Source organism: Micromonospora sp. WMMD961 (genome assembly GCF_029626145.1).
Lineage (GTDB): Bacteria > Actinomycetota > Actinomycetes > Mycobacteriales > Micromonosporaceae > Micromonospora.
Genome location: NZ_JARUBJ010000002.1, coordinates 2,037,826 through 2,151,334 on the forward strand (window position 1 = coordinate 2,037,826; position 113,509 = coordinate 2,151,334).

103 protein-coding genes and 5 tRNA genes (2 of these 108 running past the window's edge) are annotated in these 113,509 nt (G+C 72.5%); 55 read left to right on the top strand and 53 right to left on the bottom strand.

The annotated features are described in order from the left end of the window. Window positions 1–379, bottom strand: the beginning of a protein-coding gene (locus tag O7614_RS09680) for a ribonuclease D (protein ID WP_278138126.1). The gene continues 941 nt to the left of window position 1, outside the view; only the first 379 of its 1,320 coding nucleotides appear in the window; its start codon is at window positions 377–379; the stop codon falls past the left edge of the window. 202 nt (window positions 380–581) lie between these two features. Continuing rightward, window positions 582–1,154: a DUF3000 domain-containing protein gene (locus O7614_RS09685; RefSeq protein ID WP_278138127.1), complete on the bottom strand. Its 573-nt coding sequence runs from the start codon at window positions 1,152–1,154 to the stop codon at window positions 582–584. Between the two features lie 137 nt (window positions 1,155–1,291). Between O7614_RS09685 and hemE the strand changes: the two genes are divergently transcribed. Genes hemE through hemQ form a run of 3 tightly spaced genes read left to right on the top strand, consistent with a single transcriptional unit; the run spans window position 1,292 to window position 4,553 of the window. Beyond that, complete coding sequence (gene hemE / locus O7614_RS09690; RefSeq protein WP_278138128.1) at window positions 1,292–2,389, top strand: uroporphyrinogen decarboxylase; 1,098 nt, start codon at window positions 1,292–1,294, stop codon at window positions 2,387–2,389. 5 nt (window positions 2,390–2,394) lie between these two features. Further along, complete coding sequence (gene hemG / locus O7614_RS09695) at window positions 2,395–3,855, top strand: protoporphyrinogen oxidase (RefSeq protein WP_278138129.1); 1,461 nt, start codon at window positions 2,395–2,397, stop codon at window positions 3,853–3,855. Continuing rightward, window positions 3,852–4,553, top strand: a complete 702-nt coding sequence (gene hemQ / locus O7614_RS09700; protein ID WP_278138130.1) for a hydrogen peroxide-dependent heme synthase — start codon at window positions 3,852–3,854, stop codon at window positions 4,551–4,553. The genes hemG and hemQ overlap by 4 nt, the downstream gene beginning before the upstream one ends. Window positions 4,554–4,604: 51 nt before the next feature. Here the strand turns inward: hemQ and O7614_RS09705 are convergent, their stop codons facing one another. From O7614_RS09705 to O7614_RS09720, 4 genes are all read right to left on the bottom strand, one after another. After that, window positions 4,605–5,699 (bottom strand): lytic polysaccharide monooxygenase, encoded by a 1,095-nt coding sequence (locus O7614_RS09705; RefSeq protein ID WP_278138131.1) that lies wholly within the window; start codon window positions 5,697–5,699, stop codon window positions 4,605–4,607. A 125-nt stretch (window positions 5,700–5,824) separates the two neighbouring features. Continuing rightward, window positions 5,825–6,298, bottom strand: a complete 474-nt coding sequence (locus O7614_RS09710; RefSeq protein ID WP_278138132.1) for a GNAT family N-acetyltransferase — start codon at window positions 6,296–6,298, stop codon at window positions 5,825–5,827. 60 nt (window positions 6,299–6,358) lie between these two features. Then, on the bottom strand, window positions 6,359–7,303 hold the full coding sequence (locus O7614_RS09715) for a DMT family transporter (RefSeq protein ID WP_278138133.1): 945 nt from the start codon (window positions 7,301–7,303) through the stop codon (window positions 6,359–6,361). Between the two features lie 179 nt (window positions 7,304–7,482). After that, a complete protein-coding gene (locus tag O7614_RS09720; RefSeq protein ID WP_088990838.1) occupies window positions 7,483–7,743 on the bottom strand; it encodes a Prokaryotic metallothionein in 261 nt (86 codons plus the stop codon). A 154-nt stretch (window positions 7,744–7,897) separates the two neighbouring features. On the opposite strand from O7614_RS09720, the gene O7614_RS09725 reads away from it, so the two are divergent. From O7614_RS09725 to O7614_RS09735, 3 genes are all read left to right on the top strand, one after another. After that, complete coding sequence (locus tag O7614_RS09725; RefSeq protein WP_278138134.1) at window positions 7,898–8,173, top strand: isoamylase early set domain-containing protein; 276 nt, start codon at window positions 7,898–7,900, stop codon at window positions 8,171–8,173. A gap of 109 nt (window positions 8,174–8,282) precedes the next feature. Continuing rightward, window positions 8,283–9,029, top strand: a complete 747-nt coding sequence (locus tag O7614_RS09730) for a lytic polysaccharide monooxygenase (protein ID WP_278138135.1) — start codon at window positions 8,283–8,285, stop codon at window positions 9,027–9,029. 64 nt (window positions 9,030–9,093) lie between these two features. Next, complete coding sequence (locus O7614_RS09735) at window positions 9,094–9,675, top strand: DUF305 domain-containing protein (protein WP_278138136.1); 582 nt, start codon at window positions 9,094–9,096, stop codon at window positions 9,673–9,675. 50 nt (window positions 9,676–9,725) lie between these two features. On the opposite strand, the gene msrB is transcribed toward O7614_RS09735, so the two are convergent. After that, window positions 9,726–10,130, bottom strand: coding sequence for a peptide-methionine (R)-S-oxide reductase MsrB (gene msrB, locus O7614_RS09740; protein WP_278138137.1), 405 nt, complete (start codon window positions 10,128–10,130; stop codon window positions 9,726–9,728). 47 nt (window positions 10,131–10,177) lie between these two features. Here msrB and ligD point away from each other — a divergent pair, with 47 nt between their 5' ends. Beyond that, the gene (ligD, locus tag O7614_RS09745; RefSeq protein WP_278138138.1) at window positions 10,178–11,215 is read left to right on the top strand and encodes a non-homologous end-joining DNA ligase; all 1,038 of its coding nucleotides are present in this window, start codon (window positions 10,178–10,180) and stop codon (window positions 11,213–11,215) included. 66 nt (window positions 11,216–11,281) lie between these two features. Here ligD and O7614_RS09750 read toward each other — a convergent pair whose 3' ends face one another. After that, the gene (locus tag O7614_RS09750) at window positions 11,282–11,590 is read right to left on the bottom strand and encodes a hypothetical protein (RefSeq protein ID WP_278138139.1); all 309 of its coding nucleotides are present in this window, start codon (window positions 11,588–11,590) and stop codon (window positions 11,282–11,284) included. An 88-nt stretch (window positions 11,591–11,678) separates the two neighbouring features. Here O7614_RS09750 and O7614_RS09755 point away from each other — a divergent pair, with 88 nt between their 5' ends. Both O7614_RS09755 and O7614_RS09760 read left to right on the top strand, forming a co-directional pair. Continuing rightward, window positions 11,679–11,867, top strand: a complete 189-nt coding sequence (locus tag O7614_RS09755; protein ID WP_278138140.1) for a hypothetical protein — start codon at window positions 11,679–11,681, stop codon at window positions 11,865–11,867. 257 nt (window positions 11,868–12,124) lie between these two features. Then, on the top strand, window positions 12,125–13,375 hold the full coding sequence (locus tag O7614_RS09760) for an HNH endonuclease signature motif containing protein (RefSeq protein ID WP_278138141.1): 1,251 nt from the start codon (window positions 12,125–12,127) through the stop codon (window positions 13,373–13,375). A 245-nt stretch (window positions 13,376–13,620) separates the two neighbouring features. Here O7614_RS09760 and O7614_RS09765 read toward each other — a convergent pair whose 3' ends face one another. Continuing rightward, complete coding sequence (locus O7614_RS09765; protein ID WP_278138142.1) at window positions 13,621–14,175, bottom strand: hypothetical protein; 555 nt, start codon at window positions 14,173–14,175, stop codon at window positions 13,621–13,623. 89 nt (window positions 14,176–14,264) lie between these two features. Between O7614_RS09765 and O7614_RS09770 the strand changes: the two genes are divergently transcribed. The 9 genes from O7614_RS09770 to O7614_RS09810 all read left to right on the top strand — a co-directional run bounded on the left by O7614_RS09770 (window position 14,265) and on the right by O7614_RS09810 (window position 24,169). Beyond that, the gene (locus O7614_RS09770) at window positions 14,265–14,894 is read left to right on the top strand and encodes a hypothetical protein (RefSeq protein WP_278138143.1); all 630 of its coding nucleotides are present in this window, start codon (window positions 14,265–14,267) and stop codon (window positions 14,892–14,894) included. Continuing rightward, complete coding sequence (locus O7614_RS09775) at window positions 14,891–15,535, top strand: YdeI/OmpD-associated family protein (RefSeq protein WP_278138144.1); 645 nt, start codon at window positions 14,891–14,893, stop codon at window positions 15,533–15,535. Before O7614_RS09770 ends, O7614_RS09775 begins: the two co-directional genes overlap by 4 nt. 52 nt (window positions 15,536–15,587) lie before the next feature. Then, the gene (locus O7614_RS09780) at window positions 15,588–16,046 is read left to right on the top strand and encodes a DUF2975 domain-containing protein (RefSeq protein ID WP_278138145.1); all 459 of its coding nucleotides are present in this window, start codon (window positions 15,588–15,590) and stop codon (window positions 16,044–16,046) included. Then, entirely contained in the window at window positions 16,046–16,261 is a 216-nt protein-coding gene (locus tag O7614_RS09785) for a helix-turn-helix transcriptional regulator (protein WP_278138146.1), read from the top strand. The genes O7614_RS09780 and O7614_RS09785 overlap by 1 nt, the downstream gene beginning before the upstream one ends. Further along, on the top strand, window positions 16,258–16,422 hold the full coding sequence (locus O7614_RS09790; protein WP_278138147.1) for a hypothetical protein: 165 nt from the start codon (window positions 16,258–16,260) through the stop codon (window positions 16,420–16,422). The genes O7614_RS09785 and O7614_RS09790 overlap by 4 nt, the downstream gene beginning before the upstream one ends. Before the next feature lie 125 nt (window positions 16,423–16,547). After that, window positions 16,548–19,730 carry an ABC transporter permease gene (locus O7614_RS09795; RefSeq protein WP_278138148.1) on the top strand — a complete coding sequence of 1,061 codons (3,183 nt, stop codon included), beginning with the start codon at window positions 16,548–16,550 and terminating at the stop codon, window positions 19,728–19,730. Next, complete coding sequence (locus tag O7614_RS09800) at window positions 19,727–22,435, top strand: ABC transporter permease (protein ID WP_278138149.1); 2,709 nt, start codon at window positions 19,727–19,729, stop codon at window positions 22,433–22,435. Before O7614_RS09795 ends, O7614_RS09800 begins: the two co-directional genes overlap by 4 nt. A 1-nt stretch (window position 22,436) precedes the next feature. Next, complete coding sequence (locus O7614_RS09805) at window positions 22,437–23,432, top strand: ABC transporter ATP-binding protein (RefSeq protein WP_278138150.1); 996 nt, start codon at window positions 22,437–22,439, stop codon at window positions 23,430–23,432. Window positions 23,433–23,443: 11 nt separating this feature from the next. Then, entirely contained in the window at window positions 23,444–24,169 is a 726-nt protein-coding gene (locus O7614_RS09810; protein WP_278142204.1) for an ABC transporter ATP-binding protein, read from the top strand. Between the two features lie 404 nt (window positions 24,170–24,573). Here O7614_RS09810 and O7614_RS09815 read toward each other — a convergent pair whose 3' ends face one another. The 3 genes from O7614_RS09815 to O7614_RS09825 are packed head-to-tail and all read right to left on the bottom strand — an operon-like array spanning window position 24,574 to window position 27,794. Then, window positions 24,574–25,026: a GNAT family N-acetyltransferase gene (locus tag O7614_RS09815; protein ID WP_278138151.1), complete on the bottom strand. Its 453-nt coding sequence runs from the start codon at window positions 25,024–25,026 to the stop codon at window positions 24,574–24,576. A gap of 22 nt (window positions 25,027–25,048) precedes the next feature. Next, a complete protein-coding gene (locus O7614_RS09820) occupies window positions 25,049–26,620 on the bottom strand; it encodes an alpha/beta hydrolase (RefSeq protein ID WP_278142205.1) in 1,572 nt (523 codons plus the stop codon). Window positions 26,621–26,678: 58 nt separating this feature from the next. Beyond that, window positions 26,679–27,794: an ATP-dependent DNA ligase gene (locus tag O7614_RS09825; RefSeq protein WP_278138152.1), complete on the bottom strand. Its 1,116-nt coding sequence runs from the start codon at window positions 27,792–27,794 to the stop codon at window positions 26,679–26,681. A 136-nt stretch (window positions 27,795–27,930) separates the two neighbouring features. Here O7614_RS09825 and O7614_RS09830 point away from each other — a divergent pair, with 136 nt between their 5' ends. The 3 genes from O7614_RS09830 (at window position 27,931) to O7614_RS09840 (ending at window position 29,352) form a co-directional block, all read left to right on the top strand. Beyond that, window positions 27,931–28,143 carry a hypothetical protein gene (locus tag O7614_RS09830; RefSeq protein ID WP_088946855.1) on the top strand — a complete coding sequence of 71 codons (213 nt, stop codon included), beginning with the start codon at window positions 27,931–27,933 and terminating at the stop codon, window positions 28,141–28,143. A 90-nt stretch (window positions 28,144–28,233) separates the two neighbouring features. Further along, window positions 28,234–28,656 (top strand): SRPBCC family protein, encoded by a 423-nt coding sequence (locus O7614_RS09835; RefSeq protein ID WP_278138153.1) that lies wholly within the window; start codon window positions 28,234–28,236, stop codon window positions 28,654–28,656. Window positions 28,657–28,848: 192 nt separating this feature from the next. Next, entirely contained in the window at window positions 28,849–29,352 is a 504-nt protein-coding gene (locus O7614_RS09840; protein WP_278138154.1) for a DUF1990 domain-containing protein, read from the top strand. Window positions 29,353–29,373: 21 nt separating this feature from the next. On the opposite strand, the gene O7614_RS09845 is transcribed toward O7614_RS09840, so the two are convergent. The 10 genes from O7614_RS09845 to O7614_RS09890 all read right to left on the bottom strand — a co-directional run bounded on the left by O7614_RS09845 (window position 29,374) and on the right by O7614_RS09890 (window position 41,008). Continuing rightward, entirely contained in the window at window positions 29,374–30,294 is a 921-nt protein-coding gene (locus tag O7614_RS09845) for a DNA-3-methyladenine glycosylase 2 family protein (RefSeq protein WP_278138155.1), read from the bottom strand. Between the two features lie 124 nt (window positions 30,295–30,418). Next, complete coding sequence (locus tag O7614_RS09850) at window positions 30,419–31,066, bottom strand: hypothetical protein (protein WP_278138156.1); 648 nt, start codon at window positions 31,064–31,066, stop codon at window positions 30,419–30,421. 203 nt (window positions 31,067–31,269) lie between these two features. Next, a complete protein-coding gene (locus O7614_RS09855; RefSeq protein WP_278138157.1) occupies window positions 31,270–32,046 on the bottom strand; it encodes a zf-HC2 domain-containing protein in 777 nt (258 codons plus the stop codon). Further along, a complete protein-coding gene (locus O7614_RS09860) occupies window positions 32,043–32,735 on the bottom strand; it encodes a sigma-70 family RNA polymerase sigma factor (RefSeq protein ID WP_278138158.1) in 693 nt (230 codons plus the stop codon). Before O7614_RS09860 ends, O7614_RS09855 begins: the two co-directional genes overlap by 4 nt. A 144-nt stretch (window positions 32,736–32,879) precedes the next feature. Beyond that, window positions 32,880–33,737: a fused MFS/spermidine synthase gene (locus O7614_RS09865; protein WP_278138159.1), complete on the bottom strand. Its 858-nt coding sequence runs from the start codon at window positions 33,735–33,737 to the stop codon at window positions 32,880–32,882. A 16-nt stretch (window positions 33,738–33,753) separates the two neighbouring features. After that, a complete protein-coding gene (locus O7614_RS09870; RefSeq protein WP_278142206.1) occupies window positions 33,754–34,716 on the bottom strand; it encodes a hypothetical protein in 963 nt (320 codons plus the stop codon). A gap of 2 nt (window positions 34,717–34,718) precedes the next feature. After that, entirely contained in the window at window positions 34,719–37,193 is a 2,475-nt protein-coding gene (locus tag O7614_RS09875) for an SMC family ATPase (RefSeq protein ID WP_278138160.1), read from the bottom strand. After that, a complete protein-coding gene (locus tag O7614_RS09880) occupies window positions 37,193–38,341 on the bottom strand; it encodes an exonuclease SbcCD subunit D (protein ID WP_278138161.1) in 1,149 nt (382 codons plus the stop codon). Before O7614_RS09880 ends, O7614_RS09875 begins: the two co-directional genes overlap by 1 nt. 17 nt (window positions 38,342–38,358) lie before the next feature. Beyond that, the gene (locus tag O7614_RS09885) at window positions 38,359–40,113 is read right to left on the bottom strand and encodes an ATP-binding protein (RefSeq protein ID WP_278138162.1); all 1,755 of its coding nucleotides are present in this window, start codon (window positions 40,111–40,113) and stop codon (window positions 38,359–38,361) included. Between the two features lie 148 nt (window positions 40,114–40,261). Further along, a complete protein-coding gene (locus O7614_RS09890) occupies window positions 40,262–41,008 on the bottom strand; it encodes a pyrimidine reductase family protein (RefSeq protein ID WP_278138163.1) in 747 nt (248 codons plus the stop codon). Window positions 41,009–41,158: 150 nt separating this feature from the next. Between O7614_RS09890 and O7614_RS09895 the strand changes: the two genes are divergently transcribed. The 6 genes from O7614_RS09895 to O7614_RS09920 all read left to right on the top strand — a co-directional run bounded on the left by O7614_RS09895 (window position 41,159) and on the right by O7614_RS09920 (window position 47,821). After that, window positions 41,159–41,722 (top strand): plasmid pRiA4b ORF-3 family protein, encoded by a 564-nt coding sequence (locus O7614_RS09895; RefSeq protein ID WP_278138164.1) that lies wholly within the window; start codon window positions 41,159–41,161, stop codon window positions 41,720–41,722. A 327-nt stretch (window positions 41,723–42,049) separates the two neighbouring features. Continuing rightward, entirely contained in the window at window positions 42,050–43,339 is a 1,290-nt protein-coding gene (locus tag O7614_RS09900) for an extracellular solute-binding protein (RefSeq protein ID WP_278138165.1), read from the top strand. 109 nt (window positions 43,340–43,448) lie between these two features. Beyond that, window positions 43,449–44,420, top strand: coding sequence for a sugar ABC transporter permease (locus tag O7614_RS09905; protein WP_278138166.1), 972 nt, complete (start codon window positions 43,449–43,451; stop codon window positions 44,418–44,420). A 10-nt stretch (window positions 44,421–44,430) separates the two neighbouring features. Beyond that, window positions 44,431–45,273, top strand: a complete 843-nt coding sequence (locus O7614_RS09910; protein ID WP_278138167.1) for a carbohydrate ABC transporter permease — start codon at window positions 44,431–44,433, stop codon at window positions 45,271–45,273. After that, window positions 45,270–46,691 carry a GH1 family beta-glucosidase gene (locus O7614_RS09915; RefSeq protein WP_278138168.1) on the top strand — a complete coding sequence of 474 codons (1,422 nt, stop codon included), beginning with the start codon at window positions 45,270–45,272 and terminating at the stop codon, window positions 46,689–46,691. The genes O7614_RS09910 and O7614_RS09915 overlap by 4 nt, the downstream gene beginning before the upstream one ends. Window positions 46,692–46,774: 83 nt before the next feature. After that, the gene (locus tag O7614_RS09920; RefSeq protein ID WP_278138169.1) at window positions 46,775–47,821 is read left to right on the top strand and encodes a LacI family DNA-binding transcriptional regulator; all 1,047 of its coding nucleotides are present in this window, start codon (window positions 46,775–46,777) and stop codon (window positions 47,819–47,821) included. Between the two features lie 19 nt (window positions 47,822–47,840). On the opposite strand, the gene O7614_RS09925 is transcribed toward O7614_RS09920, so the two are convergent. Both O7614_RS09925 and O7614_RS09930 read right to left on the bottom strand, forming a co-directional pair. Beyond that, window positions 47,841–49,052 (bottom strand): acyl-CoA dehydrogenase family protein, encoded by a 1,212-nt coding sequence (locus O7614_RS09925; RefSeq protein WP_278138170.1) that lies wholly within the window; start codon window positions 49,050–49,052, stop codon window positions 47,841–47,843. Next, complete coding sequence (locus tag O7614_RS09930; RefSeq protein WP_278138171.1) at window positions 49,052–50,131, bottom strand: phosphotransferase family protein; 1,080 nt, start codon at window positions 50,129–50,131, stop codon at window positions 49,052–49,054. The genes O7614_RS09925 and O7614_RS09930 overlap by 1 nt, the downstream gene beginning before the upstream one ends. 150 nt (window positions 50,132–50,281) lie before the next feature. Here O7614_RS09930 and O7614_RS09935 point away from each other — a divergent pair, with 150 nt between their 5' ends. Beyond that, window positions 50,282–50,983, top strand: a complete 702-nt coding sequence (locus O7614_RS09935) for an amino acid-binding protein (RefSeq protein ID WP_278138172.1) — start codon at window positions 50,282–50,284, stop codon at window positions 50,981–50,983. Window positions 50,984–51,072: 89 nt separating this feature from the next. Continuing rightward, window positions 51,073–52,137 (top strand): GNAT family N-acetyltransferase, encoded by a 1,065-nt coding sequence (locus O7614_RS09940; protein ID WP_278138173.1) that lies wholly within the window; start codon window positions 51,073–51,075, stop codon window positions 52,135–52,137. Window positions 52,138–52,160: 23 nt separating this feature from the next. Here O7614_RS09940 and O7614_RS09945 read toward each other — a convergent pair whose 3' ends face one another. Beyond that, window positions 52,161–53,726, bottom strand: a complete 1,566-nt coding sequence (locus tag O7614_RS09945; protein WP_278138174.1) for an aldehyde dehydrogenase family protein — start codon at window positions 53,724–53,726, stop codon at window positions 52,161–52,163. 439 nt (window positions 53,727–54,165) lie between these two features. Between O7614_RS09945 and O7614_RS09950 the strand changes: the two genes are divergently transcribed. Next, entirely contained in the window at window positions 54,166–56,991 is a 2,826-nt protein-coding gene (locus O7614_RS09950) for a glycoside hydrolase family 9 protein (RefSeq protein WP_347404396.1), read from the top strand. Window positions 56,992–57,135: 144 nt separating this feature from the next. Here O7614_RS09950 and O7614_RS09955 read toward each other — a convergent pair whose 3' ends face one another. From O7614_RS09955 to bioB, 3 genes are read right to left on the bottom strand one after another with little or no spacing between them, the layout of a single operon-like run. Next, a complete protein-coding gene (locus tag O7614_RS09955; protein ID WP_278138176.1) occupies window positions 57,136–57,642 on the bottom strand; it encodes a GNAT family protein in 507 nt (168 codons plus the stop codon). Window positions 57,643–57,647: 5 nt separating this feature from the next. Further along, window positions 57,648–57,839: a hypothetical protein gene (locus O7614_RS09960; RefSeq protein ID WP_278138177.1), complete on the bottom strand. Its 192-nt coding sequence runs from the start codon at window positions 57,837–57,839 to the stop codon at window positions 57,648–57,650. Window positions 57,840–57,844: 5 nt separating this feature from the next. Beyond that, on the bottom strand, window positions 57,845–58,840 hold the full coding sequence (gene bioB / locus O7614_RS09965) for a biotin synthase BioB (protein WP_278138178.1): 996 nt from the start codon (window positions 58,838–58,840) through the stop codon (window positions 57,845–57,847). A gap of 152 nt (window positions 58,841–58,992) precedes the next feature. On the opposite strand from bioB, the gene O7614_RS09970 reads away from it, so the two are divergent. From O7614_RS09970 to O7614_RS09985, 4 genes are read left to right on the top strand one after another with little or no spacing between them, the layout of a single operon-like run. Further along, complete coding sequence (locus tag O7614_RS09970; protein ID WP_278138179.1) at window positions 58,993–60,129, top strand: 8-amino-7-oxononanoate synthase; 1,137 nt, start codon at window positions 58,993–58,995, stop codon at window positions 60,127–60,129. Further along, window positions 60,126–60,851: a dethiobiotin synthase gene (gene bioD / locus O7614_RS09975; RefSeq protein ID WP_278138180.1), complete on the top strand. Its 726-nt coding sequence runs from the start codon at window positions 60,126–60,128 to the stop codon at window positions 60,849–60,851. The genes O7614_RS09970 and bioD overlap by 4 nt, the downstream gene beginning before the upstream one ends. A 36-nt stretch (window positions 60,852–60,887) precedes the next feature. After that, window positions 60,888–62,480: a histidine kinase gene (locus tag O7614_RS09980; protein WP_278138181.1), complete on the top strand. Its 1,593-nt coding sequence runs from the start codon at window positions 60,888–60,890 to the stop codon at window positions 62,478–62,480. Beyond that, window positions 62,480–63,157: a response regulator transcription factor gene (locus tag O7614_RS09985; RefSeq protein ID WP_278138182.1), complete on the top strand. Its 678-nt coding sequence runs from the start codon at window positions 62,480–62,482 to the stop codon at window positions 63,155–63,157. The genes O7614_RS09980 and O7614_RS09985 overlap by 1 nt, the downstream gene beginning before the upstream one ends. 35 nt (window positions 63,158–63,192) lie before the next feature. On the opposite strand, the gene O7614_RS09990 is transcribed toward O7614_RS09985, so the two are convergent. From O7614_RS09990 to O7614_RS10010, 5 genes are all read right to left on the bottom strand, one after another. Continuing rightward, the gene (locus O7614_RS09990) at window positions 63,193–63,963 is read right to left on the bottom strand and encodes an ABC transporter permease subunit (RefSeq protein WP_278138183.1); all 771 of its coding nucleotides are present in this window, start codon (window positions 63,961–63,963) and stop codon (window positions 63,193–63,195) included. Then, a complete protein-coding gene (locus tag O7614_RS09995; protein WP_278138184.1) occupies window positions 63,960–64,892 on the bottom strand; it encodes an ATP-binding cassette domain-containing protein in 933 nt (310 codons plus the stop codon). The genes O7614_RS09990 and O7614_RS09995 overlap by 4 nt, the downstream gene beginning before the upstream one ends. An 85-nt stretch (window positions 64,893–64,977) precedes the next feature. Then, window positions 64,978–65,841 (bottom strand): polysaccharide deacetylase family protein, encoded by an 864-nt coding sequence (locus O7614_RS10000; RefSeq protein ID WP_278138185.1) that lies wholly within the window; start codon window positions 65,839–65,841, stop codon window positions 64,978–64,980. 35 nt (window positions 65,842–65,876) lie between these two features. Beyond that, window positions 65,877–67,055, bottom strand: a complete 1,179-nt coding sequence (locus O7614_RS10005; protein WP_278138186.1) for a cytochrome P450 — start codon at window positions 67,053–67,055, stop codon at window positions 65,877–65,879. Window positions 67,056–67,064: 9 nt separating this feature from the next. After that, window positions 67,065–67,733: a 50S ribosomal protein L11 methyltransferase gene (locus O7614_RS10010; protein WP_278138187.1), complete on the bottom strand. Its 669-nt coding sequence runs from the start codon at window positions 67,731–67,733 to the stop codon at window positions 67,065–67,067. A 151-nt stretch (window positions 67,734–67,884) separates the two neighbouring features. Between O7614_RS10010 and O7614_RS10015 the strand changes: the two genes are divergently transcribed. Further along, window positions 67,885–68,775, top strand: a complete 891-nt coding sequence (locus O7614_RS10015) for a hypothetical protein (RefSeq protein WP_278138188.1) — start codon at window positions 67,885–67,887, stop codon at window positions 68,773–68,775. Window positions 68,776–68,820: 45 nt separating this feature from the next. Here O7614_RS10015 and O7614_RS10020 read toward each other — a convergent pair whose 3' ends face one another. After that, window positions 68,821–68,997, bottom strand: coding sequence for a hypothetical protein (locus O7614_RS10020; protein ID WP_278138189.1), 177 nt, complete (start codon window positions 68,995–68,997; stop codon window positions 68,821–68,823). Between the two features lie 635 nt (window positions 68,998–69,632). Between O7614_RS10020 and O7614_RS10025 the strand changes: the two genes are divergently transcribed. Continuing rightward, window positions 69,633–70,766 (top strand): alkane 1-monooxygenase, encoded by a 1,134-nt coding sequence (locus O7614_RS10025; RefSeq protein ID WP_278138190.1) that lies wholly within the window; start codon window positions 69,633–69,635, stop codon window positions 70,764–70,766. A 13-nt stretch (window positions 70,767–70,779) separates the two neighbouring features. Here the strand turns inward: O7614_RS10025 and O7614_RS10030 are convergent, their stop codons facing one another. Both O7614_RS10030 and O7614_RS10035 read right to left on the bottom strand, forming a co-directional pair. After that, window positions 70,780–71,361, bottom strand: coding sequence for a TIGR03086 family metal-binding protein (locus tag O7614_RS10030; RefSeq protein WP_278138191.1), 582 nt, complete (start codon window positions 71,359–71,361; stop codon window positions 70,780–70,782). Window positions 71,362–71,439: 78 nt separating this feature from the next. Continuing rightward, complete coding sequence (locus O7614_RS10035; protein ID WP_278138192.1) at window positions 71,440–72,042, bottom strand: TetR/AcrR family transcriptional regulator; 603 nt, start codon at window positions 72,040–72,042, stop codon at window positions 71,440–71,442. Between the two features lie 389 nt (window positions 72,043–72,431). Here O7614_RS10035 and O7614_RS10040 point away from each other — a divergent pair. From O7614_RS10040 to O7614_RS10050, 3 genes are all read left to right on the top strand, one after another. Further along, window positions 72,432–72,504, top strand: a tRNA-Gly gene (locus O7614_RS10040). Window positions 72,505–72,538: 34 nt separating this feature from the next. After that, window positions 72,539–72,609: transfer RNA gene (locus tag O7614_RS10045), tRNA-Cys, on the top strand. A 13-nt stretch (window positions 72,610–72,622) separates the two neighbouring features. Beyond that, window positions 72,623–72,697 (top strand) — tRNA-Val (locus O7614_RS10050). Between the two features lie 72 nt (window positions 72,698–72,769). Here the strand turns inward: O7614_RS10050 and O7614_RS10055 are convergent. Both O7614_RS10055 and O7614_RS10060 read right to left on the bottom strand, forming a co-directional pair. Beyond that, on the bottom strand, window positions 72,770–73,267 hold the full coding sequence (locus O7614_RS10055) for a winged helix-turn-helix domain-containing protein (RefSeq protein ID WP_278142207.1): 498 nt from the start codon (window positions 73,265–73,267) through the stop codon (window positions 72,770–72,772). Window positions 73,268–73,443: 176 nt separating this feature from the next. Next, window positions 73,444–74,178 carry a GNAT family N-acetyltransferase gene (locus tag O7614_RS10060; RefSeq protein WP_278138193.1) on the bottom strand — a complete coding sequence of 245 codons (735 nt, stop codon included), beginning with the start codon at window positions 74,176–74,178 and terminating at the stop codon, window positions 73,444–73,446. Window positions 74,179–74,279: 101 nt separating this feature from the next. Between O7614_RS10060 and O7614_RS10065 the strand changes: the two genes are divergently transcribed. Continuing rightward, complete coding sequence (locus tag O7614_RS10065; protein WP_278138194.1) at window positions 74,280–74,861, top strand: TetR/AcrR family transcriptional regulator; 582 nt, start codon at window positions 74,280–74,282, stop codon at window positions 74,859–74,861. Between the two features lie 120 nt (window positions 74,862–74,981). Here O7614_RS10065 and O7614_RS10070 read toward each other — a convergent pair whose 3' ends face one another. Then, window positions 74,982–75,224 carry a DUF6458 family protein gene (locus O7614_RS10070; protein WP_278138195.1) on the bottom strand — a complete coding sequence of 81 codons (243 nt, stop codon included), beginning with the start codon at window positions 75,222–75,224 and terminating at the stop codon, window positions 74,982–74,984. A gap of 149 nt (window positions 75,225–75,373) precedes the next feature. On the opposite strand from O7614_RS10070, the gene O7614_RS10075 reads away from it, so the two are divergent. The 3 genes from O7614_RS10075 (at window position 75,374) to O7614_RS10085 (ending at window position 76,797) form a co-directional block, all read left to right on the top strand. Beyond that, a tRNA-Gly gene (locus O7614_RS10075) sits at window positions 75,374–75,446 on the top strand. 48 nt (window positions 75,447–75,494) lie between these two features. Next, window positions 75,495–75,569, top strand: a tRNA-Val gene (locus tag O7614_RS10080). A gap of 334 nt (window positions 75,570–75,903) precedes the next feature. Further along, entirely contained in the window at window positions 75,904–76,797 is an 894-nt protein-coding gene (locus O7614_RS10085; RefSeq protein ID WP_278138196.1) for an NlpC/P60 family protein, read from the top strand. Here O7614_RS10085 and O7614_RS10090 read toward each other — a convergent pair. From O7614_RS10090 to O7614_RS10110, 5 genes are all read right to left on the bottom strand, one after another. Then, window positions 76,794–80,084: a BTAD domain-containing putative transcriptional regulator gene (locus O7614_RS10090; protein WP_278138197.1), complete on the bottom strand. Its 3,291-nt coding sequence runs from the start codon at window positions 80,082–80,084 to the stop codon at window positions 76,794–76,796. The genes O7614_RS10085 and O7614_RS10090 overlap by 4 nt on opposite strands. Window positions 80,085–80,214: 130 nt before the next feature. Next, entirely contained in the window at window positions 80,215–82,974 is a 2,760-nt protein-coding gene (locus O7614_RS10095; protein ID WP_278138198.1) for an FtsX-like permease family protein, read from the bottom strand. Continuing rightward, a complete protein-coding gene (locus O7614_RS10100) occupies window positions 82,971–86,135 on the bottom strand; it encodes a permease (RefSeq protein WP_278138199.1) in 3,165 nt (1,054 codons plus the stop codon). Before O7614_RS10100 ends, O7614_RS10095 begins: the two co-directional genes overlap by 4 nt. Before the next feature lie 7 nt (window positions 86,136–86,142). Then, complete coding sequence (locus O7614_RS10105) at window positions 86,143–86,865, bottom strand: ABC transporter ATP-binding protein (RefSeq protein ID WP_278138200.1); 723 nt, start codon at window positions 86,863–86,865, stop codon at window positions 86,143–86,145. After that, window positions 86,862–87,794, bottom strand: coding sequence for an ABC transporter ATP-binding protein (locus O7614_RS10110; RefSeq protein ID WP_278138201.1), 933 nt, complete (start codon window positions 87,792–87,794; stop codon window positions 86,862–86,864). The genes O7614_RS10105 and O7614_RS10110 overlap by 4 nt, the downstream gene beginning before the upstream one ends. A gap of 293 nt (window positions 87,795–88,087) precedes the next feature. Here O7614_RS10110 and O7614_RS10115 point away from each other — a divergent pair, with 293 nt between their 5' ends. Then, on the top strand, window positions 88,088–89,080 hold the full coding sequence (locus O7614_RS10115; RefSeq protein WP_278138202.1) for an NAD-dependent epimerase/dehydratase family protein: 993 nt from the start codon (window positions 88,088–88,090) through the stop codon (window positions 89,078–89,080). A 16-nt stretch (window positions 89,081–89,096) separates the two neighbouring features. On the opposite strand, the gene O7614_RS10120 is transcribed toward O7614_RS10115, so the two are convergent. After that, window positions 89,097–90,071, bottom strand: coding sequence for a nitroreductase (locus O7614_RS10120; protein ID WP_278138203.1), 975 nt, complete (start codon window positions 90,069–90,071; stop codon window positions 89,097–89,099). Window positions 90,072–90,265: 194 nt separating this feature from the next. On the opposite strand from O7614_RS10120, the gene O7614_RS10125 reads away from it, so the two are divergent. After that, on the top strand, window positions 90,266–90,904 hold the full coding sequence (locus tag O7614_RS10125; RefSeq protein WP_278138204.1) for a response regulator transcription factor: 639 nt from the start codon (window positions 90,266–90,268) through the stop codon (window positions 90,902–90,904). A 15-nt stretch (window positions 90,905–90,919) separates the two neighbouring features. On the opposite strand, the gene O7614_RS10130 is transcribed toward O7614_RS10125, so the two are convergent. Together O7614_RS10130 and O7614_RS10135 are read right to left on the bottom strand one after the other, a co-directional pair. Then, window positions 90,920–92,548: a GAF domain-containing sensor histidine kinase gene (locus tag O7614_RS10130; protein WP_278142208.1), complete on the bottom strand. Its 1,629-nt coding sequence runs from the start codon at window positions 92,546–92,548 to the stop codon at window positions 90,920–90,922. 142 nt (window positions 92,549–92,690) lie between these two features. Continuing rightward, window positions 92,691–93,701: a nitroreductase gene (locus O7614_RS10135; RefSeq protein ID WP_278138205.1), complete on the bottom strand. Its 1,011-nt coding sequence runs from the start codon at window positions 93,699–93,701 to the stop codon at window positions 92,691–92,693. Window positions 93,702–93,962: 261 nt separating this feature from the next. Between O7614_RS10135 and O7614_RS10140 the strand changes: the two genes are divergently transcribed. Further along, entirely contained in the window at window positions 93,963–96,308 is a 2,346-nt protein-coding gene (locus tag O7614_RS10140) for a heavy metal translocating P-type ATPase (RefSeq protein WP_347404343.1), read from the top strand. A gap of 29 nt (window positions 96,309–96,337) precedes the next feature. On the opposite strand, the gene O7614_RS10150 is transcribed toward O7614_RS10140, so the two are convergent. The 3 genes from O7614_RS10150 to O7614_RS10160 all read right to left on the bottom strand — a co-directional run bounded on the left by O7614_RS10150 (window position 96,338) and on the right by O7614_RS10160 (window position 100,513). Next, the gene (locus O7614_RS10150; RefSeq protein WP_278138206.1) at window positions 96,338–97,183 is read right to left on the bottom strand and encodes a universal stress protein; all 846 of its coding nucleotides are present in this window, start codon (window positions 97,181–97,183) and stop codon (window positions 96,338–96,340) included. A gap of 11 nt (window positions 97,184–97,194) precedes the next feature. After that, complete coding sequence (locus tag O7614_RS10155) at window positions 97,195–99,588, bottom strand: phosphoketolase family protein (RefSeq protein ID WP_278138207.1); 2,394 nt, start codon at window positions 99,586–99,588, stop codon at window positions 97,195–97,197. A 64-nt stretch (window positions 99,589–99,652) separates the two neighbouring features. After that, entirely contained in the window at window positions 99,653–100,513 is an 861-nt protein-coding gene (locus tag O7614_RS10160; RefSeq protein WP_278138208.1) for a universal stress protein, read from the bottom strand. Between the two features lie 153 nt (window positions 100,514–100,666). On the opposite strand from O7614_RS10160, the gene O7614_RS10165 reads away from it, so the two are divergent. From O7614_RS10165 to O7614_RS10195, 7 genes are all read left to right on the top strand, one after another. Then, window positions 100,667–100,903: an HTH domain-containing protein gene (locus O7614_RS10165; RefSeq protein ID WP_007457155.1), complete on the top strand. Its 237-nt coding sequence runs from the start codon at window positions 100,667–100,669 to the stop codon at window positions 100,901–100,903. Beyond that, a complete protein-coding gene (locus tag O7614_RS10170; RefSeq protein ID WP_278142210.1) occupies window positions 100,903–101,481 on the top strand; it encodes a Clp protease N-terminal domain-containing protein in 579 nt (192 codons plus the stop codon). Before O7614_RS10165 ends, O7614_RS10170 begins: the two co-directional genes overlap by 1 nt. A gap of 94 nt (window positions 101,482–101,575) precedes the next feature. Further along, entirely contained in the window at window positions 101,576–102,580 is a 1,005-nt protein-coding gene (locus tag O7614_RS10175) for a diacylglycerol kinase family protein (RefSeq protein WP_278138209.1), read from the top strand. Further along, window positions 102,573–103,574 carry a YihY/virulence factor BrkB family protein gene (locus tag O7614_RS10180; RefSeq protein ID WP_278138210.1) on the top strand — a complete coding sequence of 334 codons (1,002 nt, stop codon included), beginning with the start codon at window positions 102,573–102,575 and terminating at the stop codon, window positions 103,572–103,574. Before O7614_RS10175 ends, O7614_RS10180 begins: the two co-directional genes overlap by 8 nt. Window positions 103,575–103,645: 71 nt before the next feature. Next, entirely contained in the window at window positions 103,646–105,136 is a 1,491-nt protein-coding gene (locus O7614_RS10185; RefSeq protein WP_278138211.1) for a phosphatase PAP2 family protein, read from the top strand. An 8-nt stretch (window positions 105,137–105,144) separates the two neighbouring features. Next, window positions 105,145–105,945, top strand: coding sequence for an endonuclease/exonuclease/phosphatase family protein (locus O7614_RS10190; protein ID WP_278138212.1), 801 nt, complete (start codon window positions 105,145–105,147; stop codon window positions 105,943–105,945). A 24-nt stretch (window positions 105,946–105,969) separates the two neighbouring features. Beyond that, window positions 105,970–106,107 carry a hypothetical protein gene (locus tag O7614_RS10195; RefSeq protein ID WP_278138213.1) on the top strand — a complete coding sequence of 46 codons (138 nt, stop codon included), beginning with the start codon at window positions 105,970–105,972 and terminating at the stop codon, window positions 106,105–106,107. A 167-nt stretch (window positions 106,108–106,274) separates the two neighbouring features. Here the strand turns inward: O7614_RS10195 and O7614_RS10200 are convergent, their stop codons facing one another. Further along, the gene (locus tag O7614_RS10200; RefSeq protein WP_278138214.1) at window positions 106,275–107,237 is read right to left on the bottom strand and encodes a TIGR03557 family F420-dependent LLM class oxidoreductase; all 963 of its coding nucleotides are present in this window, start codon (window positions 107,235–107,237) and stop codon (window positions 106,275–106,277) included. 378 nt (window positions 107,238–107,615) lie between these two features. Between O7614_RS10200 and O7614_RS10205 the strand changes: the two genes are divergently transcribed. Together O7614_RS10205 and O7614_RS10210 are read left to right on the top strand one after the other, a co-directional pair. Continuing rightward, window positions 107,616–108,992 carry a cellulase family glycosylhydrolase gene (locus O7614_RS10205; protein ID WP_278138215.1) on the top strand — a complete coding sequence of 459 codons (1,377 nt, stop codon included), beginning with the start codon at window positions 107,616–107,618 and terminating at the stop codon, window positions 108,990–108,992. Window positions 108,993–109,409: 417 nt separating this feature from the next. Further along, the gene (locus tag O7614_RS10210) at window positions 109,410–111,218 is read left to right on the top strand and encodes an FG-GAP-like repeat-containing protein (RefSeq protein ID WP_278138216.1); all 1,809 of its coding nucleotides are present in this window, start codon (window positions 109,410–109,412) and stop codon (window positions 111,216–111,218) included. 63 nt (window positions 111,219–111,281) lie between these two features. Here O7614_RS10210 and O7614_RS10215 read toward each other — a convergent pair whose 3' ends face one another. Together O7614_RS10215 and O7614_RS10220 are read right to left on the bottom strand one after the other, a co-directional pair. Continuing rightward, on the bottom strand, window positions 111,282–111,602 hold the full coding sequence (locus O7614_RS10215) for a multidrug efflux SMR transporter (protein WP_278138217.1): 321 nt from the start codon (window positions 111,600–111,602) through the stop codon (window positions 111,282–111,284). Window positions 111,603–112,383: 781 nt separating this feature from the next. Beyond that, a protein-coding gene (locus O7614_RS10220; protein WP_278142211.1) for a sigma-70 family RNA polymerase sigma factor crosses the window boundary here: on the bottom strand, window positions 112,384–113,509 show its 3' portion. The gene runs 146 nt beyond the window's last position; the window shows 1,126 of its 1,272 coding nt (coding positions 147–1,272); its start codon lies off the right edge, out of view; its stop codon occupies window positions 112,384–112,386.

Consider the following 113,509-nt stretch of genomic DNA (forward strand, 5'->3'; position numbering starts at 1 on the left):
ACTCGGCCCCGCCGATCGCCTCGTCCAGCGTGCTGAGGTCCGGGAGCGGCAGTGGGTCGATCAGCGCCGTGCCCGCACCCGCACGGCGCAGCTGCACCAGGTACGCGCGTTGGCTGTAGCGGTAACCGGAGGCCCGTTCGGCGTCCAGGGCGACCGGGCCGGTGCCGGCCGCGAAGCGGGCCACCACCTCGGCGAGCTCGGCCGGGGCGGCCACCGGTTCGGGAGTGCCGTCACGCGGCGCGGTCAGCGGAACGGGCCCACCGTCGGCCGGGTCGGCTCCCTCGCCCACCAGCTGCGGCTGGGCCGACGGCGGGTGCTCGGGTGCGTTTCCCGGAGGGTCTTCGGTGGGCCGACGGCGCAGGGGTGGTTCGTCGGTCACCTGACAACCCTAGTGCGCGTGGTGATCCGGCGGGTGCAGCCGGTCCGGCGTGTGACGATCACGTGTCCAGAGGATGTCCGAGCGCACTCCTCCCGGCGCAGTCGATCATGGAGTTGTGGTGCCTCACAAAAGCCGCGCCGAGGAGCAACCCACCCACCACAACTCCATGATCGACCTCTCGAGGGGCGGAGGTGGGGACGGGTCAGGCCGCGCCGGCGGGGCGTCGGTCGGACAGGGCGGTCACGCCGGGTGGGGGGAGGCCGGCCGTGTCGGCGAGCAGCGTGCACCAGCCGAGCAGGTGCGCGGTGAGGTCGTCGTTTACCGGAGTCCAGGAGGCGCGGATCTCGATGTCACCGACGGTCGGTGGGCCGGCGAGGTCGCCGAACCGGGTCGACATGGTCTGCGTGACAGTCCCACCGATCGCCCGGTGGCCGGCGTCCTGGGCGTCCAACGCGTCGGTCAGCCACGTCCAGCCGACCCCGGGCAGCAGCGGGTCGGCGGCCAGGTCGACCTCCAACTCGGCGGTCACGTAGGTGACCAACCGCAGGGTGCCCTGCCACGCCTCGTGCCCGGCCGGGTCGTGCAGCAGGATCAGTCGGCCGGTCGCCACCTCGTCGCCGTCGCGCAGCACGGTCGCGGCGAGCGCGAACGCGTACGGCGCGAGTCGTTGGGGCGCCCCGACCTCCTCCAGCGTGATCTCCGGCCGGGGGGTCGCCGATCGCAGCCCGGCGACCGCGCGGGCGAACGTCTCCGGGAGCGCGATCGGGGGGGCCATGTCGGCAGCCTATGCCGCCGTCCGTCGCCCGCTTCGACGGCGCGCCGACGCTCTCGAAGGGCACCGGGCGTAAGGAACGGTGCCCTTCCTCTCACCCCCACCCTGACGGGGGTGGTGGGCGTGGCACGATTGCGGCGATGACCACGGACACCACGGGCACTGTCGCCCGAGACGGAGAATCGCGCCCCGGCGGACCGGCCGACTCGCCCTTCATCAGGGCCTGCCGACGCCGCCCCGGCCCGCACACCCCGGTCTGGTTCATGCGCCAGGCCGGCCGCTCCCTGCCGGAGTACCGGGAGATCCGGGCGACCGTGCCGATGCTGGAGTCGTGCCGCCGACCCGACCTGGTCACCGAGATCACCCTCCAGCCGGTGCGTCGACACGGCGTGGACGCGGCCATCCTGTTCAGCGACATCGTGGTGCCGGTGGCCGCGGCCGGGGTCGACCTGGACATCGTGCCCGGCACCGGCCCGGTCGTCGCCGAGCCGGTCCGCACCGCCGCCGACGTGCAGCGGATCCGCCCGATCACCCGCGACGACGTGTCGTACGTCGACGAGGCCGTCCGGCAGTTGGTGGCCGAGCTGGGCGACACCCCGCTGATCGGTTTCGCGGGCGCGCCGTTCACCCTGGCCAGCTACCTGGTCGAGGGCGGTCCGTCGCGGACCCATGCGAAGACCAAGGCCCTGATGTACGGCGACCCGGAGCTGTGGCACGCGCTCTGCGGCCGGTTGGCCGAGGTGACACTGGCCTTCCTGCGGGTGCAGATCGACGCGGGCGTGTCCGCCGTGCAGCTCTTCGACTCGTGGGCGGGCGCGCTCTCCGAGGCCGACTACCGCCGTTTCGTGCTGCCGCACTCGACCGCCGTGCTGAGCGGACTGAACGCCGCCGGGGTGCCCCGGATCCACTTCGGGGTGGGCACCGCCGAGCTGCTCGGCGCGATGGGCGAGGCCGGCGCGGACGTGGTCGGCGTCGACTGGCGTACCCCGCTGGACGTGGCCACCGGCCGCATCGGCCCGGACAAGGCGGTGCAGGGCAACCTGGACCCGACCGTGCTGCTCGCACCGTGGCCGGTGGTCGAGGCCGAGGTGCGCCGGATCCTGGAGCAGGGCAAGGCGGCCCCCGGGCATGTGTTCAACCTCGGCCACGGCGTGCTGCCGGAGACCGACCCGGAGGTGCTGACCCGGGTGGTCGCGCTGGTGCACGAGCTGTCCAGCCGCCGGGCCGACCAGGGCTGACCGGGATGCGGCAGCCCTGGCGGGTGGCGGTGGTCGGCGGCGGGATCGCCGGGCTGGCCGCCGCGGTCCGCCTGCGCGACGGCGCGCCGGCCGACACCGAGATCACGGTGTACGAGCAGTCCGGTGCGTTGGGCGGCAAGCTGCGCACCGGTGAGTTGGCCGGCCAGCCGGTGGAGTTCGGCGCCGAGTCGTTCCTGATGCGCGACCCGACCGGCGCCGAGAGCGCGGCGGTGGCCCTGATCCGCCGGCTCGGGCTGGCCGATCGGATCGTGCACCCCACCGTCGGGCAGGCCGCGCTGGTCATCGACGGAGGGCTGCGCCCCATTCCGGGCGGCACCCTGGTGGGCGTACCCGGGGATCTGGACCGGGTGACCACCGTCGCCCGCCCGCTCGCGGACGCCGACACCGACGGCGGTCGGCCGCTGGTCGAACCCGACGCGGACGTGTCGGTGGGGGCGCTGGTCCGGTCCCGCTTCGGCGACGAGGTGGTCGAGCGGCTGGTCGACCCGATGCTCGGCGGCGTGTACGCGGGCCGCGCCGACGACCTGTCCCTGGTCACCACGATGCCGGCGCTGGCCCGCGCGGCCCGGGTGGAGCACACCCTGGCCGGCGCGGTCCGGGCCGCGCAGGCCGCCGCGCCGCGTGCGCCCGGCGCCCCGGTCTTCGGCACCCTGGCCGGTGGGCTGAGCACCCTGGTCGAGGCGGCGGTGACGGCCAGCGGCGCGACGGTACGGCGGGACGCGGCCGTCCGCGAGCTGACAGCGACCGGCGCCGGTTGGCGGCTCACCGTCGGCCCGACCCGCGAGCCGGACGACGGCTCCAGGTCGGGGCGGGGAGGCAGACGCGCCGAGCTGGAGTCGTCGATTGTGGACGTGGACGCCGTGGTGTTGGCGGTGCCGGCGCGACCGGCGGCCCGGCTGCTCGCCGGCCCGGCGCCAGCGGCGGCCTCGACCGTCGGCGAGCTGGACTACGCGAGCGTCGCGCTGGTCACCATGGTGTTGCCGCAGCCGCGACTGCCCGAGCTGTCCGGCTTCCTGGTGCCGAGCACCGAGGGCCTGCTGACCAAGGCGGCCACGTTCTTCACCACCAAGTGGGGGCACCTGCGCCGACCGGACGGGTTGGCGTTGCTGCGTGCCTCGGTCGGCCGGTACGGCGAGGAGGCACACCTCCAGCGCCCGGACGCGGACCTGGCGGGCACCGTGCACCGGGAGCTGTCGGCGGTGCTCGGCACCCCGTTGCCCGCCCCGGTCGACGGGCACGTGCAGCGGTGGGGCGGGGCGCTGCCCCAGTACGCGCCGGGACACGCCGACCGGGTCGCCGCCGCGCGGGCGGCGTTGCGGGCCGCGCACCCCACAGTGGTCCTCGCGGGCGCCGGCTACGACGGCGTCGGCATCCCGGTCTGCGTCCGCTCCGGTGAGACGGCGGCCGAAGAGATCATCACAGCACTGGGAGGATCGGCGAGATGACCGAGCAGACCAACGCGGCCCGGTTGCGGGAGCTGAACGAGAGCATCCGCTACACGATGTGGTCGGTGTTCCGGGCCAGCTCGCCGCTGCCGTCGCTGCGGGACAACGTCACCGGTGAGGTCGAGTCCCTCTTCGAGGAGCTGGCCGGCAAGGACGTGGTGGTCCGGGGCGTGTACGACGTCGCCGGTCTGCGCGCCGACGCGGACGTGATGATCTGGTGGCACTCCGCTTCCAGCGACGCGTTGCAGGACGCGTACCTGCGGTTCCGCCGCACCACCCTGGGTCGGGCGATGACCCCGGTCTGGTCGCAGATGGCGCTGCACCGTCCGGCGGAGTTCAACAAGAGCCACATCCCGGCGTTCCTGGCCGGTGAGGAGGCCCGCCCGTACCTCTGCGTGTACCCGTTCGTCCGCTCGTACGAGTGGTACCTGCTGCCCGACGCCGAGCGGCGCGAGATGCTCGCCGAGCACGGGAAGATGGCCCGGGGCTACCCGGACGTACGCGCCAACACGGTGGCCTCGTTCGCGCTCGGTGACTACGAGTGGATGCTCGCCTTCGAGGCCGACGAGCTGCACCGGATCGTGGACCTGATGCGGGACCTGCGCGCGTCCGGCGCCCGCCGGCACGTCCGCGAAGAGGTCCCGTTCTACACCGGCCGCCGCCGCTCGGTAGCCGAGATCGTCAACTGCCTGGTCTGAGCCCCGCCGTCCGGCGCCGCACCCCCGCCCGGGTGCGGCGCCGGCCGGGGATCAACTGGTCGTCGTGCAGGTGACCAGCGGAACCGGGTTGCTGCCGTTCCACGAGCCGAGGAACCCGAAGGTGGTGCTCGCTCCGGCGGCAAGACTGCCGTTGTGGTTGGCGTTACGTGCGGTGACGAGTGTGCCGCTGGTGCTGACTGTGGCGTTCCAGGACGAGGTGACCTGTTGGCCGTTGCCGTAGTTCCAGCTCACCGACCAGCCCCGGGTCGGTGAACCGCCCGCGGTCACCTTCACCTCACCCTGGAAGCCGCCGGACCACTGGCCGGTGACCTGGTAGGTGGCCGTGCACGCCCCGGCCGGCGGCGTCGTCGGGGGCGGGGTGGTGGGTGGGGGAGTCGTGGGCGGTGGGGTGGTCGGCGGCGGCGTCGTCGGGGGTGGGGTGCTCGTCCCGCCGAAGTCGACGTCGCTGCACACGTAGTACGACTGGTCGAAGTGGCTGGCCTGCCAGACGGTGTAGACGATGTGCCGCCCGGTGCGACCGGGCGCGCTGACCGGGATCTGGATCGAGACGCCGCCGGTGTCCTGGTCCCACTGCGAGGCCGGCGTGTTGCCGATCTGGCCGGCCAACTCCAGGTTGCCCCAGCCGAGCGGCTGGGTCGCCGCGTCGAAGCCCTGCTTGGTCACGTACACCCGGATGTAGTCGGCGCCGTGGCTCGCCTGGTCGAAGAAGCGGAGCCGGAAGTTGTTCGACACCGGCGTGGTCTTCCAGGCGCCGACGGTGTCCAGCGCGTTGTAGCGGGGGCTCTGGGTGCGCCCGCCGCTGCACAGCTGGCCGTCGGGGACGGCGCCCTGGTGGTTGCCCCCCACACCCTCGCGGAACAGGCCGTTCCAGTTCCACATGGCGGCCGGGTCGGCCTGCCAGGCCTGCCAGCACATCGGGTCCTCGGTGGCCATCCGGGGGTTCTGGAAGTCGCCACCCCAGCGCTGCCAGCAGCTGTAGTTGCGCGAGGCCGGGTCGACGACCGAGCCGTGCGCGGAGGCGGGCTGGGCCATGATCGTGGTCAGCGCGGTGGTCAACAGAAGCGCGGCGGCCGTCGCGACGGCGAGCAGCCGGAACACGCGCGGTGATCGGATGAGAGTGGACATGGAGCCCCCGGGGGGATGAGGTCGGACGACGACACCCGGACGGACGGGAGTTGCCCACTCCCGTGCCTACTCGCTGGCTCCTGCGATGGTTCTACCCGGCACCATGCCAGCTCGATCGTCAGGCGTCAATGGTCGACGTCGTTGGCGCGGGGCCGTGCGGCACGCCGCATCGGTGTGTGCGGGATGCCGTCCTCGACGTACTCCGGGCCGCTGACCGCGTAACCGTGCCGGGTGTAGAACCCGACCAGGTGCGACTGGGCGTCCAGCACGCTGGGCCGGTTTCCCACCACCTCCAGCGCCGCGGTCATCAGCCGGCCGGCGTGCCCCGCGCCGCGCGCCTCCGGCGCCACCACCACCCGACCGATCCGTGCGGTGCCGTCGGGGTCGGCCAGGATTCGCAGGTACGCCAGCGGCGCGCCGCCGTCGGTCAGCCAGAGATGGCGGGTGCCCGGCTCGACGTCGCGACCGTCGAGTTCCGGATACGCGCAGTTCTGCTCCACCACGAACACGTCGATGCGCAGCTTGAGCAGGTCGTGGAGGGTGCGGGCGTTCAGGTCGGCGAAGGAGGCCGTCCGGAGTTCGGTGGTCTGCTGGGGCACGCACCGATGGTAGGCCGCGCGGCCGGGCGGGGTCGTGCGCGTCCCGCCCGGCCGTCGGTCTCAGGGGCTGTCGGGGCGTGCGGGGGCGAGGTACGTCGCCGCCACGGCGGTGAGCAGCAGCACACCGCCGACGACCACCGGAAGCGGCAGCGGTTCGTGCAGCAGTGCCACCGCCAGCGCCGCGGCGGTGAGCGGTTCGAGCAGGGTCAGTACGGCGGCCACGCTCCCCGGGGTGGTGCGCAGCCCGGCGTAGAACAACGCGTACGCGACAGCTGTGGTGATCACGCCGAGGTGCAGCAGCAGTGCCACGGTGTCGAGGCGTACCGGCACGCCGATCCCGGCGACCAGGGCGAACGGCGCCAGGGTGAACGCGCCGACCACTGTGGAGATGGTGGTCAGCGTCATCGGCGCGGTGCGCTGCGACACCTGCCGGCTGATCAGGGTGGTCACCGCGTACCCGAGGCCGGAGCCGGCCGCCGCGAGCAGGCCGAGCAGCGGGGCGGGTGCCGCCGCGCTGGGGTCCGCCGTGGCGGTGGTGATCAGCACGAGACCGGTGACGGCCGCGGCCAGCGTGCCGAGTCGCAGCGGGCCGGGGATCCGGCGGGCGCGTACCGACTCCCAGGCCGCCGCGAGCACCGGGGCCAGGCCCAGGCTTACCACGGTGGCCACGCTGACGCCGGCCCACGCCACGGCGGCGAAGTAGAGCGCCTGGTAGAGGCCGAGGCCGACGCCGGTGAGCAGCAGCGGTACGGGTGCCGCGCGCAGGGCGGCCAGCGTCGTGCGGAGTCGACCGGCGGTGCAGGCCAGCAGGACGAGCGCGGCGATCGCGAGGCGGTGGAAGCCGATGCTCACCGGGCTGAGCCCGGTGCTGTCGCGCAGGAGTTGCACCGCCACACCGGTGGTGCCCCACAGCACCCCGGTGACGGTGATCTGGATCAGGCCGGTGCGGGACTGCTCGACGACCGGTGCCGAGGCGACCGGGCGTGCGGTGCGGGAGATTGACACGGATGCGCTCCGAAGGGTGAGCCGTTGACGGGGACGACGTCGACGGAGCGCGTACGGCGAGATGGCCGAGCGGGTCGGTCACCCGGTCGGCGAAGGGCGCGGCGCTCCGTTCAGGAGCGCGGCGGGGGGAGGACGCACAGCAGTGGCCGCATGGCGACGACCGTACCGCAGGATCGTGGTCAGGCCGGGCGTGCGCCGACGGCGTCGCGGATCTCGGCACCGACCTCGCCCTCGACGGCACGGGCGCAGTGGCCGCAGCAGAAGAAGCGGCCGTTGACCTCGACGCCGTGCCCGACGATCTTGATTTGGCAGTGTTCGCAGATCGGTGCCATCCGGTGGATCGCGCACTCGAACGAGTCGAAGGTGTGCACGTCGCCGCTGACGGTGCGCACCTCGAACGCCATCCAGTAGTCGTTGCCGCAGACCTCGCACGTCGCCACGAGAACCTCCCATATCAGGACATGTACCCACAGGTTGCTCTCGATCCGGTGAGCTGTGCGGCGAATTGTCGATGTTCGGGCCGGTGGGCGGCGTGTCGGCCCCGGCGTGTTGTCCGTTGTGCCAGGTGAACCGCCGCGACCCCCGGAGGATCACGTGATCAAGCGCAACAAGCTGTTCGGCAACCAGACCCGGGTGACCTTCTGCCTGCCCCGGAACGTACCGCCCGGCCCGGTGAGTGTCGTCGGCTGCTTCAACGGCTGGGAGCCGGGTCGGCACGAGTTGGTGGCCCGCCGCGACGGCACCCGGACGGTGACCGTGAAGTTGCCGCCGGGGGAGTACCGGTTCCGCTACCTCGCCACCGGTGGCGTCTGGCTGGACGACGAGTCGGCCGACCAGGTCGACGATCTGGGCAGCCTGCTCCGCCTCTGAGAAGAAAACTCGTCACCATCGATGCATTTATCGATGAGAGTCTTTACTGTTAACAATGTTTAAATTACGTTGAGGGGCACCCACCGGACCCGGAGAAGGAGCTGCCCCCATGCGTCGAAGAATCACTGTCCCGCTGGTGGCGGCGGGTGCTGTCGCCGCCACCCTCACCGTCGCCGCACCCGCGCAGGCGCACGGCTACGTGTCCGCCCCGCCGAGCCGGCAGGCGCTCTGCGCGCAGGGCCGGGTGCCCGACTGCGGGCAGATCAAGTACGAGCCGCAGAGCGTCGAAGGACCCAAGGGCCTGCGCAGCTGCAACGCCGGAATCTCACAGTTCGCCGTCCTCAACGACGACAGCCGGGGCTGGCCGGCCACCTCGGTCGGCAGCTCGCTGACCTTCACCTGGGTGAACACCGCCCGGCACGCCACCGCCAACTGGGAGTACTGGATCGGCAACACCCGCGTCGGCGTGGTCAACGGCAACGGCCAGCAGCCGGGCGCCACCGTCTCGCACACCGTCAACCTCGGTGGCTTCTCCGGCCGGCAGAAGATCCTCGCGGTCTGGAACATCTCCGACACGGCGAACGCCTTCTACTCCTGCATCGACGTCCAGATCGGCGGCGGAGGCTCGAACCCGAACCCGACACCGACTCCGACTCCCACCGCCACCCCACGGCCCACCCCGACCCCCACGCCGACCACTCCGCCCGCGCAGGGCGGCACCTGGGCGGCCGGCCGGGCGTACCAGGTCGGCGACCAGGTCACCTACGGCGGGGCCACCTACCGCTGCCGGCAGGCGCACACCGCCATCCCCGGCTGGGAACCGCCGAACGTCCCGGCGCTCTGGCAACAGGTCTGACCGCGCGGGTGCGACCGTCCGGGTCGCACCCGTGTCGCCGCCCCCGCGTGAACGGAGCACCGCCATGCCCCGTACCTCTCTGGTGTCAGTGCTCGCGGCCCTGCTGCTCACCAGCGGCTGCGCCGGGTCACCCGACCCGGGCGGGCCGCAACCGGCCCCCGCGCCCCCGGCCGGGTCCACGCTCGCCGTGGGTTCGGCCTCCGTGGGTGAGCTGAGCGGCATCGACGTGGTGTTCCTCAGCACGATGGTCGGGCACAGCGAACGCACCCTGCAGATCGTGCGGTTGGCCCGGGACCGGGTGCGCGACGACGCGCTGCGTACCCTGGCCGCCGCCATCGAGGCGACCGAGGCCGACGAGCTGGCCGCGATGCGGGGCTGGTTGCCCACGACCGGGCCGGGCGCCAGCGCCGCCGCACACCATCACGAGGGGCACGGCGACGACACGGCGCTCGACCGGCTGCGGACCGCGCCGGCCCCGGACGTCGACGGGGTGCTGCGCGAGGTGCTCGCCGAGCACCAGCGGTGGGCCGCCGACCTGGCCCGGGCCCAGGTCGGCGTCGGCCGCAACGAACAGGTGCGCGACCTGGCCCGGCGGATCGAACAGTCCCGCACCGCCGAGGTCGAGCTACTCAGGGGTACGCCCTGAGTAGCTCCTCGGCCCTCTGCTCTGCTCAGCTCAGCTCAGCTCAGCTCTGCTCAGCGAGGCTCGAGGCGGACCGAGATGGAGTTGACGCAGTGCCGGGTGTCCTTCGGGGTGAACCCCTCACCGTGGAAGACGTGCCCGAGGTGACTGTCGCAGCGGGCGCACCGGATCTCCGTACGCGCCATGCCGAGGCTGCGGTCCTCGATCTCCTTGACCCGGCCCGGAATGGCGTCGTCGAAGCTCGGCCAGCCGCAGTGCGAGTCGAACTTGGTGTCGCTGGAGAACAGCTCCAGACCGCAGGCGCGACAGTGGTAGACCCCCTGGGTCTTCGTGTCCACGTACTCGCCGGTCCAGGCCCGTTCGGTGCCGTGCTCCCGCAGGACGTGGAACTCCTCCGGGGTCAGTCGGACCCGCCACTCGTCCTCGGTGCGGGGCAGCTCGTTGTCGTCAAGACTCACCCCTCAACGGTACGTCGAACGTCGGGGGCGTGGCATATGGTCGCGAGATGGCGGGCACCAAGGCGGCGGTCACCGAGGTCGAGGTGGCCGGGCGCAGCGTACGGCTGAGCAGTCCGGATCGGGTGATCTTCCCCGACCGGGGGTTCACCAAGGCGGACGTCTTCCACTACTACCTCGCGGTCGGCGACGGCATCATGCGCGCCCTGCGGGAACGGCCCACCACGCTGCAACGCTTCCCCGAGGGCGTCGGGGGCGAGGCGTTCTTCCAGAAACGGGTGCCCACCCGGGGGGTGCCGCACTGGGTCACGACGGCGGAGATCACCTTCCCGAGCGGTCGGAACGCGGCGGAGCTGTGCCCGGCCGACCTGGCGCACGTGGCCTGGGCGGCGCAGATGGGCACCATCGTCTTCCACCCCTGGCCGGTGCGCGCCGCCGACGCCGACCGACCCGACGAGCTGCGCATCGACCTCGACCCGCAGCCCGGCACCGACTTCGCCGACGCGGCACGGGCCGCCGGTCAGGTCCGCGCGCTCCTCGACGAGCTGGGCGTCGCCGGTTGGCCGAAAACCTCAGGTGGTCGGGGCGTGCACGTCTACCTGCGCATCCAGCCCCGCTGGACGTTCACCGAGGTGCGCCGGGCCACCATCGCTCTCGCCCGGGAGGTGGAACGCCGCCACCCCGACCTGGTGACCACCGCCTGGTGGAAGGAGGAGCGCGGCAGCCGGGTCTTCGTCGACTTCAACCAGATGGCCCGGGACCGGACGATCGCCTGCGCGTACTCCCTGCGGGCCAACGCGCGGGCCACCGTCTCCACCCCGGTCACCTGGGACGAGCTGCCCGACGTCGACCCGGACGACTTCGACCTGCGCAGCGTCCCGGCCCGGCTCGCCGAGCGCGGCGACCCGCACGCCGGCATCGACGACGCGCCGTGGGACATCACCCCGCTGCTCGAATGGGCCGACCGCGACGCCGCCGCCGGTCAGGGCGACCTGCCGTACCCGCCGGACCACCCCAAGATGCCCGGCGAACCCAAGCGGGTGCAGCCCAGCCGCGCCAAGCGCACCCCCGACGGTCCCAGCGCCTGACCGGCCTGGTCTCGGCCAACTCGCCTGAGGGCCGTGGCTGGGCGGCCGTGGCTGGGCGGCCTTGGCTCAGACTGATGGCTGGGCCGTCCACGCCAGGAACCTATCGAACAGCTCCCGTGGGTCGGGTGCCGGCTCGGGGTTGAGCTTGAGCAGGTCGGCCGTCGCGTCGAACAGTTGGCTGGCCATGTAGATCGACAACGCCACCCGGTCGGCCCCGTACTCGACCCGCAGCAACATCCGCGCGCACGCGCACGGCCAGGTCGCCGCGCACACCCGGCACAGCCATGAAGGCCGGCGCGGCAGGTGCTGATGCACGGGGTGCAGTCCGGTCAGGGGTTGATGGTCGCGGCTGGGGGAGGCCTTCGGCGCGGTCATGCGCCAATCGTGACGCTCGCCATTGCTAATGTCAACAGACTACGTAGTTGTCGGAGTCTGCAGACGGTGCCGCTGTCATCGTCAAGGTGTGGACCTCGTGGGCGTGTCGGAGATTCGGGAGATGCTGGGCAACGTGTCCCGGCAGCGTGCGTCCGTGATCGCCAATCAGCGGAACTTCCCCGAACCGGTTGCCGTGCTGGCCATGGGCAAGGTCTGGCGGAAGTCGGACGTCGAAGCGTGGATTCGGGAGCACCGGCCGGAGTTGGCGGGGGGCTGACGACGTCTTCCAGTAGCGGACCGCTCGCTCTCCTCGAAGTGATGGGTGGCGACTCGCTCGGAGATGACATTCTCGGCGCGTCCGGGCCCTTCACCGGGCTGCGCGTCGAGGACCTGCGCCGAGTCGTCGACGTCAACCTCGTCGGATCAGGAAGCGTCGGCCGGAGCCCACGACTGGCTGGCCGATCAGCGATTCGTGCGGCGGGTGCCGCCACGCGGCGACCGAAAGTTGTCGTACACCTGTCCTAGAATTTGTCTGTGATCGATGAGTTGGTCCGGGCGGAGAGTGCGGTCGCGAGCTGCGCCGACGCGGCTGCCTGGGCTCTCTCCGAGCACGATCTGATCGCGGCGCTCGACGCTACGCACCGGTTGCAGCAGCGGCTGGCGGCGGTGCAGTTGGCGGTCGTGCGTGAGCTGGACGGGCGGGGCGCCGCGGTCGCGCAGGGGGCGTCGTCGACGACGGTGTGGCTGCGTCATCGTCTGCGGCTCGACGTCGCCGCCGCGCGTCGGCTGGTCAGTCTCGCGGCCTCGGTCGACGTCGCTCCACCCGCGGTGCGGGAGGCGTTGGCGGGCGGGGCGGTCAGCGTGAAGCAGGCTCGCGTCATCGCCGACACGGCCGCCACAGTGTCGGCGTCGGCGGGCGTCGAGGTGGCCGACAAGGCGGTCGGTGTGCTGGTGGAGTGGGCGGCGCAGTTCGACCCCGGCCTGCTACGCCGGATGAGTGCCCGGATTCTCGACCATGTCGCTCCCGACCTCGCTGACGCCGCCGCTGCGGCGGCGCTGGCCGCCGAGGCCGCCCGGGCGACCCGCGACCGGCACGTCACCATCTCCGAACATGACGGCGGGCGGCTCCGGCTCAGCGGCATCCTCGACGCGGAGGCTGCCGCGTTGCTGCGCGCCGCCATCGACCCGCTGAGCGCACCCGTCGGCCCCGACGACAACCGCTGCGCCGGCCAACGACGTCACGACGCCCTCGCCGACGTGTGCCGACTCGCCCTGCGCACCGGTGAGCTGCCCGAGAGCGGTGGCGATCCGGCCCAGATCGTCGTCACCACCGGCTACGACGGGCTGACGCGGCAGCTCTCCGCCGGCGCGCTCGACATCGGCCTTCAGCTCGCCCCCGACGCCGTGCGCCGGCTCGCCTGCGACGCCGCCATCCTGCCCGCCGTGCTCGGCGGCGCGGGGCAGGTTCTCGACGTGGGTCGGCAACGGCGGCTCGTCACCGGTGCGCTGCGCCGGGCTCTCGTGCTGCGCGACGGCGGTTGCGCGTTCCCGGGCTGCGACCGTCCACCGCGCTGGTGCGCCGCGCACCACATCCGGCACTGGGCCGACGGCGGCACCACCAACCTCGACAACGCCGTGCTGCTCTGCAGTCATCATCACCGGCACGTCCACCAGGCCGACTGGGTCGTCCGGCTCGGCGACGACGGCCATCCGGAGTTCGTGCCGCCGGCCTGGCTCGACCCAGAGCAACTACCGCGCCGCAACCACTACCACCGACGAACGTAGGCCGACCGGCCACCGCTCCGCTCACCTGCTGTTCGGGCGGGCTGCGGCGTGACACCTGCCGTGAGCCGCAAGGCAGACCATCCACAGCAGGCCACTCGGCTTGCGCCGGGTCGTCCACGGCCGACCACCCTGCGACCTTCGCGGGTGCCGGCACGCCGGGGCGCTGTGGACGCCGGGTCGCTGTGGACGCCGGGGCGCTGTGTACAACGGGGCGCTGTGAACGCCGGGTCGCTGTGGACGCCCGGTCACTGCGTCAGCAGGCGGTAGGCGATCGCGCCCGAGAAGAGCGCGAACAGTGCGAGCGCCATCGACCAGTCGGGGAAACGGCTGCGAGTGTGCGGCGGACCGTCGGCGGTCTGCCGCTCGGCGGTGACCGTGCCGAGACGGTCGACCAGCTTTTGACCTCTCGGTCCTCGGGTGCTCAGCAGCGAGTCGGACAGAGCCCAGGCCCGGACTCGCACCCCGGAGGCCAGGGAGATGCGGACCGAGAGCAGATCGCAGTCGATCGCCGTCACGTCGCGGTAGGCGATGCGGTCGACGCTCAGTGGGTTCGCCACCTCGAAGTGGTCGCGCCGGGCGGTCAGCCGCATCCGGAAACCCATCCGGAAGCAGAGCCAGCCCAGGACCGCGAAGAAGGCCGCCGCACCGAAATCGAACGGCAGCCCGGCCAGGCTCGGCCCGGACATCTCCTTCGGCAGGGCCACCACCAGGCACAGCAGGAGTACGCGTCCGGTCCAGCGATCGGTGTTGTCGGAGAAGACCAGGTCCCTGCCTCTTCGCCCGATCGGGTCGCCGGTCATGCGCAGGTTCCTCCCGTCGCCGTTGTGGCCTCTCTGGTGCGCTCTCCCGACCAGGCCACTGTGGATCATCTCGTACTAGTCTCTGCCGCATGGCCTTGCGACCGGACGAGTTCTACGACCAGGCTCTCGCCGCCGCGGACGGCGAGCACCGGCTTCCGTTGGCGCGCATGACGGGGTGGGACATCAGCCCGTTCGATCAAGACGGACTTCGAGTGTCGCCGATGCGGCCGCCGGTGCTCCCGGAGCCGGCCCGGCACGGCGAGGACCCGTCGGACTGCGGTGCTTGCCGCGACCGGGACGAGGGGATCTGGTTCAACGAGCGCTGGCGGCTAATCCGGATCAAGGGCGTGGGCGTCCCGCTGGTGCTCATGCTGTTGCCGCGTGAGCACCACGACATGGAGGATCTGCCCGACGAACTGGCCGCCGAACTGGGGTTGTTGAGCACCAGGATCGCGCGCCACGTGCAGGCGCTGCCGCACATCTCGCGGGCCCACGTCTACCGCTTCGGGGATGGCGGCGCCCACCTGCACATCTGGTTCTTCGCCCGGCCCGAGGGGCAGGCCCAGTTGTTCGGGTCGTGGCTGGTCGTCTGGGACGACCTGCTGCCGGAGTACCCGGCGGACGTGGCCGACGCTGACGCCGACGTCGTGGCGGACGCGCTGGTCGAGTCCCACGGTGGTCACCGAGTGTCGGACCCGGGGGATAGCCTCCGGGCATGACGAGCGCCGAGCTGGCTGAGTTGGTCGTGGCGGATGCCGACGCGTTGCGCACCTGGTTGTCGGCCAACCACACGTCGTCGCCCGGGGTCTGGCTCGCCCTGACCAAGAAGGGCGGCACGGTCACGACCCTGACCTGGCAGCAGGCGGTCGACGAGGCCCTGTGCTTCGGCTGGATCGACGGGCAGGCCCGCAAACGGGACGAGGAGTCCTCGTGGATCCGGTTCACTCCGCGCCGGCCGCGTAGTGCCTGGTCGCAACGCAACGTGGCGAACGTGGCCCGGCTGGAGGAGCAGGGGCGGATGGCGCCGGCCGGGCGTGCCGTGGTGGAGGCGGCGAAGGCGGACGGTCGGTGGGCGGCGGCCTACGCCCCTCCGTCGGAGGCCGAGGTGCCGGCCGACCTCCTCGCCGCCATCGCCGCCGAGCCCGCCGCGCAGGCCATGCTCGACGTGCTCACCAAGGCCAACCGGTTCGCCCTCATCCACCGCCTCAACGCGGTGAAACGGGTGGAGACCCGCGAGCGGAAGATCGTCGAGTTCGTTGCCATGCTGGCCCGGCACGAGACGTTCTACCCGCAGAAGGCGAGACCGTTGCCGGCGGGTGAGGTCGTCGCATCCAGAAGCGGTAAGGAGCGGACCGATTGACTTTCGATAGGTAGCGAGCGAAACTCGATGCATGGTTACGGAGCATCGAGCGGTGGCCGCTCTCAGAGTCTTTCTCGTGGTGCTGTTCGGGGTCCTGGTCGTGTTCCAGACCCTCTCGCTGCCCGGTCAGTTCGCGTACATGGCCGAGCAGTCGCCGCAGGACGCTCACCTGCGTTGGCCGGCGACCGCCGTGACGGTGTTCTGGGTGTTGTGCGTCCAGGTGGTCATCGTCGCGACGTGGCAGTTGCTCAGCCTGGTCAAGAACGACCGCATCTTCACCGAGGCGTCCCTCAAGTGGGTGGACGCCATCGTCTGGGCCATCGCCGCCGCCTGGGTGGTCCTCGTCGGGGTCTTCCTGTGGGTCGGGTTCAACGCGGACGACCCGGGAGTGCCCCTCCTGCTGTTCCTCCTGACGGTGGGCGTCACCGTGCTGGGGCTGCTCATGGTGGTGATGCGTGCGCTGCTGCGGCAGGCCACCACGCTGCGCAGCGACATGGAAGCGGTGATCTGATGCCCATCGTCGTCCGCATCGACGTCGAGTTGGCCAAGCGCAAGATGAGCGTCGGCGAGTTCGCCGAGCGCGTCGGGCTCACGCCGGCCAACGTGGCGGTGCTCAAGAACGGTCGCGCCAAGGCCGTCCGTTTCAGCACCCTGGAGGCGATGTGCCGGGTGCTCGGCTGCCAGCCCGGAGACCTGCTCGAGTGGGTCGAGGAGGAGACGCCGTGAGGTACCTCCTGACCGTCGTTGCCGTTCTCGTGATGGCGCTCGGTGTCGCCGGCATCGTGCACGGGGAGGCCGACGATTCGCCGGGCCTCCAGCTTCTGGGCGTCGTACTCGTGCTCGGTGCGGTGGTGTTCGGCATCCGCAACGTTCGCGGCGGCGGCTGACCGCTCACCTTCAGGCCGGCTGAGCTGACTCCTCGTAATAACGATCATGTAACGGGCGCGAACCTTTCCCGGGGGATGGCCTGTCTTGATGGTCGTCGGCCCGCCAGGGCCAGGGGAGGCGTCGGATGAAGCTGGTGTGGAGGCGGGCCCGCGAGGCGCGAGGGTTGCTGGTTGCCGCGGTGATCGCCGCCCTCGTCGCCGTCGCGTTGGTCACCGGGCTGTCCGACTACAACCGCCGGGCGGTGGACGCCGGGCAACGAGCCCTGGTCGCCGCCTCGCCGGCGGAGGAGCGCGGACTCCTGGTCAGTGGCTCCGGTGGACGTGACGCGGCCGAGTTCGCCAGCCGGGACAAGGCGGTCCGTGCGGAGTTCGTCGACGGGCTCGCCGGTGCCCCGGTCACCGTCGCCGCCGCCCGGTACGGCACCGGCCGGGAGCTGACCGGCGACCTCGGGCAGGTTCCCCGGCCGGACGACGAGCCGGTCTTCGCGAACCTGGCCACGCTCGAGGACCTCGCCGGCCACGCGGAGTTGACCGCCGGAGCCTGGCCCCGCCCCGGCGCGAACCCCGTCGAGGTGAGCCTGCCGGAGCGGGTCGCCGGAGCGCTGGGCCTCACCGTCGGCGAACGCGTCCCGGTGCGCGACCGCGCCACCGAGCGACGCGGCGAGCTGGTGCTCGCCGGCACCTGGCGGCCACGCGACCCGACCGACGCGTACTGGCTGCTGGCCCCGGGGGTGGGAGCGGGCAGCGCCGGTTCCGCCACCTCGTACGGGCCGTTCACGCTCGACCCGGCCGACTTCGCGGCCACCTTCCCGGGCTCGGTGTCGGCGTCCTGGCTGGCCCAACCGGATCTCGGCGGCGTCGACACCGCCGACCTGCCCGCCGTGCGGAAAGCCCTCACCGAGGCGGTCTCGGCCGTGCCCGAGGCCGCTCAGCTGGGCAGCTCCGGGCAGGCGGTGACCAAGATGGAGGTGCTGCTGGACCGGATCGCCCGCGCGGACCTGGTGGGTCGTTCCTCGCTGGCCACGCCACTGTTGCTGATCCTGGTGCTCGGCGGGTACGCGCTGGTGCTGGTCGCCGCGCTCCTGCACGAGGACCGCCGGCCGCAGACCGCGCTGCTGCGTGCCCGCGGCGCCGCCCGCCGGCAGTTGGCCGGCCTGGCGGCCCGGGAGGCGACCCTGGTGGTCGCCCCGGCCGCCGTGCTCGGTCCGCTGATCGCCGGCGAGGCGCTGCGGTTCATCCGACCCGGCGGGTCGGCGTCCCTCTCCACCGCCGGTGGCAACACCACCCTGGTCTGGGCAGCGGCGGCGGCCACCGCGGCCGGCTGCCTCGTCGCCATGGTCCTCCCGACGCTGCGTGGCGCCGGCACGTACGTGGCCGACATGGCGGCCCGATCCCGGCCGAACCGGTCGGCGAGCGTCCAACGCGCCAGCGTCGACCTGGTGCTCGTGGCGCTCGCCGTGCTCGCCTGGGTGCAGCTCCGTCGGTACGCCTCGCCGCTGGCCGGCTCGGGCGGCCAGCTCGGGCTCGACCCGCTGCTGGTCGCCGCCCCGACGCTCGGCGTGCTGGCCGGTGCGGTGCTGGCGCTGCGGGTGCTCCCGCCGCTCACCCGGTTCGCGGAGCGGTTCGTCGACCGACGTCCGTGGACGGCCACCATTCTCGGCATGTGGCAGGCCGGCCGGCGTCCGCACGCCGGTCCGGTGCTGCTGCTCGCCCTGGCCGTCGGAGGCAGCACCCTGGCCTGGTCCCTGATCAGCACCGGGGAGCGGTCCCAGGTCGAGCAAGCCGGGTACACGGTCGGCGCCGACATCCGGGTCACCGAACGGGCCGGCGTCGCCCCGCCCAACCGGGCCGGTCAGCTCGCCGCGCTGCCGGGCGTGGACCGGGTGCTGCCGGCGTGGCGGGACGAGGTGCGGGTCGGACGGCAGGACCTGCCGGTGACCGTGATCGGTGTCGACCCGGCCAGTGCCCCCGGTGTCGTCCGCCTCGCCGACCGCCTCGCCGACGGGTCGGCCGCGGAGCAGTACCAGCGGATGGTCGGAGCGCGTGGAGGCACTGGGGGCGTCGAGCTACCCGAGGGCACCCGCACGATCACCGGCACCGTCCGTACGCCGGTGGGAACGCCCGACGAACCGCACCGGATCTCGGTGGCGCTGCTGGTCACCAGCGCCGAGGGTCTCGCGTTCCGGCTGCCGGCGGCGGACGCCCCGAGCGACGGGCGGGCTACCCGATTCACGGTCCAGTTGCCGGACGTGGGCGGGGCGCGACTTCGGCTGACCGGGTTCGAAGCCGACGGCGAGCATGCGGCCGGCGATTCGTACGGGCTGCGGGTGAGCGACCTGACTCTGGTCGACGCGGCCGGCAAGGCTCGCCCGGCCGAGGTCACGGGTGCGTGGGCGGCGACCTGGGCCGGCGGACCCCGGCTAGCGGTGAAGGTCACCGGCAGCGGCTTCGTCACCGATCGCCCGGTGAAACGGCAGCCCGGCTGGGAGCGCAGCGACCAGGAGGAGACCCGGTTCGTGGTGGTACCGGCCACGCAGACGACCGTCCCGGTGCTGATGACCCCCCAGGTACGCGAGGCGCTGAGCCTGCGCGTCGGCGACACCGTCGATCTCACGCTCTCCGGGGCGACGTTGCCGGTGCACCTGGTCGGTGAGCTGAGCGCCGTGCCGACCACCACTGCGGCCGGCGTGCTGCTGGACCTGCCCGCAGCGGTCGACGCGCTGATCCGTGCCGGCGGGACGCTGCGACCCGTGCCCGAGTGGTGGGTCGGCGCCGCCGACGCGACCGCTGCCGCCCAGGCAGCCGGCGAGTTGCCCGGCGTCACAGTGCTCAACCGGGAAGCGGTGTACGAGGCGGCCGCCGACGACCCGTACTGGCAGGGCTCGCGTACCGGGATGCTCGCCGCCGCGCTCGGCGCGGTGCTGCTCGCCCTCGTCGGCCTGATGGTGGACGTGTGGGCCACCGCCCGGCGGCGGCTCGGCGAGTTCGCGGTGCTGCACACCCTCGGCGCGACGCCCCGGCTGATGGCCCGGGCGCTACTGGCCGAACAGACCTTCCTCGCCGGCATCGGCGTGGGGGTCGGGCTGCTCCTCGGTGCCGCGGTCGGCGCGACCATGGCCCCACTGGTCATCCTCACCCCGGCCGCCGGCCGACCGATCCCTGCGGCGACGTTCGCGTTGCCCTGGGTCCCGATCGGTCTGACCGCGGTCGGTCTGCTGCTGGCGGCGCTCGCCTTCAGCGCGTTCATCGCCACCGGCATCCGTCAGCGGGTGGCGGCGGTGCAGCTGCGAATCGGGGGAGAACGATGAGCGTCGGCGCGGCCGTCCGGCGGGTCCGGACGTACGGGGGGCAGTTCCTGCTCCTGGCGGTGCTGACCCTGGTGGTCACGCTGCTGATCAGTGGAGTGCCCCGGCTGGTCAACCGGCTCGCCGAACAGGGCCTGCGAGCGCAACTCAACAGCGAGCCGGCCGCCCGCCGGGACCTCTCGTACACCACCGACACCAAGTCCACGACGTTCCGGAACACGGCCACGGGTGACGCGGTCGAACGGTTCGACGCGTTGGCCACCGACATGCCGCCGCAGGTGCGTTCGGCGGTGACCGAACGGTGGTACACCGTCGAGACTCCGCCGACCCGCGTGGTCGGGCCGGACCTCGCGGCCCGCAACCTGATGGTCGACCTGGGCCTGCGGGTCGTACCCGACGTGCAGAACGCGAGCACCCTCGTCGAGGGCGCGTGGCCGAGCGAGACGTATGTCCCGGATCGGCCGATCGAGGTGGCGCTCGACGTCGACGTGGCCCGCAAGCTCAACCTGCGGGCCGGCAGTCAACTACGGATCGGCAGCGCCGACGACAAGGGCCGCCTGAGCAACGTCGCCCCGCTCATGGTTTCCGGGCTGTTCCGGCCGGTCGACCGCGCCAACGGCATCTGGGACGGACTGCCCCAACTGCTGCAGATCATCGAACCGGCGGGGGACGGCCAGCCGTTCACCATCGTCGGCGTCGTCGCCCCGTCGCCGCTGAACAAGCGGGCCGTCGCCGGCTGGCCGGTCCAGTCCACCTGGCGGTACCGCCTCGACGCCGACAGCATCGACGCACACCACCTCAACGAGATGATCGATGGCCTGCAGGAACTGCAACGCCGCAAGCCGTCGAACCTCGCGCTGACGGTGGGCATCGACGTCCCGTTGCGCGCGTTCGCCGACCAGATCAACGCCGCCCGGACCCTGCTCGCGGTGATCGCGGCCGGCGTACTGGCAACGCTGGCGGGGCTCATCGTGCTCGCCGCCAGCCTCGCCACCCGACGACGCCGCTCCGAGTTCGTGCTGCTGCGCGCCCGTGGTGGAGCGGCCACCGCCGGCGCCCGGCGCAGCCTCGCCGAATCGGTGCTGGTGGTGCCCGTCGCCGCCGTGCTCGGCTGGTGGCTGGGCACCCTGTTCCCGGGGGAACCGGACCCCATTACGCCGTACGTCATCGGGGCGACCGTGCTGGTCACGCTCGCCCTGCCGCTGGCGACCCTGGCCGTACCGACCGGCGGGTCGGCCCGGCGGGACCTGATCCGGGTACGCCCGTCGGCCCGTCGGCTCACCGTCGAGGTTTCCCTGCTGCTGCTGGCCGCGCTCGCCGCGGTGCTGCTGCGCCGACGTGGCCTGACTCTCGGCGAGGTGGACCCGCTGTTGGTATCGGTGCCGGTGCTGCTCGCAATCGCTGCGGCGGTGCTCGCGCTGCGCGCGTACCCCTGGCCGTTGTTGCTGGTCAGCCGGCTTGCCGCGCGGACCAGGGGCAGCGTCGCCTTCCTCGGCACCGCGCGGGCCGGGCGCGCGGCGGTCGCTGCCCCGCTGGTCGTCGTGGTGCTGGCTATCGGGACCGCCGCGTTCTGCGCGGTCGTGGCCGCCGGAGTCGACGCGAGCCGGGACCGGGCCGCCGAGCGGATCGTGCCGGCCGACGCGGTGATCCGCGGCGAGCGCTTCGCCCCGGACACGATCGACGAGCTGGGTCGCCTGCCCGGGGTTCGGGCCGTCACCCGGGTCGTCCACCAGGAGGACGAGCGGCTGGCGTCCGACGAGGTCGGCACCGACGCGCGGCTCGCCCAGACGGACGTGCTGCTGGTCGACGGTTCGGGACTGGACACTGTGGCCCGCGAATCCCAGGTGGACCTGCCGGTGCCGGACGCGGTGCGCACGGCGCGGCCCGGCCCGGGGCCGCCGCCCGCGATCGTTTCACCGGCGGTCGCCGCCGACCTGGCCAAGGCCGGGCTGGGCGATTCCGCCTTCATCTCGGTGCAGGGCCAACGGTACGAGTTCCGGGTGGCCGGCACCGAGGACGATTTTCCGCTGGTGTCGGAGAACGCCGATCGCTTCGTGATCCTGCCCTGGCAGGCGCTCCCGGCGCGGACCACCACACCCGCGCCGTCCAGCCTGCTGATCGCCGGCGACTCGCTGGACGCGGAGGCGCTGCGCCGGGCCGGCGACCAGGGACAGGAGCGCTATCAGCGCAACGGGGCCTTCAGCGGTCGGGAACGGCTGATCGGGGTGACCGTCGACACCCGGGCGGACGTCCGTCGGAAGCTCGGTGACGGCGGCGCGAACGGGGTGCTGGCGTTCGGGTTCGTGGCCGGTGCCGTCGGCGGCAGCGTGCTCGGGCTGCTCGCCATCGCGTTCACAGTGCTCGCCGGGGCGCGCGCCCGGGGCCAGGTGCTGTCCCGGCTGCGTACCCTCGGCCTGTCCCGCCGACAGTGGCGAGGGCTGCTGCTGGTCGAGTTGACCCCGCTGGTCGCGGTGTCGGTGCTGACCGGTGCGCTGGTCGGTGCGGCGCTGCCCCTGTTGCTCAACCCGGTGCTCGGCCTGTCCGCGTTCACCAGTGGTGTGCCGGTCCAGGTGGCCTTCGAGCCCAGCCTGGTCGCCGCGGTGCTCGCGCTCGGGGCGGTCGCCCTCGGCTTCGCGGTCGCCGTCGAGGCCCTGAACAACCGCCGGTTGCGCCTCGGTGAGGTGCTTCGGCTCGGAGAGGAGAGCTGAGATGACCGCTACCGCCCAGACTCCACTGGTGCCGGACCTGGCCGCCCTGCAGCAGCGGGCCGCACAACGCGCCGCCGACCGCGCCGGCGGGCAGGACCGCCTGCGCGGGCACATCGTCTGCGACGGCCTGGTGCGCATCTTCAAGACCGAGGGCGTGGAGGTGGTCGCCCTGCAGGGGCTCGACCTGGTCATCGACCGGGGTGAGCTGGTGGCGATCGTCGGTGCGTCCGGCTCCGGCAAGTCGACCCTGCTCAACATCCTCTCCGGTCTGGACACGCCGACCGCCGGCATCGCCCGGGTGGCCGACTACGACCTGCTCTCGCTGTCCGCCAAGCGGCGGTTGAGCTACCGGCGGGAGCTGGTCGGGTTCGTCTGGCAGCAGACCGGTCGCAACCTGCTGCCGTACCTCAACGCGCGGGAGAACGTCGAACTGCCGATGGATCTGGCCGGCAAACTCGGCCGGAAGGCCCGCCGGCAACGGGCCCGGGAACTGCTCGACATGGTCGGCGTCGGCTACTGCGCCGACCGGCGGCCAGGGCAGCTCAGCGGCGGCGAACAGCAGCGGGTCGCGGTCGCGGTGGCCGTGGCCAACGACCCGGAGGTGCTCTTCGCCGACGAGCCGACCGGCGAGCTGGACGAGGCGACCGGCGCCGACGTCTTCGCGGCGCTGCGCACCATCAACGCCGAGCTGGGCGTGACCATCGTGGTCGTCACCCACGACCACGCCGTGGCCACGCAGGTCCGCCGGACCGTCGCGATCCGCGACGGCCGGACCGCCTCCGAGGTACGCCGGACCGCTCGGATCGGCGCGGACGGCAACACCGAGCTGGTCAGCGAGGAGTACGCGGTGCTGGACCGCAACGGCCGGATGCAGCTACCGGCGGCGTTCGTCGACGCGCTCTCGCTGAAGGAACGGGTCCGGCTCGACCTGGAGCCCGACCATGTGCAGGTACGGCCCGGTGACCGGGCCACGGACGAGCGGGGACCACGGGCATGAGCCGTCGGGACATGGTGGTGACCGGCGCGGCCGGTTTCGGTGGTGTGCCCACGGAGCACCCGGGTGAGGTGGTCCGGGTCAGTGGGGTGAGCCGGACGTTCGGCCGGGGCGAGCACGCCGTGCACGCGGTGCGGGATGTCTCGTTCACGGCCAACCGTGGCGAGCTGGTCGCCGTCCGGGGCCGGTCCGGGGCCGGCAAGACCACCCTGCTGAACATGGTCGGCGGGCTGGACCGACCGGACAGCGGTCAGGTGGTGGTGGCCGGGCACGACGTCACCTCGGCCGGCGAGGCGGAGCTGTTGCGGCTGCGCCGAGGCACCGTCGGGTTCGTGTTCCAGACCTTCGGGCTGGTGCCGATCCTCTCCGCCGCCGAGAACGTGGGCGTACCGCTGCGGCTGGCGCAGCTGCCGGCGGCCGAGCGGGAGGAGCGGGTCGCGGTGTTGCTGGAGCTGGTCGGCCTGGGCGGGCACGCGGCGCAACGCCCGTACGAGCTGTCCGGTGGGCAGCAGCAGCGGGTCGCGGTGGCCCGCGCGTTGGCCAACGAGCCCGACCTGCTCATCGCCGACGAGCCCACCGGCCAGCTCGACTCGGAGACCGGCCGGTCCATCATGGACCTGCTGCGCGCGGTGGTGCACGCCCGTGGCATGACGGCGTTGGTCGCCACGCACGACCCGGCCCTGATCGACCTCGCCGACCGGGTCCTTGTCCTGCGCGACGGCCGCCTGGTCGACGGCTGACCGCTCGCTGGCTTCCCTGGCTCCGCTGGTCCTCTGGTCCGCTGGTCCGCTGGCTTCGCTGGTCCGCCGGCTGCGCTGGTCCGCTGGCTCCGCTGGTCCGCTGGCTCCGCTGGTCCGCTGGCTTCGCTGGCTCCGCTGGCGGTCTGGCGGGTCGCGGTGGTCGTCCCTGCTCGCTTTCGAGCTGATGTCGTAAACGAATCACCGCATCCGATTCGTTTACGACATCAGCTCCATAGCGTCTGCGAAGCGGTGGGTGAGCTGCTCGCGCAGCGCGCCGCCCCACGGGCGAGGCGGTACGGCACACGCGGCGGCGCGGCCGGCCGATCCTCACCGGCGGCACCGGGTCAGAGGGCGTCGGGCCAGGGGGCGCCGGGTCAGAGGGCGTCGGGCCAGGGGGCGCCGGGTCAGAGGGCGAGTTTCATGCCCTCGTGGCTGGCCACGAAGCCGAGCCCCAGGTAGAAGCGGTGCGCGTCCGCACGGGTCTTGTCGGTGGTGAGCTGCACCAGGGCGCAGCCGCGCTGCCGGGCCTGGTCGATCGCCCAGGTCATCAGGTCCCGGCCCAGTCCCTGGCCGCGACGATCGGAGCGGACCCGGACCGACTCGATCAGCGACCGCTCGCTGCCGTGCCGACCTAGGCCGGGGATGTAGGTGATCTGCAGGCAGCCGACCAGTTCGCCGGCCTGCTCGGCCACGATGAGCTGGTTGCGCGGGTCCGCGTCGATGTCCGTGAACGCCCTCTCGTAGGCCTCGTCGACCTCGGTGAAGTCGCGGGCCTTGCCAAGGACGTCGTCGGCGAGCAGGGCGATGACGGAGGGCAGGTCGGCCCGGACGGCCTCCCGGTAGGTCACGTCGCTCATGCCGGTCAGCCTCGCACACCGGTCAGCGGGCCGGGCAGCGCAGCCCCTCCCGGGGGACGGTCAGGTCGAGCAGGTACGCGTCGACAGCATCGGTGATGCAGGAGGTCTGCGGGTATGCGGTGTGCCCCTCGCCCTCCCAGGTGAGCACCCGGCCGACGCCCAGCATCGACGCGAGGCGCGGGGTCTGCTCGTAGGGCGTCGCCGGGTCGCCGGTGGTGCCGACCACCACGATCGGCGGTGCGCCGTTCGCCTTCCCGGTCGGGTACGGGTCGCGCCCGCCCGGCCACTCGACGCAGCTCAGCATGCCCACCGCGAGCGCCGGCCCGAACAGCGGATATTTTCCACGCCATTCGGACTGCAACTGCCGGATCTGCGCCCGGCTCGGCTTCTCCGTCTCGTCGGCGCAGTTGATGGCCAGGTTGGCGTCGAACAGGTTCGAGTAGTGGCCGTCGTCCTCCCGGCCGGCGTACGAGTCGGCGAGCCGGAACACGTCCTTCGGGTCGCCCTCGCCCAGCCGGTCGATCGCCTGAGCCAGCTCCTGCCAACCGGACTCGGTGTAGAGCGAGGAGATGACCGCGTAGAACACCCACCCGGCGGTGGCCTCCCGGCCGTCGGCGCCGCGTACCGGAGAGACCCTTGCCTTGTCGATGGCCGAGGTCACCGCGGCGCGGGCGTCCGGCGCGATCGGGCAGCGGCCGGCGTTCGCCGCGCACCAGTTGGTGAAGTTGGTGAAGGCTCGTTCGAAACCGCGGGCCTGGCTCTCCGAGCCCTCCACCAGCCGCTGCTGGGGGTCGACCGCGCCGTCGAGCACCAGCGCCCGGACCCGCTGCGGGTAGAGCTGGGCGTACGTGGCGCCGAGCAGGGTGCCGTACGAGTAACCGAGGTAGGTGAGCTTTTCGTCGCCCACGGCGGCACGCACCGCGTCCATGTCGCGGGCGGCCTGCTCGGTGCCGTACAGCGGCAACTGGTCGCCGTACCGGTCGCCGCAGCCGCGCCCGATCCGCTGGCTCAAACCGACGAAGTCGTCGAACGCCGACTGGCTCGTCGGGTCCGGGTCGAAGCCGAAGCTGGCGTCCAGGTCTGCGTCGGAGATGCACTTGACCGGGCTGGACCGGGAAACTCCGCGCGGGTCGAAGCCGACGATGTCGAAACGTTCGGTGATCGAGGGGGGCAGCCCGCCGAACTGGGTGCCGAAGGACAGGTAGACGGCGGTGTCGACGCCGGAACCGCCCGGGCCGCCGGGGTTGACCACCAACGAGCCGACCCGGTCGCGTTGCTTCGTGGACCGGGCCCGCAGCAGGGCGATCTCGAAGGTCTGCCCGGCACCCGGCCCGGCCGTCGCCCCACCGCCGGTGCCCCAGTCGCGCGGTACCGCGATCCGGGTGCACTCGTAGCGCATGTCCGGAGCACCACGCCCGACCAGCTCCTCGGGCACCTCCGGGCAGGGCCGCCAGGTCGGTGCGCTGCCGGTCGGCGCGGCTTCGCCCTGCACCTCGGTGCGCGGCGCGAACGCCGGCAGAGTGCAGCCGGCGGTGAGCAGCGCGGCAACGACGAAGGCGGCGAGGGTGCGCCGGCCCCGGCGACTGGACGCCATCCGAGAGCGGTCGGCGGTGCGGGTCACGTGATCCTCCGAGGTCGGGTCGACGGCCAGGCTACGCCGAGCCGGTGGCGGCCCGGTCCACGGTGGCCGTCGGGTCGCCGCGCAGCACCTGGTCCACATCGAAGCGGACCGGGCGGTCGAGTTGGTCGTAGCGGCAGGATCGGGGATCACGGTCCGGGCGCCAGCGGACGAACTGGGCGGTGTGCCGGAACCGCTCGCCCTCCATCGCGTCGTAGCCCACCTCGACCACCAGCTCCGGGCGCACCGGCTCCCACTCCAGGTTCTTCGTGCCGGTCCACCGGCTCACACCACCCGGGATGCGTTGGCCGCGTTCGTGATCGCCGTGCACCCACGGGTGCTCGCCGCCGGTGTCCCGGTAGGGCGCCAACTCGTCGAGCAACTCGGCCCGGCGGGCCATGCTGAACGACGCGCTCACCCCCACGTGGTGCAGGACCCCGGCGTCGTCGTAGAGGCCGAGCAGCAGCGAGCCCACCACCGGGCCGGACTTGTGCCAGCGGAAGCCGGCCACCACGGCGTCGGCGGTGCGGGCGTGCTTGACCTTGAACATCAACCGCTTGCCCGGCTCGTACGGCAGGTCGGCCGGCTTGACGATCAACCCGTCCAGCCCGGCGCCCTCGAAGACGTCGAACCAGCGACGCGCGGTGTCCGGATCGGTGGTGACCTGGGTGACGTGCACCGGTGGGCGCACCCCGGCCAGCGCCTCGACCAACCGCTCGCGGCGGCGTGGGTAGGGCTGGTCGAGCAGGGCCTCGTCGCCGATCGCCAACAGGTCGAACGCCACGAAGTCGGCCGGAGTGGTCTCGGCCAGCATCTTGACCCGGGACGCGGCGGGGTGCACGCGCTGGGCCAGCAGCTCGAAATCCAGCCGAGGCTGGCTGCTCGGCCCGTCGCGCCGGATCACGATCAGCTCACCGTCGACCGCGCACCGCTCGGGCAGCTGCCGGCGGGCCTGCTCGACCACCTCGGGGAAGTAACGGGTCATCGACTTTCCGCCCCGGCTGGCCAGCTCGACCTCGTCGCCGTCGCGGAACACGATGCACCGGAAACCATCCCACTTGGGCTCGTAGGTCAGCCCGGGCGTGGTCGGCAGCTTGGGAACGCTCTTGGCCAGCATCGGCTCGACCGGAGGGTTGATCGGCAGGTCCACGGCGACCAGTCAATCAGACGGTACCGACAGTCGTGAGGCAGATCACCGTGGGCCGTGCGGTGGCGTGTCCGCCGCTGCACCCCCTCGTCCTGACCGACCGAATTCAATATCCGCAGGTCAGAGCTAAGTTCGCGAGGTGTCCGAGTGGGTCTGTGACTGCTGCGGGCGGTGGCGGGTGAGCGTCGAGCTGATCCGGGGCCGCTACCGCTACCGGCTGACCCGCCGTTACCCGGAGCGGTTCGGCGGCGGGCGCGACGTGCTCGGCGAGGTCGGTTCGGTGCCGGAGCTGGAGGAGCTGCTGCGTCGGCGTACCCCGTTGAGCCTGGCCGACCTGCGCGAAGCCGCCTGATTTAGCAGGTTGCGTGCGAGTGTCACGATCCGCAGGGAGTCGTCGTCTGCACCGTGGCGGTGCCGACCGGCGCCGCCGGGAGGAGACACGATGCGGTTCGAAGCGGATACCGAAATCGCCGCCGACGTCGAGCAGGTCTGGGCGGTGTTGGTCGACGTGCCGCGCTGGCCGGAGTGGACGGCCTCGGTGTCGCGGGCCGAGCGGGGGGAGCCGGGGCAGCTCGCCGTCGGCGCGACGGCCCGGTTGGCCCAGCCGAAGCTGCGGCCAGCCGTGTGGCGGGTCATCGAGCTGACCGAGGGACGGGCGTTCACCTGGGCCTCCCAGACCCCGGGGGTACGCACCCTGGGTGAGCACCGGCTGGTGCCGCTGCCCGACGGGCGCACCCGGGTCGAGTTGGCGATCGCGCAGTCCGGGCCGCTGGCCGGCGTGATCGGCTGGCTGTACGGCGACCTGCTCCGGCGCTACCCGCGTCTGGAGGCCGACGGGCTCAGGCGTCGGAGCGAGCGGGGCTGACCGCCGGCTTCTCCAGCACGGCCAGCCCGCTGCACGGTGAGGATCTCGCCGGCGTCCGCGACACCGGCCGGGACGATGCTCGCCTCGACGCTCATCGGGGCAGCACACCACGACCGCCGATGTCGTCGTCGGGAGGCCCCGCCCGCGCCGGCCGTACGCTGGCCCGTGTCCAGCCGACAACGAGGGGGAGCGGTGGCCGAGCTGACGTACCCGGAGGTGGGGCGGACCCGGCAGGGGGCGCTGCCCGGCGGCTACCACCACCTGCGCCACCGGTATCCGCTGCCGCCGGACAGTTTCGACACCGCGGCCGAGGCGGTGCTGAGCTGGCGGCTGCACCGCGCCGCCGGGGTCCGGATGCGGACCACCGCCGCACGCGCCACCGAGGGTGTGCTGGTCAGCGCTGGCCTGGGCGTCGGCCCGGCCCGCATCTGGGGGCCGTGTCAGGTGATCTGGAGCGAGGAGTCGCCCACCCGCGCGGGCTTCGGCTACGGAACCCTGACCGGGCATCCCGAGCGGGGCGAAGAGGCGTTCGCGGTCGGCCGCGAGGACGACGGCGCGGTCTGGTTCGAGGTACGCGCGTTCAGCCTCCCGGCCCGCTGGTTCACCCGTGCCGGTGGCCCGGCCGTACGGGCGGTGCAGCACACGTACGCCTGGTGGCTCGGCCGTACCCTGCGGCGACTCTGCGCGAGCCGCTGAACCCCGGCGCTCCGGCGTGGCTCAGTACCGGGCGAAGGAGCGGATCGGCGCGCGCGGGCCGTACTTCGGCGCCTGGATGCCGGCTGCCTCCAGCAGCAGACACACCCGGCCCCGGTGGCCTCGGAACGGCTCCAGCAGGGCCACCATCCGGGCGTCGTCGCCCCTCGGCTCACCGGCGAGCGCCCAGGCGACAGTGTTCGGGATGTGGTAGTCGCCGACGCTCACCGCGTCCGGGTCGCCGTACGCGATCCGGACCACCTCGGCGGCCGTCCACGGCCCGATGCCCGGGATGGCGGTCAGCCGACGGGTGGCGTCGGCCGCGTCGGCGCTGCGCTCCAACCGGTCGGCCAGCGCGGCGGCGCGCCGCAGCGTGTCGGCCCGGCGCTGCTCGACCCCGAACGGGTGGAACACCCAGTACGGGGTGGCGGCCACCGCGGTGGCCTCGGGTGGCAGGAGCAGCGGCTGCAACGGGCCGGGCGCGGGCTCCCGGAAGTGCCGGACGGTCGCCGCGTACGCCCGGTACGCCTCCTTGCCGGTGACCTTCTGCTCGAAGATCGCGCGCAGCAGCCGAGGGAAGACCTGGCCGGTCGCCGGCATTCGTAACCCCCGCTGCTCCCGGGCCAGCCGGGCGACCAGGGGATGTGCGGCGGCCAGTTCGGTGAAGCCGGTCAGGTCGTCACGCAGACCGGCGATCGCGTCGGCGCGGTCCAGGACGTGCTCGGCGCCCGGCCCGTAGCCTTCCGCGAGCAACTCGCCGCCGGCGGCCCGCAGGGCGAGGGTGGCCGGGCCGTCCGGGGTGCGGGCGGCCCACCAGAAGGTGCCGGCGGCGACCCGGGCGCACGGGTCGTACGGGCTGAACGTGAGCGCGCGGACCGAGGCTGCCAGCCGGTAGCCGACCGGAGGGCGTAACACCCTGGTCGCGGCGGGTTCGGTAGCGGTCACCCGCCCACTCTGCCACGTGCCGGACGGGACGTCGGCACCACCGGTATGCCGACGTCCCGCGTACGACCGATGGTCGGCCGCGCCCTCCCCGGCAACGACCGACCACCGTGACCTCGTGGTGGGCTCAGTACGAGTAGCCCGAACCCCCGGCGTCGCTCGCGCCGCTGTCCGACGGCGGTGCGACCGCCTTCGGCGTCGAGGTGGGCAGGCAGCTCAGGTTCTTCTTGCCGTCCGGCTGGACCACGAACCAGGTGCCACCGACAGCCTGGCCCTTCCACTGGCCGGGCTTCTTGTCGCCGATGTAGCGGTACACCGGCCAGCCGCCGATGGTGAGCTGGCGGGTGCCGTCCTGGCGGGTCACGCTGCTGACCTTGTCGTCGGAGACGCCGGTGAGCTGAGGGTTGCCGTCGGTCAACGCCGGGGGCCACACCTCGGCGCACTTGTCGACGCAGTTCGACGACGGCGGGTCGGCGGTGTCCTTGTCGAAGCGGTAGAGGATCCAGCCGTCCTCGTCGGTGACCACCTTGCCCATCCGGGCGACGCTCTTGCCGGTCAACTTCTCGGTCAGTTCGACGTTCGCGGGCGGCGCGTCGGCGGCCGGCGCCTCCGCGGATGCCGAGGCCTCCGCTACGACCGACGCGGTGGGCTCGGCCGCGGCGACGGCGACCGGCTCGACCGCGCTCGAGTTCGCGGGGTCGTAACCTGCGGGAGCGCAGGCCGTAAGTGCGACCATCGCGCTCGCGACGATGACGGACCGCTTCATCTGTGCCACGTGCCCTCCTCATTCTTGGCAGTTCACCCATAGGTACGGGGTGTGGGCTGTCAAGGTTGAAGAAGTAACAGTGGTCAATTTCACGTTCTTTGATTGAACCGAATAGAGTGGAGATCCGTACGCTCCTGCACGGATGACTTTCCCCAACGACAGATCGGCACCGGTCATTGTGATAATGACCGGTGCCGATACCGTACGCGAGCCTACATGGGCACGGTGACCAGCGGACTCGCCACGCCGTTGGCGTCGACCGACTGCACCTGGAGCTGCTTGATGTCATTCACCAGAGCAGACGTCGAAGCGCTCAACTCAAGACCCTGCGGGCGGGCACTGGTGCCGTAACCACCCTCCGGCACCGACCAGGTCGATATCACCTCGGGGTCGGCGTTCTTGCGCACCACCACCAACCGGCAGACGCGCGGGCCGGGCAACTTCCGCAGGCTGAAGTTGATCCGGGTGCCGTAGTCCCGCTTGACCAGGAACACGGTCGTCTGGACACCCGTGGTCGGGTCGATCGCGTCGACCTGGTCACCCTCCTCCTCGGTGCCACCCACACCCGGGCCACTCGGCGGAGCCGTCGGCCCACTCGTCTGCGGGTCGAGCGGAGCGTTCGACGTCGGACCGGCGACCGGAGTCGACCCGCTGTCGGTCACGCTGACGAACCCGTACCCGGTCAGACCGCCGAAGACCACCACCGCGGCGGCGGTCGCCAACATCTGCCGAAACCGGGTACGCCGACGGTCAGCCCGGACCGCGCCCAGCGTCCGGTTCAACAGAGCCGGGTCGGTAGCGGTCTGCTCCATCGCCATCATCGTCTCGCCGTCGATGTCGGAGAGCAGGCCCACCACCGGCACCATCGTCTCCAACTCGGCCGCACACGCCCAGCAGGTCGCGAGATGCTCCTCGAACCGCTCGGTATCCTGCTCGTCGAGCACACCGAGCGCGTACGCCGCGACGTCCATGTGGTCCGGCCGGCTCATTCTGTCACCCCCCGCTCCTGCAGAGCCGTGCGCAGCGCGCGCAGCGCGTAGTAGACCCTCGACTTGGCCGTGCCGAGCGGCAGCCCCAACTCCTCGGCGGCCTCCGGCACCGTCCGCCCCCGGAAGTACGTCGAGATCAGGATTTCCCGGTGCGACTGACTGAGCGTACGCAGGGCGTCCGCGACGGTCATCGTGCGCAGCACCCGGTCGGTGCTGTCCGCCTCGGCGAACGCCGTGAGATCCCGGTCGTACGTCTCCGCCGGCCGGGCCTCCTGGCTGCGGTGCTCGTCGATGGCGATCCGCCGGGCCACCGTGACGAGCCACGGTCGCAGCGAGCCCTGCCCCTGGGTGCCCAGGCGGTGCGCGTTGCGCCAGGCCCGCAGCAGCGTCTCCTGGACGATGTCCTCCGCGCGCTGCCGGTCCCCCCCGGTGAGGCGCATGACGAACATCAGCAACGGACCGGCGTGCTCGGCGTAGAGCAGCTTGATCAGTTGGTCGGAGTGGCTGGCCTCGGTCGTCGTCGCCTGATGGCGCCCGGGCGCCGGTCGCGGCGTCACCGGACCATTCTGGCGAGACGTCGCTCGCGCGTCGACCCCCCGGGCAGACGAGGTCGGCCGCGACGAGGACCGCGCCGACAACCAGTCAGCGCGTACCGCGTCGCCATGCCAGCCGGCCGCCACCGCATGCATGCAGACCTCCGGGGTTTCCGTCACCAACGTCGGCCCACGAGGCGGGCCGCCCGGTGGTACGCACCGCCGCCCCGAACGGATCAACGAACCGCGGAAAAAGTTCTGTGCCGCTGTCGGAGCGCACAGTCAGTGCGGGGTGGACGGTCAGCGGCGTACCGAGAACAGGCCCGGCGGCGGGGGATCGGAACCGGTCGCGTCGGCATCCCGGACAACCTGGGCGCCGCTGGTGAAGCGGTCCAACTCGTCGCCGGCCACCACCCGACCCGGGAACCAGTCGCCGGCAGCGCGCCGGGTCAGCTCCGGCACCGGCGGTGTGGTCCGTCCGGCGACCAGCACCAGGTTTCCGTACCGACGGCCACGCAGCACCGCCGCGTCCCCCACCAGACACGCCTGCGGCAACACCGAGCGGACCGTGGCGACCTGCCCGCGGGCGTGCCGCAGCGGCGGGCCGTCGGCCAGATTCGCCAGATACCAACCCGAGGGGCGGAGCACCCGGGCCACCTCCGCCGCGTACTCCACCGACGTGAGGTGAGCCGGGGTACGCGCACCGGCGAACACGTCGGCGACCACCACGTCGAAACTCGCGTCCCGGGTGGAGGTCAGCACGGCCCGGGCGTCCTGCACCCGGACCCGCAGCCGCGCGTCCGACGGCCACGGCAACACCCGCCGGACCAGCTCCACCAACGCACCGTCCACCTCGGACACCCGTTGGGTCGACCCGGGCCGGGTGGCGGACACGTACCGGGGCAGGGTCAGCGCCCCACCGCCCAGGTGCAGCACCCGCATCGGCTCACCGGCCGGAGCGATCAGGTCGACGGCGGCGGCCAGTCGCCGCACGTACTCGAACTCCAGATGGGTGGGATCGGTGAGGTCCACATGCGACTGTGGTGCGCCGTCCAGCAGCAGCGTCCACGAACCCGACCGGTCCGGATCCGGAACGAGTTCGGCCTGCCCGGTGTCCACCTGCTCGACCACCCGGTCAGCCGCCCGTTTGCGTCCCATCGCTACCAGTGCCCGTCTACCGCGCCGCGCGCGCCGCGGCGGTCAGCGCGCGGTGCAACAGCCGGGAGTCGCCGAGCAGGGCACGCAGCCGGCGTTCCAGACCGGCGATCGGGATCAGGTTCTGTGGCGCCCGCGGATCCTTGTACGGCGTTGAGGCGAAGCGCGGCAGGGTGACCAGCGACAGGTCGGCCAGCTCGATCGCCGCCTCGACGGGCAGGTCGGCGGAGCACTCCACCCGGACGATCCCCGCCCACGGGGCACCGATCGCCACCGGCAGCCGCAAATACCACGACCAGCCACCCCAGGCGGTGCCCAGCCGGAACACCGGTGAACGCTCACCCGACGCCAGACCGACCACCACCGCCGTCAGCCGGGCATCCAGATATTGACTGTGCTGGGTCTTGATGTAGCCCAACGTGCGCGGCAACTGCCGGCGACTGCGTAGCGGGCCGTCCACCACCAGCAGGTCACCGTCGACCCGGGCGGCGTCGGACACCGCCACCTCCAGCGCCGTCAGCGGACCCTGCACCGCGGCCGGCAGCTTTCCCAGCTCACCGGTGCCACCCACCCGGTGCACCGGATAGCGGATCGCACCCGCCACCACGTCCTGCGCCGACGGGCTCGCGGTGAACAGACCCCGACCGACCCGGGTGCCGGCCAACTGCGCCGCCCCCCGGCCCAGGTCGCACCGCACCACCCCGGCCGCGTACGAGGCGGCCAGCCCCGGAAACGAACCGCCGTCGGCCTCCGCCGTCCAGATGCTCGCGTCGATCCGGCGAACCCCGTCGACCAGCAGCACCACGTCGGGCGCGCGGACCCCCTGGCGTACCCCGATCGCCCGCCAGTCCACGGCGGGCAGCTCCACGTCCGCGTCGACCTGCGCGCTGCTCGGCGCGGCAGGCCCGGCGGCGGACGCCTCGAACGACGCCCCGTACGCCGGATCCCACGAGTCGACGAAGAACGCGGCGTCGCCCCGCACGCTCACCGGCCGGTCCGTTCGATCCGCGACGAGCGCGCATCCTTGCGCACCTCGAAGCGAACCGGAATCCGCTCGGCCAGCGCCGGCACGTGGGTGACCACGCCGACCATCCGGTCACCCCGCGCGGCCAGGTTCTCCAGGGTGGCGGCCACCGTGTCCAGGGTGGCCGCGTCGAGCGTGCCGAAGCCCTCGTCCAGGACGATCGACTCCAAGCTCGCCGCCGTTGTCGACATCCCGGCAAGCTGCTCGGAGAGCGCCAGCGCCAACGCCAACGACGCCTGGAACGTCTCACCACCGGACAGGGTGCGCACGCCCCGGCGCAACCCCGCGTCGTGGTGGTCGACGACGAGAAACTCGCCCTTGTCGTGCACCAGCTCGTACTGGCCGGAGGAGAGCTCGCGCAGGATCCCGGACGCGCCGTCGACCAGCAGGTCCAACGCCTCCGCCAGCAACCACCGCTCGAAGTTGTTGGCCCGCAGGTGGCCGGCGAGCGCCCGCGCCACCTGCGCCTCCCGCTCGTGCACGGCCCGCTGCTCGCGGAGCGTGCCGGCCTGCTCGCGGCGCTCCCGCAACCGTCGTCGGTCGGCCTCGGCCCGCTCCACCGCGACGGTCGCGGCGTGCACCGGATCGTCACCGACCGGCACGTCGACGGCCGCGAACCGGGCGGCGATGTCGCGCTGCACCGCCTCGGCCACCGCCTCCGCCTCGGTCACCGCCGACACCCGACCGGCCCGGTCGGCGCGGCGGCGGTCCGCCTCGGCCGTCGCCCACCCGGTCAGCGCAGCCCACGCGGCGGCCACGTCGTCCCGGTCGGTCGCCGGCGGGCCGAACCGGGCCAACCCGTCCCGGGAGGTGTCGAAGGCCCGCCACGCCGCCCGCAGCCGCTCCTCGGCGGCGTCCACCCCGGCTCGGGCCTGGCGCGCGGCCTCACGACCGGCCCGAACCGCGGTCGCCGCCGCCTCCAGCGCACCCCGCAACCGGGCGTGCTCGGCCAACTCCCGGCGCAACACGGCCGGCTCCGCCGCGCCGTCGAGCTGCCCGTCCAGCTCGGCCAGCCGGGCGTCCAACTGCTCCTGCCGGGCCCGCGCCTGCACCAGCAACCGCTCCAGGTCGCGCGCTGCCGCGTCCCGCTGCTGCACCGTCGTCTGCGCCGCCTTGGTCGCGGCCCGCGCCGCCTTACCCGCCGCCGTCGCGGCCGCCACCGCCGAGTCGGCCGGCACCGCCGGCACCTGCGCCACCGGCTGCTCGCAGACCGGGCAGGGCGCGCCGGCGTGTAGGTGCACCCGCAGGCTGACCGCCAGATCGGTGGCCTTCGCCTCCTCGTGCGCCCGGAAGGCCGCCTCCAGCTCGGCGTCGGCCCGCTCGGCCGCGGCGCGGGCGTCGGTCAGTGCGGCCACCGCCGTGGCGTGCTCGTCGTTCGCCGCGCCCACCGCCGCGCGGACCGTGTCCGCCTCGCCGGACAGCCGGTCCCGATCGTCGTACGCCCGCAGGAGCAGCCGCGCCGCGCTCTCGTCGCCGGTGCCGGCCAACTCGCCGCGCAGCTTCTCCTCCCGCTCCTCCGCCAACGACACAGTGGTCGCCGCCGCCTCGGCCTCCGCGCGCGCCGCGGTGACAGCCCGTGCCACCTCGGCCACCCCGCCCGGTGCGCGCACCCCGGTCAGCACCCTCAGCTCGTCGTCGAGGGCGGTCAACGCCGCCGCCGCCTCGCGCGCGGCGGCCCGAGCCGCCGTCAGCTCCGGCACCGCCGCCGTCACCGCCGCGGCCAGCTCCGCCATCCGCTCGACCCGGGCATCGGCGTCGGCCAACGCCTCGTCGTCCACGCCGGTGAGCCCGGCGAGCAGCTGGTCGACCGCGTCGAGTTTGGCGTCCGCCTGCGTGGCACGCGCCGTCGCCCGCTTCTGCACGTCCTCGTAGACGCCCAGGCCCAGCAGGTTGACCAGGATCTGCTGCCGCGTCGCCGGCTTCGCGTGCAGGAAATCGGCGAACTGCCCCTGCGGCAGCACCACACAGCTGGTGAACTGCTCGTACGGCAGCCCCACCGCGTCCAGCACCGCCTGCTCCATCTCGGCGGGGGTGCCCGCCACCACCTCGCCGAGGTCGTCCGGGCTCAACCCGGTGTCCAGTTTGGTGACGTCGAAGCCGGCCGGCATCAGCTGCAAACCGGCGTTCGCGGTCTTGACGTTGCCCCGGCCGTCCCGGCGGACCACCCGGGTCGCGACGTAACGGGCCCCACCGGACTCGAAGACCAACCGCACCCGGGCCTCGGTCGCCGACGGTGCGAGCGCGTTGGCCAACCCCCGTGCGCCACCCCAGCGAGGCACCATGCCGTAGAGGGCGAAGCAGATCGCGTCCAGCACCGTCGACTTGCCCGAACCGGTCGGGCCGATCAGAGCGAAGAAGTCGGCGTCGGTGAAGTCGACTGTGGTGTCGTCCCGGAACACCGTGAACCCGGCCATGTCCAAGCGCATCGGACGCATCAGTGCTCGACCTCCTCGAAGAGCTCGTCGAAGAGTTCTCGGACGCCCTCGTCGGCGTGGCCCCGACTGTCCAGATAGTCGGCGAACAACTCCCGGGGCGAACGCCCCGACCGTTGCGCGATGCGGGCACCGCTGCCCGGCGCGGTCAACAGCTCCGGGTCGATCCGGATCTCCAGCGCCCGCGGCAGCAACTCCTGCACCTCCTCGCGCAGGCCGGCGCGGGGTTGCTCCCGCACGAACACCCGCAGCCAGGCATCCGGGGCCTCGATCTCGGCGAGCTGGGCCAGGGTGCCCCGCACCGTGCGCAGCGCGCTCGCGGCGGTCACCGGCACCTCCCGCACCCGGGCGGCGGTGCTGGCCGTCACCTCGACGATCGTCACCGAGGGGACGTTCTCCTGTTCGCCGAAGTCGACAGCCAGCGGGCTGCCGCTGTAGCGCACCGGGCAGGGGCCGATCACCCGCTGCGCCCGATGCAGGTGGCCCAACGCCACGTAGTGCGCGGTCGCCGGGAAGACGGTGGCCGGAACGGCGTAGCCCAGCACCGTGTGCGCGTCACGTTCGCCGCCGCCGGTGGACGCGCCGGTCACCGTCAGGTGCGCGGTGACCAGGTGCACCCGGTCCGGTTCGGTGAAACCCTCGGTCAGTCGCCCCAGCACCCGGCCCAGGTGGTCGGCGTACGTCTGGTTGGTCTCCGCCGCGGTCAGCTCGTACATCTCCAGCGCGCGCACCGCGTACCGCTGGGACAGGAACGGCAACGCGGCCAGCCGCCACCGCTCGCCACCGGCGGTGATGCCGTCGATGACGTGCTCGTCCGGGTTTTCCCGCACCCCGCCGCGCAGGGTGATGCCGGCGGCCTCGGCCCACGGGCGCAGCGCGTCCAACGCGGGCCCGTTGTCGTGGTTGCCACCGATCGCCACCACGTCCGCGCCGGTGCGACGCAGCGCGGTCAACGCCCGGGTGACCAGCCGGGTCGCCTCCGAGGTCGGCGCGGCCGTGTCGTAGAGGTCACCGGCGACGATCACCAGATCCGGCTGCTCGGCGCGGGCGATGTCGATCACCCCGGCCAGCACGGCCTTGTGTTCCTCGGCCCGGGACTGCCCCTTGAGCACCTTGCCCACGTGCCAGTCGGAGGTGTGCAGGATCTTCACAGTTGCACCGGCCCTGCCTAGAACGGGATGTCGTCGTCGGTGCCGCCGCCGCCGGAGCCCACCACGGCGAACGGGTCGGCGGACTGGGTGATCGAGCGCAGCGTCTCCGATGGTGCCCGGCCCGCCTCGGAGACCCGGGTGGCCCAGGCCGGGAACGGGAACTCCAGGCAGAGCGGCACCGGGATGTCCGGCTGGTTGACGAACATGGTGCCCGGCTTGGCGAGCAACGCCCGCTGACGCTGCGCGGGCGGCAGGAAGCCGTACTCCGGGCGGGACGCCTCGGCCGGGTCGAGCCGGCCGACCACCCGGATCGCCGAGTTGGTGACGATCCGCCGTTCCACCTCGCTCGCCGTCTGCTGAGCGCCGATCAGGATCACCCCGAGCGAACGGCCCCGCTCGGCGATGTCGAGCAGCACCTCCTTGATCGGCGACGAGCCCTCCCGGGGGGCGTACTTGTTGAGCTCGTCCAGGACGACGAAGAGCAGCGGTTTCGCGGTGCCGGACTTCTCCTTGCGCTCGAACTCGCTCTTCAACGTCACACCGACCACGAACCGCTGCGCCCGGTCCGGAAGGTTGTGCAGGTCGACCACTGTGACCTGCGCGGACTCGCTGGTGTTGATCGAGTGCGGGCGGCGGGTCGCCAGGTCGCCACGGATCAGCCGGGCGAGGTCCTTCTTACTGCCGATCAGCCGCCGGGCGAACGCGTTGACGGTGCCCAGACCGACCGCGCTGCCCGCCCATTCGGAGCGGGTCTCGTCGTCGTTGAGCTGGTCGACGATGTGGTCCACCAGATCGCCGTAGGAGCCGAGCCGGACCCCGTCGATGCTCACCCCGCCGTCGGCCGGCTGGGCGTAACGGGCCAGGTGGGCGGCCACCGAGTGCACCACCATCGTGTACTGCTGGCGCTCGTCGTCGGCGTCGGCGAAGACGTACGGCAGCAGCCGGTCGGTGCAGAACTCGGCGAGCGTCCAGTAGAAACTGTCGACCCCGGTGAGCCGGCTGCTCACGTCGGGAGTGCCCGACGAGTCGCCGGGGCGCGGCGGGGCGTACACCCGCACGTCGGGGAACGCGCCGGCGCTCAGCCCCAGCTTCGCGTACGCGGCGCGGGTGGGCTCGTCCAGGCGGGTGTTGGGGTGGTCGAGGAAGAGCAGGTCCTCGCCCTTGACGTTGAAGATCAGCGCCTTGGCGTTGACCGCGTCGCCACCCAGCACCCCGGAGCGGAACACCGAGTAGAGCAGGAAGGTGGCGAAGCTGGTCTTGGTCGCCACACCGGAGATGCCCGAGATGGAGACGTGCGCGCCCCGGCTGCCGTCCAGGAAGTCGGCGTTGAGGTAGACCGGGACGCCGTCCCGGCCCATCCCCATCGGGATGCGCCGCTCCATCCGGTCGAAGTGCAGCGCGCGCGCCCGGGCGTCGCCCTCGGCCCGGTGCACCACCGCGCCCGGGGTCGGCGGAACGTACAGCTCCGGGTCGACGCGCGTGGTGGTCACCTCGGCCGCCTCCTGCACCTGCGCGGGCAGCGTGCCGTCGGCGATGGCGAACACGTCCGAGTCGAACTGGGCGCCCTCGTGCCGGGCGCGGACCTGGGTGACCACCCCGGCGATCGTGACCGGCTCCCGGTCCGGCAGCTCCCGCCGGGTGACCACCACGTCGTCGAGCTGGAGGTAGCTGCCGGGCGCCACTGCCGTCCAGAACTGCAGCGGGGTGGCGTCGGCGGTGCCCAGCACCCGCCCGACCGCCTCGCCCGGGCTGTCGAGGTCGGCGTCGGTCATCGGGCGAGGTGGGTCGGTCGGGCAGCACGGTCGGGAAGCATGCCCTGCATCCTGCCCGAGGAGTACGACAGGTCGCCACGCGACGCGGCGGACGACACGATGCTCCGTCACACCCGCGACGGTGGGTGCGCGACCGGGCGACGGCCCGTTACGGGCGGGCGTGGCGCAGCATGAGGACGCCGTCGTCGGCGGCGAGCACGTGGCGCAGCGGCAGGTGGCGGGGCGGGGCGGTGTCCCCTGCGGTGATCCGGCCCGGCCCGGGCCCGGCGAGCAGCGGCGAGACGGTAAGGCACAACTCGTCCACCAGGTCGGCGGCGGTGAGCGCGCCGAACAGGTGCGGGCCACCCTCGCAGAGCAGTTGGGTCAGCCCGCGCCCGTGCAGCGCGGCCAGGCCGGCGGCCAGGTCGACCCGGTCGGTGCCGCAGCGCAGCAGGTCGGCGACGTCGGTGAGGCCGGGCGGCGGGTCGGCGTCGCCGTGGGTGAGGACGACCGGGCGGGTCGGCGCGTCGGCGAAGGCGGCCTGCGCCGGGTCCAGGTCGAGGGAGCCGGAGACGACCACCAGCGTCGGGTACTCGGCCAGCCCGTTGGCGCGGCGCCAGGCGCGGCGGGTCTCGTTCAGGCGGACCGCCCGGTACCCCTCGTGGCGAAGCGTGCCGGCCGCCACCACGAGCGCGTCGCAGACCATCCGCAGCAGGCCGAACACCCGCTTGTCCGGCGCACCGGAGAGCCCGGCGGAGTAGCCGTCCACGGTGACCGCGCCGTCCAGGCTGGAGACGAAGTTGACCCGCAGTCGGGGCTGGTCGGAGCGACCGTAGAGGGCGGTCAACGCGGTGTCGTCGAGCGGCTGTGCGGTCGGCTCGGGCCAGAGCCGTCGGATCGGAATTCCGACGGTCATTCGCCGGCCGGACCGGTGACCGGAGGGGTCGGTTCGGCGGTACGGTGCTGACAGTCGCACCAGTTCCGGCCCGGGCAGTCGTCGTGTCGCCGGGCCCGGCACGCGCGGCAGATCATGCTCGCAGCCTAAGCCGCGGGAGGACAGGACAGCATGCCGCGTCAGATCTTCCAGCTGAAGATGTCCCTGGCCAGCGTCCGCCCGGTGGTGTGGCGTCGGGTGCTCGTGCCGGCCGGCTACACGCTGGACCGGCTGCACCGGGTGGTGCAGCACGCGATGGGCTGGCGGGACTGCCACCTGCACTCGTTCGAGATCGACGCGGTGCAGTACGGCGAGCCCGACCCGGACGGGGAGTTGGGGCTGCACGACGAGTTGGACGCGCGGTTGGACGCGGTGCTCGGCAAGGGCAGCCGGTTCTCCTACACGTACGACTTCGGCGACTGGTGGGAGCACGACCTGGTCGTGGAGGACGCGTTGACCGTCGACCCCGACGAGCGGTACCCGGTCTGTCGGGCCGGCGAGCGGGCCTGCCCGCCGGAGGGGATCGGCGGGCCGCCGGGCTACCGCGCGCTCCTGGTCGCCCTGGAGGACCGGGCCGCACCGGCCGATCTCGCCGACCCGCGGCTCGCGTTGCTGCGTGACTGGGCGGGCGCCACCTTCGACCCGTCCCGCTTCGACCCCGACCGCGCGACCACCCTCCTGCGCCGCTTCTGCTGACCCCACACTCCTGGCGTGCCTGGCACCGCCCGCCCTGTCGATCAAGAGATTTGCGTCAGCGGCACGGCGTTTTCTGACCGGAATCCTTGATCACCATGGGTTGAAGAGGTGGTCAGGGCGGGTGTGGGCTGGGACGGAAGGGGCTGCCGGGGCGTGCGGTAACGATCTGGGAACGCTCCCAACGCCCTATTGACACTCCCGTTACCCGCCGGCAATCTCATGGGAGCGCTCCCGGAGGTGGCATGGGTCACTCACGCATCCCCGGCCTGGCGCGATGAGCACCCCCCACCACACATCAGCCTCACCACCGGAAAGAGGGGTCAGCGAATGAGTGTCACCACGCGGCGTACCCGCCTGGCGGCCGCTGCCCTGGCCGCGATCACCGCAGTCAGTGGTCTCGCAGCCTGCGGCAACGACGACGACAAGCCGGCGGCCGGCGAGAAGCCGGCCAAGCTGGTCGTCGACACGTTCGGCGAGATGGGCTACGACGAGCTCGTCAAGCAGTACGAGAAGGACACCGGCATCAAGGTCGAGCTGCGCAAGACCGCGCAGCTCGGTGAGTACCGGCCGAAGCTGGTCCGCTACCTGGCCACCGGCAAGGGCGCGGCGGACGTCACCGCCCTGGAAGAGGGCATCCTCAACGAGTTCAAGCCCAACGCGCGCAACTGGGCCGACCTCGCGCCGCTGGTCGCCGACCACTCCAAGGAGTTCCTGCCCTGGAAGTGGGAGCTGGGCAAGGCGCCGGACGGCCGGCTGATCGGCCTGCCGACCGACGTCGGCAGCCTCGCCGTCTGCTACCGCAAGGACCTGTTCCAGGCGGCCGGCCTGCCCACCGAGCGCGACCAGGTGTCGGCGCTCTGGCCGGACTGGAAGGGCTTCCACGACGCCGGTCTGAAGTACAAGCAGGGCAGCGGCGGCAAGGCGTTCATCGACTCGATCACCGCCGTCTCCAACGGTGTGCTCTTCCAGGGCAACGGTGACCTGTTCTACGACAAGGAAGACAACATCATCGCGGACACCAGCCCCGCGGTGAAGAACGCCTGGGACACCGCCACCTCGATGGCGGACATCTCCGCCAAGGCGTCCACCTGGTCGCCGGAGTGGTCGGGTGGCTTCAAGCAGGGCACCTTCGCGGCCACCTTCTGCCCGTCCTGGATGCTCGGCATCGTCTCGGACAACTCCGGCCCGGCCAACAAGGGCAAGTGGGACGTCGCGGCCGTGCCGGGTGGCGGCGGTAACTGGGGTGGCTCGTGGCTGGCGGTTCCGGCGCAGAGCAAGTACCCGAAGGAGGCGGCGAAGCTCGCCGAGTACCTCACCAACGCCAAGAGCCAGGTGGAGGCCTTCAAGCTCAAGGGCCCGCTGCCGACCAACCTGGAGGCGCTGAAGGACGAGGCGTTCCTCAGCTACACCAACGAGTACTTCAGCAACGCGCCGACCGGCAAGATCTTCGGTGAGAGCGTCGCCAAGATCCAGCCGATCCACCTGGGTCCGAAGCACCAGGCCGTGAAGGAGAACGCGCTCGAGCCGGCTCTGCGGGCGTTCGAGAACGGGCAGGCCGACAAGGCGAAGGCCTGGGAGCAGTTCACGAAGGACGCAAAGACTCAGGGTGCCTTCTGAGTGATTCCCTGCCGGTGGCGTTCGGGGCTTCCCGGACGCCACCGGCCGGTCCCCTCCGCGTAGCACCCTGCGCGAGGGCCCCCGGGCCTCGCCGGAAAAGGAAATTCGCATGAGCCTGTCGGCCACGACGGCACGGCCGTCGCCAGCAGCACCGCCTCCTCCCGACGCCGCTCGGCAGCGTCGCCGGGGAAGGTTACTCAACCGCCTCGACGTCAAGTACTCGCCGTACCTCTACATCACCCCGTTCTTCCTGATCTTCGGCGTGTTCGGGCTGTACCCGATGCTGCGCACCGCCTGGATGTCCCTGCACGACTGGGACATGATCGGCGACCACACGTTCATCGGCTTCGACAACTACACCCGGCTGGTCTCCGACGAGTACTTCTGGAACGCGCTGGTCAACACGTTCGGCATCTTCGCCCTGTCGACCATCCCGCAGTTGTTGCTCGCCCTCTTCCTGGCGAACCTGCTCAACCGGAGCCTCCTGCGCGCCAAGACCTTCTTCCGGATGGCGATCTTCATGCCGAACGTGGTGTCGGTGGCCGCGGTCGCGATCGTCTTCGGGATGCTGTTCCAGCGGGAGTTCGGGCTGTTCAACTGGCTGCTCAGCTTCGTCGGTGTCGACCCGGTCGACTGGGACGGGCACCGGTGGAGTTCCTGGACGGCCATCTCCACCATGGTCAACTGGCGGTGGACCGGGTACAACACCCTGATCCTGCTCGCCGGCATGCAGGCGATCCCGAAGGACCTCTACGAGGCCGCGGAGATCGACGGCGCCAGTCCGTGGCGACAGTTCTGGCAGATCACCCTGCCCATGCTCAAGCCCACCTTCATCTTCGTGGTCATCCTGTCCACGATCGGCGGCATGCAGCTCTTCACCGAGCCCCTGCTCTTCGGCAACGGCAACATCATCGGCGGCAACCAGCGGGAGTTCCAGACGCTGGCCATGTACATGTACGAGATGGGCATCGTGAACCTGAACACCGCCGGCTACGGCGCCGCGGTCGCCTGGGCGATCTTCATGATCATCATCGTGGTGTCGCTGTTCAACTTCCTACTCGTCCGCCGCTCGGCGAAGTGAGGAGCGAGCGATGATCTCGGCTTCCCAGCGCCTGTGGCGCACCAGCCCGCTGACCTACATGGCGCTCGTCCTGGCAGCGCTGCTGTCGATCTACCCGTTCTACTACATGGTGGTGATCGGCACTCGCAGCCTGGACAACATCAACGACGTGCCGCCGCCGCTGACCCCCGGCGGCGCGTTCGGTGACAACTTCGGGCGGGTGCTCGACAACGACGCCGCCAACTTCCTCACCGGCATGATGAACTCGATCATCGTCTCCTCGGTGGTCACCGTCTCGGTGGTGCTCACCGGTTCGCTGGCCGGGTTCGCCTTCGCCAAACTGAAGTTCCGCGGCAGCAACGCCCTCCTGCTGGCGATCATCGTCACCATGATGATCCCGACCCAGATGGGGCTCATCCCGCTCTGGGGCATGATGCAGGACCTGGGGTGGTACGACACCCTCTACGCGGTCACCGTGCCCTTCCTGGTCACCGCCTTCGGCGTGTTCATGATGCGGCAGTACGCCAGCCAGGCGATCTCCGACGAGCTGATCGAGGCCGGCCGGGTCGACGGGGCCAGCACGTTCCGGATCTACTGGAGCATCGTGCTGCCCGCGCTGCGCCCCGCCGCCGGCGTCCTCGGACTGCTGACGTTCATGGAGACCTGGAACTCGTTCCTCTGGCCGTACGCCATCCTCACCCCGGAGAACCCGACCCTGCAGGTCTCGCTCTCCTTCCTCTCGTACGCCTACTACACCGACTACTCCCAGGTGTTCGCCGCCACGGCGATCGGCACCATCCCCCTGGTCATCGTGTTTCTCGTGTTCGGCCGCCAGATCATCGGCGGGATCATGGAAGGTGCCGTCAAGTCGTGAGCAACCCCGCCAGCCCTCCCGCCGTCGACGTCCTCGACGAGCGCCCCGGGCTGACCTTTCCACCCGGATTCCTCTGGGGGGCCGCGACGGCGGCGTACCAGATCGAGGGGGCGGCGGCCGTGGACGGCCGCACCCCGTCGATCTGGGACACCTTCAGCCACACCGACGGCCGGGTCGTCGCCAGGCACACCGGCGACGTGGCGTGCGACCACTACCACCGGCTCGGCGGCGACGTCGCGCTGATGGCCGAGCTGGGCCTCAAGTCGTACCGTTTCTCGGTCTCCTGGTCCCGGGTGCAGCCCGGCGGCGTCGGTGCGGCCAACCCGCAGGGCCTCGACTTCTACCGGCGACTGGTCGACGATCTGCTGGCCAACGGCATCGAGCCGTGGCTGACCCTCTACCACTGGGACCTGCCGCAGCCGCTGGAGGACGCCGGCGGTTGGCCGGCCCGGGACACCGCGGCCCGCTTCGCCGACTACACGACCCTGGTGGCCGACGCGCTCGGCGACCGGGTGCGCTATTGGACCACGCTCAACGAGCCGTGGTGCTCGGCGTTCCTCGGCTACGGGTCCGGCGTACACGCCCCCGGCCGTACCGACGGCGCGGACGCGGTGCGCGCCGGGCACCACCTGATGCTCGGTCACGGCCTGGCCGTGCAGGCGCTGCGGGCCTCCCGGCCGGGCGCCGAGGCGGGCGTGACGGTCAACCTCTATCCGGTCGACCCGGCCACCGACGCCCCAGCCGACGTGGACGCCGCCCGGCGCATCGACGGGCTGGCCAACCGGTTCTTCCTGGACCCGCTGCTGCGCGGGTCGTACCCGGAGGACCTGGTGGCCGACCTTGCCACGGTGACCGACTTCGACCACGTGCGCGACGGTGACCTGGCGACCATCTCCGCGCCGCTGGACCTGGTCGGGATCAACTACTACAGCCGGCACGTCGTCGCCGCGGCGGTCGAGGGCGAGCCGGCCGACCCGGCCCCCTCGTGCTGGCCGGGCAGCGAGGACGTCCGGTTCGTCACCCGGGGTGTTCCGGTCACCGACATGGGCTGGGAGATCGACGCCCCGGGCCTGCGCGAGACGCTGCGTCGGGTGCACAGCTACACCGACCTGCCGCTGTACGTCACCGAGAACGGCTCCGCGTTCGTCGACTCGGTCGTCGACGGGGAGGTCGACGACGTCGACCGGCTGGCCTACTTCGACGCCCACCTGCGCGCCGCGCACGAAGCAATCGACGACGGAGTGCCCCTGCGGGGATACTTCGCCTGGTCGTTGATGGATAATTTCGAATGGGCCTGGGGTTACACCAAGCGGTTCGGCATGATCCACGTCGACTACGACAGCCAGGTTCGCACCCCCAAGTCCAGCGCCAAGTGGTACGCCTCGGTGATCCGGCGCAACGGTCTGGCCGCACAATAGGCTCGGGCCAGCCATCAGGACGGGTCCCGGCGTCCACCTCCCGCAGGTGGCGCCGGGTCCGCCCGCCGTCGGAGGAGCACACCATGACAACGCAGCGCACCCGGTCGCTCGGGCGCCCGACCCTCGACGCGGTCGCGGCGCGTGCCGGCGTCGGCCGGGGCACGGTCTCCCGCGTCGTCAACGGCTCGCCCCAGGTCAGCCCGGAGGCCCGGGCCGCGGTCCAGCAGGCCATCGCCGAGCTGGGGTACGTGCCGAACCGGGCTGCCCGTGCGCTCGTCACCCAGCGCACCGACTCCGTCGCGCTGGTGGTGTCCGAGTCCGGCGACCGGGTCTTCACCGAACCGTTCTTCGCCTCGATCGTGCGGGGGATCAGCTCCGGGCTGCTGGAGACGCCGATGCAGCTCTGGCTGGCCATGGCGCAGTCGCCGGTCGAACGGGAGCGGGTCGAGCACCACCTGACCAACCAGCACGTCGACGGCGTACTGCTGCTGTCGTTGCACGACTCCGACCCGCTGCCGACGTTGCTGGAGGAGCGCGGGCTGCCCGCCGTGCTCGGCGGTCGGCCCGCCCGGATGCTGCAACCGGGCGCACAGCCGGCGTGGTTCGTCGACGTGGACAACGTTGGCGGGGCCCGGCAGGCGGTGGAGTACCTGACCGGGTTGGGGCGCCGGCGCATCGCCACCATCGCCGGGCCGCAGGACATGGGCGCCGGCCTGGCCCGCCTGGCCGGCTACACCGAGGCGGTCAAGGCCACCGGGGCCGGGGTCAACCCCGACCTGATCGCGTACGGCGACTTCAGCGAGGGCAGCGGCACCGCCGGCATGCGCCGACTGTTGGACGTCTGCCCGGACCTGGACGCGGTCTTCGTCGCGTCCGACCTCATGGCGTTCGGCGCGCTGCGTACCCTGCGCGAGGCCGGCCGGCGCGTGCCCGAGGACGTCGCGGTGATCGGCTTCGACGACGCGACGATCGCCCTCCAGTCGGACCCGCCGCTGACCACTGTCTTCCAGCCGGTGGAGGAGATGGGCCGACAGATGGCACGCCTGCTGGTCGCCCGGATCCGCGGCGAGGAGCTGGCCGCCCCGCACATCCTCCTGGACACCCAACTGGTCCACCGCGCCTCCGCGTGACCCCCACCCCCGGGTGGGGTCACGGGGTCCAGCGGCGGAGTTCGCGCTTGGCGAGGGAGTTGCGGTGGACCTCGTCCGGGCCGTCGGCCAGGCGCAGGGTCCGGGTCTGTGCCCAGAGGGCAGCCAGTGGGGTGTCCTGGCTGACGCCGGCGCCGCCGTACCCCTGGATTGCCTTGTCGATCACCCACTCCGCCATCGCCGGAGTGCCGATCTTGATGGCCTGGATCTCGGTGTGTGCGCCCTTGTTGCCGACGGTGTCCATCAGCCAGGCCGTCTTGAGCACCAGCAGCCGGGCCTGTTCGATGCGTACCCGGGACTCGGCGATCCACTCCCGGACCACGCCCTGCTCGGCGAGCGGCCGGCCGAACGCTATCCGCTCGTTGGCCCGGCGGCAGAGCAGTTCGAGGGCGCGCTCGGCCATGCCGATCAACCGCATGCAGTGGTGGATCCGGCCGGGCCCCAGCCGGGCCTGGGCGATGGCGAAGCCGGTGCCCTCGGCACCGATCAGGTTCTCCGCGGGCACCCGGACGTCGGTGAAGTCGATCTCGGCGTGGCCGCCGTGCGAGCCGTCGGTGTAGCCGAAGACGGTCATGCCCCGGCGGAGGACCACTCCCGGCGTGTCCCGGGGGACCAGGACCATGCTCTGCTGGCGGTGCCGGTCGGCCGACGGGTCGGTCTTGCCCATCACGATGAAGATCTCGCAGCGCGGGTCCATCGCGCCGGACGACCACCACTTGCGCCCGTTGATCACGTACTCGTCGCCGTCGCGGGTGATCCGGGTGGCGATGTTGGTGGCGTCGGAGGACGCGACGTCCGGCTCCGTCATGCAGAACGCGGAGCGGATCTCACCCTCCAGCAGCGGCATCAGCCAGCGCTCCTGCTGCGCCTGCGACCCGAACTCGGCCAGTAACTCCATGTTGCCGGTGTCCGGTGCCGCGCAGTTGACCGCCTCGGGAGCCAGGTGCGGGCTGCGCCCGGTCAGCTCGGCGAGGGGGGCGTACTGCAGGTTGGTCAGGCCGGCGCCGTAGCGCGGATCGGGGAGGAACAGGTTCCACAGGCCGCGCTTGCGGGCCTCCGCCTTCAGTTCCGCCAACACCGGGGTACGCGACCACGGGTCACCGGCGGCCACCTGCTCGGCGTGCACGGGCTCGGCTGGGTAGACGTGCTCGGTCAGGAACCGGGTCAGCTCGTCGCGCAGCTCCTCGGTCCGGCTGTCGTATGAGAAGTCCATCACCGCTCCCTGGCGGCGGTCAGCCCGTGCGCGACCAGCGGTGCCACCATCTCGCCGATCCGGTCGAAGCCCTCGCCGAGCGTCTGCCCGAGCGTGTGCCGGTAGTGGATGCCCTCGCAGATGACCGCGAGTTTGAAACAGCCCAGCGCCACGTGCCAGTGCAGCGGCCCGACGTCCACGTCGCTGCGCCCGGCGTACCTGTCGATCAGCTCGCCGCCGGTGGGGAAGCCGGCGCGCGGGCCGAGCCCGTCGGCGACCGGGTTGCCCGCAGCGGTCTCGCTGCCGCCCAGCACGTCCCAGTACGTCAGCAGCAGCCCCAGGTCGGCGAGGGGGTCGCCGAGGGTGGCCATCTCCCAGTCGAGGACCGCGTGCACGGCGACCGGGTCGGCCGAGGCGAGGAGGTTGTCGAGCCGGTAGTCGCCGTGCACGATCCGGCCGGCGTTCGCGCCTTCCGGGGCGGTCGCCGCGAGCAGGTCACGCAGCTCGTCGATGCCGGGCAGGTCGCGGCTGCGCGAGCGGTCGAGCTGCCCGGCCCAGCGGCGCACCTGCCGGGCGAGGTAGCCCTCGGGGCGGCCGAAGTCAGCCAACCCGACGGTGGACGGCTCGACGCTGTGCAGCGCGGCGAGCGTGTCCATCATCGCCATGGCGAGGGCCCGGCGGCGCTCGTCGCCCAGCGGGTCGGTCTGCGCGCGGGTGCGGAACACCTCGCCGGGCATCCGTTCCATCAGGTAGAACGGCGCGCCGATCACCTCGGGGTCGGTGCAGAGCAGCAGCGCGCCGGGGACCGGCACCTCGGTCGGTGCGAGGGCCGAGATGACCCGGAACTCGCGGGCCATGTCGTGCGCGGTCGCCAGCACGTGCCCGAGCGGGGGGCGGCGCAGCACGACCTCGCGGTCGCCGAGGCGCAGCAGGTAGGTGAGGTTTGACTTGCCGCCCGCGATCAGGTGTGCTCGCAGCGGCCCGGCGGCCAGCTCGGGGCGGTGCGCCGTCAGGTAGTCGCCGAGTCGGTCCAGCGCCAGCCCGGCGGGGGAGGTGGGAACGGCCTCCGGCCGCGACGCATCGACGGCCCGATCGCTCATCCGACTAGTTGATGGCAGCCCGCTCACGTTGTCAAGGTCGGAATTTCCGCTCGGGACATGCCTCTGCAACAGGGACGAAATGGTCAACCACCAGGCTGGGAGCAGCCTGCCGGCCGCTTCTTCGCCGGCCCGCCGAGCGGAGGGACAGACATGTTGCTGCGAGTTCGGGTCACCCTGCCGGACCGTCCGGGCACCCTCGGTCAGGTCGCCCGCACCTTGGGCGTCTCCGGGGCGGACATCGTCCAGGTGGTGGTCCTCGAACGGCTCGGCGGGCGCGCGGTGGACGACTTCACGGTGGTCTGGCCGGGCGCGGCCCGGGTGGAGCGGCTGCTGGCTGGCCTGGCCGCGATCCCGGGCGTGCGGGTGGACGGCGTGTGGCGGGCGATCGGCGCGCCCACCACCACCGGTCAGGACGCGGAGTTGCTGGCGCAGGTCGCGGCCAACCCGGCCGACGGGCTCGCCACCCTCGTCGACGCGGTGCCCGGGCTGCTGGCGGCCGACTGGGCCGTCGCCGCCGTGGTGCCTGTCGACTGGGCCTCGCGGACCGGGGGCGGCGGGGCGACAGTGGGGCACGCGAGCTGGCGTACCCCGGTGCCCTTGCGGTTGCCGGAGGTGACCCCGCTGCGCGGTCGGTCGGTGACCACGCCCGACGGCACCCACCACGCGATCGCGCCGTTCGGCCGGGCGGGCCTGGTGCTGGTGGTGGCCCGCGAGCACACCGAGACCCTCTCCGCCGCCGCGTTCCACAGCACCGAGGTGGACCGGCTCAGCCAGCTCGTCCGGGCCAGCACGGTGATCCTCGGTGACCGGCTCGACCTGGTCGGCGCGCCCCCGGTGGTTGCCGGCCCCTGAACGGCCCAGGAGTTCCCGGCTCGACACCGCCGAGCAATCGAGCGGCAACAGGCGGGGGTGAGGCTCTTAGGTGGGGAAGGGAGCCAACCATGACGTTGTGGCGGATCCGAGCGACGGTGGACGACCGGCCGGGTTACCTGTCGGTGCTCACGGCGAGCCTCGCGCTGCGCGGGGTCAACATCCTCACCGTGCAGGTACAGCCCACCGAGCAGGGTGCGGTGGACGACTTCCTGGTCGACGCGCCGGACGCGCTCGACGAGGCCGAGCTGATCGCCGCCGTCGAGCGGGGTCGGGGCCGGGACTGCTGGGTGGCGCGCAGCGAGGCGCGCGGCCTGGCCGACCAGCCCACCCGAGTGCTCGGGCTGGCCAACCGGCTGGTGCATGACCCGGACGCGACGGGCGAGGCGCTGCGGACGCTGCTCGGCGCCGACTCGGTCACCTGGCGGCCGGCGTCGGTCGGCGTCGACCGGGGGATCATCGGCACGAGCATGTCGCTGGCGGACCCGGCGGGCGGTTCGTTCGCCCTGCGCCGGGCCGCGCCCGCGTTCACCCCGGCGGAGTACGCGCGGGCGCAGGCCCTGGTCGAGTTGGCCGCCACAGTGGTTCGTCGGGCCGCCGAGCAGCTCACCCTGGTGTTGCCCGACGGTGCCGAGGTGGCCGTGCGACAGGCGTGCGCCGACGACCTGCCCGGCGTACGGGAGCTGCACGAGGCGTGTTCGCCGCGCAGCCGGCAGCGGCGATACCTGGGTGGGGCGGCGCTGCCGCAGCCGGCTCGCCTGCGTCGGTTGCTGGAGCCGAGTCGAGGGCTGACGCTGATCGCCGGCGCCGTCGGTTCTGACGGCACGGCCGAGTCCGTGGTCGCCATGGCGAACCTGCTCGGCGAGGGCGACGAGGCCGAGGTGGCGCTGCTGGTGCGCGACGACTGGCAGCGGCGCGGGGTCGGGTCGGCGTTGCTGCGCCGGTTGGTCAAGCACGCCGACGAGGCGGGATATGCCGCGCTGGTGCTGCACGTCCAGGCCGAGAACACCCCGATGCTGCGTACCCTGCGCCGGTTGGGCCGGCCCGAGTCGATCGAGCGCGACGGTGCGTTACTCACAGTGACCCTCTCGCTCGCCCCGCAGAGGAAGGGCTCCCTGCTGACGCCGAGGGGGTAGCAGGGGCCCTTCCGCGCATCGGGTCAGGTCGCGGGGTAGCTGTTGTAGTCGGGGAAGTTGCCGTAGAGCCGACCGGCTCCGCCGACGGTGACGGCTTGGACGAGGAGGTCCCCGCCGACGAACGCGCCCTTCCAGGAGGCGCCCCGACCGCCGAACGGTTCGTCCCGGTCACCCCGTGACCTCGGCTTGTTGATGCCCACCTTGAAGGCCTGCAGGTCCACCGCGAGCTTGCCGGCCTCCTCGGTGTCGTCGCAGGCCAGCGATGCCACCAGCGCACCGTTGGAAGCGTTCATCGCGGCCAGCAGCTCGTCGGTGGTGTCCACCACGACGATCGTGTCGACCGGCCCGAACGGCTCGGCGTGCATCAGCCGCGATCGGCCGGGCGGGGCGAGCAGCACCGACGGCGCCACGTACGCCGAGGTGTCCTGCCCGGGCAGGAACGGGGCGCCGGTGAGCTTGCCCCGGTGCAGGGGCACCGCGCCGCCGCGTACCGCCTCGTCGACCTTGCGGTGCAGCTCGTCGGCCTTGGCCGCGCTGATCAGTGGCCCGAAGTCCAGCTCGGGCAGCGGGTCGCCGGCCGCCCAGTCGTCGCCGACGGCGAGCGGGTGACCGAAGCGGACCGAGCGGACGACCGGCAGGTACATGTCGAGGAACTCGTCGACCAGGTCGCGTTGCACCACGAACCGGGGGTACGCGGTGCAACGCTGCTTGCCGTACTCGAAGCCCTTCTTCAGGTGCGCGGCGAGCACGTCCCACTGGGAGAAGTTCCAGATGCCCCAGGCGTTGAGGCCCTCCTGCTCGATGAAGTGCCGCTTGTCGCTGTCGAGCAGTGCGGCGGCGACCTTGCCGCCGTTGGAGCGACCGCCGACGAAGGCGACGGCACCGATCTCGGGCGCCCGGACCAGCACCTCGGACAGCTCCTCGCCACCGCCGCTGACGAGGGTGGCGGGCAGACCGGCGCGGCGCAGCAACGCGTGCGCGACGGTCAGACAGACCGCGCCGCCCTGGGACGGGGTCTTGGCGATGACGGCGTTGCCGGCCAGCAGTTGCACCAGCTCGGCGTGCACCAGGACGCTCATCGGGTAGTTCCACGACGCGATGTTGCTGACCGGTCCGGGCAGCGGCTCGCGGCCGCCGGCGAGCATCCGGTCGATCTCGCCCGCGTACCAGCGGACGCCGTCGAGCGCCCGGTCCACGTCGGCGCAGGCCAGCCGCCAGGGCTTGCCGATCTCCCAGACCAGCAGCAGGGCGAGCAGGTCGCGGTGGGCGGTGAGGGAATCCAGTGCCTCACCGACGCGGGCCTTGCGCTCGGCGAGCGGGGTCCGGGCCCATTCCCGGTGTGCGGCGGCGGCGTGCCTGACCGCGGCGCGGGCGGTGTCGGCGTCGAGCCGGGGCAGGTTGACGACGACGGTGTTGTCCACCGGGGTGTGGACCGGGGCCGGCTGGCCGACCGCCCGCCACTCACCCTCGACCAGGTTGTGCAGAGTGGTGACACCGTCCACCTCGGTGCCGAACGCTTCCGGCGTGGCGGCCACCGCGCGGGCCAGGACCTCGGACCAGGCGGTGCCGTCGGCGAGTCTTAATGCCATCGCTTCTCCTCAGGGTCGACCGGGAACGGCGGCGTCGATGGCACCGCAGATATCCGTACTGTCTCGCGCCCAGTAGCAGGTCGGCAACGGTGTGTCCGCTTTTCTGGGGTGGTCGACCCGGGGGCCTGGGGAGTCCGAGACCGCTTCCCGGGCCCTGCGTGTCGACGGTCGTCGGCGACGGGTGACGGCGGGTCCACGTGCTGGCTCTTCACAAGGCGGCACCTGGGCGGCTACATTGACGCTCATCTGTGGGAGCGCTCCCGAGGCGCGTCCCGGCTCCACCACCACTGCCGCCGGGCACCCGAAACACCCGAAGCCGTCCCGCATCGGTCGGGCTGCCCGGCGGCGCCACCGACAGGAGTCCGCGATGTCCTACCCGCAACGGATCCGCCGGAGGTCTGCCGCGCAGCCGGTGCGAGACCAACCCTGGCCGCGGCGGATGCTGGCCGCCGGAGCGGCAGTGCTCACCGGTCTGTCCCTCGTGGTCACCGGGCCGACGTCGTCGCCCGCCTCAGCCGCGCCGGCGACGTACAACTACGCCGAGGCGTTGCAGAAGTCGCTGCTCTTCTACGAGGCGCAGCAGTCCGGCGAACTGCCGGACTGGAACCGGGTCTCCTGGCGTGGCGACAGCGCGCTCACCGACGGCGCCAGCGCGGGTCTGGACCTCACCGGCGGCTGGTACGACGCCGGTGACCACGTCAAGTTCGGCTTCCCGATGGCGTTCAGCGCCACGATGCTCGCGTGGGGCGCGGTGGAGTACCGCAGCGGCTACGCCGCGTCCGGGCAACTGCCGCACCTGCTCAACAACCTGCGCTTCGTCAACGACTACTTCATCAAGGCGCATCCGTCGGCGAACGTCCTCTACGGGCAGGTCGGCAAGGGCGACGACGACCACAAGTGGTGGGGTCCGGCCGAGGTGATGCCGATGGCGCGGCCCGCGTACAAGATCGATGCGAGCTGTGGCGGCGCGGACCTGGCGGGGGAGACGGCCGCCGCGATGGCCGCCTCCTCGATGGTGTTCCGGCCCACCGACGCCGCCTACGCGGACAAGCTGCTCGGGCACGCCCGGCAGCTCTACACCTTCGCGGACACGGTGCGGAAGTCCTACCACGAGTGCATCACCGACGCTACCAGCTTCTACCGCTCCTGGAGCGGCTGGCAGGACGAACTGGTCTGGGCCGCGATCTGGCTGCACCGGGCCACCGGCGAGGCCAGCTACCTGGCCAAGGCCGAGAGCGAGTACGACAAGCTCGGCACCGAGAACCAGTCCACCACCCGCTCCTACAAGTGGACCATCGCCTGGGACAACAAGCAGTTCGGCGCGTACGTGCTGCTGGCGAACCTGACCGGCAAGCAGAAGTACGTCGACGACGCCAACCGGTGGCTGGACTACTGGACCGTCGGGGTGAACGGGCAGCGGGTGCCGTACTCACCCGGCGGGATGGCGGTGCTCGACTCCTGGGGTGCGCTGCGCTACGCCGCCAACACCTCGTTCGCCGCGCTGGTCTACAGCGACAAGACCACCGACACGACCCGCAAGGCGCGGTACCACGACTTCGCCGTCCGGCAGATCAACTACGCCCTCGGCGACAACCCGCGCAACTCCAGCTACGTGATCGGGTTCGGGGCCAACTCGCCGAAGAACCCGCACCACCGCACCGCGCACGGCTCCTGGTGGGACAGCCAGACCGTGCCCGTCGAGACCAGGCACACCCTCTACGGCGCGCTGGTCGGCGGACCGTCGTCGGCCAACGACGCGTACAGCGACAGCCGGTCGGACTACGTGATGAACGAGGTGGCCACCGACTACAACGCCGGCTTCACCTCCGCGCTGGTCCGGCTGGTCTCCGAGTACGGAGGCACGCCGCTGGCGAACTTCCCGGTCGCGGAGACGCCGGACATCGACGAGCTGACCGTGGAGACCACTGTGACGCAGGCCGAACCTCGGGCCACCGGGCTCAAGGTGATGGTCTACAACAAGTCGGCGTTCCCGGCCCGGGCGCTCACCGACGGGAAGTTCCGGTACTACTTCCGGCCCGACGGCACCGGTCCGGTGCAGGTCACCGCCGGCTACACCCAGGGCTGCCCGTCCCCGACGACGGCCAAGCAGTACAGCGGGGACATCTGGTACGTCGAGGTGGACTGCACCGGGTACACCATCGCCCCGGCCGGTCAGTCGCAGCACCGGATGGAGGTCCAGTTCAAGGTGGGCGTGCCGGAGGGTGGCACCTGGGACCCGACCAACGACCCGTCGTACCAGGCCACCGCCGGGCCCAACCGGAAGGTGCCGCTCTACTCCGGCACCACCCGCGTCTGGGGCGACGAGCCGGGGCCGGTCGTGCCGGACACCGCAGCGCCGACCGTCCCGGGCACCCCGGTGGCGTCCGCCCTCGGACCCCGCACCGTCACGCTGACCTGGGCGCCGTCCACCGACAGCGGCGGCAGTGGCCTCGCCGGCTACGACGTCCGCGAAGTCCAGGTCAACAGCGATACGGTAGTGGTCCGGCCGGTCACCGGCACGACGTTGACCATCACGACGCTGCTGCCGGCGACGTCGTACGAGTACACGGTCGTGGCTCGCGACGGCGCGGGCAACACCTCGGCCGCCTCGCCGAAGCTCACCATCACCACGCCCCCGGCCGGCACCGCCGACACCACCGCGCCGAGCACGCCCGGCACGCCGGTCGCCTCGGCCGTCACCGCCACCGGGCTCACCCTGGCCTGGACCCCGTCCACCGACAACGTCGGCGTCACCGGTTACCGGGTCTACCGCGAGGCCGGCACCACCGACGCGTTGGTCGGCTCGCCGACCGGCACCACCCAGGCGGTGTCCGGGCTGACCGCCTCCACGGCGTACCAGTTCTACGTGGTGGCAGTGGACGCGGCCGGCAACACCTCCGCGGCGTCCGCGCCGGTCGGGGTGACCACCGCGGCCCCGCCGGTCGGCGGTGCCTGCTCGGTGGGGTACGCCACGACCGACTGGAACACCGGCTTCACCGCCACCGTCACGATCACCAACACCGGCACCACCGCGATCAACGGCTGGACGCTGCGGTTCAGCTTCGCGGCTGGGCAGACCGTCAGTCAGGGTTGGTCGGCGACCGTCAGCCAGAGCGGCACGGCGGTCACCGCCACGAACCTGTCCTACAACGGTGCGCTCGCGCCCGGCGCGTCGGTGAGCTTCGGCTTCAACGGCGCGCACAGCGGCACCAACCCGAAACCGACGGCCTTCACGGTGAACAACGCCACCTGCACCATCGTCTGACCGGCGGTGCGGGCCGCGCAGCCAGCGCGGCCCGCAAGATCCGCGCAACATCACCGAAACTGCTGCCTCCGCGCATGGGGAGGCAGCAGTTTCCCCGACGTTGCGCGGATCCTGCCGGCCCGCGTCGCGGACTGAAGGGCCCGCTCACTCCACCAGGTCGTCGGCGAGCAGATCCATCAGCAGGCCGTCGTGCCACCGCCCGTCCTCGCCGCGCTCGTAGCGGCGCAGCACCCCCACCGGACGGAAACCCGCCTTGGCGTACGCGCGGATAGCGGCGCTGTTCGCCGCCGCCGGGTCGATCGTGAAGCGGTGGTGGCCGTACTCGTCGATGAGATGCCGGGCCAGGGTGCGGATCGCGTCCACGCCCAGGCCGGCACCGCGTACCGCCGGGTCGAGGAAGACGTCCAGGCTGGCGTGGCGGTAGTCCGGGTCGGCCTCGGCGTACCACTGGATCGCGCCGATCACCTGACCGTCGTGCTCGATCGCGTACACGTGCAGGTCGTCGTCGCCGAGGTCGGCGCGGACGGAATCGCTCAGGTCGTCGTCGCCGCGCCACCACCGGCGTACCTCCGGCTCGGCCCGGATCGCCGCGAGGGCTGGCACGTCCGCGTCCGTCGCCGGTCGCAGGGTCACCGCCCGCCCGCGCAGCATCCGCGTCAGCCCCGGACTTCGCCGTGCTCGACGCAGATCGCCGACCAACCCACCGGCAGCACCTGGACCTTCATCCGCCGCCGACACCGGGGGCAGAACCGGGGCGGCTCCAACTGACGGGCCGTGGCGCAGGCCGGGTGGGCGGTGGCCGTCGCCGGCTCACCACACCTGTCGCACCACAGCTGCGTCGTCGTCATGGTCGTCACAGCGTGGCGGAGAGCGCCTTGACCGGCATCTTCAACTCGTCCAGAAGCTCCAGGTCGGCGGTCGCCGGACGACCCAGCGTGGTCAGGTAGTTGCCGACGATCACCGCGTTGATGCCGCCGAGCAGACCGTCGCGGGTGCCCAGGTCACCGAGGGTGATCTCCCGGCCGCCCGCGTACCGAAGGATGGTGCGTGGCATGGCCAGTCGGAACGCGGCGATGGCCCGCAGCGCGTCCTTGCCCTCCACCACCGGGCGGTCACCGAGCGGGGTGCCGGGGCGCGGGTTGAGGAAGTTGAGCGGCACCTCGTGCGGGTTGAGCTCGGCGAGCTGCGCGGCGAACTCGGCCCGCTGCTCGACCGTCTCGCCGAGGCCGAGGATCCCGCCGCAGCACACCTCCATGCCGGAGTCGCGGACCATCCGCAGCGTCTCCCAGCGCTCCTCCCAGGAGTGCGTGGTGACCACGTTCGGGAAGTAGGACCGGCAGGTCTCCAGGTTGTGGTTGTAGCGGTGCACACCCATGTCGACCAGGTCGTCGACCTGCTCCTTGGTGAGCATGCCCAGCGACGCGGCGACCTGGATGTCGACAGCCGCCTTGATCGCGGCGACGCCCTCGCGCATCTGCTTCATCAGCCGGGCGTCCGGGCCGCGCACCGCGGCGACGATGCAGAACTCGGTCGCCCCGGTCGCCGCGGTCTGCTTCGCGGCCTCGACCAGCGACGGGATGTCCAGCCACACCGAGCGCACCGGGGACGTGAACAGACCGGACTGGGAGCAGAAGTGGCAGTCCTCCGGGCAGCCGCCGGTCTTCAGCGAGACGATCCCCTCGACCTCGACCTCCGGGCCGCACCAGCGCATCCGCACGTCGTGGGCGAGCTGCAGGGCGGCGGGAAGGTGTTCGTCGGGCAGGTTCAGCACGGCGAGGATGCCAGCCTGGTCGAGGCCGACACCGTCACCGAGGACCTGGCTCCGGGCCTGGTCGAGGATCTCTGGCATGGCTCGTACCCTACAAGGCGGCCCGATCAGCCGGAATGACCTGGCAGCCCCTATACCGGCCAGCGAGTGGATCCGTCGGGCGTCGGGGGCGGGTGGTAATTTCGCCCGGCGGGTGTCGGGCTGACCGGCGCGGACGGCGGTGAAGGAGTGACGTGGCGGACTGGCTGGCGGCGCTCGACCGCCGCGCGGATCTGCGGGCGAAGGCCGGGCTGACCCGGCGACTGCAGCCGCGTCCCGCCGCCGACGGGATGACCGATCTGGCCGGCAACGACTACCTCGGCCTGGCCACCCACCCGGAGGTCACCGCCGCCGCGGCGGCCGCGCTGTCGGCGTACGGGCTGGGGGCGACCGGGTCGCGCCTGGTGCGCGGCTCCACCGACGCGCACGAGGCGTTGGAGACCGAGCTGGCGCGGTGGCTGGGCACCGACCGTGCCCTCGTCTTCTCCTCCGGCTACCTGGCGAACCTCGGTGCGTTGCGGGCACTCGTCCAACCTCGGACGCTGCTCGTCTCGGACGCCCACAACCACGCGTCCCTGATCGACGGCTGCCGGATCTCCGGTGCGGAGACCGTGGTCACGCCACACGCCGACGTGGACGCGGTGGCCGCCGCGCTCGCCGCCGCTCCGGGTCGCCCGGCGGTGGTGGTGACCGAGTCGGTGTTCTCGGTCGACGGTGACCTCGCCCCACTGGCCCGGCTGCACGCCGTGGCCCGCCGGCACGGCGCTCTGCTGCTGGTCGACGACGCGCACGCGCTGGGTGTGACAGGTCCGGCCGGGGCGGGCGCGGTGGCGGCGGCGAAGCTGGCCGGTGAGCCGGACGTGGTGGTCACCGCCACCCTGTCCAAGGCGCTCGGCGGCGCGGGTGGCGTGGTGGCCGGGCCGGCCGAGTTCGTGCGGCACCTGGTCGAGACCAGCCGTACGTTCATCTTCGACACGGCCCTGCCCCCGGCGGTCGCCGCCGGGGTGCACGCCGCGCTGCGGCTGACCCGGGGCGGCGACGACCTGCGCTGGGAGTTGGCCGACCGGGTGGCGGTGGCGGTCGGCCGACTGCGGGCGGCCGGGTTGACCGTCTCCACGCCGGACGCGGCGGTGATCTCGGTGGCGGCTCCCAGCCCGGAGGCGGCGACCGCCTGGGCCGCCGACTGCCGGGACCGGGGCGTCGCGGTGGGGTGCTTCCGACCGCCGTCCACCCCGGACAGCCGGTCCCGCCTGCGCCTGACGGTCAGCGCGGGAGTGCCCCGGGCGACGTTCGAACGGGCCCTGGACGTCATCGTGGAGTCCGCCCCATGACCGGGTGGGAGGGGCCGGTTCTGGTCACCGGGACCGACACCGAGGTCGGTAAGACCGTGGTGACGGCGACGATCGCGGCCGCCGCGCAGGCTGCCGGGTTGCGGGTGGCCGTGCTCAAACCGGGTCAGACCGGTACGGCGGGTGGTGAGCCCGGCGACGTGGACGCGGTCAACCGGCTGGCTGCTCCGCTGACCGGCCGGACCCTGGCCAGTTATCCCGATCCGCTGGCTCCGTTGGCTGCCGCCCGGGTCGCCGATCTGCCGCCGTTGGAGCTGTACACGGCGGTGGACGCGGTGCGCGACGAGGTCGACAAGCACGACCTGGTGTTGATCGAGGGCGCGGGTGGTCTGCTGGTGCCGATGGGGCTGCGTCCGTCGGGGGAGCCGTGGACGATGGCGGACCTGGCGGTGTCGCTCGGCGCGCCGGCGGTGGTGGTCGCCCGTGCCGGGTTGGGCACGCTCAACCACACGGCGTTGACGCTGGAGGCGCTGGACCGGCGTGCCGTGCCGGCCGGTGTGGTGATCGGCGCGTGGCCGGCCCGGCCGGAGTTGGTGCACTGGACGAATCTCACCGATCTGGTGCCGAACCTGCTCGGTGCGGTGCCGGACGGCGCTGGTGCGATGGACCCGGGTGTGTTCCGGCGTTCCGCTCCGGGTTGGCTGACCCCGGCCTTGCACGGGGTGCTCGACGACTGGCGGGTGTGGGCCGAGGAGAGCGGCTGAACACCTGACTTTCGTCGGTGTCCGCGCAGGTCGGGCGTGGGTAGCCTGACCGCCGTGCGGATCCTCGACTCTTCGCCGTCGGGCCGGTCGGGCCGTTGGCGCGGTCTGGTGTCGGACGTGCTGCTCTGGGCGGTGGTGGCCGCCCCGGTCGGCTATGCCGGCTTCAGTCCGCCGTACGCGCCGTACGCGGTGCCGCTGGCGTTGGCCAAGGTGTTGCTGCTCGGCGTGGCGGTGGTGGCGAGTCGACGTCAGCCGTTGGTGGCCCTGGTGTTGGCGGTGCTGGGGTCGGTCGTCGACGGCAACTTCGTGTTCGCGATCCCGGTCTTCAGCTACCTCGCCGGACGGCGCACCGCGTCGGTGGGTCCGGCGGCCGGTGTCTTCGTGCTGATCGTGGCCGGCGGTACGGCGCTCAACCTGGGGTTGCTCGGCACCGGCGCGGCTACCTGGTTCCTGCTCGCCTCGGTGCTGCTCTTCGCGGCGGTGTTCCCCTGGCTGGTGGGCCGGTACCGGCGTCAGCAGCAGGAATTGGCCGACGCCGGTCGGCGGCACTTCGAGGCGTCGACCCGTGAGCAGCGCGGTGCCGCCGAGCGGATCCGGCTCCGCGAGCGGGCCCGGATCGCCGGGGAGATGCACGACTCACTCGGTCACGACCTCAGCCTGATCGCGTTGCGTGCCGCCGCTCTGGAGGTCGCCGCCGACCTCGACGACCGGCACCGGGCGGCGGCGGGGGAGTTGCGGGCCAGTGTCTCCGCCGCCACCGAGCGACTGCACGAGATCATCGGGGTGCTTCGTGAGGACGGGGGCGCGTCGGTGCGTCCGAGCGGGGAGACCGTCGCCGATCTGGTCGAGGGTGCCCGGGAGGCCGGCATGGCGGTACGGATGGAGGCGACCTCGGTGGTCGCGGAACTACCGGCGATGACCGGTCACGCCGCCCACCGGATCGTGCGGGAGGCGTTGACCAACGCCGCCCGGTACGCGCCCGGCGCTCCCGTCGACGTGTGCCTGACCCGCGAGGGTGACCGGGTCGAGGTGGCCGTCGTCAACGACGCACCGTCGGCTGGACCGCTGCCCGCCCCACCGTCGCAGGGCAGCGGGTTGCTCGCACTCGCCGAGCGCGTTCGTCTCGCCGGTGGAACGCTGCACGCCGGCCCCGACAGCGACGGCGGCTTCGCCGTACGGGCGGTGCTGCCGGCCACCGCGCCGGTGGACACCGCCGGGCTGGGCCTGGCGGCACCGTCCGACGCCGGGGAGCCCGACGCGGGGGATCCCGGTGCGGTCGAGCGGCCGGTGGACGCGGAGCGGCGGCTGCACGACGCTCGCCGACGGGTCCGGCGCAGTCTGCTCGTGGCCCTGGTGGCGCCGGCCGGGTTCGCCCTGGTGCTCTCCCTCGTCTACTACCCGGTGGCGACCGCCGGGACGGTGCTGGACCGGGCCACCTTCGACCAGATGCGCGTCGGTACGGCCCGGTCGGAGCTGACCGGGTTGCCCCGGCGGCCGTTGGAACGCCCGACGACGGCGGACCGGGACGGCTGCGAGTACTACACCGACGGCAACTTCCCCCTCGCGCAGCCGACCTGGCGGCTCTGCTTCACCGACGGCCGGTTGGCCAGCAAGGAGTGGATCGCGTAGTGAACACCGACACGGCCGGCGCGGAGCGGGTCCGGGTGGTCCTGGCCGACGACGAGGCGATGATCCGCGCCGGTGTCCGGGCGATCCTCGCCACCGATCCGGGCATCGAGGTGGTCGCCGAGGCCGCCGACGGGCACGAGGCGGTGGAGCTGGTCCGTGCGCACCGACCCCGGGTCGCGTTGCTGGACATCCGGATGCCTCGGCTGGACGGTCTGGCCGCGGCCGCCGAGATCCGTCGGGTCGTGCCGGACACCGCGACGATCATGCTGACCACGTTCGGCGAGGACGACCACGTGGCGCGGGCCCTCGGGCACGGCGCGAGCGGGTTTCTGCTCAAGGCCGGCGACCCACGTGAGTTGATCGCCGGGGTGCACGCGGTCGCCGACGGTGGGGCGTACCTGTCGCCGAGGGTGGCCCGTCGGGTGATCGAGCTGGGTGCCGGTCGGTTGGCCCGCCGGCCGGTGGCGCGGGACCGTACCGCCGGGTTGACCGAGCGGGAGCGGGAGGTGCTGGCCCTGGTGGGGGCGGGGTTGTCCAACGCCGAGATCGCCCGCCGGCTGCACCTGGTGGAGGGCACCGTGAAGAGCTACCTGACCAGCATCTTCACCCGGTTGGACGTGCGCAACCGGGTGCAGGCGGCGATCCTCGCGTACGAGGCGGGGCTGGTCGACGGCTGAGCGAGGGCCGGGGAGCCCTCGCCCAGCCGCAGGCGTCACGCGTCGCGGCGGCGCAGCGCGGCCCGGCCCAGCAGGAGCGCGGCGCCGGCCCACCCGGCGAGCAGCAGCAGCCCGACCAGGCTGGGGTACGGCTCGGTGTCGCCGGCCAGGAAGTGGCCGCCGGCCACGCCGGGGAACACGTCGGCGATCCGGGTCAGCACGTCGATGTCCGGCTCCTGGAGGGACAGCGGCACGATCATCAGGGTGGCCAGCAGCACGGTGATCGTCAGCACCGCGCTGCGCAGGGCGGCGCCGAGGCCCAGGGCGAGCACGCCGACCAACGCCAGGTACGCCGCCACCGCCACGATGTCGCCGATCGTGCCGGCGGCCGGGGCGCTGCCCCACTCGCCGAGCACCGGCCGGGCGACCAGGGCGCCGACGCCGCCGAGCAGCAGACCGAGGGCGAAGGTGACCGCTCCGGCGACGACGGCCTTGCCCAGCAGTACGCGACCACGCGACGGGGTGCACTGCAACGTGGTCCGGATGGTGCCGCTGGTGAACTCGGCGGTGATCGCCAGCAGGCCGAGCGCCAGCACCACGTACTGGGTCAGCTCGACCGAGTCGATCAGCACGCTGCCGACGGTGACGATTCCCCGGTCGTCGGCCGGGTCGTCGTTGGTGTTGGCGTTGGCGGCGTAGATGGCCAGTTGGCCGGCGCTCGCGGCCGTCACCAGCAGCCCGGCCAGAGCCGTCCACCAGGTGCTGCGCACCGAGGCGAGTTTGGTCCACTCGGCGGCCACGACGCCAGCACGGGTACGGGTGCTCATCGCGCGCCACCGCCGGTCGGTCCGCCGGCGTACTCGACGCTGTCGGCGGTGAGTTCCATGAACGCCTGTTCCAGTGACGCGCCGTGCGGGCTCAACTCGTGCAGTCGTACCCCCAGTTCGTGGGCCAGGTCCCCGACCCGGTCCACGGTGGTGCCGGTGACGGTCAGGTCGTGCCGGTCGGCGGCCGTGACGGTCGCGCCGGCGGCGGTGAGGCGCGCGGCGAGGGCGGCCAGGCCGTCCGGGTGCGGGCTGCGGACCCGCACCGCGACCGCGCTGCGGGCGACCACCTCGTCGGTCGGCGCGTCGGCGAGCAGCCGTCCCCGACCGATCACCACGAGCTGGTCGGCGGTGAGCTGCATCTCGCTCATCAGGTGGCTGGACACGAAGATCGTCCGTCCCTGGTCCGCCAGTGAGCGCATCAGGTGACGTACCCAGCGCACCCCGTCCGGGTCGAGGCCGTTCACCGGCTCGTCGAACATCAGCACCGGTGGGTCGCCGAGCAGCGCGCCGGCGATGCCGAGCCGCTGGCCCATGCCGAGGGAGAGGGTCCGCCCGGGTTTCCGGGCGGCCCGCTCGTCCAGGCCGACGGTGTCCAGCACCTCGTCCACCCGTCTGGTGGGGATGCCGTTGCTGCGGGCCATGCCCAGCAGGTGCGCCCGGCCGGATCGGGTCGGGTGGATGGCCCGGGCGTCGAGCAGCGCCCCCACCTCGTGCAGCGGCCGGCGCAACTCCCGGTACGCGCGCCCGCCGACCAGGGCCTGACCGGCGGTGGGGCGGTCCAGCCCGAGGACCATCCGCATGGTGGTGGACTTGCCGGCGCCGTTGGGGCCGAGGAACCCGGTGACCCGGCCGGGCGCGATGTCGACGGTCAACGCGTCGACCGCGACGGTCGCGCCGAAGCGTTTCGTCAACCCACGTAATGTGATCATGCGTTGACGCTAGGCGAGTGACCCGTTGCCGCACCGCGCCCGAACGGCACCTCCCGACCCTGACTTTCGTCAGGCTCCGGCGGGCTCAGAGCACGTAGTCCTCCAGCAGCGCCGGGGTGAGCCCGGCCCGGTGGATCGCCTTCAGCGCCGCGAGGAGGTCGTCCATCAGCGCCGGCCGGAAGTGCATGAGCAGCACGTCACCGGGTTGGACCACCTTCTCCGGGGTCTGGTAGCGCACCTTCCCCTCGTGGACGGTCTCGGTCCAGTGCACGACCGCCTTCGCGCCGCAGTCGTGCGCCGCTCTCAACGTGGTGCTGTCGTGTTCGCCGAACGGTGGACGGAACAGTGTCGCCCGCTTGCCGAACAGCGCCTCCAGCTTGTCCGCAGCTCCGCAGATCTCCCGCTTCTGGTAGTCGTACGACCGGCCGGCCAGCGAGGTGTGGTTGATGGTGTGGTTCTCGACGACCCCGCCCGCGACCTGGATCTGCCGGAAGTACTCGGGGTACTCCTCCGCCGCAGGCGAGTTCAGGAACATGGTGACCGGGATGTGCGCCCGCCAGACGAAGTCGGCCACCGCGCTCGGGCGGGCCAGCGCACCGTCGTCGATGGTGATGAAGGCGACCTTCTGGTCGGTCGGCAGGCGGTGCCAGAACGGGGCCGCGTCGGTCGCGGGCAGCGGCACCGGTTGCGGCGGTGGCGCTGCGGGGAAGGTCGGCACCTGGGACAGGTACCACTCCAGGCTCCCCGGAGTGGGCGTCGCCGTCGCGGACGGCGAGGTGGACGGTGTGGACGGCGAGGCCGACGGCGCGAACGGCGAGGCGGACGGGGACGGCTGGTGGGCGGTGATCCGTCGGGTGTGCACTGCCGGGCCGGCTGTGCAGCCACTCAGTACCAGCAGGGCCAGAACTGGTACGACGGCGAGGATCCGACGAGCAGGGGTCGCTGACACGCCCGGAAACCTACCGAAGCGAGGTCAGCATCCGGTCAGGCCGGTGCTGCCGGTGGGCGTCGGACGACGAAGGCGTCGGGCATCCGGAAGGTGAGATTGTCCGGGGACCAGGGCGGACGGACCACCCGCACCCCGTCCAGCAGTGGCGCGGCCTCGGCCACCACCACTGCCGCCTCCATCCGGGCCAGCACGTCACCGACGCAGCGGTGCGCGCCCGCCCCGAACGCCAGGTGCCGGCGTGACCCGCGTTGGCCCGGGCGGAACTCGTCGGGCGACTCGACGACCGCGGGGTCCCGGCCGGCGCGTCCCAACCACAGCACGAGGCTGGTGCCCGCCGGCACCGCCGTCGGGCCCAACGTGCTGTCCGTGGCCGCCACCCGCCGCCAGGTGACGATGGGCGGTTCCAGCCGTAGCCCCTCCTCCACGACGTCGGCGACGGCGACCTCGCCGGTGCGCAGACCGGCCCGTACCGCCGGCTCGCCCGCCAGCCGGTGCAGCAGCAGGGTGAGGAACTGGGAGGTGGTCTCCTGCCCGGCGACCAGCAGGAAGAAGAGCGCGCCGACCACCACGTCCGGCGGGTGCCCGGCCGCACGCAGCTCGGCCGCCAAGCCGCCGCCGGTGGCCGCGAAGTCGCGCAGGACGCGGTGGAACCGTCCCACCTGGGCGGCGAGTGTCACCTGCCGGTCGGCGTCCAGCGGTGCCCAGAACAACTCCAGCGCGGCACGGGCGAAGTCCTTGACCGCGCCGACCGGGGCGTCCGGCAACTCCACCAGCCGGGCCAGCACCAGCAGCGGCAGGTCGGCGGCGAGGTCTGCGTACAGGTCGACCGACTCGCCGGTGTCGAGCGTGGCGGCGAGCCGGGCGACCCGGTCCCGGACCAGCGCGGTGAGCCACTGCCGTTGCGCGGCGACCCGGGCGGGGTGCAACGCGTCCGCGACGATCGCCCGGATCTGCGGATGGCTGACGCCCGAGTTGTTCGCCAGGGTCGGCGGTAGCCGGAACCGGTGCCCGGCGAGCACCCGCAGGGCGGTCACCGGCATCGGCGTCACCGCGTCCAGCGCGTTGTCCGGCCGATAGGTGACCGGGTCGGCGAGGACCTGACGGACCAACGCGTGTCGGGTGACGACCAGGTGGGTGCCGCCGACGTGGTCCGGCACCCGGGCCACGTCCGGCCATGCGGGGTCGGCCACCTGCGCCCAGCTGCGGAACAGCACCCGGACACGCTAGCCGGACGCCCCCGGCAGCCCGGCCCGCAGTCGCCAGACGGTGGTGCGCTTCACCCGGACGCTCTCCAACGCCTCCGGCACCGGCACGTCGTACACGGCCAGCTCGTCGAAGCGGTCCCGGGGCAGGAACGCCCGGCCGGGGTCACCGACGAGCACCGGTGCGCCGGCCCGGGTGGCGCGGAGCAGGAACCGCAGGAACCGGCGAGCCATCGCGTCGCTGTAGAAGACGTCGCCGGCCAGCACCACCTCGGCGTCCCCGGCGTCGCCGTCGAGGATGTCGCCGAACTCGGCGTCGACGCGTACCCCGTTGGCCTCCGCGTTCAGCGCGACCGCCGCGACCGCCAGCTCGTCCACCTCGACGGCCCGTACGGACGCCGCGCCGGCCCGGGCGGCGGCGATGGCCACCAGGCCGGAGCCGGAGGCGAGGTCGAGCACCCGGCGGCCGGCCACCAGTTCCGGGTGGTCGGTCACGTAGCGGGCGAGCGCCTGCCCGCCCGCCCAGGCGAACGCCCAGAACGGCGGTGGCCGGTCGCTGGAGAACTGGCCCTCGGTCAGCTCCCACAGCCCGATCGGCTCGTCCGCCTGGTGCAGTCGCACCTCGGGGACGAACGCCACCGGGGTGAGCCGGGCGTGCAGCCGGACGAACGTGCTGGAGAGCTCGGACACGTCGCCGATTGTCCCAGCGGCTCGACTCCGGGCGTGTCGCGGGGGAGTGGTGACCGGTTCACCACGGTCGGTGAAAACCCCTCCCGTCCTTGCCGCCCGGTGCGAACACACCCGTCTGGTCGCGCCTACCCGCTGCTCCTAGCGTTGCCAGGTGGAGACGACCGAACGGAGGGCGGCGGTGGTGACGGTGCGGCGGTACGCGGTGCGGGTCGGGGTGGTGCTGGCCTGTCTGAGCGGGGTGGAGCTGGCATTGGCCGCCCCGGCGCAGGCGGCGTTCACCACCGAGTTGAGTGGGCTGCCGGCCCGGTTCACCGCCGGCGAGCAGGTGCGCACGGTGTCGGCCGTCGTCTCCCGGACCGACCGGCGCGGCGGCTGCGTGAAGGTGCGCTGGTCGATGGTGCTGAGCGTGCAGGGCCTCCGACTCGACCAGGTCAAGATGGACCGGGTGGAGGAGGCCGGCGACTTCCCCCTGGACATCCGGACCGACGGTGACGTGGCCCGGCTCACCGACCGGCAGTTCGACCCGGGCACCCTCTGCCCCGGCCGCACGGTCACCGCCCGCTACCGGGTGGCCTTCGCCGAGGACGTCACCCAGGGGCGGGTCACCCTCGCCGCCGAGGCGTATGACGCCAACTCGCGCCTGCTGGCCCGGCAGACCGCCACCCGTTCGGTGGTGGGTGCCGGCGGCACCCCGACCAGCACCCCGAAGCCGACCGCCACGCCCTCGGAGCCCAGCGAACCATCGAGCGCGCCGGCCGAGGAGGAGAGCACGACGGTGGAGGAGCCGGTCGGGGACTACCCGGTCGACGCCGCGCCACCGGCGGCCGGCCGCCCGGTCTCGCAGTCCGGCGGGTTCGGCGCGGTGCAGGCCGCGTTCCTGCTCGGCGGCCTGCTGCTGTTCCTCGGGATGGGGTTGCTGCTGCGGTTGCGGCAGCTGACCCGGTCCTCGGCCGACGGCGTCGACGAGACCGACGACCCGCCCGCGGACCGACGCTGGGAGCGGCCGATGCCCGTCGACCGGTGGCGAACGGCCCGCCGTTGACCGGAGGCCGGGGGAGCCGGCGGACCTGCCGCCGGCCCCACGGTGTCACTTCGAGAACGCCTGGAACTCGGCGATCCTGACCTGGGACCGGGCCGGGCTGGCGGTCGCGCAGTCCGTCGTCGTGGCCGGGTCGTCGTCCTGCTCGCCCGCGTACTGCGGACCACCCGTGCACTGGCTGGCCAGCACCTCCAGCCGCAGGTGGGTGGCGAGGGTGGTGGGCACCGCGAACGTCCGCAGGTTGATGTCCCGGACGCACGCGCGGTACGCCCCGCCGGGGAACGCGCCCGCCGCGCTGCCGGCCGGCCACCCCGTCCAGGCTGGCCCAGTTGGTCGCCTCGGTGTCGTCGGCGACCCGGTCCAGGTTGACCCCGTCGCCGGTGATCGTGGCCCCGGAGGCGGTGGAGGCGAGGTTACGGCTCATCCGCAGGTCGACGTACCCCTGCTTGCCGGCCGTGGCGACCACGCTGAGCCGCTGGTGCCCGAAGCCGGGCCCGACGGCCAGCAGGTCGTACGTGCCGGCCACCATCTCCACGGTGTCCGGGGTCGGCGTCGGCGGGCTCGTGGCCCTCGGCGAACGGTCCGGAACTGCGCTCGGCGGACGGGGTGCTGCCGCTGGGAGCTGCGGTGCTCACGCCGGTGGGGAGCAGCGCGGCGACCGTCGCCGTCGTCGCCAGGACGGCGATGAGCCGGCGTCGACGCCGGCTCATCGGGGATGACCCGTGAATATCAGTCGACGATGGCGGCGGCGAGGTGAACGAGCATCGATCGAGAAGTGTCAACTTTACAAAACACGCGGCCTTGTAAATTCGCCGGCCAGCTGCCACAGTCGGTGCAGGACGCGATACCGGAGGTTGGTCATGGCCGTCGATGCCGATCTGACCGTCGAACCCGCCGCCTGGCGGGACCGCCGTAAGCCGCTCTGGCCGCTGGCGTTGCTGGTACCGGCGTTGCCCTTCGCCGGCTTCGCCCTCTGGCGGGCCGGCGGTGGGGCCTGGGCCTGGTGGCTCACCCCGGTCGTCGTCTTCGGCCTGATCCCGGCGGTCGACCTGCTGCTCGGCGACGACCGGCGCAACCCACCCGAGGGGGCGGTGCCCCGGCTGTCCGCCGACGGGTACTACCGCTGGCTCACCTACCTCTACCTGCCGGCCCAGTACGCGGCCCTGGTGCTCTGCTGCGCGGTGTGGACGCGTGAGGCACTCACGGTGCCCGGTGCGGTCGGTCTGGTCGCCACGGTCGGCGTCGTGAACGGCATCGCCATCAACACCGCCCACGAGCTGGGCCACAAGCGGGAACGCGTGGAGCGCTGGCTGTCCAAGGTGGCCCTGGCACCCGCGGGGTACGGGCACTTCTTCGTCGAGCACAACCGGGGCCACCACGTGCGGGTCGCCACCCGGGAGGACCCGGCCAGTTCCCGGTTGGGGGAGAGTTTCTGGGCGTTCTGGCCGCGTACCGTCTTCGGTAGCCTGCGCTCGGCCTGGCGGCTGGAGACCAGCCGGTTCCGCATCCGTGGCCGGTCACCCTGGAACCACCGCAACGACGTGCTCAACGCCTGGGCCATGACCCTGGTCCTGTACGCGGCGCTGACAGTGGCCTTCGGCCCCGGGGTGTTGCTGTTCCTGGCCCTTCAGGCGGTGGTCGGCTTCTCGCTGCTGGAGGTGGTCAACTACCTGGAGCACTACGGGCTGGCGCGGCAACGCACCGTCGGCGGTCGCTACGAGAAGGTCGACGCGCGGCACAGCTGGAACAGCGACCGGACGGTGACCAACGTCTTCCTCTTCCAGCTCCAGCCGCACAGCGACCACCACGCCAACCCACTGCGCCGTTACCAGACGCTGCGCAGTTTCGACACCTCACCGCAGCTGCCGGCCGGTTACGCCACCATGGTGGTCGTCGCGCTGGTGCCGCCGCTGTGGCGGCGGGTGATGGACCCCCGGGTGCTCGCGCACTACGAGGGCGACCGCTCCCGCGCCAACGTCCACCGGCGGAGCTGACGCGTCGGCGTGGTCAATCGCTCGGCGCCCAGTCGGGGTCGCGGCCGAACGCGGCCAGCAGATGGTCCTGTTCGTCGGCGTCGTCGGGCACCCGTATCCCGGTCTGGACCAGGTTGTTGCGCTGATAGTCGTCGATCTGTCCGGCGAACCACTGGGCCGCGGCGCGCACGGCGTCCGGGTCGAGTCGAGGCTGCGCACCGATCGCCACCGCCACGTCCCAGCCGTGGATGAGGTGTTCGGCGAGGAGCTGTTGGAGATATTCCGCGGCCGGGGTGTCGCCACTGGAGAGGTGCACGGTGCGGTCGATCGTGCCGGGGTGGGTGGCGGCGATCTCGGCCTGCGCGGCGGCCTCCCGCGCCGTCTCGATCGGGTCGGTGCCGAGCTGGTCACCGTCGAACCGGTCGCCGACCTCGTCGATGGTCCGGCCGGCCAGCAGCGGAACGCTCCACCGGTCCTCGGTCACCACGTGGTTGACCAGCGTGCGGACGTCCCAGTCCGAGCAGGGTGTCGGGTCGGACCACTGGCCGGGTTCGACCTGGTCCACCCGGTCGACGAATTCGGCCAGGCTCCGGCGGTACGCCTCCAGAAGATCCATGCTGCCGATTGTTCCGGTCGGCGGGGCGGGATGAGCCGTTTTGCCCGGTCTGGTGAGGAATGGTGCCGGCTGCCGGGCTCAGTCCAGGTCGGCCGGGTCCAGGCCGAGCTCCCGGGCGGTGACCAGCCGGACCCACTCGCCGAACTGCCGACGGGAGATCACCCGGTCGTGCACGGCGAGTTGGACGGCGAGCCCGTCCATGACCGCGCTGATCCGCCAGGCGGCCCCGTCCGGGTCGGCGCACTGGAAGGTGCCGTCGGCCACCCCGGCGGAGATCACCGCGGCGAGGTCCTGGCGCCAGCGCAGGTCGAGCCGGCGGGAGACCTTCTCCAACTCCGGAGTGCGCAGCGACTCGGACCAGCCGTCGATCCACATCGACCAGGAGGTTGCCCGCCCGGCCGGGGTGTAGAGCTTGAGGATCCGGCGGAGCTTGGTCAGTGGCGGGGCCGAGGATCGGGTCACCGCGTCCAGTCGGGCCAGATCCTGCTCGACCGCGTACGCGAAAGCCTGTGCGAGCAACCGTTCCTTGGTGGCGAAGTGGTAGAAGACCAGGGCCTGGCTCACGCCGGCGGCATTCGCCACGTCCGCCGTCCGGGTGTTGGCCAGACCGCGCTCCACGATCACGTCGCAGGCGGTGCGCAGCAGGGCATCCAGGCGGATCTCGGCCGCACGTCTCGTCACGACCGTTACCGTAGCCCATCCGAGTGAACACGAACAGTTACCGCTGCGTGCTGAGCCCACGCTGTGTCAGTCGGAAGCCGGACACTTCCTCGGGGTGCCGTCGGTCGTTCTTTCGGGAAGCATTCACCGAGGTCTGCCGCCGGAATCCGGTGTGCGGGCGCGTCCGCCGGTCGATCTGCGACACGGTGATGACGATCGTTGCCTGCTGGTGCCGGAGTGTGACTGTCGACGGCAGGTCGGATCACCAGACCATCCTCCTAGGAAGCCCGCCTGGGATGGCGGTGATCTCGTCCGCGACAGGCAGGACGCGCCGAGGCGACCCCGAGTTGGCAGTCGTTCACCGGCTCGGCTAAAGTTCTCATCCGTCACCCGGGAACGTCCGGGGGCGTGCGGACGTAGCGCAGCTGGTAGCGCATCACCTTGCCAAGGTGAGGGTCGCGGGTTCGAATCCCGTCGTCCGCTCGGAGCTGCCGCCACGCATGACGGGGGCAACCTCGGTGGGGTGGCCGAGAGGCGAGGCAACGGCCTGCAAAGCCGTGTACGCGGGTTCAAATCCCGTCCCCACCTCGGCAACAAGCACGGGCGATTGGCGCAGTGGGAGCGCGCTTCCTTGACACGGAAGAGGTCACTGGTTCAAACCCAGTATCGCCCACCAGAGGAAAACGGCTCGTCACCGATCACCGGTGACGAGCCGTTTTGCTGTGTTGTGGGGTCATGCCCGGGCCCGTCAGTCGACGCTGAGTCGGTAGCCGATCCCACGCACGGTGTGCACGAGCAGGGTGTCGTCGGCGGCGCGCAGTTTGCGGCGTAACCGCTTCACCGCCGAGTGCAGGATCGACGTGTCGCCGAGGTACGCGCAGCCCCAGACCGACTCGAAGAGCCGCTCGTACGTCCAGACGCCGACCGGCGCGGTGGCCAGTTGGGTGAGCAGGTTGCGTTCGAGGCGGGTGAGGGCCAGCGGTTGTCCGCGCCACGTCACCAGGTGGTCGAGCGGGTCGATCGCCAGGTCGCCGAGGTCGATCCGGTTGGCGGCGGCGGCGGTCGGGGCGGTGGCGGCGGCCGGAGGGGTGGCAGCGACGGTGGACCCGGCCGTCGGGCTGACCAGCGGGGCCGGTCCGCCGATCACGGGCGGGCCGATCATCGCCTGCAATTCGGCGAGGTCGGTGCAGATCACCAGGGTGCCGAGCCCGTCGAGCCGCCGCACCATCCGCTCGCGTACCGACACGTCGGCGGTCACGCAGAACACGAGGGACACGCCATCGATCACTGTTGTACCTCCCCAGGTGCCAGTGAAAGACAACGCTGTCTGAACCCCATAGTCAATGGTTTCCGGCTGGTAGCCATCGTGATCCACTCGGATTCGCTGACGTCGCGCGTCCCGGCCCGGTCGGCGGGCAGGGCTCAGAACGTCAACACGCGGAACTCGCCCACCGGCCGGAACCCGAGGCGGCGGTAGACCGACTCGCCGATCGGCGACGAGGTGAGTGCGGCGGTGCGGGCGCCCCGCTCGCTGGCCAGACGCAGCGCCGCCCTGGTCATCGCCGCGCCGACGCCCCTGCGGCGCTGCTCGGGCTGCGTACCCACGAAGTAGAGCGTGACCAGGCCGTGGCTGAGCCAGGCGACGGCCGTTCCGACGACCTGGCCGTCGTCCAGGTGGCCAGCCAGTCTGATCACCGTGCCGTCGCCGGAGAACGCCTTCTCCCGCTCGATCGTCGCCGCCACGCCGTCCGTCGGGATTCCGGACACCCGGGCATAGGCCGCGACGAACGCGGCCAGGTCGGTGGTCTCGGCGATGTGCAGACCGGCCGGGGACGGGCCTTCCGCCGCCTCGTCGACCACCGCAGTCATGATCGGCAGGCGGGCGATCTCGGCGGCGCCGAGGGAGACCAGGCCGTCGGCCGCGCCGGGGTCGCTGTCCGGACCAACCCACCACACCCGGGGTACGCCGTGCAGGCGCTGCCGTGCCTCGGCGAGCGCGTCCTGCGGTGCGCGCCCGGCCACGCGCAGCACGCCGTTGAGAGTCGGGTGCGGCACGTCGCTGCGGTAGGTCGGGAGATCCGGACCGCCGACCGGACCGATGTTCCAACCGAGCAGGTACGCCCGGTGCGCGGCCAGCACCGTGTCCAGAGACGCCATGGTCTGGATCGTAACCGAGCCGGACATTCCTCGGCCGGCGAGAACAGGCTGTGACCAGCAGTACTTTGTCGATCGTTCCAGATCACGGGTAGCGTTCAGCCATGGCACGTACCCGTGAGTTCGACCTCGACACCGCCGTCGAGGCCGCCATGGACGTGTTCCGGCGCAAGGGCTACGAGGGCACCTCGATGCGCGACCTGTCGGAGGCGACCGGCCTGGGCAGCGGCTCGATCTACGCCGCGTTCGGCAGCAAGGACGGCCTCTACCTGGCGGTGCTGGACCTGTACCGGCAGCGGTACGCCGCGCCGATGGTCGACCTGCTGCGCTCCGGCAACGACGCGCGAGCGGTCATCCGGGAGGTGTTCATCGGCGCTGTCGACGACATCACCGGCGACGGCCGGCACCTCTCCTGTCTGATCGTCGGCGCGTCGATGGAACGGGCCCACCAGGACGTCCGGGTCGCCGACCGGCTCCGCTCGACCACCCAGTCCCTGGAGGCGGCGCTCTACGACCTGTTGGCCGAGGCGCAGTTGCGGGGCCAGATCACGTCCGGCCGCAGCGCCACGGATCTGGCCGGCTTCCTGGTGACCAGCCTCCAGGGCCTGCGGGTGATGGGCGCCATCAACCCGGATCGGGCGGCGCTGACGCGCTACGCCGAGGTCGCGCTCACCTGCTTGGACTGAGCCACCGGCCACGGTGGTCGGCCGTCACCCGAATGAGGAATCGAGCATTCGGGGCGGCCGCTTTCGACGAGGCGGCCGCCCCGGAATCACGTCGATCTGGCGGCTCTGCCAGCGGTGTTGTCACATCGGCGGGGCGATGTCCCGCCGCTCCTCGACCTGGCGGTACTCCACCGGCTGCTCGGTCGTGGTGACGACCTCGCGACGCCGGCCCCAGACCAGCGTGGTCATGATCAGGCCGAGCACACCGGCTCCCATCAGGATCCAGCCGACCACGTCGAGGTTGACGCCGCCGACGCTGGCGTCCAGTGCGAAAGTGAGGATCGCGCCGAGCGCGATCAGGAAGATGCTGGTGCCGATACCCACGACAGCCTCCTTAAGGGGGTGTGGTGCGCTGTCGGACCCTTCAGTACCCCGGAGGCGACCGGCGCAACCGCCGGCCGCCCAGGGTGCCGTGCCAGCCGATCTTGGCATCGGGTAGAGTCGCACCTGTCGCCGACGCGAGTCGGGGGCGCGCGGACGTAGCGCAGCTGGTAGCGCATCACCTTGCCAAGGTGAGGGTCGCGGGTTCGAATCCCGTCGTCCGCTCGCGATCTGCCCCATCGGGGCCTGACTGCCGGGTTCGGCGGTCGCCACGGGCGATTGGCGCAGTGGGAGCGCGCTTCCTTGACACGGAAGAGGTCACTGGTTCAAACCCAGTATCGCCCACCACGTATTGCTGATGCACACCAGATCGGACAAGATCGACGTCCGGTCTGGTGTGTTCGAGATTCGAGCGATCCCTGAATCTCTCGATCCGGATGGACATCATCGACTACGTCGATCTGTAGCACCATCTGGTTCATCACTACCCGAGCGGTATGCAACGCCTCTCCGGCAAGGGCCTCCTGGTCGGCGTACGTGCCGGCATCCGGTGACGCCGTCGTGCCCTCGCGCGTCGGCGGCGTCCCGGTACGGGTGAGGTACGGGAATCGGCGGCGCCAGCCGGATTCCTAGTCTCCCTGAAGTCCGATCAAAGTACGGACGAACCAAGGGAGAGAGTCGAATGCTCACGAAGACGCCCGGCCGGCGACGCCGGTCACTTCCCGCGCTGCTGCTTGCCGTACCGGTGTTCCTGGCCACCAGCGTCGCCATGGCCACGCCGGCTTCGGCCGCGCCGATCGACAACCCGAGCCTGGAGATCCCGGTCGGCTGCCCGGGCGCCCGCGCGGTCATCCAGGTCGAGTGGGAGGGTACCCGCACCGCCAAGGTGCACTGGGAACTCACCGACACCAGCTCGGACGGCAGGTCGCCATTGATCAAGATCGCCGCCCGGGATGACTCCGGCAACGGCCGGAGCTGGGTCTTCCGGAACGACGAGGTGGTGTTCGGGGTCGACGGCGGCTACGGCGCCTCTGCCAGCGGGGGCGGCATGTCCTGGGACCCGGCCGGGATCGCCCAGTTCAACCACCTGGAGGTGAAGGTCAGCAACGGTACGACCGAGCAGGGCACCGAGTGCTCGGTGACGAAGAAGACCTACAACTACACCCGGCTCGCCTACCAGTACGCCCTCAACCAGGACGGCAAGCCCTACGTCCTGGGCGCTGACGGTCCGGACGCGTTCGACTGCTCCGGCCTGGTCAAGTTCGCCTACGAGCGGGTGGTCAACTTCCCCGGCTGGGGCGGCGTCAGGTCGTCGGCGCAGCAGTACGACTGGGCGCGTTCGGAGGCCAACAACAACAATGCCGACCTCACCAACCTGAAGAGCCGCGACGCCATCCGGGTCAGCCGCAGCCAGCTCAAGGTCGGAGACCTGGTCTTCTACGACGGCCACGTCGGCCAGTACGCGGGCGGTGGGCAGTTGTACTCGGCCATGTCCCCGGCGTCGGGGATCGGCTACATGAGCGTCGACTACAAGTCCCCGCTGGGCTACTACCGGCTAGTCGGCGTCACCGGTTAGTCGGGAGCCGGCGGGTCCGCCCCGATCGCCCTCGCCTCTGTTGCGAGCGTTCCGAACCCCAGGTCGTGGGCGACCCGCTCGGCCCGGCCGGCCTCGTGCCGGGCCGCATCCGGCTCACCGGCCAGCGCCAGGGCACCGGCCAGGCCCACCCGTGCCCTGGTCTCCAGATAGCGGTACGAGTGCCGCCTCGCCATCGCAACCCCGTCCCGGAGTACGTCGAGCGCCTGTGCGATCTCGCCGTTCTCCCGGAGCGCGTTTCCGAGCGTGCCGGCGGTCATCGCCTGGGCCCGCCGGTCGTACGTCTTGCCCGCGAGATCGTGTGCCTGCCGGGCCAGGCTCAACCCGCTGGCGAGGTTCCGCCGGTCGATCTCCAGCCGACTCATCTCGTCCAGGGTGGACAGTTCGCCGCGCAGGTCGCCGCGCCGCCGGTAGCCGCGCAGGACGGTGTCGAGCTGCTCGGCCGCGTCGACGAGTTCACCACGCTGCCGGAGTACGCTCGCCAGGTTTCCCCGGTTGACAAGCGCGGAACGCGAGCGCCCCGTCGCCTTGTTGATCTCCAGCGCGGCGGTGAGGCTCGTCGCGGCGTCCTCGCAGCGACCACGGTCGAGCATGATCATGCCGATGCCGTTCAGGACCGCCGCGCGGATGTGCCCCAGGGGCTCGGACGCGGTCAGGTCGAGGGCTCGGCCGAACCACGTCTCGGCGTCGGCCAGCCGGCCGAACTCGTAGTACTGCCAGCCGACGTTGTGGGAGAGGTAGGCCGCCGCCGCGTCCCAGCCGCACTCCTGCGCCAGCCGCAGGGCGGTGAGCGCGTCCTCGAGACCTTCGAGGTCGCGACCGACCATGCTCCGGACCTGCCCCCTGGACATCAGCATCGCCGCCCGCGCCCGGCGGTCGGCCGAACGCTCCGCCGCCGACCAGCCGGCCCCGACGATCCGGGTCCAGCCGTCCACGTGCGGGTTGACCAGGAAGTAGCCGCGCAGCTGGTCGGCGATCCGCCAGGCGAAGTCGGCGAGCCCGTCGTCCCGGCCCGCCTGCTCGGCCAGCAGCACCAGCGCGCTCGTCTCGGCGGCGAGCCAGGCCGCCGCCCCCTTCTCGTCCGGGAACTGGTCCTCCGGCCGGGGATGGCCGGTGAGCCGGACCATCTGGGGTAGCACCCAGTCCATCGCGGCGGTCACCCGTTCGGCGTACGAGGCCAGCAGCCGTGCGAAGGCGTCGTGCCGGGACCGGCCGGTCTCCGCCTCGACCAGCTTGCCGGCGTAGAGCCGGAGCAGGTCGTGGAACCGGAACCGGTGCGCCGAGTACTGCAGCAGCATGTTGGCGTCGAGCAGTTCGTCCAGGATCCGCTCGGCCGTGGCGTCGTCCGTGTCGAGCAGGGCGCCGGTGGCGGTCACTCCGAAGTCCTGCGCGGGGTGCAGCGCGCAGAGCCGGAACGCGCGCCGGGCCGGTTCGCTGAGACTGTCGTAGCTGAGCTGGAAGCTGGCCAGTACGCTCGTCGACCCGTCGTCGAGCTGGGCGAGGCGGCCACTCTCGTCACGCAGCCGCTGCACCAGGTCGCCGATCGTCCACGACGGACGGCTCGCCAGCCGCGCCGCCGCGATCCGCAATGCGAGCGGAAGGTGACCGCAGACGCCCGTCAGCTCCTGCGCGGACCGGGGGTCGGCTGCGACCCGCTCGCCGCCGGCCGCGGCCGCGATCATCTCGAGCGACTCGGCCGCCGTCAGGGTGCCGAGCGGCACCGAGGCCGCGACCTCCAGCCCGCGCAGCAGCCGCCGGCTCGTGACCAGGACGTCACTTCGGCCGGTACCGGGCAGCAGTGGCAGCACCTGCGCCGCGTCGCTCGCGTTGTCGAGCACGACGAGCATCCGGCGCCCGGCCAACTCGGTACGCAACAGGGCCGAGTCCTCGACGAGGTCGCCACCGACGCGGTCGACGGGCACGCCGAGCGCCCGCAGGAACCGGCCGAGGACCGCCGTCGGGGGAACGGGCTCGGCTGAGGCGCCGCCCAGATCGGCATAGAGCTGGCCGCCGGGATACCGCGGGCGCAGCCGGTGCCCGGCGGTGTGCGCCAGGGCGGTCTTCCCCGATCCGGCCGCACCGTGTACGAGGACGACTCGCGACGACGCGTGCCGCAGCTCGTGCCCCGTACGCGCGACGGCGGCGACGATGCGGGCGAGCTCCGGCTCCCGGCCGACGAACCCGGCCGGGGCGGCCGGCAGCTGCTGGACCACGTTGCGGGCCGCCCTCCCGGGTACCCGCCCGCGCTGCTGGAGCACACCTACGTGGGCGTCCCGTAGCAGCTCCCCGGGATCGAGCCCGAGCTGTTCGCGCAGGTTGGCCCGAACGCGCTGGTAGGCCGCCAGCGCCTCCGCCTGCCGTCCGCTGGCCGCCAGCGTGACGATCAGTGCGGTGTGCAGCGGCTCGTGGAACTCCAACCGATCGGCCAGCTCACGCAGGTGCGGCAGCGGCCGCTCCGGCTCGCCGACGTCCCGGGCGACCTCGGCGAAGCGCCGCAGCAGGGTGGCGTACTCCTCGGTGACCGAGGCGAGCAGCGGGTCGCCGGCCAGCTCGTCCAGGTCGCACCCGCCCCGCCACAGCTCCGCCGCCCGGGCGAGGAGCGTGAGCGCGTACTCGGGCGACGCGTCGTGCGCCTGCGCAGCCAACTGCCGGAGTCGGGCCAGGTCGAGCTGTTCGGCGGTGGCGACGAGGCGGTAGCCCGACGGGGTCGGGACGATGAGGCGCTGGCCCGAGGGCTCGACCAGCCGGCGTAGTCGGGTGAGGTGCGTACGCAGTAGCTTCGTCGCGTCCTCCGACGAGTAACGGCCCCGCAGCAGTTCGCGGAGGGAGTCCCGGGGGACCGGTTCCGGGGCGCCGAGGGCGAGCTTCGCGAGCAGTACCCGTTGGGTGGCCGAGCCGACGGCGACGGTTTCGTTCCCGCGTCGAAGTTCGAGCGGCCCCAGCACCCGGATCTGTACGGGCGCACCGGGGTCGGCCACCCGGCCCGGCTCGTACGCCCGCGTCGCCGCGGCGGCCGAGGTGTGCAGCGCTTCCCTGGCCCCATCGTCGAGGCCGAGCGCTGCCGCGATAGCCATCACCGAAGCGTGTCTCGGCCTGGTGCTCCGGCCCTGTTCCAGGTCCCGGAGCGCGGCGATGCTGAGGCCGGCACGGACCGCCAGCTCGCGCTGGGTCAGCCCGCTGTGCAGGCGGTACGTCCGGAGCAGCCTGCCCACCGTGGGTCGGCCGGACGGCGGTTTCGGGGCATCCGCCGAGGCTGTGCCGTTGCCCATCCGGCGATGGTAGGACATCGATCCACGCCCGACCATGTGCCCTTGGTGAAGGCAGCGCTACCCGTCCGCCGCGCGGGTCGGGGCTGCTTGCGGCCGGCGAGCTGCGGCACCGCCGGCTCGCGGGTACCGCTCACTCGCCGGCGCGGAGTACCTCGCTCAGCCGGTCGCGTCGCCGCAGCGCCGACTCGACCGGTACGACAGTGACGGCCGCCGCCAGCAGGGCCACGCTCACCAGGCCGAGCAACCACCACGGCAGGACCGCCGCCGGGTCGGCGCCCTGGCCGGTGAGCAGTCGCACGTCGAGCGGGCCGAGCGTCAGGCGTGCGAGCAGGGCCCCGAGGAGCGGGCCGCACACCGCGGCGACCACGACCGGGGGTAGCACCTCTGCGGCGGCGACCCAACGGGCGTCGCGTGGCCGCAGGCCGAGGGTCCGCAGTCGGGTCAGGGTCTGCCACCGCTGCGACGCACCCGCGGCGGCGGCGAGCGCGAGGCCGAGCAGTCCCAGCGCCAGCAGCACCGCGGCGGCCGTCCACGCCAGCCCCAGCAGCCCTGCGGTCAGCGGAGCCGCTCGCTGCGCCCGCAGGACGTCCGCGCGCAGCACGACGTCGGCGGTGACGCCGCTGTTCGACACGGCCCGCGCCGCGCCGGGGCCGGTCACCCAGACCGTATCCGGGACGGCGGGCAGTCCGGCGGCGGCGAGGGCAGCGGCGTCCACGATGACGACGTCGCCGGCGCCGCCGACGGAGGGAGCGGTACCGACCGCAGCGAGATGGATCGCCGGAGCGCCGTCCCGGGGTAGTTGCAACTGCGTGCCGGTCCGCAGCTCGCCGTCGCTCGATCGGACCAGCGCGGGGACGATCCCGGGGCCAGGGCCGGGTGCCCTGAGCCGGGCCAGCGCTGGCGCGTCGGGCAGCGGGGTGGTGGCCAGCAGACGTTGGAACGCGGCGGTGTCCACGATGACCAGTCGTGGGGTGAGCGGCGTCGATTCGGTGAAGACGCGCGCCGAGTCGGTCACCTGCGCGACGACGACCTGTCCTACCCCTGGTGCGGCGGCGATGCGCTCGGCGAGTGCGGGCGTGGCGGTCTCGGCATCGGTGCCGATGTCGAGTCGGGCGTCGGCGCCGACGGTGCTCCACGAGCCGTCGGCCATCCCCCGGGTGATGGTGGTGCCGAGGATGAGCGCGAACGACGTGAGCGCCGTGGTGCTGACCAGAACCAGCAGCGGCAGCGCGCGCCCGGCCGTTGTGGCCGCCTGGGCGGCACCGAACACGGCCAACGGGCGGCGCGAGCGCAGGGCCTGTCGGAGCGCGAAGCGCGCCCCGACGGGCACCAGCCGGAGCAGGGCGAGCGCGCCGACGAGCGCGCCGAGAGAGAGGGCGCTGATCGGCAGGATCAGGTCGCCGGTCGGCTCACCGGTGTCGCCGGCGGGGGCCACGGGCAGGAGCCCGCGCTGGTGCAGTGTGATGAAGGCGGCGACCGCGGCGATCAGGACGGCGGCCTCCACGGCGGCGCGGCGCAGCTGGCCGGTGGCCCGGATCCAACGCCGAGCGGCCGGGTTGGCGGGTTGGCGCCGGTCGCGGCTGGCGCGGGCGGCGGCGAGGGTGCCGAATGCCGGCCCGGCGACGGCACCGGCCAGGACCACGGGAACGGCCCAGGTCCAGGAGACGCCCGGAGCGGCAGCGCGGGCGAGCGTGAGCCCGACGGCGGCGGCCGACAGGGACACCACCGTGGACTCGATGATCAGTTCCGCACCGAGGTCGGGTAGCGCCGCGCCGCGCTGCCGGGCGGCGCTCAGCGCCGGGGTACGGCGGCGGACCAGCAGGTCGGCGGCGAGTAGCAGGACCAGTGCCGTGGCGGTCAGCACCCCGGCGAGCAGGACGGCGGCCTGTGCGGAGGAGACGCTGATCTGGGTACGGGCGTCGCGCAGAGCGGTGTCGAGCTGCGATTCCCACCTCAGGGACTGGTCGCGGTCGTTCGATGAGCCGGAGGTCGCCTTGAGCGTGACCACCTGGCTGGCGAGCGGCGCGGTGGCGTCCCAGGTGAGCGCGTCGGGAAAGGGTGCGAAGTGGACGGTACGCCGCAGTTGGTCCTCGTTCACGGCGAGCCGGGCGTCCGGTAACGACGCGCGCGACAGCAGGCCGCCGAACCGGGTGATGCCCACGCCGTCGGCGCCGGGCACGGGGCTCAGCAGCGCCGGGGCGAGCCGCCAGGCGGGGTCGGCGCTGTCCGTGGGTCGGTAGACCCCGCTGATCCTTACGTCCGTCGCGCGGCCCTGGCCGTCCTTGGTCGGGATCCGATCGCCGGGGCCGAGGCCGAGTGCCGTGGCGTCCGCCTCGGAGAGGCCGACCTGCACTGGCCAGGGCGGTCCGTCGTAGGGGGTCTCGACGTACTCGTCGGAGGCGGTGGGGCCGGGCGCGCTGCCGGCGGTCCAGGTCACCTCGGGTCCGCCGAGGTCGTCGGACAGGTAGGTGAACTGGAAGGTACGCGGGACGCTGCCGTCGGTGATGCTGAGGATCGGGCCGTTGACAGCAGCGACGGGCGGGAGCAGCGCGGCGTCCAGGTCGGGTCCGAGCGCATAGGTCGCCCGGGCGCGGAAGTCGTCGACGTCGTCGGCGAGGCGGGGCATCCGGACCCGGCCGCCGGTCGGGCCGTTGTCGCGTTCCCAGTCGGCGTGTACGAGGACGTTCGCGTCGCGGCCGGCGCGGCGGACCGTGTCCTGGACGGCGTCGTCGGCGGCAGCGCGGAACAGCGCCGGCACGGCCCCGGCGAGCAGCGCGACGGCCGCGACGACGGCGGCGGTGAGCAGCAGCGGTCCGGCATCGGCGCGGCCACGGCCGCGGATGCTGGGCCAGTGCAGCACCGGCCACCGGCGGGTCAGCCACCGGTTCACGGCGCCACCCGCAGGTGCGCGGCGTCGGCCCGGCGGACCTGGACGGTGACCACGACGGCGACCGCCAGCATGCATCCGGTCAGCAGTACGGCGAGCAGTGCGGCCTCGGCTGGCCACGGCCAGTGCGGCTGGGCGGCCGGGACAGGCGCGGCACCGGTGTCGGAGCGTACGAGCAGCGGAGCGACGATCCGGGTGGCGAGCGCGCCGACGGCCGCGCCCGCCGTGAGCAGGGGCAGCAGAACGCCGACGTGCTGGCCGAGCAGCACGGCTCGGATGCCGCGCCGGGACATCCCCAGGCCCCGTAGCCGCGCCACCTCGACAGCGCGGACCTGTAGGTCGCAGCTGACGTGCAGGACGACGCCGGCGAGCAGCAGCAGGGCCGCGGCCGGGACGATGAGCCGGAGCGCGGCCGGCAGCCCGGCGCCCAGCGGGCCGCCGGTGAGGCGGGCGGTCTCCGCCTCGCGGGTCGTGACGGTGCCCAGGTGCAGGGCGGTGGCCCGCTCCGCGGCGTCGGGACCGGCTGGGTGGCCGACCCACCAGGCGTCGACCGGGAACGTCAGGTCACCGGTGACGACGCGTGCGCGGGACAGCGTGTCCAGGTCGGCCAGGACGGCGCCGGCGCCGGGGGCGGACGGTACGGTCGGCACGACCTCGGTGACGACGACCGGGACGGGCGTGGTGCCGACCGTGACGCTGAGTTGGCTGCCCCGGTGGGCACCGACCTCGCTGGCGAAGCGGGCGGACACGGCGACGGGCACCGGGCCGGGGTCGGCAAAGGCGGTGGCGACGAGGGTCCGGGCGGCGTCCTCGGCACCGCCGAGGTCGACGGTCGCCGCCATCCGCAGCGCGGTTCCCGTCGACGTGGCGGTCACCATGACGGTCGGGTCCCGCAACGTGCTCGGGACCGGCGGCGCGGACGTGGCGGTCCAATCCGATCCGTCAGTGGGCCTCTCCGCCGACCCGGCGGACGGCACGCTGAGCGTGACGGCTACGGCGACGGATCCGCCGACCGCGTCGGCGGTGACCGGCAGGGCGACCGCGACGAGGCGCAGCCCGTCGGCCGTCGCGCAGCCGGGCAGCCGAAACTCCCGGCCGTCGAGCGGTACGGCGGGACCGGTGCAGGACGTGCGTAGGCCGGTGGCGTCCTGCAGTAGCAGGCGGGGCGTCACGGCGAGCGAGGTGCCGCCGGCGGCGGTCCCACTCAGGACGAGCGGGGCGCCGGTCGGAACGGCGAGGCCGGTGACCGGCGTGCGCGGGGCCAGCGTGGCACCCACGTCCGCCCAGCCGCGGTCGCTGTCCAGCCGCCCGCGCAGCAGGGCGTCTGCGCGGGTGGTGTCGACGGCGACCAGGCGCGGCGCGTCGCCGGCGGTGCCGAGCCACTGACCGACGGCCGTACCACGGTCGAGGGCCGGACTCACCGCCCCCGCGGTGGCCGCGCTGACGACCGCGCCGTCTCCGGCCACCGGCGCCGTGCTGAGGGCGAGTGTCAGGTCGGTGCCGACGGAGAGCGCGGCCTGGTCGCGCTGCGACTGGTGCCACGTGGTGTCGAGGGCGAGGCCGAAGGTTCCGGCCGCGCAGGCAAGCCCGACGAGCAGCCCGGCGGCGACCGCCTGGGGCCGGCGGGCGGCCTCGGAGACCGCCAGCGGAAGCGCCAGCCCACGAGCGCGGTACGCCAGCCGGTCGGCGCCGCGCAGGGCGGGCAGTACCACCCGCAGCGCCAGGGCGGCGCCTGCGGTGAGCAGCAGCGCCGGCGCGAGCACCCGGACCGCGTCGGCGCGGGGGTTGGCGGCGGTGGGCTGTGCGTACAGCTGCCACCATCCGACGGCGGCGAAGAGCGCGAGCATCAGGTCGGCGCCGGATCGGGCCAGCAGTTCGCGGCGGGTGCGCCGGTCGCCGGCTGCCGGGACGGGCCGGATCGCCAGGACGGTGAGGACGACGGCGAGCACCAGCGCGCCGCCGGCAACCGCGAGGACCTGGGCACCGACGAGGGCCGGCCGGACGGTCAGGCCGGCGTCGTCCAGCGGCGGCAGGTGAGTCAGGCCGGCGTGCAGCGCCGACGAGGCCGGTATTCCGAGCGCGGCGGCGACGGCGGCGACGAGCCCGGCCTCGAGTGTCGCGGTGGCGGCGAGTTGGCGACGGCTGGTGCCCACGGCGGACCGCAGGGCGGTCTCGTCGGCGCGGATGCCCGCCGTCAGCCTGCCGGCGAGGACGAGTGCCGCCGCGGTCAGGACGCCGCCGAGGACGGCGATGGCGAGGACGACGGCGGCGGTGACGTGCCGTTGGTCGTCGGAGGCCCGCAGGGTCAGCGGAAGGTCGGAGGCGACACGGGCGAGCGTGACACGGTCGCCGAGGGTGCCGGCCAGCCGGCGGTCGGCATCGCGGACGCCCTCGGCCACGGCCTCCAGGTCGCGGCGGTTGGCGTGGGACAGGTCCGGATGGGCGGTGATCTCCATCCGGTCGACGGTGGCTCCGGTGCTGACCAGGTCGGCGAGGTCCACGAGGAACGGGCCGTAGGCGTTGACCGGCTGCATGAAGCGGCCGTCCCGGTAGCCGATGGCGGAGCCGGCCGCGTTCAGCGGGTCGCGCTCCCAGCCGCGCCCCGCCAGCGGGCGTACCACACCGACGACTGTCACGTCGACGGCCGGGACGGGCGGGTGGGCCAGCTCGGCGCCGAGGCGCACCCGGCTACCGGGGGTGAGGCCGAGCAGTTGGGCGGTGGACTCCAGCAGCACCGCGTCGCCGGGGTGCTGCGGCCAGCGCCCGGTGACCAGCTCGGCTCGGGCCGGCAGATCGTCCAGGCCCGACAGGTACGCCTGGGCCCCGACGGTGGTGCCCTTGCCGAGCGTGGGTGGCAGCGCCCGCAGCACCGTCGACGCCCGCGCGGTCGTCGTCACCGGGAACGGCGTGAGCGCGGAGGCCACCCCGGTGCGGGTGTCGGCGACGACCGACGGCGCGTCCGGGCCCTCGACGGTGCCGGTGTAGACGGTCACGTCGACGGCGGCGGGCTCGGCGCGGGCCATGGCGATCTCCAGCGCCCGCTCGGCGGTGCGGGTGACCAGCAGGGTGCAGGTGCCCAGCAGGGTCGCGCCGATCGTGACGACCCCGAGGAGGGCGGCGAGCAACGGCCACTGCGCGCGGGCGCGCCGGCTGACCAGCCTCATCGTCGCGTCACCCGACGTCCGGCGCGGGCGCGTACGGCTGCCCGGCCGCCTGTTCGTCGAGGTGCCCGTCGTGGATGCGGATGACCCGGTCGGCCAACGCCATCATCACCGCGTCGTGCGTCGACACCAGGACGGTGACACCTTCGGACTCCACGATCCCGCGCAGCAGGGCCATCACCGACAGGCCCGTCTCGGCGTCCAGTTGCCCGGTGGGTTCGTCGGCGAGCAGGAGGCGGGGCGAGGCGGCCAGTGCGCGGGCGATCGCCACCCGCTGCTGCTGGCCACCGGACAGCTCGGCCGGCCGCTGCCGGGCGTGGTCGGCCAGACCGACCAGTTCCAGCAGCAACTCGACCCGCCGCTCGCGATCGGCCGGGGCGACGCGGGCCAGCCGCAGCGGGGCGGCGACGTTCTCCGCGGCCGACAGCACCGGGATCAACCCGAAGCTCTGGAAGACGTAGGACACCTTTTCGCGGCGCAGCAGGGACAGCCCATCGTCGTCGAGCACTGTGACGTCGGTGCCGTTGACGTGCACGGTGCCGGCGTCCGGGCGGTCCAGGCCGCCGATGACGTTGAGCAGGGTGGTCTTGCCCGAGCCGGACCGGCCGACGAGCGCCACCATGGAACCGGCGGCCACGTCGAACGACACTCCGCGCAGGGCGTGTACGACGGTCGGCCCGGTGCGGAAGCGCCGGTGTACGCCGCGCACGCTGAGTAGCGGCTCGCTCCTCATTCGTCGCTTCCCGGATCGGGGCGGATCGTGATGTGGTCGGGTTCCAGGGCGAGCCGGACCCGTCGGGTCAGCGCCAGTGCCTGGCGGAACTCGCGGGGCACCTGGACCCGCCCGGCCCGGTCCATCACGGCGTACTCCTCGGCGATCAGGTGGGTGTCGCCCGCCGCGTCGGTGGTGGTGCGGCGCAGCACCTCGCTGCTGGTGCGCCCGTCCCGGATCGCGACGGTCCGTTCGACCTGGCTGCTGACCCCGGGGTCGTGGGTGACCACGACAACGGTGACGCCGTACCGCCGGTTGACGTCCCGCAGCACGCCGAAGACCTCCGCCGACGTGGCGGCGTCCAGCTCACCGGTCGGCTCGTCGGCGAGCAGGACCCGCGGCTGGTTGGCCAGCGCCACCGCGATCGCGACCCGCATCTGCTGCCCGCCGGAGAGTTGGCCGGGGCGGCGATCGGCGCAGTCGGCGACACCGAGGCTGTCCAGCAGTTCGGCCGCGCGCTCCCGGCGCTCCTGCTTCGCGGTGCGGGCCGCCGTCATCGGCAGGTCCACCATCTCCCGTGCGGTCAGGTAAGGGATCAGGTTGCTCGCCGTCTGCTGCCGTACGAACCCGACGGTGTGCCGCCGGTAGTCCACCCGGTCCGCGCGGGACATCGCGAGCAGATTCCACCGGTCGACCCGGACCCGTCCGGCGGTGGGGGCGTCGACGCCGGCCAGGATGGACAGCAGCGTCGACTTGCCCGACCCGGAGGCACCGACGACGGCGACCAGCTCACCGCTCTGCACGGCCAGGTCCAGCCCTTGCAGCGCCTGCACCTCGATCGAACCGGTCTGGTAGATCCGCACCAGGTTCTCGCAGACGATGAGCGCGTCCCGGCCGAACTCGGGTGCCCGCGCGGATGGCTGCGGCAGGGACAGCGGTGTGCTGGACATTCCCTTCTCCGTCCGGGTCGTGCCGACGTCGAGCCGGCCTCGGGTAGCGGTCGGGCCCACCGACCGGCCACGTGGTGTCACCTGGACGGCACGCATGGTTGCCAAATGCGTCAAGAGCCTTGATTGCCCGTGCTGACGCAGATTGAAGCAGTTTCGCAATCGGCGGCTCCGTTGACCATGCCCCTGGGCGGCTTTCCTGCATCCTGGACGAGGCCTGCGGTTCTGCCACGGGCAGATCCGCTACCGGTGAAACGGGGTGCCGTCGGCCGGCCCGCGCCGGCAGGGTGGCGTGCATGAGGCTGCTGGTGCTGGGCGGTACGGGATTCGTGGGCGGCGCGATGGTCACCGAGGGCGTACGCCGTGGTTGGTCGGTGACGGTGTTCAACCGAGGGCTGCACGGCGTGGTGCCGCGAGGCGTACACCGGTTGCGGGGTGACCGGACCGCGCCGGACGGCCTGGCGGCGCTGACCGGCGGTGGGTGGGACCTGGTGGTGGACACCTGGGACGGCGCACCGCGCGCAGCCCGCGACGCCGCCCGCGTTCTGGCCGACGTGGTCGGCCACTACGGGTACGTGTCCAGCGGGTCGGTCTACACCGACCACTCCACCGTCGGGTTGCATGAGGACTCCCCGGTGGTGGACGCCGACGCGGACTCGGTCGACGGCGACTATCCGCAGCTCAAGGCCGGTGCCGAACGTGCCGTACGGGAAGTGTTCGGCGACCGGGCGCTGGTCGCCCGGGCCGGTCTGATCCTGGGCCCGGGGGAGGACATCGGCCGGTTGCCCTGGTGGCTGCGGCGCATCGAGCGCGGCGGTGACGTGCTCGCGCCCGGGCCGGCCGACCTGCCGGTGCAGTACGTCGACGTCCGCGATCTGGCGGGATGGATGCTGGACGCCGGTGCCCGACGGTTGGGCGGCACGTTCAACGCCATCGGTCGTCCCGCGCAGACCACGATGGGTGAGCTTCTCGACGCGTGTGTGGCTGCCACCGGTGCGGATGCCCGGCTACGCTGGACCGATCCGACGCGGATCCTCGCCGCCGGTGTGCAGCCGTGGAGCGACCTACCGATCTGGCTGCCGATCGGTCACCCGAACCGGGGGTTGCTGGAACAGGACGTGACCCGCGTCCACGCCGCCGGGTTGACCTGCCGGCCAGTGACCGAGACCGTCGCCGACACCTGGCGGTGGCTGCGCGAGGTCGGTGCGGTGCCGCCGCGCGCCGGGCGACCGCAGCGCAGCTCGATCGGACTGGACCCGACCCGGGAGGCCGGGCTGCTCGCCGCGTGACCGCCTCCGCCGTCGCTCAGGCCGACACGGCCGGCAGGTCGAGCACCTCGTCGACAGCGCGGCGGGGGGTCGGTCGGCCCGGCTGGCCGTAGCCGATCCGCAGCACCATCTGCGGCGTGCCGAACCGCCCCAGCGACAGCCGCAGCTGCTCCCGTGCTGTCGGCACCTCGATCGGTTGGGAGAGCATCGACACACCGAGCCCGGCGTCGGTGGCGACGAGCAGCAACCGTTGCAGGGCCTGGCCGGCGATCACCTGGTCGACGGCCGTGTTGCCGACCGAGCCGAGCACCCCGACGAGGGGTTCCGGCTCGAAGTCGCGCCCCGGGGCACGGTCGCGCCCACCGAAGCCGCGCGTCGGCAGGACGTCCTGCGACTCGCCCTGCGGCCCCCCGGCCGAGGCGGGCACGCCATCCGGCGCCGGCTCCCGGCGCAACCACCGCTCGCTCTCCGCCCGGTACGCCGGGTCCCGCTCCAGCACCCGGTGCGCGCTGCGGGCGATCTCGCCGATCGCGGAGACCGCGCTCACCCCGATCAGCAACTCCAACCAGCACTGCTCGGCACGAGCCGCCTCGCCCAGGCGCCACCGGACGTCGGCCGGCACCCGGTCCGGCCAGAACGGCAGCCGGTTGCTGAAACGGCGGGGGATGGCCGCGTACAGGCTCTGCTCGGCGAGGGAGGGGCGACGTGGGGTGTCCGGCACCAGCCGGGCCAGCAGGTCCGGCTCGGCCGGGTCGGGCCGCAGCCGTACCCGCGCCGGAGTTCCGGTCACGGCCAGGGCCATCCGCAGGTTGAACAGCGCCGCGCCGCAGGCGATCCGGACACCCCAGCCGCTGGGGTCGGTCGCCGGCAGCCGACGGGTCGGGTCGGCCAGCACCTCGATGCCGCCGTCGCGCAGCCGCAGCCGCCACGGCTGGGTGTTGTGCAACGACGGTGCCCGGACCGCGTCCACGGCGACGGCCCGTAGCTGGGCCTCGGTGTAGCCGATGTCCATGGCGTTGCTCCTCCCGGCGGGCCGACGGCTGACGGGGCCGTGGCTGGCGTACCTCCACGCTGCACCGCCGGGTCGGCCGTAGAGCAGGGCCGGACGTCCCGACCGGTGGGGACCGAGCGCCCTCGAACGTCGGCCCGACCCGGTCGGGACTTTCGGCCCGTGCGGTGCGCGGGGTACGGGGGTAGAAACGAAGGATGATCCGCGTCTTCCTCCTCGACGACCACGAGGTCGTCCGCCGTGGCCTGGCCGACCTACTGCAGAGCGGCGGCGACATCGAGGTGGTCGGCGAGTCCGGCTCCGCGCGGGAGGCGGCGCGCCTCATCCCGGCGTTACGGCCCGACGTGGCGATCCTGGACGCGCGGCTGCCCGACGGCAACGGCATCGACGTGTGCCGGGACGTCCGCGCCGTCGACTCGTCCATCAGGGGCCTGATCCTCACCTCGTACGAGGACGACGAGGCGTTGTTCGCGGCGATCATGGCGGGCGCCGCCGGTTACGTACTCAAGCAGATCCGGGGCACCGACCTGGTGGACGCGGTGCGGCGGGTGGCGGCCGGGCAGTCGCTGCTGGACCCGGCGATCACCACCCGGGTGCTGGAGCGCATCCGCAACGGGGTCGAGCAGCCGCGCGAGCTGAAGTCGCTCACCGAGCAGGAGCGGCGGATCCTGGAGTACGTGGCGGAAGGGCTCACCAACCGGGAGATCGCGGCCCGGATGTTCCTGGCGGAGAAGACGGTGAAGAACTACGTCTCCAGCGTGCTGGCCAAACTGGGCCTGGAGCGTCGCACCCAGGCCGCCGTGCTGGCCACCCGGCTGCTCGGTAAGACTCCCTGACCCGGGTCGCGCCGGTCAGTCGCGCAGCGGCACGGACCAGCTCACCTCGGTGCCGTGCGGCTCGACCGGGCGGATCGTGAAGGTGCCGCCGAGGCGGTCGGCGCGTTCGCGCAGGTTGACCAGACCACCCCGGGCGGCGGCCGGGTCGCAGCCCACCCCGTCGTCGGTGACGGTCACGGCGACCTGGCCGGCGTCGACGCGTACGACGACGTCGACGCGGGTGCACTGCGCGTGGCGGACCACGTTCGACAGCGCCTCGCGCAGCACCGCGGTGAGGTCCGGGCGGATCGCGTCCGGCACGGCGCTGTCCACCGGCCCGGTCAGCTCCAGGTGCGGCTTGAAACCCAACGACTCGGCGGCCAGCTCGATCGCCTCGCGGATCTCGGTGCGCAGCTCCGAGGTCATCGGCGTCCGCAGCTCGAAGATGGTCCGGCGGATGTCCCGGATGGTGGCGTCCAGATCGTCGACGGCCGCGTTGATCCGCTTGGCCACCTCCGGGCGGCCCATCGGTGCGGCGCTCTGTAGTTGCAGGCCGGTGGCGAAGAGCCGTTGGATCACCACGTCGTGCAGGTCGCGGGCGATCCGCTCGCGGTCCTCCAGGACCACCAGCAGCTCCCGTTCCTCCTGGCCGCGCGCCCGTTCCATCGCCAGGGCGGCCTGCCCCGCGAAGCTGCCCAACAGCGCCAGATCCTCCTCGCTGGCACCACCGCCGCGCTCCGGCCGGTGTGCCACGATCAGCACGCCGTGCGGGGTCTCGGCGGTGGCCAGTGGTGAGATCATCGCCGGGCCGGTGTGCAGCAACGCCGGCCAGGGCGCGGCGTGCGCCAGATCGTCCACCTGATCGTGCCGGCCCTCGGCGACCGCCGCGCCGAAGCTGGTGTCGGCGGCGGGCAGGACGGTGCCGACGAGCGCACGGGCCTGCTCGTCGGCGCCGTCGACCACCTCCACGGAGAACTGGTCGGTGTCGCTGTCGTAGAGCAGCACCAGCGCCAGTTCGGCCTCGGCGACCTCCCGGGCTCGGCGGGCGACCAGCGCCAACGCGTCGGTACGGCGTACCTCGCCGAGCAGCACCGTGGTGATCTCGGCGGTGGCGGCGAGCCAGCGTTCCCGCCGGTGCGCCAGGGCGTAGAGGCGGGCGTTCTCGATGGCCACGCCGGCGGCGGCGGCGAGCGCGACGACGATCTCCTCGTCGTCCTCGGTGAACTGCGCACCGCCCTGCTTCTCCGCCAGGTAGAGGTTGCCGAAGACCTGGTCGCGGATCCGGACCGGCACGCCCAGGAAGCTGTGCATGGGCGGGTGGTTGGCCGGGAAGCCGTAGGAGCGGGGGTGCTGGGTGATGTCGGGCATCCGCAGCGGCCGGGGATCGTCGATGAGCAGACCGAGCACACCCCGCCCGTGTGGCAGGTCGCCGATCTGCTCGTGCTGCTCGGGGGTGATGCCGTAGACGATGAAGTCGTGCAGCAGCCGGTCCGGGCCGACCACGCCGAGCGCGCCGTACCGGGCGCCGACCAGCTCGCAGGCCGCCTGCACGATGCGTTGCAGGGTGGTACGCAGATCGAGGTTGGTGCCGATGCCGACCACCGCGTCGAGCAGCGCCCGTAGGCGCTCCCGGCTGGTGACCACCTCTCCGACCCGGACCAGCATCTCCTGCAGCAGCTCGTCGAGACGCACCCGGGACAGGGGGCTCAACCCGAGCGACGGACCCGCGGGCCCTTCCTGACGGGGCTGCGGTGCGCTACTGGTCACCGGGGGATGGTAACGCCGGTGACCCCGTCGCCCGAGCCCGTCAGCGGACGGCGGAGGTGTCGACCACCTGCGCGGTGGTCAACCGCGGCGTGTGCGGCGGGCCGGAATGTGCCGGATCCGCGATGCCCAACCGCAACACCAGGTACGGGAAGCCGATCCCGGAGAGCAGCTGACGCAGGGTCTGCCGGGTGCCCGGCACCTCCACCACCGCGCTGAGCGGCACCACCGACACGCCGAGCCGAGTGGCGGTCAACCAACCGGCGGAGAGCGCCTCGCCGGCGCGCAACCAGCTGTCCCGTTCGTCCTCGTCGCCGTGCAGCATCGCGTACACCGCCGCCTGGTCGTGGCCGGGACCCACCGGCAGGCTGCCGGGCCGACCGAAGTCGCGGCCCGGCACTGTGGTCTGCGCGGGCTGCTCCGGCAGCACCTCCGCCGGCAGGCCGGTGCCCGAGCCAGCGCGGCTCGTCCAGTACGCCAGCTCGGTGCGCAGCTCCGGGTCGTCGGACTCGACCGTGTCGGCGTGCCCGGCGGTGGCGGCCAGCTCCAGCACCTGGTCGCGGTCGAGGATCTGCAACCGGCACCCCTCGCCGGTCACGGCGCGGGTGATCTGCTCGATAGCGGCGGCCGGGACCGGCTCGTCGCTGACCGGCCGCCGGTCGGTGTGCCGTACCTGCATGCACTGGACCATGTGCATGGCGTCCGGGTCGGCCGTGGTGTGGCTGAGGTCGGTCAGCCGGGCCAGCAGCTCGCTGTCGTCCGGGTCGGGCAGCCGTTCCACCACGGCGCTCCACCCCTGCGCGGCCAGCGCCAGCCGGGCGTGGTGCAGGGCGGTGCCACAGCTGATCGCGAGCAGCCGGCCCTCCGGGTCGGAGGCGGCGAGCTGCCGGTCGGCGACGGAACGCAGTTCGAGCGCATCGGGTAGCACCCGCCAGCGCCACGGCTGGGTGTTGTGCACCGAGGGGGCGTGGCCGGCGGTGGCGGCGGCCTCCGCCAGCGCGGTGGTCAGTTGGCTCTCCTGACTCATGGTCACGACCTTTCCGTCTCTGCTCATCGTGCCTCACGATGCGGTGCCGCGCGGTGGGTTGCCGTTCCATCCTGGGGGTATCGGGTGTGGTGACGCAGGGGCCATAGGTCCCGGTCGCGCCGGGTCGTCCCGCCCTCCGGGCCGGCCCACGGCGGCAGCCTGACTCACCCGCCCCAGCCCGCCCGGCCACCAGCGCACCGGTCCGCCAGCCCGCACCCGGCCGTCGGACGGCGGGCGAATCGCGCGGTGTGGGGGCGGTGCGATCCTGTGGCCTGCGACGATGCGCGAATGGCAGCGGAGTCGACCGAGTGCGTCGACCAGCAGCCGGCGCGCGGCCGCGTCCGGCGGTGGTGGGCGTGGACGCCGCTCGTCGGGCTCGGCGTCGCGGTACTCGCCGGTGCCGCGCTGCGGGTCGCCGGGCAGCGGGGCGCGGCCGGGGCGATCTGGGCGGCCGTCACGGTGGCCGCGCTGCTTCCCGCCGCCTGGTCGATGCTGCGGGCGCTGTGGCACCGGCACTTCGGCGTGGACGTGATCGCTGTCCTGGCCCTGGCCGGCGCGCTCGCGGTCGGGGAGTACCTGGCCGGGGCGGTCATCGCGGTGATGGTGGCGACCGGACGCTCGCTGGAGGCGTACGCGCAGCGCCGCGCCACCCGGGACCTGCGGGCGCTGCTGGCCCGGGCACCGCGTACCGCCCGCCGGCGTGGACCGGACGGCGCGATCGAGGTGGTGCCGCTGGATCGGGTGGCGGCGGCGGACCGGCTGCTGGTCGGGCCCGGTGACGTGGTGCCGGTCGACGGGACCGTCGACGAGGCGGCCACCCTGGACGAGTCGGTGGTGACCGGCGAGTCGCAGCTGGTCCAGCGGGCGGCCGGGGAGACGGTGGTCAGCGGCGTGGTGAACGCAGGGGCCGCGTTCGGGATGCGGGCGACGAAGAACGCGGCGCAGAGCACGTACGCCGGGATCGTCCGACTGGCCGAGGAGGCGACCGCGCACAAGGCCCCGATGGTCCGGTTGGCCGACCGGTACGCCGCCGCGTTCGTGCCGTTCACGCTGGTCCTGGCCGGGCTGGCATGGCTGCTCTCCGGTGACGTGGTCCGGGCCGTGGCGGTGCTGGTGGTGGCCACCCCGTGCCCGCTGCTGCTGGCCACCCCGATCGCCATCGTCTCCGGTCTGTCCCGGGTGGCCCGGCGCGGGGTGCTGGTCCGCGACGGCGGCTCGCTGGAACTGCTCGGCCGGGCCCGCACCCTGCTGATGGACAAGACCGGCACGCTCACCGCCGGCCATCCACGTGCCGCCGAGACGGTCGTCGCCCCCGGCGGCGACCGGGACGAGGTGCTGCGGCTCGCGGCGTCGGTCGAACAGCTCTCCCCGCACGTGCTGGCCGCCGCGCTGGTCCGGCAGGCCCGGGAGCGTGGACTGGCGCTGACCGAGCCCACCGACGTCACCGAGGAACCGGGCCGGGGGGTCAGCGGCCGGGTCGACGGCCGGTTGGTCCGCGTCGGTCAGTTCGCCGGCGAACTGCCGCAGTGGGCGGACCGGGCGCGGGCCCGCACCGAGCTGGCCGGCTGGTCGGCGGTGTGGGTCAGCGACGACGACGGCCCGCTCGGCGCGATCCTGCTGGAGGACCCGGTACGCCCCGACGCCCGCCGAACCGTGCGCCGGCTGCGCGCGGCCGGGCTGCGGCGGATCGTGCTGGTCACCGGGGACCGGCCGAGCACCGCCGCGCAGGTGGCCGCGGCCGTCGGAGTGGATGACACGCTCGCCCGCTGCACTCCGCAGGAGAAGGCGGCCCGGGTCCGGCAGGAGGCCGACCGGGCGGTCACCGTGATGGTCGGCGACGGGGTGAACGACGCACCGGCGTTGGCCGAGGCGCAGGTGGGTGTGGCGATGGGCGCGACCGGGGCGACCGCCTCGGCGGACGTGGCCGACGCGGTGCTCACCGTGGACCGGCTGGACCGGCTCGCCGACGCGGTGGAGATCGCCCGGTACGCCCGCCGGATCGCCGTGCAGAGCGCCGCTGTCGGGATGGGGCTGGCCGTGCTGGCGATGCTCGCGGCGGCGGCCGGCCGGCTGCCCCCGGTGGTCGGCGCGTTCCTCCAGGAGGGCATCGACGTGCTGGTCATCCTCAACGCGTTGCGGGCCCTGCGGGGTGGACTGCGCCGCCGCGACGTCGCACCGCGTACCCGGGAACTGCTCGCCCGCGCCGCCGGGGAACACCGGGCGGTACGCGCCGTGCTGGCCGGGCTGCGCGACACCGCGGACCTGGTCGCCACCGACCCGGCGTCGCCGAGGTGCCTGCCGGCGGTACGCGAGACGCACCGCCGTCTCACCGAGCAGGTGCTGCCGCACGAGGCCGCCGAGGATCGGCAGCTCTACCCCGCGCTGGCCGAGCCGCTGGGCAGCGGTGCGGCCACCTCGACGATGAGCCGGGCGCACGTGGAGATCCGCCGTCAGATCGACCTGCTCGGTGTCCAGCTCGGGCAGACCGGCGACGGGCGGCTGCGCCCGGACCAGGTCCCCGACCTGCTCGCCACCCTCTACGGGTTGGACGCCGTGCTCCGCCTGCACCTGGCGCAGGAAGAGGAGGAGTTCTTCACCCTCGACCCGACCGACCCGGCGTCCGAGCGGAGCTGACCTCGGGCCGCACTCGACCCGGGTGCGCCTCAGCGTTCCCGGACCACCGCGACCGGGCAACGGCTGTGCTGGATCAGCTGCTGGCTCACCGAGCCGAGCAGCATGCCGGCCAGGCCGCCCCGCCCCCGGCTGCCGACCACCACCAGCCGCGCGTCGCGGCTCGCCTCGATCAGCATCGACGCCGGGCTGCCCCCGACCAGGTCGACGGTGATGTCCAGCTCGGGAAACGTCCGCCGCCAGGGCTCCAGCGCCGCCTCGACGGACGCCCGCTCGTCGGGCACCCCGGCGGCCCCACCGGGACCGGGTGTCCAGGCGTGCAGCACCCGCAGGGGCACCTGTCGTTGCGCGGCCCGTTCGGCCGCGAAACCGAGCGCCACCAGCGACGGGTCCGAGCCGTCCACGCCGACCGCCACCGGGCCGTCCGGCCCGCCGACCGTCGCGTCCCGGACCACCACGACCGGGCAGTGCGCGTGCGCCGCCACCGACACCGCCGTCGACCCGGCCAGCAGACCACCGAAGCCACCGTGCCCCCGGCTGCCGAGCACCAGCAGGCCCGCCTCGGCCGAGCGTTCCTGCAACACCAGGGCCGGCGGCCCGTCGTACACCTCGCCGGTGACGGTCAGGCCGGGGTTCGCGGCGGCGGCGTCGGCCGCTGCGGTGCGGACCAGGTCGTCGACCTGCCGGCGGGCGGTGTCGTCCGGCCAGACTCCGGGCGCCACGCCCGGACCGACCCAGCCGGCGACTGTCAACCACTCGAAGACGTACGCCAGCCGCACCGGTTGGCCGCTGTGCCGAGCTTCCTCCAACGCCCAGTCCAGGGCCACCGACGCGTCGGTGGAGCCGTCGTAGCCGACCAGGATCTCCGCGTCGCGCACGTCGTCCTCCTTCAGGGGTTGACCGGGTCGGTTTCGCGGACCCACCGCCACTCGGCGACCTGGGGGTCGTCCTCGCCGTACTGGCGGGTGTAGTCGCGGGCCGACTGCCGGGCGTCGACCATCTGCTGGCGCACGTGCGCGGCGCGGGCGGCCAGGCCGGGCACCCGGTCGATGACGTCGATGACCAGGTGGAAGCGGTCCAGGTCGTTGAGCATCACCATGTCGAACGGGGTGGTCGTGGTGCCCTCCTCCTTGTAGCCGCGCACGTGCAGGTTCTCGTGGTTGGTGCGGCGGTAGGTGAGCCGGTGGATCAGCCACGGGTAACCGTGGTACGCGAAGATGACCGGTCGATCCTCGGTGAAGATGGTGTCGAACTCCTTGTCGGTCAGGCCGTGCGGGTGCTCGGTGTCCGGCTGGAGTCGCATCAGGTCGACCACGTTGACCAGGCGCACCTTCAGCGTCGGGAGGTGCCGGCGCAGCAGCTCGACGGCTGCCAACGTCTCCAGGGTGGGCACGTCGCCGCAGCAGGCGAGCACCACGTCCGGCTCGCTGCCGCCGTCGTTGCTGGCCCACTCCCAGATGCCGAGGCCGCGTCGGGTGTGCTGGATCGCCTCGGTCATCGTCAACCAGTTCGGCGCGGGCTGCTTACCGGCGACCACCACGTTGATGTAGTGCCGGCTGCGCAGGCAGTGGTCCATCGTGGCGAGCAGGGTGTTGGCGTCCGGCGGCAGGTAGACGCGTACGACCTCGGCCTTCTTGTTGACCACGTGGTCGATGAAACCCGGGTCCTGGTGGGAGAAGCCGTTGTGGTCCTGACGCCACACGTGGCTGGACAGCAGGTAGTTCAGCGAGGCGAGCGGCTGCCGCCAGGGGATGGCCCGGGTCACCTTCAGCCACTTGGCGTGCTGGTTGAGCATCGAGTCGACGATGTGGATGAACGCCTCGTAGCTGGTGAACACGCCGTGCCGGCCGGTCAGCAGGTAGCCCTCCAGCCAGCCCTGGCACAGGTGCTCGGAGAGGACCTCCATGACCCGGCCGTCGGGGGAGAGGTGGTCGTCGCCGGGGACCGTCGCGGCCATCCACACCCGGTCGGTGGCCTCGAACGCGGCGCCCAGCCGGTTGGAGGCGACCTCGTCCGGGCCGAACAGCCGGAACGTCTGCGGGTTGGCGCTGATGACGTCTCGGATCCACGGGCCGAGCACACCGGTAGCGCCGGCCATCGGCTGGCCCGGCTCGGGGACCTCCACGGCGTAGTCGCGGAAGTCCGGCAGGGTCAGGTCGCGCAGCACCACACCGCCGTTGGTGACCGGGTTGGCGCTCATCCGCCGATCCCCGCGTGGCGGCAGCGTCCGCAACTCGTCGACCGGCGCTCCGGTCGCGTCGAACAGTTCCTCCGGCCGGTAGCTGCGCAGCCACCGCTCCAGCTCCGCCAGGTGGGCAGGGTTGTCGCGGACGCCCGACAGCGGCACCTGGTGGGCGTGGAAGGTGCCCTCCACCTGGGCGCCGTCGACCTCACGGGGGCCGGTCCAGCCCTTCGGCGTCCGCAAGATGATCATCGGCCAACGGGGGCGTTCGACAACGCCCCCGGAGCGGGCTCGCCGCTGGATCTCGGCGATCTCGTCCAGCGCGCGATCCATCGTCGCGGCGAGAACGCGGTGCACCTGGGCGGGGTCGTCACCGGCCACCACGTACGGCTCGTAGCCCGAGCCGCGCATCAGGTCGAGCAGGTCGGCCTCGGGGATCCGGGACAGCACGGTCGGGTTGGCGATCTTGTAGCCGTTGAGGTGCAGGATGGGCAGCACCGCGCCGTCGCGCGCCGGGTTGAGGAACACGTTGGAGAGCCAACTGCCGGCCAGCGGCCCGGTCTCCGCCTCACCGTCGCCGATCACGCAGGCCACCACCAGGTCCGGGTGGTCGAAGGCGGCGCCGTAGGCGTGGCTCAACGCGTACCCCAGTTCGCCGCCCTCGTGGATCGAACCCGGCACGTCCGCCGCCACGTGGCTCGGGATGCCGCCCGGGAAGGAGAACTGGCGGAAGAGCCGGGACATCCCGGCCTCGTCGCGCGCCACGTCGTGGTAGCGCTCCGACCAGGTGCCCTCCAACCAGGTGTTGGCCACGATGGCCGGGCCGCCGTGACCGGGGCCGGTGACCAGCATGGCGTTCAGGTCACGCGCCACGATCACCCGGTTGAGGTGGGCGTAGATCAGGTTGAGCCCGGGGCTGGTGCCCCAGTGCCCGAGCAGCCGCGGCTTGATGTCGTCGGCGGTCAACGGCTCGCGCAGTAGCGGGTTGTCGAGCAGGTAGATCTGCCCGACGGTCAGGTAGTTCGCCGCTCGCCAGTAGGCGTCGAGCCGGCGGAGCTCCTCGTCGGTCAGAACGCCGTGCGTGTCGAGAGCGGTATCCATGATGCTGCCTCTCGCGGGTAGGGGGCTTCCGGGCTTCAGCCTCGCTGCTGCGGATGCCCCGGGGTCAGGGCCGTTGGTCCTGGGTCGGGTGGGCGTCGGGCCCGGTCAGCGGTTCCTCGGCCAGGCCACGGACGACCACGACCGGGGCCGGAGAGTGGTAGAGCAGCGATTGGGCCACCGCCCCCAACATGGCTCGGCCCGGTTCGTCGCCACGGGCGGCGACGAGCGCCACCTGCGCCGATCGGGAGGCCTCGATCAGCACCTCGGCGGGATCACCTCGGACGACACGGCACTCGATGGGCACCGAGCTGTGGCGGCCGGCGTGCCGGTTCAGCGTCTCGCGGAGTTGCTCGGTGACCGCGTCGGTGTCTTCGTCGTACTCCACCGCCCGCAGGGCCAGCAGCCGGCTCTCCCTGCGGGCTGCGCACTGCAGGGCCCATTGCAGCGCGAGATGCGAGCTGGGTGAGCCGTCCACCCCGACCAGCACCGGGCCCTGCGGGGGCGGCTCGCGGCGTACCACGAGCAGGGGGCAGCCGGCCCGGGCGGCCAGCTGCACGGCGGGGGTGTCGGCGGGGACGCACTGACCGCTGCCGGCCATTCCGCTGTCGCCGACCGCCAGTAGGAAGGCCGTCTCCGACCGGCGGATCAGGGTGGGCAGCATGGCGCTCTCGACGATCTCGCTGCTGACGGTCAGCCCCGGCTCGGCCTGGTGGGCGAGTTGGGCCGCCGTGGTGATCAGCTTCTCGGCCTCGTCGCGGGGTGCGGCGACGGAGTTCGCGGCGAAGGCCGCCTGCCAGTCGAAGGTGTTCAGCAGATGCAGCGGCCGGTGGTGGCCGGCGGCCTCCTGCGCGGCCTGTTCGACGACCGGGAGGTCGAGGGTCGACCCGAGGCCGACCACCACCGCCGCGTCGGCGGGTACGGCCATCCGATATCACCTCCCGGGCGTCGCGCCCGGCACGACCACACTGTCCCTGACCGAGGGTAGTCGGGTGAGCACGGTGGCGGGCCGGATCGGCCGGCACCTCGGCCGCGTCAACTAGGGTTGACAATCGTTGTGATGTCAACGTATGTTGACGGCATGAGTCAGGCGACAGAACTCGCGGCGGCAGCCGGCAGCACCGACCCCCGGGTCGGGCTGCGCGCCGTCCGCGCGCTTCGCCGGCTGCTCGAGCGGCTCGAGGTGGTCCAGGTGGACAACGCCCGTCGACAGGGCTGGTCCTGGCAGGAGATCGCCGACGCGCTCGAGGTCAGCCGGCAGGCGGTGCACAAGAAGCACGCCGGGCGACCGGCGGTCAACTCATCGTGGGAGGCGTGATGTTCGAACGGTTCACCGACCGGGCGCGCGACGTGGTGCGGCGGGCGCTGGAGGAGGCACGGACCGAGGGCCGACGGCCGGTCGGCACCGAGCACCTGCTGCTCGCCCTGCTCGCCGACGACGTGGGCCTGGCCAGCCGGGTGCTCGCCGACGCCGGCGTGCGCGCCGACGACCTGCGCGAACGCGTGCGCCGGCACACCACCAGCGACGGCGCCGGCCTCGGCGACGCGGACGCAGCCGCCCTGCGGGAGATCGGCATCGACCTGGCCGCGATAGTGGCCCGCATCGAGCAGTCCTTCGGCCCGGACGCGCTACGCGAGGCCGTGCCGGCACCGCGCCGGCGCTGGGGGCGCAAGCGGTACCTCGGCGGCCCGTTCTCACCCCGGTCCAAGAAGGCGCTGGAGTTGTCCCTGCGGGAGGCGCTGCGTCTGCGTCACAAGCACATCGGCACCGAGCACATCCTGCTCGGCGTGCTCCGCGAGGGGCAGGGGCTGGGCGCGTTGGTGCTCACCGAGTCCGGGATCGACCTCGATGACCTACGCCGTCGGGTGGAGGCCGCGCTCCGGGCAGCCGCCTGACGGGTGTGCGCGCGTTGAAACCTGTCTGTGGCGCTTCCGACGGCGACGGGTCGTCGGGTCGCTGAAGCCGCCCGGTTGCTGCACACTGGCGCCCGTGGATGCTGGACAGGACAGGCGGCCCGCGGGCGGCGACGGCGGGCTGCGCTCCGCCGTGGTGGTCAACCCGGTGAAGGTCGACGATCTCGACGAGCTGCGCCGGACCGTCGACGACGCCCTGGCGGCCGCCGGCTGGCCGGCGCCGCAGTGGTACGAGACGACCCCCGACGACCCGGGCCGTGGCCAGACCGAACAGGCCGTCAAGGACGGCGTCGACCTGGTCTTCGCCTGCGGCGGCGACGGCACCGTGATGTCCTGCGTCAGCGGGCTGGTGGGCACGGACGTGGCCCTGGCCGTGCTGCCTCAGGGCACCGGCAACCTGCTCGCCGCCAACCTGGGCCTCTCCACCGACCTGGCCGCCGGGTTGCAGGTCGCCGTCGAGCGCGGCCGGCGACTGCTCGACGTCGGCGCCGTCGAGGACAAGTACTTCACCGTGATGGCGGGCATGGGCTTCGACGCGCAGATGCTCGAAGCCACCAACGAGACCACCAAGGCCCGCATCGGCTGGCCCGCGTACGTGATGGGTGCCGCCCGCCACCTCCGGGACCGGCCGATGCGGGTGCAGATCCGCATCGACGACCGCCCCCCGGTACGCCGCCGAGCACGCTCGGTGCTGATCGCCAACGTCGGCCGGCTCCAGGGCGGAGTAACCCTGCTCACCGAGGCCGAGCCGGACGACGGTTGGCTCGACGTCGCCGTGCTCACCCCGCACAGCCTGCGGCACTGGCTCGCGCTCGGCTGGGCGGTGATCCGTCGCCGCGGTGAGGTGCCGCGAATGGAGGTCTTCCGGGGCCGACGAGTGGTGATCACCAGCAACCGGGCCCAGCCGCGTGAGCTGGACGGTGACCTCATCCCCCCGGGCCGGCAGCTCCGGGCGGAGATCCGGCCGGAGGCGCTCTGGCTCTGCGTCCCCCAGCCGGAGGACGCCCCCGACCTGGCCGTCGACGCGCAGGGTGCCGGAGAGCGGGGCGAGCAGCTGATCGAGGAAGCGCGCCGTGAGTAGCACCCGCATCGTGCCGGAGACCCGGCTGATGGCCGACGAGGAGCTGTCCGCCGACGACGCCTGGCACACACTGCGCCGTCAGGGCGGCTGGCACCTGCTGCGCGACGCCTTCATCCGGTTCCGCTACGGCGACGGGTTCAGCCACGCCCGGGCCTTCGCACTGCAACTCTGTCTCGCCGTGGTGCCGTTCCTGATCGCCCTCACCGGGCTGATCAGCGAGCTGGGCGTCGAGGAGGGCGGCGAGGTGGTCGCCGACACCGTCCTGGCGCTCACCCCGGGCCAGAGTTCGCAGATGGTCGCCGAGCTACTCGGGGAAGGCGAGCGCGTCGAGGACGCCGGCGAGCTGGCGCTGACCCTCGGTCTGCTCACCGGGCTGTTCGCGCTGACCACCACGATGGCCCAGATCGAGCGGGGCGCCAACCGCATCTACGGCGTCGAACGGGACCGCCCGGCGCTGCGCAAGTACGTGCGTGCCGCCGTGCTGGCCGTCACCGCCGGCCTGCCCGCGCTCGCCGGCTTCCTCATCCTGGTCGGCGGCGGTGCGATGGGCGACTCGGTGCGCAGGCACTACGAGTGGGGTGGGCTCGCCCACGGCATCTGGGACGTCGTCCGTTTCCCGCTGAGCCTCGGGCTGACCGTCGCCGCCGTCGCCGTGCTGTTCCGGCACGCCCCGCGCCGCAACCAACCCGGCCTGTCCTGGCTGTTCTTCGGCGCCGGCATCGCCACCGCGCTGTGGTGGCTGGCCAGCCTGCTGCTCGCCGCGTACGTGCGATTCAGTGGCGGCTTCGGGCAGACCTACGGCGCGTTGACCGGCATGATGGCGCTGCTGCTCTGGGCCAACCTGACCGGCATGGCGCTCTTCGGTGGACTGGCGTTCGCCGCCCAACTGGAGGCGCTGCGCATCGGCGTGCAGGAGCCAGCCCAACCGGACCTGTGGGAGCCCGACACCGAGCGGGCCGAACTGCTCGACACCGGGGACATGACCGCCCTGTAGCAACGCCTCGCGTGTACGCGCGACGCAGATCGGGTAAAGCGCCTCGCCAGAGCCGACAAGGGAGGTGCGGGGTGACCGCGGTCAAAGAGGTGGCACGGCGCCCGGTCGGGCATTTCGCCGAACGGAGCATCGCCGGCCTGGTGGCCGTCACCGGCGCCGGGGTGGCCTTCGCGCTGCTGTTGATGCTCGTGCGGCTGCGCTGGAGCCCTCTGCAGGACGCCGACCACGCCGCCGCCGAGTGGTTCAACGGGCTCGTCGCCCCGCATCACGCACTCGTCACCGTCCTCCAGGCGGTGACCGACCTGGGTGGCCGGCCGATCCTCATCTGGTTGGTCACCATCGCCGTGGTCGGGCTGCTGATCCGGCGACAGCCTCGGCTCGCCGTCTACCTGATCATCACCGGGGTCGGTGGCCTGATCCTGGACCCGTCCCTGAAGACGTTGGTCGGCCGGCTCCGTCCGATCGTGGACATGCCGATCGCCAGCGCCCCCGGCAACAGCTTCCCGAGCGGGCACGCGCTCGGCTCGTTCGTCGCGTACGGAGCGCTCCTGTTGGTGTTCCTGCCGGCGATGGCGCCCCGTTGGCGTAAGCCGGCGATCGTCGGCGTCGGAGTCCTGGTGGCGCTGATCGGTCTGACCCGGATCGCGCTGGGCGTGCACTTCGTCTCGGACGTGCTGGGCGGTTGGCTGCTCGGCGCGGCCTGGCTGGGCGTCACCGCGTACGCCTTCCGGCTGTGGCGTCGCGAACGCGGCCGGCCCGTGCCGCCGCTCAGCGAGGGCCTGGAGCCGGAGGCGGGGCACGACATCGCCCCCGCCCCGGCCGAGGAGCACGTGCTGGCCCACCCCCGCTCCGCGGTCGCCGAGCTGCTGGTCGGCTGGGTGCTCGTGTTCGGCGCGTTGTACGGCTTCGGCATGTACGTCAGCTACTACGCCAAGGGCACCTTCCTCGACACCCTCGACACCGACGTGCCACAGTGGTTCGCCGAGCGGCACACCGAGGTGTTGACCGAGGTGAGCTGGTGGTGGAGCAAGTTCGGTGACACCCACGCCATCCTGCTGATCTCGCTGGTGTTCTGCCCGCTGGTGCTGGCGGTGTGGCGGCGCTGGAGGCCGGTGCTGTTCGTGGCGCTGGCGATGGTGGGCGAGCTGACCCTGTTCCTCGCGTCGGCCCGAGCCGTCGACCGGCCCCGTCCGGCGGTGGAGAACCTCGACGGGCAGATGCCCACCTCGTCGTTCCCGTCCGGGCACATCGCGGCCACGATCTGCGTCTGGCTGGCGATCACCCTGATCGTGTTCCCGCGTACCGACCGCTGGTGGCGTTGGATCTTCGTGGGTTTGGCCGTGCTCATGCCGGTCGGTGTGGCCACCTCCCGGATGTACCGGGGGATGCACCACCCGACCGACTTCATGGGAGCGATCCTGCTGTCCGCGCTCTGGATCGGGCTGCTCTACCTCGTGATCCGCCCCAACGCCGACCTGAAGGAAGGCAACCAGCCGACCATCGAGTCGGAGGACGTGGACACCCTCGACGACGAGCTGGCGCGGGCCGGCCGAGCGGACTGAGAGCCACCGTGCTGCGCGTGATGACCTGGAACATCCGCACCGGCGGTCGGGACCGCGGCGGCCCCGACCGGCTGGACCGGGTGGTGGAGGTCATCGACGAGCAGGCACCGGACGTGCTTGCCCTCCAGGAACTGCGCGGCTTCGACCGCGACGGGCTGATGTCAGGCGTGGCGGATCGGGTGGGGATGACACCCCACCTGGCGCGGTCCTGCTTCGGGCAGCCGGTCGCCGTGCTGGTCCGTCCGCCGTGCCAGGTCGTCGACGCGGGCTCCCTGCGCCGGCCCTTCCACCACGCCGCCGCCCGCGTCGTGGTGGGCACCTCCGCCGGTCCGTTCACCGTCATCGGCACCCACCTCTATCCGTACTCCGGGGGGCGGCGGCGGATGGAGGTCGACTGGCTGGTCGCCGCGATGCGACGCAGCCGCGGCCCGTTGACACTGCTCACCGGTGACCTCAACTCGCTCGACCCGACCGTCGACCACACCGCCCAGCTGGCCGGCATGCCGACCCTCTACCGGCGGCGGCACCTGCGTCGGGGCGGCGGTGCGGTGGACACCCGGGCGATCGCCCGGCTGCTCGCCGCCGGCCTGGTCGACCTGTGGCCGAGGTGCAACGTCGGGGCGCCGGAGGCCGACGGCCGCACCGTTCCCACCCGGTTCGGTGGGGCCGAGTTCGCCGGGATGCGCCTGGACTATCTGCTCGGCACCCGCGCTCTGGCGGAGCGGGTGCGTGACTGCCGGGTGATCCGCGGCGGAACGGCGGACACCGCCTCCGACCACTATCCACTCCTGGCGACCATCGACCTGTGACCGGTACGGCCCTCGGTGACGGTCGTGCCGACGGCGCGTGGCCTGCGCGCGGTCTGGCGGGCCACCGTCACGCCGGCGGCCCGCTGGATCCGCCGGGCGGTGCTCGACCCGGCCCGGGTGGCCTCCCGGGAGGTGCTCGGCGCCCTGGGTCTGCGCCGCTGACCGGAGCGGAGTGCGGGCCCTCAGAACACCAGGTTGACCAGGACGGTCAGCACCACCGACGCCACGATCGAGAAGAGGATCATCAGAAGGCAGCCGAAACCACCACCGAGTGGGCGGATCTCCGTGTTACCGAAACGCATGAGGTTGCCCAATCGTCGTCGGGTGGGTCACAGCTCGCGCAGCCGGGGCAGCAGCTGTTCCTGGGCCCAGTCCAGGAACATCGGCTGGGTCTCCCCGCCGACCTGGATGATCGCCACGTGGGTGAAGCCCGCGTCGACGAACTTACGGAACGCCTCGACGTGCACGTCCACGTCCGGGCCGCAGGAGATGCCGTCGGCGACGTCCTCCTCCCGGACGAACTGGGTGGCGGCGGCGAAGGACTCCGGCCCGGGCAGGTCGGCGTTCACCTTCCACCCCATCCCGAACCAGCGGAACTGGTCGTGCACGATCTTGCGGCACTCCGCCTCGTCGGGGCCGTAGCAGATGGCCACCTGCCCGTAGCGAGGCCGGCCGGCGCCCCCGGCGTCGTCGTACATCTCGATGATGTGCCGGTCCGGTTCGGTGGAGATGATGCCGCTGCCGTATTCGGCGGCCAACGTCGCGGACTGCCGACCGGACGCGGCGATGGCCATCGGCACCGGCCGCTCCGGCCGGTCCCAGACATAGGCGTCGGGCACGTCGAAGTGGTTGCCGGAGAACGTCAGCGTCTCGCCGTTGAGCAGTGGCCGGATGATCTGCAACGCCTCCTCGAACATCTCGTGTCGCTGCTGCACGTGGGGCCAGCTGCCGACCACGTGCTCGTTGAGGTTCTCGCCAGCCCCGAGGCCCAGGGTGAAACGGCCGTCCGACAGCGCCCCGATCGTGCTGGCCTTCTGCGCGACGACAGCCGGGTGGTAGCGCCGGATCGGGCAGGTCACGAACGACATCAGCTGCGCGCGGGAGGTGGCGTGGGCGACCGCGCCGAGCACCGACCAGGCGTACGGTGAGTGGCCCTGGGAGTCCAGCCAGGGGTAGTAGTGATCGGACACCACGAGTTGGTCGAAGCCGGCTGCTTCGGCTCGGATGGCGTGGTCCACCAGTTGCTTGGGACCGGCCTGCTCGCTCATCAGGGTGTAGCCGACGCTGACCATCCTGGTTTCTCCTCTCCACCGGCGGATCGTTCCCGGGATACCCAGGTCGGCAACCGTCAACCCTCCCGTCCGGTTCGGCTCCGGCGATGCTTGACGGATCGCGGCGACCTGCCTACCGTCGCTCTTAACCGGTTAAGACCCGGCTGTGGCGCACATCCTGTGGTGGGGATGATCGCCCCGTAACGGCCTGCGCCTGCGTGGGCCGTTGCGGCTGTTCGGGCCCCGGGCTCTCCTACTGAACCGGTTGCGACGGGCCAATCCATCGCCCTACGCTGATGCCTGCGTTCCGGGAGCCGGGCGCGGCTGCCGGGCTGCAGCCGCCTTCCCCTGTCTCGTCCCACCCCTGTCGGGCACCGGGGGTTCTCCCTGAGGAAGGCCATGAAGACTCGACTCTCCGCCGTCGGCGCGGCGCTGCTCGCGCTGCTCGTCGCCATGCTGGCGTTCGGCCAACCGGCGCACGCCGCCGCCGGCTTCTCCGTCGCGAACGGCAAGTTGTACGACGCCAACGGCAGCGAATTCGTCATGCGCGGCGTCAACCACGCGCACACCTGGTATCCACAGCAGACCAGCTCGTTCGCCGACGTCAAGGCGCTCGGCGCGAACACCGTGCGGGTGGTGCTCTCCAGCGGCGACCGGTGGACCCGCAACACCAACGCCGACGTCGCGAACGTCATCTCACTGTGCAAGGCCAACCGGCTGATCTGCGTGCTGGAGGTCCACGACACCACCGGGTACGGCGAGCAGAGCGGCGCCATCACCCTCGCCCGTGCGGTCGACTACTGGCTCAGCCTCGCCGACGTCCTCGCCGGCCAGGAGAGATACGTCATCGTCAACATCGGCAACGAGCCGTACGGCAACCAGAACTACGCCTCCTGGGCCACCGACAGCGCCAACGCGATCAAGCGCCTGCGTACCGGTGGGCTGACCCACACCATCATGGTGGACGCGCCGAACTGGGGGCAGGACTGGTCGTTCACGATGCGGGACAACGCCGCGTCGGTCTTCGCCGCGGACCCGGCCCGCAACACCGTCTTCTCGATCCACATGTACGGGGTGTTCGACACCGCCGCCGAGATCAGTGACTATCTGGGCCGTTTCCGCTCGGCGGGGCTGCCCATCGTGGTCGGTGAGTTCGGCTTCAACCACTCCGACGGGGACCCGGACGAGGACACCATCCTCGCGTACAGCCAGGCCAACGGGATCGGCTGGTTGGGCTGGTCGTGGAGCGGCAACGGTGGCGGCGTCGAGTATCTCGACCTGGCCACCTCCTTCAACCCGGCCAACCTGACCACCTGGGGTCAGCGGCTCTTCAACGGTGCCAACGGGATCCGGCAGACCGCTCGGGAGGCGAGCGTCTTCGGCGGCACCCCGCCGCCCACCACGCCGCCACCCACCACCCCGCCACCCACCACACCGCCACCCACCACGCCGCCGCCGACCACGCCGCCGCCGGCGGGGGGCTGCACGGCGACCTACACGGTGACCAACCAGTGGCAGGGTGGTTTCCAGGGCGAGGTTCGGGTGACCGCTGGTGCCGCCGCGATCACGGGCTGGACCACCCGCTGGACGTTCGCCAACGGCCAGAGCGTCACCCAGACCTGGAATGCGACGCTGACCAGCAGCGGACCCACGGTGACCGCGCGTAATGCGGACTACAACGGCCGGCTGGCCGCCGGTGCCAGCACCAGCTTCGGTTTCATCGGCGGCTGGACCGGCAGCAACGCCCGACCGGAGGTGAGCTGCGCGGCCGGCTGACCCGGAAGCGCGCGTGACGGTGGCCGGGTCCGGGTGGGCCCGGCCACTCCTGTTCCCCTTCGGGGACGTGCGCACATAGCGCATCGTGAATAAGTCATGCAAGAACGAATGCTGTGGGATTCCACACAACCAACGGGGGCGGTGGATGAATTCATTGATCCCTAAGGTGAGCCTGCGGTTGCTTTCCGGTAACCGTTCAGCCCGCAGGGGCCACGGGGGTCCTTCATGTACGACTGTGCACAGTCGTGCCCACGATCGACGGGCACGACTCGCTTCAACACGCCCGGAGCCAGCGCGCCGTGCTCGACAGCCGGCCAGGTGAGCGCGGTACGGCGTGTCCTCGCCGCGCTTCGGCGCACGTCGCCACTGGTGCGTGCCGCGCAGCGTCCCTGCCTTGTGATCCAGAAAGGATCATTAGTGTCATCGTCCTATCGACGGCGAGCGGCCCAGGCAGGCTTGCTCGCCGCAACACTGGTGGCGGGGCTCGTCAACGCCTCGCCCGCCCAAGCTGTAACCGGCGGGACCGCCGTCACCGACGCGTCGTTCGCCTTCGTCGCCAAGGTCGACGTGGGCTCCCTGGAGCGCTCGTGCAGCGGTTCGGTAGTCGACGCCTGGTGGGTGCTCACCGCCAAGAGCTGCTTCAGCTTCGACGGTCAGGCCGTGGTCGCGGGCAAGCCGCCCAAGCCGACGACGGTCACCGTCGGGCGACCCGACCTCACCGCCTCGACGGGCGCGGTCGTGTCCGCCTTCCGGATCGTGCCGCATCCCGATCGTGACCTCGCGCTCGTGCGGTTGGACAGCCGGGTCGACGTGGCCCCGGTGGCACTCGGCGCCGCACCCACAGCCGGTGAGCAGCTCACCGGCGCCGGCTTCGGTCGCACCGGCACCGCCTGGGTTCCCGACCAGTTGCACAGCGGCTCCTTCGCGGTCCAGGCGGTCGGGGCGTCCACCCTGAACATCCTGGGCAGCGGGCAGACCGGCATCTGCCGGGGTGACCTCGGCGGCCCCACCGTACGAGTGGTGAGCGGCAAGCCGCAGCTGGTCGGCGTGCACTACAGCTCGTGGCAGGGCGGCTGTTACGGCGAGACGGAAACCCGTCGCGACGCGGTGGACAGCCGGGTCGACGACCTCGCGTCCTGGTTCAGTGCCACCATGCCGCAGGGTGTGGCGACCGACAAGTACGAGGACGTGAACTTCCTGTACACGTACGACCCGGGAGAGGCCGCCCCGATCACCTTCCCGGCGACCTCGACCGGCGGGTTCGGCAGCCCGATCGGTTCGTGGAAGAGCACTGAGAAGCGGTACAACCGGGACCGGGTCAAGGTGTTCAACGACGACTTCGACGGCGACGGCATCAAGGACGTCGTGGCGTTGTCGACCGCTGCCGATGGCAGCTTCGCCATCGACACGTTCATCACCCAGGCCGACGGCAAGTACGGCGCGCCGCTCCGATCCTGGACCGCCGGGGCCGGCTGGGGTCACATCACCAGCATGAAGATGGCCTCCGGGGACTTCAACGGTGATGGCCGGGCCGACCTGACCGCCTTCTACGGATATGAGCTGGGCAACGGCGACGAAGCCTGGATCAACTGGATCGCCCGACCGGACGGCGGGTTCGACGCCCCGAGCTCGGTGTGGCGGGCGACCACCTTCGGCAACTGGAACAGCACCGCCGTCTTCGCCGGGGATGTCAACGGGGACGGCCGGGCCGACGCCTCCCTGTTCTACGCGTACAGCGGTTCCAACAGTGGAGCCATGTCGATCATTACCTGGCCTGGTCGGGCCGACGGCACGTTCGGCGCCCCGTACACCTCCTGGTCCACCCCGAAGGAGAAGCCGTTCGCCGCACTCGCCAACATGAAGCTGAGGGCCGGCGACTTCAACGGCGACGGTCGCGGTGACGTGGCGGTCCTCAAGTATCTCGGTTCCAGCAGCACCAGCCTGCACACCTTCACGGGCAAGGCGGACGGGACCTTCAACGCGCCCGTCCAATCCTGGTCGTCGACCAGTTTCGGGCACTTTGCGAGCATGAAGCTGGCTGCCGGTGACTACAACGGTGACAAGCGTGACGACCTGGCCGTGCTCTACGTGTACGCCGACGACGGCCTGAGCATGAACACCTTTATCTCGACCACGAGTGGAGGCTTCACCACGCCGTTCGGGTCGTGGGTGAACCGGCCGCGGACGTTCGGTTGGTGGCCCAACATGAGGTTCGACGGCGAGTAGTCGTTCCAGCGTGCCCCACGGGTCCCCCGCTTCCTGACCGGAGGCGGGGGACCTTCGCTCTGCTCAGTGCTCCCCGGTCAGGTTCACGATGACCACCCCGGCGATGATCAGTGCGATGCCGGTGAGCTTGGCCGGCCCGACCGACTCGTGCAGGAACAACGCCCCGATAGCCACGATGGCCGCGGTGCCCAGACCCGACCAGAGGGCGTACGCGACACCGACCGGGATCTCCTTGACCGCCTGTGCCAGCAGCAGGAACGCCAGCACGTACCCGGTAAGGCAGCCGACCGTCGGCCAGAGCCGGCTGAACCCCTCGGTGCTCTTGAGCAGGCTGGTCGCCAGCACCTCGGCGAGGATGGCGATCCCCAGCAGCACGTACGCCATGCGGTCCTCAGTCCTGACTTCTCGACGGCGGATGTCGCTGGTCAGGCTATCGTCGGCGTCCGGCGTCGTTCGACATCCAACAGGTACCGTCGTCGCGCGGCCCCCCATCGCCGGGCGGCGGACGACCCCGGCCACATCTCACTCGGCCCCTTTGGAGCTGATGTCGCAAACGATTCAGCCGTGCCCGGTCTCGTGGCGTGATCCCATTGCCGGTTTTTTGCCTGCGTGGCTGTCGGCCTGCCTGCCCGCGCGGCTGTCGGCCTGCGCGGCTGTCGGCCCGCGCGGCTGTCGGCCCGCGCGGCTGCCTGCTCGTTGGCCGCTTTCCGAGATCGCTTGCGCTGCCGTCGCGACTGGCCGGCGCTGGTGGGCTACCGGCCGCGAACGCCCAGGCCCGCCGGGTGACGCCTTCGGGCACCGACTGGTCGAGGCCGGCACCGACGCCGTCTCGGCCCTGCCCGGCGACCGCTGGGCTGTGCGGCCTGGAGAGTGTCTGCGCGCGGTGATCGGGAGTCCTGGTCGGGCGTGGATGTTCGTCGGGCGGATGAATCGTTTACGACATCAGCTCCATAGGCAGTCCTTGACGCGATGTTCCTCCCCGGGCGGACCGTGCGGACTGCGCCCGCCGTGCGGACTGCGCCCGCCGTGCGGACTGCGCCCGCCGTGCGGACTGCGCCCGCCGTGCGGACTGCGCCCGCCGTGCGGACTGCGCCCGCCGTTGGGATTGGGCCCCGTGCGGACTGCGTCCGCCCCACTGACCCTGCCGGGGGTCCGCAGGTCGGTCTCAGCCCTCGGGTTGCGCCGGTGCGGGCTCGGTGGCGAGCCGGGCGGCTCGCATGGTGAGGTAGCGCTGCTCGGGCAGGCTGTTCGTGCGCGCCGCGGCGGCCCGGTAGTCCAGGATCGCCCGTTCCCGGTCACCGGCCATCTCGTGCAGGTGCGCCCGGGCAGCGGGCAGCCGGTGGTGCCCGGCGAGCCGGGGGTCGTCGGCCAGCGCGTCGACGGCGGCGAGACCGGCTGCCGGCCCGTGCACCATGGCGGTTGCCACGGCCCGGTTGAGCGCTACGACCGGGCTGCCGGCGAGCCGTTCCAGCACCTCGTAGAGCGCCAGGATCTGCGGCCAGTCGGTCGCGTCGGTGCTCGGTGCCTCGTCGTGCAACGCGGCGATGGCGGCCTGCACCTGGTACGGGCCGACCGGCCCGCGCGGCAGCGCCCGGGTGACCAGGTCGACGCCCTCGGCGATCGCCGTTGCGTCCCAGCGGCTGCGGTCCTGGTCGGACAGGGAGATCAGCTCGCCGGAGGGCCCGGTCCGCGCCGGACCGCGTGCCTCGGTGAGGAGCATCAACGCCAGCAGCCCGGCCGACTCGCTGTCGTCGGGCAGCAGCGCGTGCAGCGCGCGGGTCAGCCGGATCGCCTCGGCCGCGAGGTCGATCCGGCGCAGGTCCGCGCCGGTGCTGCTGGTGTGCCCCTCGGTGAAGACCAGGTACAGCACCTGGCGGACGGCCGTCAACCGGTCGGCGCGCTCGGCCGGTTCGGGCATCCGGAACGGCAGCCCGGATGCGCGGATGCGCTGCTTGGCCCGGCTGATCCGCTGTGCCATTGTCGCCTCGGGCACCAGGAAGGCGCGGGCGATCTCGGCGGTGCCGAGTCCGCCGACGGCGCGCAGGGTCAGTGCCACCGCAGCCGTCGGGGCGAGTGCCGGGTGGCAGCAGAGCATCAGCAGGACCAGGGTGTCGTCCCGCTCGGCGGTCAACTCCTCGTCCGCGGCCGGCGCGTACCGCTGGTCGTCGGGGTTCCGGCGGGCGACCAGGTCCTCCCGGCGGCGTCGGGCCTGCTCGCCGCGGACCAGCTCGATCATCCTGCGGTAGCCGACCTGGATCAGCCAGCCGCGTGGATTGTCCGGCACCCCCTCG

Coding starts and splice junctions, on each gene's coding strand:
- O7614_RS10130 (WP_278142208.1), bottom strand. CDS start 92,548: ATGCTGGTCCGGGTCGGAGAGGTGGTCACCAGCCGGGAGCGCCTACGG.
- O7614_RS10065 (WP_278138194.1), top strand. CDS start 74,280: ATGGCACGTACCCGTGAGTTCGACCTCGACACCGCCGTCGAGGCCGCC.
- O7614_RS09930 (WP_278138171.1), bottom strand. CDS start 50,131: ATGAGCGATCGGGCCGTCGATGCGTCGCGGCCGGAGGCCGTTCCCACC.
- O7614_RS09900 (WP_278138165.1), top strand. CDS start 42,050: ATGAGTGTCACCACGCGGCGTACCCGCCTGGCGGCCGCTGCCCTGGCC.
- O7614_RS10170 (WP_278142210.1), top strand. CDS start 100,903: ATGTTCGAACGGTTCACCGACCGGGCGCGCGACGTGGTGCGGCGGGCG.
- bioD (WP_278138180.1), top strand. CDS start 60,126: ATGACCGGGTGGGAGGGGCCGGTTCTGGTCACCGGGACCGACACCGAG.
- O7614_RS09805 (WP_278138150.1), top strand. CDS start 22,437: ATGACCGCTACCGCCCAGACTCCACTGGTGCCGGACCTGGCCGCCCTG.
- O7614_RS10030 (WP_278138191.1), bottom strand. CDS start 71,361: ATGGATCTTCTGGAGGCGTACCGCCGGAGCCTGGCCGAATTCGTCGAC.
- O7614_RS10160 (WP_278138208.1), bottom strand. CDS start 100,513: ATGGCCGTACCCGCCGACGCGGCGGTGGTGGTCGGCCTCGGGTCGACC.
- O7614_RS09995 (WP_278138184.1), bottom strand. CDS start 64,892: ATGATCACATTACGTGGGTTGACGAAACGCTTCGGCGCGACCGTCGCG.
- O7614_RS10140 (WP_347404343.1), top strand. CDS start 93,963: ATGGCAGCGGAGTCGACCGAGTGCGTCGACCAGCAGCCGGCGCGCGGC.
- ligD (WP_278138138.1), top strand. CDS start 10,178: ATGGCGGGCACCAAGGCGGCGGTCACCGAGGTCGAGGTGGCCGGGCGC.
- O7614_RS09860 (WP_278138158.1), bottom strand. CDS start 32,735: ATGCATGCGGTGGCGGCCGGCTGGCATGGCGACGCGGTACGCGCTGAC.
- O7614_RS10215 (WP_278138217.1), bottom strand. CDS start 111,602: ATGGCGTACGTGCTGCTGGGGATCGCCATCCTCGCCGAGGTGCTGGCG.
- hemQ (WP_278138130.1), top strand. CDS start 3,852: ATGACCGAGCAGACCAACGCGGCCCGGTTGCGGGAGCTGAACGAGAGC.
- O7614_RS09920 (WP_278138169.1), top strand. CDS start 46,775: ATGACAACGCAGCGCACCCGGTCGCTCGGGCGCCCGACCCTCGACGCG.
- O7614_RS09800 (WP_278138149.1), top strand. CDS start 19,727: ATGAGCGTCGGCGCGGCCGTCCGGCGGGTCCGGACGTACGGGGGGCAG.
- O7614_RS09815 (WP_278138151.1), bottom strand. CDS start 25,026: ATGAGCGACGTGACCTACCGGGAGGCCGTCCGGGCCGACCTGCCCTCC.
- O7614_RS10110 (WP_278138201.1), bottom strand. CDS start 87,794: ATGTCCAGCACACCGCTGTCCCTGCCGCAGCCATCCGCGCGGGCACCC.
- O7614_RS09770 (WP_278138143.1), top strand. CDS start 14,265: ATGGCCTTGCGACCGGACGAGTTCTACGACCAGGCTCTCGCCGCCGCG.
- O7614_RS09925 (WP_278138170.1), bottom strand. CDS start 49,052: ATGGACTTCTCATACGACAGCCGGACCGAGGAGCTGCGCGACGAGCTG.
- O7614_RS09735 (WP_278138136.1), top strand. CDS start 9,094: ATGCCCCGTACCTCTCTGGTGTCAGTGCTCGCGGCCCTGCTGCTCACC.
- O7614_RS09785 (WP_278138146.1), top strand. CDS start 16,046: ATGCCCATCGTCGTCCGCATCGACGTCGAGTTGGCCAAGCGCAAGATG.
- O7614_RS09705 (WP_278138131.1), bottom strand. CDS start 5,699: ATGTCCACTCTCATCCGATCACCGCGCGTGTTCCGGCTGCTCGCCGTC.
- O7614_RS09750 (WP_278138139.1), bottom strand. CDS start 11,590: ATGACCGCGCCGAAGGCCTCCCCCAGCCGCGACCATCAACCCCTGACC.
- O7614_RS10090 (WP_278138197.1), bottom strand. CDS start 80,084: ATGGGCAACGGCACAGCCTCGGCGGATGCCCCGAAACCGCCGTCCGGC.
- O7614_RS09685 (WP_278138127.1), bottom strand. CDS start 1,154: ATGGCCCCCCCGATCGCGCTCCCGGAGACGTTCGCCCGCGCGGTCGCC.
- O7614_RS09730 (WP_278138135.1), top strand. CDS start 8,283: ATGCGTCGAAGAATCACTGTCCCGCTGGTGGCGGCGGGTGCTGTCGCC.
- O7614_RS09895 (WP_278138164.1), top strand. CDS start 41,159: ATGCCGCGTCAGATCTTCCAGCTGAAGATGTCCCTGGCCAGCGTCCGC.
- O7614_RS09875 (WP_278138160.1), bottom strand. CDS start 37,193: ATGCGTCCGATGCGCTTGGACATGGCCGGGTTCACGGTGTTCCGGGAC.
- O7614_RS10025 (WP_278138190.1), top strand. CDS start 69,633: ATGGCCGTCGATGCCGATCTGACCGTCGAACCCGCCGCCTGGCGGGAC.
- O7614_RS09885 (WP_278138162.1), bottom strand. CDS start 40,113: ATGACCGACGCCGACCTCGACAGCCCGGGCGAGGCGGTCGGGCGGGTG.
- O7614_RS10205 (WP_278138215.1), top strand. CDS start 107,616: ATGAAGACTCGACTCTCCGCCGTCGGCGCGGCGCTGCTCGCGCTGCTC.
- O7614_RS09905 (WP_278138166.1), top strand. CDS start 43,449: ATGAGCCTGTCGGCCACGACGGCACGGCCGTCGCCAGCAGCACCGCCT.
- O7614_RS09945 (WP_278138174.1), bottom strand. CDS start 53,726: ATGGCATTAAGACTCGCCGACGGCACCGCCTGGTCCGAGGTCCTGGCC.
- O7614_RS09765 (WP_278138142.1), bottom strand. CDS start 14,175: ATGACCGGCGACCCGATCGGGCGAAGAGGCAGGGACCTGGTCTTCTCC.
- O7614_RS09820 (WP_278142205.1), bottom strand. CDS start 26,620: ATGGCGTCCAGTCGCCGGGGCCGGCGCACCCTCGCCGCCTTCGTCGTT.
- O7614_RS09955 (WP_278138176.1), bottom strand. CDS start 57,642: ATGCTGCGCGGGCGGGCGGTGACCCTGCGACCGGCGACGGACGCGGAC.
- O7614_RS10085 (WP_278138196.1), top strand. CDS start 75,904: ATGCTCACGAAGACGCCCGGCCGGCGACGCCGGTCACTTCCCGCGCTG.
- O7614_RS09795 (WP_278138148.1), top strand. CDS start 16,548: ATGAAGCTGGTGTGGAGGCGGGCCCGCGAGGCGCGAGGGTTGCTGGTT.
- O7614_RS09910 (WP_278138167.1), top strand. CDS start 44,431: ATGATCTCGGCTTCCCAGCGCCTGTGGCGCACCAGCCCGCTGACCTAC.
- O7614_RS10115 (WP_278138202.1), top strand. CDS start 88,088: ATGAGGCTGCTGGTGCTGGGCGGTACGGGATTCGTGGGCGGCGCGATG.
- O7614_RS10060 (WP_278138193.1), bottom strand. CDS start 74,178: ATGGCGTCTCTGGACACGGTGCTGGCCGCGCACCGGGCGTACCTGCTC.
- O7614_RS10100 (WP_278138199.1), bottom strand. CDS start 86,135: ATGAGGCTGGTCAGCCGGCGCGCCCGCGCGCAGTGGCCGTTGCTCGCC.
- O7614_RS09855 (WP_278138157.1), bottom strand. CDS start 32,046: ATGAGCCGGCCGGACCACATGGACGTCGCGGCGTACGCGCTCGGTGTG.
- O7614_RS10125 (WP_278138204.1), top strand. CDS start 90,266: ATGATCCGCGTCTTCCTCCTCGACGACCACGAGGTCGTCCGCCGTGGC.
- O7614_RS09990 (WP_278138183.1), bottom strand. CDS start 63,963: ATGAGCACCCGTACCCGTGCTGGCGTCGTGGCCGCCGAGTGGACCAAA.
- O7614_RS09940 (WP_278138173.1), top strand. CDS start 51,073: ATGACGTTGTGGCGGATCCGAGCGACGGTGGACGACCGGCCGGGTTAC.
- O7614_RS10155 (WP_278138207.1), bottom strand. CDS start 99,588: ATGGATACCGCTCTCGACACGCACGGCGTTCTGACCGACGAGGAGCTC.
- hemE (WP_278138128.1), top strand. CDS start 1,292: ATGACCACGGACACCACGGGCACTGTCGCCCGAGACGGAGAATCGCGC.
- hemG (WP_278138129.1), top strand. CDS start 2,395: ATGCGGCAGCCCTGGCGGGTGGCGGTGGTCGGCGGCGGGATCGCCGGG.
- O7614_RS09810 (WP_278142204.1), top strand. CDS start 23,444: ATGGTGGTGACCGGCGCGGCCGGTTTCGGTGGTGTGCCCACGGAGCAC.
- O7614_RS09775 (WP_278138144.1), top strand. CDS start 14,891: ATGACGAGCGCCGAGCTGGCTGAGTTGGTCGTGGCGGATGCCGACGCG.
- O7614_RS10135 (WP_278138205.1), bottom strand. CDS start 93,701: ATGAGCAGAGACGGAAAGGTCGTGACCATGAGTCAGGAGAGCCAACTG.
- O7614_RS09890 (WP_278138163.1), bottom strand. CDS start 41,008: ATGACCGTCGGAATTCCGATCCGACGGCTCTGGCCCGAGCCGACCGCA.
- O7614_RS09865 (WP_278138159.1), bottom strand. CDS start 33,737: ATGGGACGCAAACGGGCGGCTGACCGGGTGGTCGAGCAGGTGGACACC.
- O7614_RS10105 (WP_278138200.1), bottom strand. CDS start 86,865: ATGAGGAGCGAGCCGCTACTCAGCGTGCGCGGCGTACACCGGCGCTTC.
- O7614_RS10200 (WP_278138214.1), bottom strand. CDS start 107,237: ATGGTCAGCGTCGGCTACACCCTGATGAGCGAGCAGGCCGGTCCCAAG.
- O7614_RS10120 (WP_278138203.1), bottom strand. CDS start 90,071: ATGGACATCGGCTACACCGAGGCCCAGCTACGGGCCGTCGCCGTGGAC.
- O7614_RS09960 (WP_278138177.1), bottom strand. CDS start 57,839: ATGACGACGACGCAGCTGTGGTGCGACAGGTGTGGTGAGCCGGCGACG.
- O7614_RS09935 (WP_278138172.1), top strand. CDS start 50,282: ATGTTGCTGCGAGTTCGGGTCACCCTGCCGGACCGTCCGGGCACCCTC.
- O7614_RS10165 (WP_007457155.1), top strand. CDS start 100,667: ATGAGTCAGGCGACAGAACTCGCGGCGGCAGCCGGCAGCACCGACCCC.
- O7614_RS09835 (WP_278138153.1), top strand. CDS start 28,234: ATGCGGTTCGAAGCGGATACCGAAATCGCCGCCGACGTCGAGCAGGTC.
- O7614_RS09950 (WP_347404396.1), top strand. CDS start 54,166: ATGCTGGCCGCCGGAGCGGCAGTGCTCACCGGTCTGTCCCTCGTGGTC.
- bioB (WP_278138178.1), bottom strand. CDS start 58,840: ATGCCAGAGATCCTCGACCAGGCCCGGAGCCAGGTCCTCGGTGACGGT.